Source organism: Streptomyces sp. NPDC053513 (assembly GCF_044544765.1).
GTDB classification, from domain to species: Bacteria; Actinomycetota; Actinomycetes; order Streptomycetales; family Streptomycetaceae; genus Streptomyces; species Streptomyces litmocidini.
In genome coordinates this window covers 1-111,049 of sequence record NZ_JBITXP010000021.1, presented here as the reverse complement: position 1 = coordinate 111,049, position 111,049 = coordinate 1, and the positions used below count along the sequence as shown (strand labels likewise).

Here is a 111,049-nt window from a genome sequence, read left to right as displayed (position 1 = left end):
GCGGTGAAGTTCCGGCGGGAGCGGGCCGTTACGCAAATGGGAACCCTTGGCCAAGGAAATCATTTTGTCGAGCTATGTGTCGACATGTCCGGTTCGGTGTGGCTCATGCTGCACTCGGGCTCCAGGAACATCGGCAAGGAACTCGCCGAGTACCACATCGGCCAGGCGCAGAAGCTTCCGCACAACCAGGGTCTCGTCGACCGCGACCTGGCGGTCTTCGTCGCGGACACCCCGCAGATGGCGGCCTATCGGCATGACCTCTTCTGGGCGCAGGAGTATGCGAAGCACAACCGCGCGATCATGATGGCGCTCTTCCAGGAGGTCATCCGGAAGGAGTTCCGCAAGGCCAGGGTGACCTTCGATCCGGTCATCTCCTGCCACCACAACTATGTGGCGGAGGAGCGGTACGAGGGCATGGACCTGCTGGTCACGCGGAAGGGCGCGATCCGGGCGGGTTCTGGAGAGTTCGGGATCATCCCGGGTTCGATGGGCACGGGCTCGTACATCGTGAAGGGCCTGGGGAACGCGGCCTCGTTCAACTCGGCCTCGCACGGGGCCGGCCGGAGGATGAGCCGGAGCGCGGCGAAGCGGCGCTTCTCGACGCGGGACCTGGAGGAGCAGACGCGGGGCGTGGAATGCCGCAAGGACTCCGGCGTCGTGGACGAGATCCCGGGCGCGTACAAGCCGATCGAGCAGGTGATGGAGCAGCAGCGGGACCTGGTGGAGGTTGTCGCCAAGCTGAAGCAGGTCATCTGTGTGAAGGGCTGAGACGGAAGGAGAACGGGGTGCCGTGCGCGGCACCCCGTCATTGAGCTTCGCGTGGGCTTACTGGGCGGGCATGGGTGTCTGGCCCGTGCGGAGACGCCACAGCCGCATGTAGCAGCTCTGCTCGGTGCGGTCGAGCGCGATGGCTGCGGCGGCGGGATCGCCGAGTCGCAGCAGTTCGCGGTCGTCTGCGGCGGTCCAGCGTCGGCGAGGTGGTGCGCACTTCATGTCTGCCGGACGCACCCAGGTCTGGATCGCTGCTGCGTTGGCCTTCTTGTGCTCCAGGGCGAGGCAGCCGGGGTAGTAGAGGTGCTCGGCGAGTTGCTGCGCCTGCTCCTTGAAGTACGTGATGACGTAGACCTGGTCGCGGGTGTTGCGGCGGGCGATGCGCTCGGCGCCCGTGATTTTCTTCGTGTAGTGGCACAGGTACGCGGCCATGGCCGTACTGGCCGACGTGAACGAGAGGAACGGGACTCCCTCTGAGTCCCAGCCGAGCGAGCCGTCGGCATCGATGACGCCGCGGAGGTAGTCGCGCCGGGAGAACTGGACGCGGGGTGGCCGGATGGTCCGTGACTTCTTGCCGTAGGGGATTCCGAGCTCGTTGATGATGCTCCTGGCTTCGAGCGCGCACAGCGTCCACGTGGCCGAGTGGTGCTGCTCGGCGAAGTTGGTGCTGCGGACCCGTTCCGTGACGGAGCTGTAGTACGGGGTCAGGCGCTGGAACTCGTAGAGGATGTGGATGTCCCGCGCGTTGATCTCGGCGCTCAGCCTGCCCTTCTGGCCCGTGCCGCGTGCCAGGTGTCCGTCGGCTTGCAGGAAGCCGAACATGTAGGCGTACTCAGGGTCTTCGAGATCCATGAAGGCGGGCGTGTTGGGCGTGAGGGCACTGACGTCGAACAGTGCGGGCGCGCTAGGGTCCTGTTCAGCCATGGGAAGACGTACCTTCCTGCTGGTGAGGCCCTCGGCTGGGACTGCAATCCCTGCCGAGGGCCGTTCTGTATGGAGTTGTTTCGACCGTAGGTCGTGGGTTCGTCCGGCGGCGGGGTGTTCGGAGGCGTTCACCCGGACGTGTCAGAGTTCGCGGTGGACCTTCGTGTTGGAGGCCTGGGCTCGGGGGCGGACCACCAGGAGGTCGATGTTGACGTGCGGGGGGCGGGTGCAGGCCCAGGTGACGGTGTCGGCGACGTCGTCGGCGGTGAGGGGTTCGGCGACGCCGGCGTAGACCTTGGCCGCCTTCTCGGCGTCGCCGCGGAAGCGGGTGGTGGCGAACTCGTCGGTCTTGACCATGCCGGGGGCGATCTCGATGACGCGGACCGGGGTGCCGACGATCTCCAGGCGGAGGGTCTCGGCGAGGACGCGGGCGCCGTTCTTGGCGGCGACGTAGCCGGCGCCGCCCTCGTAGGTGGAGTGGCCGGCGGTGGAGGAGAGGACGACCACCGTGCCGTCGCCGCTCGCGGTGAGGGCGGGGAGCAGGGCCTGGGTCATGTTGAGGGTGCCGAGGACGTTGACCTCGTACATCCGGCGCCAGTCCTCGGGGTCGCCGGTGGCGACGGGGTCGGCGCCGAGGGCGCCGCCGGCGTTGTTGACGAGGACGGCGAGGGTGCGGAAGGCGGTGGCGAAGTCGTCGACGGCGGCGCGGTCGGTGACGTCGAGGGCGTAGGCGGTGGCCTGGTGGCCGGCTTCGTTGATCTCGGCGGCGAGGGCCTCGATGCGGTCCTTGCGGCGGGCGGTGAGGACCACGCGGTAGCCGGCGGCGGCCAGCTGTCGGACGGTGGCGGCGCCGATTCCGCTGCTTGCTCCGGTGATGACGGCGATGGGGGTACCGGGGGCGGACATGGCGTGCTCCTCGCGCGGGTGGTCGATTGTGTCGGTCGCCCGGTCAGGATAGGTGGGGGCGTGGGTCAGCGGCCTCGTGGGGCGTACATGATCACGGCCATGCCGGCGAGGCAGATCAGGGCGCCGATGACGTCCCAGCGGTCGGGGCGGTAGCCGTCGGCGGCCATGCCCCAGGCGAGGGAGCCGGCGACGAACACTCCGCCGTAGGCGGCGAGGACGCGGCCGAACTCGGCGTCGGGCTGGAGCGTGGCGACGAAGCCGTAGGTGCCGAGGGCGATGATTCCCGCGCCGATCCAGATCCAGCCGCGGTGTTCCCGTACGCCTTGCCAGACGAGCCAGGCGCCGCCGATCTCGAAGAGGGCGGCGAGGACGAACAGGGCGATGGAGCGGGCGATCGACATGGGGGGCAGGGTGTCATGGGACACGCGGACTGATGAGTTGTCAGAACATGTGAAGATTGCTGGGTATTTTGTGGACATGCGTGGATTGAGGAAAGGTGTGCTCGGGGTCGCTCTCGCGGCCGTCGTGGTGGGCGTGGGCACCAGTGCCGGCGCCGTGGGTCCGGTGGCGGGCGGGAGCGAGGCGGATCTGTCCCATCACGGCCATGTCTCCCTCTGGGACGGGAGGGTCGGGGTCTGGCTGGTGAGCGAGAACCACGGGCCCTCCGACATCCCCCAGGCGACGGTCCGGCTCGCCTTCTCCGCGCCGATGGCGGGCGGCCAGGAGCTGCCGCCGGCCTGTCTGTGGAGCAGCGACCGGGTGGTGTCCTGCCGGACGGGCATGCTCCGGGCCGCGGGCGGCGTGGGTGAGCTGGCGCTCGACCTGCGGACCGCGGCCTTTCCGGACGAGATGACGGTCGAGGTCACCACGGCCTGGCGGGACGGGGTGGCCGATCGGAATCCCCGGAACGACCGGCACCGCGTGCTGGTGCTCGCCACCGGGGATCCCTATGTCTTCTGAGTCGGTGGCTTCCGGGCCGGCGGCTTCCGGGCCGGTGTCTTCTGAGCCGGGGCGGGCCTGATCCTCAGTTGCTCGCCCAGTGGACGTACCCGTCCGGGCGGACCAGTACCGCGGCCTTCTTCGCCGGGTCCGTCCAGGTGGCCCGCACGAGGTGCTTCGGGGTGACGGGAGCGGTCGCCGGCAGGGCCGGGGTCGCTCCCTCCGGGGCGATCAGGACGAACTCGCCCTGCCGGAGCAGCTCGTAGAGCCGTCCTTCGCGCAGGTGGGCGTCGGGTGCGCGGCGGCCCGAGGGGCGTCCGGCGCCCGGCGCGGGGGCGTAGGAGATGCCGATGCCGCTGAGCGTGTCCATGGCGCGGGCCGAGGCGGGCGGGACCGCGTTCAGGAAACGGGCGGCGAGGGAGCGGAGGGCGCGGGTGAGCGGGGTGTGGGCCATCGCGAGGCGGACGATCGCGCCGCTGCTGCGGAGCACCGTGGCGCCGACGGGGTGGCGCTCGGACTGGTAGCTGTCGAGGAGGGCCTCGGCGTCGGGCGTCTCGCCGCGGAGCGCGGCGGTGAGCTTCCAGGAGAGGTTGGCGGCGTCCTGGAGGCCGGTGTTCATGCCCTGGCCGCCGGCGGGGGAGTGGACGTGGGCGGCGTCTCCGGCGAGGAAGGCGCGGCCGACGCGGTAGGCGGGGGCCTGGCGCTCGTCGCTGTGGAAGCGGGAGATCCAGCGGGCGTCGTGCATGCCGTAGTCGGTGCCGAGGGCCTTGCGGGCGATCTCGCGGACCTCGTCGAGGTCGACGGGCTCGCTGTCGGCGACCTGGCGGGTGCGGGTCCAGCCCATCACCCGGTACCAGCCGTCGCCGAAGGGGGCGAGGAAGGCGAAGGTGTCCCCGGAGCCGACGACGGTGAACGAGTCGGTGGGAGCCTCGGTCAGGCGCACGTCGGCGAGGACGATGGAGCGGATCACGGACCGGCCGGGGAAGGGCAGGCCGAGGGCGGTGCGGACAGAGCTCCGGACGCCGTCCGTGCCGACCAGGTAGCGGGCGCGGAGGGCGAGCGGGGCGCCGTCGGGTTCGGTGAGTTCGGCGGTGACGCCCTCGGCGTCCTGGCGCAGTCCGCGCAGCTCCGTCCCGTACCGGAAGGTGACGCCCGCGGCGACCGCCCGGCGTTCCAGGAGGCGCTCGACCTCGTACTGCGGGGTGACGAGCAGGTGGTTGAAGCGGGTGGGCAGCCGGCTCAGGTCCAGGTCGAGGCGGCCGAAGAGCCGTGCGGTGGTCAGGGTGGTGCCGGTGGTGAGGAGTTCGTCCGCGAGGCCGCGGGCGTCGAGCTGCTCCAGGGTGCGGGCGTGGACGCCGAAGGCGCGGGTCATGTTGCCCAGGCCGTGCGGGCGGCGCTCGACGAGGGTGACGTCGATGCCGGCGGTGGCGAGGTCTCCGGCGAGCAGGAGCCCGGTGGGGCCCGCGCCGATGACGAGTACGTCCGTGTCCGTGGTGCTCATGGCTGCCTCCAGGGTGCCCACGATCGTTTGCCCACAACTGTTGGTCAACGCTTGTTGGCAACGTTAGGGCGGCCCTGATGGCGTGTCAACACATGTTGGCCTACAGTTGTTGGCATGATGACCGTCCGCCGCTCCGACGCCACCCGGGCCGCCATCCTGGAGGCCGCCCGCGAGCGCTTCGCCTCCGACGGATACGAGCGCGCCACCATCCGGGCCATCGCCCGCGACGCGGGGATCGACCCCTCGATGGTGATGCGCTACTACGGCAACAAGGAGAAGCTGTTCGCCGCCGCCTCCGAGATCGAGATCGGCCTGCCCGACCTGGGTGCCGTCCCCGCCCGGCACCTCGGGGTCGTCCTGGTCACGCACTTCCTGGAGCGCTGGGAGCACGACGAGGCCCTCACCGCGATGCTGCGGGTGGGCGTCACCAACGAGGCCGGGGCCGCGCGCGTCCAGGCGATCTTCGCCCAGCAGGTGGGGCCGGTCGCCCGGGGCGTCTGCCCCGACCCGGCCGACGCCCCGCGCCGGGCGGCGCTCGTCAGCTCCCAGATCCTCGGCATGGCGCTCGCCCGTTACGTGCTGCGCCTGCCGCCGGCCGTCGAGATGACCCCCGAGGAGATCGTGGCCTGGCTGGGGCCCACCGTGCAGCGCTACCTCACGGCCGAGGAGCCCTGAGGGGCGGGCGGGGCGCCCTGAAGGGGTGGGCGAGGTGCCCTGAGGGGGCGGGTGGTTCGGTTCGGTTCGTGACGCGTGACTGCCTGAGCCGTACAATCTCTGCATGACGCAGAAGAGTTCCGTCCGGCGCGAGGCGCTCATGAGCGAGCTGTACGGGGAGGCCCGCCGCTACATGGCCGCCTACGCCCTGTTCAACCAGGCCGTCGCCGACCACCTGGGGCTCCACCCGACCGACGTGCAGTGCCTGAACCTCCTCAGCCTGGAGGAAGGTCCGGTGACCACCGGGCGCGTCGCCGAGCTCACCGGACTCACCACCGGCTCCGCCACCCGCCTCGTCGACCGGCTCGAACGCGCCGGCTACGTGACCCGTGAGCGCGACACCGAGGACCGGCGCCGGGTCCTGGTCGCGCTCGTCCCCGAGCGCATGGCGGAGCTCGGCGAGCTCTGGCGGAAGCTCAACAGCACCTGGGGCACGATGTTCGACGTCTACAGCGACGCCGAGGTCGCGCTGCTCATCGCCCACATGCGACGCACCGTCGAGGTCAGTGCCGCGCAGGTCGAGCGGTTGCGCGGGGGCGATCTCGGCTGACGGGGCGGGGGGCCTCCCGGCCGGCGTCCTTCAGCGGGTCGTCGCCCCGCCGAACTCCCTCACCGCGTCGGAGACGATCGCCTCCAGGCGCGCGTGGTGCGCGCCGCGCCAGTAGACCCTGCCGCACTCCACGCACTCGGCGAACACGTCGTACGTCTTCTCGGTGCCCTGCTCCAGACGCTCGCGCACCGTGTCCTTGTCGGCGTCACTCAGCTCCCCGTTGCACGCCGTGCAGCGGGTCCAGGGCGCCAGCGGCGGCGCGAACCGCTCCAGTACGTCGCGGAGTTGGTCGTCCGGCCGGTCGCTGTAGACGTAGGCCCCCGCCCACAGTTCGCGGCGGCGCAGCAGGCCGCGGTCCCGCGAGAGCATCACGCGCCGCTCGCGCGCGGAGAGCGCGGCGAGGGCGGGGTCGCCGATGTCCTCGCTCTCGTACGCCGCGTCCACGCCGAGCAGTCGCAGGCGCCGGGCCAGCGTGCCGAGGTGTACGTCCAGCAGGAACCGCAGCGGTGCGCCCGGCACCGGCTGCGGGCGGACCACGTCCTCCACCTCGACGGTCTCGCCCGCGCCGGGGACGTGCGAGGCGTCGACGGGCCGCCCGTCCACCAGGAGCCGGCCGGCCTCGGTGAGCGGCACGCCCAGTGACTCCACGACATGGCCGAGCGACGAGGTGCCGTCGGTGGTCAGGAGGGTCCGGCCGGAGCGGCGGTCCGCCGGGACGAAGAGGTGGAGGGCGGGGGCGAAGCTGATCTGGATCTGCGGTCCGTTCACGGGGACAGGATGGCATCGAGGCTTGGGTGGCGGCCAGGGAATTCGGTCCTGGCCGGGGGGCCTTGGTCCCCTGGGCCTGGGCTCGTGCCACGTGTGCGCCGTGTACGTCGGCGCGGGTTCAGGCGCGGGAGCCTCTGGCGCCGGCAGGGCGCGGGTCCGTTGTGCCCACCCTCCCCCAAGCTCTCGGCTTCGCTCGAGCAGGGGGGACCCCCCTTGCCCCGGCGGAACGACTGCCCACAACGGGGCGGAAGGCGTCTGCGTGGTCTTTCGCCCAGGTGGTGAACGTGCGGGGCTCGTGGCCCGTCAGGGTTTTCACCGTTCTGGTCAGGGGGGTCGGGCGGCCGTCGTGGGAGGACCAGTAGGAGAGCAGGGCGTCCGCGAACGGCTCCGGGACGAAGCCCGCCACCGAGTTCTTCCACTCCTCGGGCGTGACCGTCGTGTACGGCGCCGGGCGGCCCGTCACCTCCGCCAGGATCGCCAGCTGATCGGTGAAGTCCAGCGACTCGGGGCCGGTCAGCACGTACGAGGAGCCGCGCAGCCGGGGCTCGGTGAGCACCGCGAAGGCGGCTTCGGCGACGTCCCGCTCATGGATCGGGTCGCCGTACGCGTGCGGGTACGGCAGCGCCGGGCCGTGGCCGTCCTTGATCGACCGTGCCCACTGCAGGGCGTTGGTGGCGAAGGCCCCCGGCCTGAGGTGGGTGACCTCGAAGGCGCCGGTTTCCGCGGCGGCCGACAGGGCGCGCTCGACCGCGAGGTGTGAGGCCGCGACGGCGTTCTCCTCGGCGTCCGGGGCGAGGACGGAGCTGGAGGAGAGCAGGACGACGTGCTCGACGCCGACGGCCCGGGCCCGGTCGGCGAAGGTGCCGACGTGCGCGGCCTCGGCGTACAGGAAGACGGCCTCGACGCCTTTCAGGGCGGTGTCGAAGGTGGCCGGATCGGTGAGATCGCAGCGCACGGTGTCCACGCCCGGTGGTGGGGCGAGGTCCGCGGGGTTCTTGGATCCGGCCCTGGCCCTGACGCCCGCGGCGTCCAGCAGGCCGAACAGGGTGGCGGCGACACGGCCGCGGCTTCCGGTGACGAGGACGGTCATGGGGGACTCCCGATTTCTCTGCGCAGAGCGCTCTCTGTCTCACGCATTCTCTGTGTTCCGCAGATAAATATCCGTGGTTGTGCCTCGTCCGTCAACCCTGAAAAAACCTGGGGTACCGTCCCCGACATGAAGATCATCGACCTCGCCCTCGGCGACCCCCGGCTGGAGAGCGACCTCCTGCCGGTCCTCCGCGAACTCCGCCCCCACCTCACCCCGGAGCTCTTCCGCGAGGTCCACGAGGCCGGGCACCCCCAAGGCCTGCGGTTCAGCGCCGCCTACACGGACGCCGGCCGCTGCGTCGGCGCGGCCGGCTGGCGGATCATCGACAACACCAGCTCCCTGCGCAAGCTCTACGTCGACGACCTGGTGACCGCCGCCGCCGACCGCTCCACCGGCGTCGGGCACGCGCTCATCGCCCACCTGGAGGAGCACGCCCGCGCGGCCGGGTGCCACGAGCTCAACCTCGACTCCGGCACCCACCGCACCGGCGCCCACCGCTTCTACCTGCGCGAGCGCTTCGACATCGTGGCCTTCCACTTCACCCGGTCGCTCACCGCCCCGGACGCCGGCTAGCCGAGGTCGAACCGCCAGTCGTTGCAGCGCATCGGGTTCCCCGGCGGGTACTCGAAGTCCCGCTCGCCGAGCAGTTCGAACCCCGCCTTGCGGCACACCGCGTTCGACGCGGCGTTGTCCCTGGACGGGAACGCGTGCAGCCGGCGGTGCAGCCCCGCGGCCCGGGCCTCGGCGACCACCGCGCGCGTGGCGGCCGTCGCCACGCCCCGGCCCTGGAAGCCCGGCAGCACCGCCCACCCCGTCTCGTACACGGGCTCGCCGTCCCAGGTCTGCGCCCAGAATCCGATGCTGCCCACCACGACCTCCTCCGGCAGCAGCACGATCCGGAACATGCGCCCCGCGCCCGTCCCGTCGGCGCTCAGCCCCACGTACCGCCCGTGTCTCCGCACGAGCTGTTCCTCGGTCTCCGGGCCGCCGAGATGGGTCGTCAACTCCGGCGCGTTCAGGGCGCGCAGGAGCCCGGCGTCCTCCTCGGACCAGGCTTCCAGGCGTACGGATGAGGTGTCTTCGTCCATGTCCGTACCGTAGGTCAGGGTGCTGACACCGCGCGGGCGTACGCGGTGGGCGGCACCCCGATCGTCGCCGTGAAGTCCCTTACGAGATGGGCCTGATCGCTGTATCCCAACTCCGCGGCGAGCGCGGCCCAGTCGGCGTCGCCCGCCGACCCGGCCCGCTCCAGGGCCTCGTGGAACCGGTAGCGCAGGATCACCCACTTCGGGCCGACGCCGACATGACCGGCGAAGAGGCGCTGGAGCGAGCGCGCCGACAGGCCGCTCGCGGTGGCCAGCCGGGACGCCCTGCGGACCGTGCGGTCCGAGCGGATCAGGTCCACCAGCTCCATCGCCTGCTCGGCGGCCGGGTCGGGTGCCGGTCCGTGCGCCAGGAGGAAGGCGTCGAGCGCCGCCACGCGCGCGTGGTCGTCGTCCGGGGACAGCACGGCCGGTAGCGCGGCCGGTACGGCTGCCGGAGTGCCGGCGCTCCCCGACCCGCCTTCGTCCGGGAACACGTCCCCCAGCGGCACCCGCCTGCCCGTCCAGGTCGACACCGGCCACGCGGGCGCGAAGGGCCGGAAGCCGCCCGGCCGGAACTGGACTCCGCAGACCCGGCCCACCCCCGTCAGCTTCTGCGTGAACAGGCCCAGGCCCACCCCCGCCACCTCGGCCCACGCGCTCGCCGCCGCCGTCGGGGCGCCCGGCCGCCCGTACCGCTGGAAGACGACGTTCACCGACGGGTGCGGGACGAGACGGCTCGCGTACGGCTCCGGCAGTTCCCAGTCCATCAGCCAGTAGTGCTCCAGGTACGGCCGCAGTTCCGGCGCCGGGACGTGACGGCGGAAGCGGACGCGGGAGAGCAGCTCGGCCGGGTCGACGATGCCCCGGGTGTCCCGGCGGGGGCGGGGCGCGGAGGCGGACATGATCCGCATGCTAGGCCCCGGGGCCGGGGCCGGGGCCAGGACTGGGGCCGAGGTCGGGGCCGGAATCAAGGCCAGGGCCAGGACCGGGATCAGGACCGGGACCGGGATCACGACCAGGACCGGGATCACGACCGGGCCCGGGGCGCGAGCCGGTCGGCGCTCGCCCGTCAGTGCAGGCGGCCCGCCGGGCCGGGGGTGAGCCGGGAGACGACCTGGCCGAAGGCGTGCTCCTCCTCGGGCGTCAGGGGCACCGACTCCTGCGGGTGCCAGACCCGCTCCAGCAAGGTGCCCGTCGGCTCGCGGCGGGCGCGGGCCCGGGCCCGCAGGCCCAGCGTCAGCCACGTCACCGTCGACACGGCGAGCACGCCGACGAGGGCGATCACACGGGGGTCCGAGAACGGGCCGGGCAAGGACATGGCTCACTCCAGGGCGTGAGGGCCGCCCGTGTCCCACGCGCCCGGGCAGGTGGCGCGCGCGTGCACGACGGCGCTGGTGATTCCTACTGCTTCCTCCCGACTCGTTCAGTTAACACCACCCTGGGGGACTTTCGGCAGGGGGGAACCGGGACCGAAGTCCCGGCCCGGCCCGTCGGCGGCGGGCGACAGGCCCTCTTGTGCGGTCCGTGGAACCCCTCCAAGGTGACGGACGAGGGAGATTCCGGCCGGGAGGGAGCAGCCGCATGTCCGGACCAGAGGGATGGGGATTCACGGACGACAGGGGTACGGAGCTGGGGGCGGCCCGCGTGCCGCTGCGCGTCGCCGCCTACGTACGGGCCGGTGCGGCGCTGCTCGACCTCGGGGCGGCGCCGGTCGCCGTGTACGGCTCCGGGCACGACGGCGAGGCGCTCGATCCTGCCAAGGCCGGTGGTCTCCGGGCGGCCGGAGTGCCGTACCTCGGACCGGGCCGGGCCCTGGACGAGGAGGTGCTCCGTGAGCTGCGGCCGGACGTGATCGTCGACGTGACCTATGACGGCAAGAGCCCGTACGCGCTCGACGAAGCGGTCGCCGAGCGTCTCGGGATCCCGCTCGTCGCGCTCTCCGTCAGCGGCGAACTCGCCCTGCCCGCGATCCTCGCCCGCTTCGCCGCACTGGCCGCGAGCCTCACGCCCGCCGTGCGGGAGCCGTCCGCTTCCGAGCCCGCCGGGCCGGAGCCCTCCGCTTCCGTCTCCGAAACCGCCGCCGGACCCCTGCCCGCCGCCCCCGCCCCCGCCCCCGACCTCGCCGCCGCCGAAGCCCTCCTCCGGAGCGTCGCCGCCCGGGGCGGGGTCGCCGTGCTCGCGCTCTCCGGGGCGGGGGCCGAGCAGGTACACCTCGCCCGGCCGCAGGCCTGGCCCGAGCTGGCGCACCTCGCCGGGCTGGGCGTCCGGATGCTCGACCCCGGTCCGGGGCCCGGCTCCAACTGGCTCACCGGTGACTGGACCAGGGTCGCCGAACTCCGTCCCGATCTGGTCCTCTTCGACGACCGGGAGCACGCGACCCCGCCGTACGAGCTCCCCGCCGGGGTCCGTCTCGCCCCCTGGAGCCCCGAGACCCCGCCCAGCCCCGCCGCCTACGCCCGCTTCTTCCGCGACCTGGCCGAGGCCCTGGCGGCATGAGAGCCGGCTACGGCTGCGCGAGACGGGCGCGGAGGGAGGCGGCGAACTCCTCCGCGCGGGCGAGCTGGGCCCGCAGTTCGGCGACGCGCTCCGCCGCGGCCTCCTCGTAGCGGCGGACGCGGCCCACCAGGGCGGTCCGCTCGGCCGGTTCGAGTTCGGTGGCCGTGCCCGGGCGGTCGGCGGCCAGCCGGTCCACGGCGGTGAGGAGATCGCGGGTCTCGTCGAGGGTGAAACCGAGCGGTCCCATCCGGCGGACCACCATCAGCCGGGACACGTCCGCGTCCGTGTAGAGGGGGAAGCCGCCCGGCGAGGACGCGGACGGGGCGACCAGTCCGCTGTCCTCGTACTGCCGGATGGTCCGCAGCGACAGTTCGGTCCGTGCGGCGACCTCGCCGATCTGCATGGGCCGGCCGGTCATGCGTACTGCGCTCACGCGTCTGGCTCCTTCCTCGTGCGGGGAGTCGCCAGGGCGTACGGAGGCTCCCCTCAGGGCGCGACTTCCGCGCATTCCATAGGATTCGTCCTAATTTCAGCACCTATGAGGGGTGGAACCGTGGCGAAACGCCTGCGTGCCGCTCGCCTCGCGGCCGGACCGGACGGTACGGCCCCATGCTCGGACCGGACGGTACGGCCTCATGCTCGGACCGGACGGTACGGCCTCATGCTCGGACCAGGCGGTACGGCCTCATGCTCGGACCAGGCGGTACGGCCTCACGGCCAGACCAGGCAGTACGGCTGGTGTCCCGCCTCGTGGAGGCGGACCGAGAAGTCCTGCCACTCGTGGAGGAGCCGGTAGACGTCGAAGGCGTCGCGCGGGCCGCCGCGGTCCGGGACCGTCGACCAGATGAAGGCGGCGGCGCCCACCGACTCCTCGCCGATCCCGCGCAGCGGGTCGACCACGGTCATCGGCAGCTTCACCACCGCGTAGTCCGGGTGCAGCACCACCAGCTCCAGCGGCGGCACCTTGTGCAGGGGCATCCCCTGGATGCCGGTCAGGACCATGGCCGCTATCGTCTCGGGCTTGATCTTGGTGAACATGCCGCCCATGCCGAGCTCGTCCCCGCCGAGCTCCTCGGGGCGCATCGAGATCGGGACCTGGGCCGCGGTGGCGCTGTTCGGCGCGCCGAAGTACTTGTACGTCACCCCCAAGCTCCGGCCCCCGGTCGTAGGGGCCGAGTCCGCCACGGGCTCCGGCTTCGGCCGGTGCTCCGAAGCGGTCGGCTCCTCGGATCGCCTGCGCCGGTGCCTTCCCCGCCGGGCAGACTCCGGACCCAGGTCGTCCGTCCCCTCGCCCGGTCCGCCACCGCGATGCATATCTCCACCCGACTGCTTTTTCTCGGCAACACGACCCCGCCGCGCAACCCGATCATCGTGTCAGTGACCTCCCCCGCGTTCGTACGGTGAAACACCTGTCCGCAAGAACGCCGTGGCCTCTGACACCATGGATTCCGTGAGTCATCCCTATGACGCCCCAGTTTCGCAGACGCGGACGGGGAGCGCCTCGGCGTAACAGACAGGATGCTCACCGCCGTCCCTCCGTTCCCGATGTCGTGCCCGAAGTCGTTCTCGCAGGTCAGGATCACAGTGCCGTATTCATACGAAGCCCCAGTCTCACAGACGCTTTTCGACCGCGCTTCCCTCGTGACGCCCGGCGGCGTGAATTCACCGGTGCGTGCCTTCCGGGCCGTGGGCGGAACGCCCCGGTTCATGGTGTCCGGTTCCGGTCCGTACCTCACCGACGCGGACGGTCGTGAGTACGTCGACCTCGTCTGCTCGTGGGGACCGATGATCCTCGGCCACGCGCACCCCGAGGTCACCGCCGCCGTGCAGGCCGCCGTGGCGCGCGGCACCTCCTTCGGCACGCCCGGCGAGGGCGAGGTCGCGCTCGCCGAGGAGATCGTCGCGCGGATCGAGCCGGTCGAGCAGGTGCGGCTGGTCTCCAGCGGCACGGAGGCGACCATGTCCGCGATCCGGCTGGCCCGCGGGTTCACCGGGCGCGCCAAGGTCGTCAAGTTCGCGGGCTGCTACCACGGCCACGTGGACGCGCTGCTCGCCGCGGCCGGCTCCGGTCTGGCCACCTTCGCCCTGCCGGACACGCCCGGTGTGACCGGCGCGCAGGCCGGCGACACGATCGTGCTGCCGTACAACGACCTGGAGGCCGTGCGGGAGGCGTTCGCCGCGCACCCGGGCGAGATCGCCTGTGTGATCACGGAGGCCTCGCCGGGCAACATGGGCGTCGTGCCGCCGGTGGACGGCTTCAACCAGGGTCTGGCGGACCTGTGCCGGGAGAACGGCGCGCTGTACATCTCCGACGAGGTGATGACCGGATTCCGTACCTCGCGGGCCGGCTGGTACGGCGTCGACGGCGTGAAGCCCGACCTGATGACCTTCGGCAAGGTCATGGGCGGCGGTTTCCCGGCGGCCGCGTTCGGTGGCCGCGCGGACGTCATGGGGCACCTGGCGCCGGCCGGTCCGGTCTACCAGGCGGGCACCCTCTCCGGTAACCCGGTCGCGACCGCCGCCGGACTCGCGCAGCTGCGGCTGCTCGACGGGGCCGCGTACGAGAAGGTCGACGCGGTGTCGAGCGAGATCCAGGGCCTGGTCACGGGCGCGCTGACCAAGGAGGGCGTGGCGCACCGGCTGCAGACCGCCTCCAACATGTTCTCGGTGTTCTTCACCGCCGACGAGGTGCGGAACTACGACGACGCGAAGAAGCAGGAGGCGTTCCGCTTCAACGCCTTCTTCCACTCGATGCTGGCCGACGGCGTCTACCTGCCGCCGTCCGCGTTCGAGTCCTGGTTCGTGTCGACCGCGCACGACGAGCGGGCGATCGAGCGGATCGCCGCCGCCCTCCCGGCCGCGGCCCGCGCCGCCGCGGAGGCGACCGCATGAGCCTCCCCGCCGACAAGAAGAGCGACCAGGACATCACCGTCGTCCATCTGATGCGCCACGGCGAGGTCCACAACCCCGACGGCGTGCTGTACGGGCGCCGGGCCGGCTACCACCTGTCCGAGCTGGGCCGGCAGATGGCGGACCGGGTGGCCGAGTCGCTGGCCGGCCGGGACATCACGTACGTCGTCGCCTCCCCGCTGGAGCGGGCGCAGGAGACGGCGACGCCGATCGCCAAGACGCACGGTCTGGACCTGGCCACCGACGAGCGGCTGATCGAGGCGGAGAACGTCTTCGAGGGCAAGACCTTCGGCGTCGGTGACGGGGCGCTGCGCAAGCCGGCGAACTGGAAGCACCTCACCAACCCGTTCCAGCCGTCGTGGGGCGAGCCGTACGTCGAGCAGGTCGTGCGCATGATGGGCGCGCTCGACGCGGCGAAGGACGCGGCCCGGGGGCACGAGGCGGTCTGCGTCAGCCACCAGCTGCCGATCTGGATCGTGCGGAGCTTCGTGGAGAAGCGGCGGCTCTGGCACGACCCGCGCCGTCGTCAGTGCACGCTGGCGTCGCTGACCTCGTTCACGTACCGCGGCGACAAGATCGTCTCGGTCGGGTACAGCGAGCCGGCCCGGGACCTCGTCCCGGCGCACCTCCTCGCGGGCGCGAAGCCGGTCAAGGGGAAGTCGAAGGCCTTCGGGGCGTAGCCCCGCGGCCCGTGTCGCGCGGCGCTCCACTGGACAGGGGGGTGCCGAGGGGCCACAGTTCAGGGCGGTCGGATGATGTTCATGTCATCCGTCCGCCCTAAAATTTTTGTGCGATTTTCCGGAACCTCCGTGTTCCTCCCGGCATCTCACTCATTGTCGGTTTGGATGACGTTCAGGTCATACGTCAGCGCGAATGGGGATGTCATGCGCGGGATCAGCGGGATCAGTCGAAGGGGGCTGCTCGGAGCGGGCGTTGGGGCCGCTGCGGCGATGGGGCTTGCCGCGTGCAGCACCGGAAACCAAGACAAGCCCGGACAATCTGGACCGGGCAAGGGGGGTGACGTCTCGGCGGACCCGGGCACGCCCACCCCGACGAAGGACGACGCCCGGCTCATCGGCGACGGTTCCACCGCCGACACCGGCAAGCAGCCGCACCAGCCCGACGCCCCCGTCCCGCTCGAATCCGGCCAGACCCCGCCCCAGTTCGTGATCTTCTCCTGGGACGGCGCGGGCGAGGTCGGCAACGGCCTCTTCCCGCGCTTCCTCGAACTCGCGAAGAACAACGATGCGGCGATGACCTTCTTCCTCTCCGGGATCTACCTCCTCCCCGAGTCGAAGAAGGACCTCTACCGCCCGCCGAACAACCGCGTCGGCGCCTCCGACATCGGCTACCTCACCGACGGGCACATCAAGGAGACCCTGAAGTACGTCCGGCAGGCCTGGCTCGACGGCCACGAGATCGGCACCCACTTCAACGGGCACTTCTGCGGCGGCTCCGGCTCCGTCGGCAACTGGACCCCGGCCCAGTGGCAGAGCGAGATCGACCAGGCGATGAAGTTCGTCACCGAGTGGAAGACCAACAGCGGCTGGACCGACCTCGACCCGCTGCCCTTCGACTACTCCAAGGAGCTCGTCGGCGGCCGCACCCCCTGCCTCCTCGGCCAGGACAACCTCCTCCCCACCGCCAAGCGCCTGGGCTGGCGCTACGACGCCAGCTCGCCCGGCGGCCGCCAGATGTGGCCGACGAAGCGCCAGGGCATCTGGGACCTCCCCCTCCAGGCCGTGCCCTTCCCCGGGCACTCCTTCGAGGTCCTCTCCATGGACTACAACATGCTCGCCAACCAGTCGAAGAACACGACCAAGGGCATGCCCTCGCGCTATCCCGGCTGGCGCAAGCAGGCGGCCGAGGCGTACCTTTCCGGCTTCACGCGCGCGTACGAGTCGAATCGCGCGCCTTTCTTCATCGGCAACCACTTCGAGCAGTGGAACGGCGGCATCTACATGGACGCCGTCGAAGAGGCGCTCAAGGGAATGGCCGGAAAGAAGGACGTGCGGCTCGTCTCCTTCAAGCAGTTCGTGGACTGGCTCGACGTCCAGGACCCGAAGATCCTGGAGAAGCTGCGCTCGCTGGAAGTCGGACAGAAGCCCGCGGGCGGCTGGAACGCTTTCCTCCGGCCCGAGAAGGCCGGGAAGACGCCCACGTCCACCCCGACCGCTTAAGCGATCTTGACAAGGGGCTTTACGGGCACGTAGGGGGGTGCCCAAGATCCCCCAAACGCCCATGCGAAACTTTTCACATGAGCCTTAGCCGTGCCCCCCGACGCACCCGGCGCGCCCTGACCGCCGTCGGAATGCTGTCCGTCGCCGCCCTCACGCTCTCGGCCTGCGGCGGCGACGACAACGGCAAGTCCGGCGGCGGTGGCAACACCAACTTCGTGACCAACACGGGCGGCATCTCCACCGCCGCCAAGGGCAAGCGCGCGTCCACCGGAAAGCTCGCGGGCGAGACCCTCGACGGCAAGCAGCTCGACGTCGCCGACTTCAAGGGCAAGGTCGTCGTCCTCAACGCCTGGGGCTCCTGGTGCAGCCCCTGCCGCGCCGAGGCCCCCCACTTCGCGAAGGTCGCCAAGGACCTCAAGGGCCAGGACGTCCGGTTCGTCGGCCTCAACACCCGCGACCCCAACAAGCAGCCGGCGATCGCCTTCGAGGAGGACTACGGGATCCCCTACCCGAGCCTCTACGACCCGCAGGGCAAGCTCATCCTCTTCGGCTTCCCCAAGGGCACCCTCAGCCTCCAGGGCATCCCCTCCACCGTCGTCCTCGACAAGGAGGGCAAGATCGCCGCCCGCTCGCTCAAGGCGCTCAACGACGAGGAGCTCCGGTCGATGATCGAGCCCCTCCTCAAGGAGAAGTGAGCCCGTGAACGAGACGGTCACCAGCGGAGCCCTGCTGCTCGCCCTGCCCCTCGCGGTCCTCGGCGGCCTCGTCTCCTTCTTCTCCCCCTGCGTCCTGCCGCTCGTCCCCGGCTACCTGAGCTACGTGACCGGCGTCACCGGCACCGACCTCGCCGAGCGCCGCCGCGGCCGAATGACCACCGGTGCCGTCCTCTTCGTCCTCGGCTTCACCGCCGTGTTCGTCTCCGGCGGCGCGCTCTTCGGCTACTTCGGATCGACGCTCCAGGAGTACCGCGAGACGCTCACCACGGTCCTCGGCGTGCTCATGATCCTCATGGGCGTGTTCTTCATGGGCCTGATGCCCTGGTTCACCCAGCGCGAGTTCCGCTTCCACAAGAAGCCCGTCGCCGGACTGATCGGCGCCCCGCTCCTCGGGGCCCTCTTCGGCATCGGCTGGACCCCGTGCATCGGACCGACGCTCGCCTCGGTCAACGCCCTCGCCCTGGAACAGGCCAGCGCCGGCCGCGGGGCGGTGCTCGCCTTCGCGTACTGCCTCGGCCTCGGCGTCCCGTTCGTGCTCGCCGCCGTCGCCTTCCGCAAGGCGCTCGGCGTGTTCGGCTGGGTCAAGAAGCACTATGTGTGGGTCATGCGGATCGGTGGCGGCATGATGATCGTCACCGGTGTTCTGCTCCTGACGGGCGCGTGGGACAGCATGGTGGCCACGATGCAGGGCTGGTCCAGCGGTTTCACGGTGGGGATCTGAGTTCCATGAGCAAGACCGACACGAGCGAGCAGCAGGAGGCCCTCGGCGACGCCGGGGCACAGCTGTCGACCGCCCCCCGGGAGGACACCGCCGTCGGCGGACCCACCCTCGGGGTCATCGGCTGGATCCGCTGGTTCTGGCGGCAGCTGACCTCCATGCGGGTCGCGCTGCTCCTCCTCTTCATGCTCTCCCTGGGCGCCGTCCCCGGCTCCCTCATCCCGCAGACCAGCGCGGACGAGCTGAAGGTGCAGACCTTCAAGGCGGCCCACCCCACCCTCACCCCGCTGTACGAGAAGCTGCAGTTCTTCGACGTCTACAGCTCGGTGTGGTTCTCCGCGATCTACATCCTGCTGTTCGTCTCCCTCATCGGCTGCATCCTGCCGCGCAGCTGGCAGTTCGTCGGCCAGCTCCGCAGCCGCCCGCCGGGTGCCCCCCGGCGCCTCGACCGGCTCCCCGCCTACACCACCTGGCGCACCGAGGCCGAGCCCGAGCAGGTCCGCGCGGCCGCGCTCGCCGTCCTCAAGGGCCGCCGCTTCCGCGCCCATACGGCGGGGAACGCGGTCGCCGCCGAGAAGGGCTACCTCCGCGAGGCCGGGAACCTGGCCTTCCACATCGCCCTGATCGTGATGCTCGTCGCCTTCGCCTGGGGCCAGCTCTTCAAGTCCGAGGGCGGCAAGCTGATCGTCGAGGGCGACGGCTTCGCCAACACGCTCACCCAGTACGACGACTTCAAGTCCGGCTCCCAGTTCGGCGTCGACGAGCTGGAGCCGTTCAGCTTCACCCTGAACTCCTTCACCGGCACGTACCAGAAGGACGGCCCCCAGCGCGGCACCCCGCGCACCTTCGAGGCGGCCGTCAGCTACTCGCAGGGCGGCGCGGACAAGAAGGCGGTCATCCGGGTCAACCAGCCGCTCGAGGTGGGCGACTCCAAGGTCTACCTGATCGCCCACGGGTACGCGCCCGTCGTCACCGTCAGGGACGGCCGCGGCAAGACCGTCTTCCACGGCGCCGTGCCGCTGCTGCCGATCGACAACAACATCACGTCGACCGGCGCCATCAAGGTGATGGACGGCTACCGCGACAAGAACGGCAAGAAGGAACAGCTCGGCTTCAAGGCCTTCTTCGTGCCGACCTTCGCGGGCGAGGGCAAGGGCTCGATGTTCTCGCAGTTCCCCGCGCTCGGCTTCCCGGTCATGGCGCTCACCGGCTTCCACGGCGACCTGCGCGTGAACTCCGGCCTGCCGCAGAACGTGTACCAGCTCGACACCACCAAGATGAAGCAGTTCAAGATCGACAAGGGGACCGGGGTCGCGCAGCGGATGCTGCCCGGCGAGACGATGACGCTGCCCGACGGCGCCGGCTCGATCACCTTCGAGAAGGACATCAAGGAGTGGGCGAGCTTCCAGATCTCGCAGCAGCCCGGCAACGGCCTCGCCCTCACGGGCGCGATCGCCGCGATCGCCGGTCTGAGCGGCTCGCTCTTCATCCAGCGCCGCCGGGTCTGGGTCCGGGCCGTGCGCGGTGAGGACGGCGTCACCGTCGTCGAGATGGCCGGACTCGGCCGCAGCGAGTCCGCCAAGCTGCCGGAGGAGCTGGGCGCCCTCGCCCTCGCCCTCACCGTGGAGGCCCCGCCCGCGGCCCCGGCACCGGAACCCGCGGAAGAACCCGCAGAAGCCCCCGTCCCTTCTGGAGAGGCCGACAAGTGATCCTCGCCGCCACGACCGACGAAGGCCTGGCGCAGATGAGCGACCTGCTCGTCTACTCCTCGATGGCCGTCTACACCCTGGCCTTCTTCGCCCACATCGCCGAGTGGGTGTTCGGCAGCCGCAGCAAGGTCGGCCGCACCGCCGCCGCCCTCACGCAGCCGGCCCCGGCCGCCGCCGTGTCCGTCCAGGTCAAGCAGGCCGGCGGCACCGCCGTCCTCGACAAGCCGAAGGTCGTCACCCGCTCCACGGCCGGCACCCGTGACGTGCCGGACGGCCCCGGCGCGGCCGGCGGCACCGCCAAGGGCGACCTGTACGGCCGCATCGCCGTCTCGCTCACCGTCCTCGCCTTCGCGATCGAGGCGGCGGGCGTGGTCTCCCGGGCGCTCTCCGTGCAGCGGGCCCCCTGGGGCAACATGTACGAGTTCTCCACCACCTTCTCCACGGTGGCGGTCGGCGCGTACCTCGGCTTCCTCCTCGCCAAGAAGAACGTCCGCTGGATCGGCCTGCCGCTGGTCACCACGGTCCTGCTCGACCTGGGCATGGCCGTCACCTGGCTGAAGACCCCCAGTGACCAGCTGGTGCCCGCGCTCGACTCGTACTGGCTGTGGATCCACGTGTCCACCGCGATCTTCTGCGGCGCCGTCTTCTACCTCGGCGCGGTCGCCACCCTGCTGTACCTCTTCCGCGACTCGTACGAGAACAAGCTCGCGACCGGCGGCAACCCCGGCTCCTTCGCCCGCTCGGTCCTGGAGCGGCTGCCCGCCGCGGCGACGCTCGACAAGTTCTCGTACCGGGTCAACGCGGCGGTCTTCCCGCTCTGGACCTTCACGATCATCGCCGGCGCGATCTGGGCCGGTGACGCGTGGGGCCGCTACTGGGGCTGGGACGCCAAGGAGGTCTGGTCCTTCATCACCTGGGTCGGTTACGCGGCGTACCTGCACGCGCGCGCGACGGCCGGCTGGAAGGGGCGGAAGGCCGCGTACATCGCGCTCATCGCCTTCGCCTGCTTCCTCTTCAACTACTACGGCGTCAACATCTTCGTGAGCAGCAAGCACTCCTACGCCGGCGTCTGAGCCGTTCCTGCGCTGGCACGAGGCCTGTCCCCGGGTGACGCTGGAGACATGAGCGAGATCTCCCGGGGCAGGAGCGAGACCCACGACGGCGACCGGCATCTGCTGCACTTCGTCGTCGACCTCCCGCAGCCGATGCCGGCGGTCTGGGCGGCCGTCGCCTCGCCCGAGGGCCTGCCGGCCTGGCTCTGCGAGGCGGACCCGCTGGAGCCGCGGCTCGGCGGGCGGGTCACCCTCCGCTGGCTCAACAGCGACACCGAGGTCTCGGGGCGGGTGACCGCCTGGGACCCCGACTACGTGGCCGAGTACACGGTCGGCCCGACGCACGGCCGGATCCGGTTCCACCTGGAACCGGGGGCCGGGGGCGACGGGTCGACCGTGCTGCGTTTCACCAACGAGGTGCGGGGGTCCGCCGAGTACCGGCTGGACCTGCTGGCCGGGTGGCACGACCACTTCGAGCGGCTCGTGGCGGCGCTGGACGGTCACCCCACGGACTGGCGGGACTGGTCGCCGGAGCGGTGGCGGCATCTGCGGGAGCTGTACGAGCGGGACGAGGCCCCCTGGCCCAAGTGGGTGTCGTAGGGGCGGGCCGCCCGGGCACGGCCGCGTAGGGGCGGAAGCCCGGGCGCGGCGGCTCACCCCTTCTTCGGCGGCAGGCACGTGTCCGTCGGGGGTTCGCCCTCCGGCCAGGCCGTCTGGACGAAGCGCTGGGCGCCGGCCTGGGTCAGTTCCACGATCGGGACCGCCTTGTTGTACGGGTTGCCGTAGTTGTCCAGGCAGATCCAGCCGCTCGCGCCCTCCACCCGGAGGGAGCCCTTGACCTGCGGCCACTGCGTGCCCACGTCCTCCTTCGCCGGGTAGGCGGCGCCTTCCGGGGTGGCCTGGCGGATCGCGTGGACCGCCGTCGCCATCGCGTCGTACGCGATGATCGCCTGCCCGTCCGTGAGCGTCACCGGCTTCTTCGCGGCGCGGGCGATGTCCGTCAGGAACGTCGAGTACGCCCCCGTCGAACCGCCCGTCGCCGGGATCCGCCGCCCCGGGGCCGGCTGCCAGGCGTCCGGGTGGGCGAGCGAGGCGTACCGCACGGTCAGCTTCGCCTTCAGCGCCTTGCGGTCGAGCTTCTTGTCCGCGCCCAGGTAGGAGCCCTCGTCGCCGGTGAGGACGGTGAAGGCGCGGTCGGTGCAGCCGCGGGAGCCGAGCGCGTTGATGAACTGCCGGAGCTGGGTGTGGCGGCCCGCGAAGAAGACGGTCTCGGCGCGGGTGTCGCAGATCAGATGGGTGATCTGGCGGAAGGTGTTGGCGGTGGTGCCCTCCTCGGTGGGGTCGGCGGGCGAGGTGAAGAGCGCCGGTTCGTGCGGGGCGCCCTTGAGGTTGGCGGTGAAGGCGGCCTTGAGGGTGTCGGTGTAGTGGTCGCCGGTCCGGGTGTCCTGGACGAGGAAGGCCTTGGCGGCGTCCACCCGGCCGAAGTGCGAGAGGGCCTTGGCCTCGTCGGTGTTGGTGGGGGAGACGCGTGCGAGCCCCGGGTAGCGGTTGTGGCCGGGGCCGTTGGCGATGTCGTCGGCGGTGATGGTGGTGCCGACGACGGCGACCCCGGCGGCGGTGAGGGCGGCCACCGCCTCCCGTACCTCGGTGGAGGAGGTGGCGACGCCGGACACGGCCCGCAGCCGGTCGGAGGTGTCCGTCATGGCGATCAGCCGGTCGACGGTCTCGCGCCAGTGGGCGTTGCCCTTGCCGGTGTTCGCGAGGACCAGGCGGATCTTCGGGGTCTCGCTGTTGGACTCGTGGTTGGCCCGGTACTGGTAGGCGTACGCGCCCTGGACCTCGTGCAGGACCTTCTCCCGCATGCCGCCGTCGGTGGAGGTCAGCGGCAGGAGGACGGCGACGGTCGCGTACTCGCCGGGCTTCAGCGTGGCGTTCTCGCGGCCGATGGCCCCGGCGACCTCGTCGAGGTCCGGCATGCCGAAGGCGTGGCCGTCGCCGTTGACGCCGACGCACTCGGAGCTGCCGGCGGGGCGGGCCACGCCGGCGGCGCAGGAACGGTCCTCCGGGGTGGTCAGCCGTGAGACGCCGTAGCCGCCGAGACCGAGGACGACGGCGGCGGTGACCAGTGAGGCGACGAGCTTCTGGCGGGGGGTGCGGACGCGCCGGCGCAGCCGGAGGGACAGACGGTCGGGCATGGCGTCAGACTCCGTTCTCACGGCCCGGCGGCAGCGACGGCTCCCGCCAGGCACGGATGTCGCGCGGCCAGTGGCTCGCCGCGTCCCAGAGTGAACCGCTGCCCGTCAGATGGCGGCCGGAGAGCCGGCGCAGCTCGTGCGCGAGCCGGTCGGCGACCTCGTCGTCGGGCAGGGCGAGCGGATCGGTGAGCAGCCACAGGGCGTGCAGCAGCCGCCGTACGGACAGGTGGAGTTCGGTGGTGTCGGGGTCGAGGCCGGCGGGGAGGGCGCCGGGCGGCTCCTGGCCGAGGGCGACCGCCCGGCGCGGGTCGGGCCCCGGCCGGTTCCGCTCGCGCGGGTACGGGGCGGAGGCGATGAACCGGAGCCGGCCGAGCCAGCCGAGGACGTCCTGCCCGGGGAAGGTCTCCCGCAGGTGCGTGACGGCCTCCTCGGTACGGCCGAGGGCGAGGCCGTGGTGGAGGCGGTACGGGCCGGGGCCCGGCCCGTAGTGCCGGTACAGCGTCTCGTGGACGGCGTGCCAGGCGGCGTACCGCGGATGGTCGTCGTCCTCGAACCGCAGCCGGTACAGGAGCAGGGCGCGCAGCAGCGGGTCGGCGACGAAGTGCCCGGGGCCCTCGCCCCAGTCCTCGGCGCGCAGCTGGTCGCGGACCCGCAGCGCCACGTCCCCGTCCAGGGACTCGGCCTGGAGCCGGGCGTGGGCCAGCATCCGGGCGGACTCCTCGTCGTGGGTCGCGGCGAGCACGGCGTACGGCCCCGGTCTGCGCACCGGCAGGAGTTCGGCGAGGAGCGCGGGGGCGACGGGCACCGGCGGGGCGTCCTCGCGCAGCTCCACCGTCAGGTCGAGCAGCCGGCCCGGGGTGAGGCCGGCCCGCAGCTCCGCGGGGGCCTCGCCGGCGGCCCGGCCGAGGAGGGCCACGCCGAGCGGGCGGCCGCCGGTCAGCCGGTGGACGGCGCGGGCGAGTTCGGCGGGGGTGCGGCCCGCCGGGTCGTGGCGGTCGAAGGCGGACCGGGTCTGGGCGGGGGAGAGCGGGGTCAGTTCGACGGCGAGGATGCCGGAGCCGACGCTCGCGCCGCGCGGGCAGGGCGCCCGGTGCGCGGTCTCCGGGAGCCGGGTGCGGGTGGCCTGCCGCAGGCCCTCGTGGTCGCGGACCCGGGAGGTGGCGAGGACGACGATCCGGTCGCGGCGGCCCTCGGCGGCGCGGGCGCGCAGGATCGGCTCGACGAGCTGCCGGCCGAGCGGCTCGTGGGCGTTGTCGAGGAGGAGCAGGGGCCTGCCGATGCGGGCGCCGCGCTGGAGCCCGGTGTAGGCGTGGCGCAGGTCCTCGGTGAGGGCGCCGACGAGGAAGGCCTCGGCCTCGCCTCGGCGCCGGCCGCCCTGCTCGAAGTCGATCGCGAGCTGCTGGAGGCCGGCCTTGGCGCGCCCGCCGGCGTTGCGGTAGGTGCCGTACCAGCTCTCGGAGGTGCGCTGGAGGCGGCCGAACACCTCCTCCAGGACGGTCTCCACGGTCGCCTCGGCGAGCAGTCCGGCGAGGGGGACGGCGGCGTCGGCGAAGGTGGCGGCGAGCTTGGCGAGGACCTTGCCGACCCAGTTGGCGGCGGCACCCCTGGTGGCGTCGACGGTCGCGAGGAGCGGCCCGAGGCGCTGGAGGTCGCGCCGGGCCCGCTCGTCGTCCTCCTGGGACCAGGCGAGCGAGGCGACCGCGACCAGGCCGAGCGAGAGCCGGGGGAAGCGCACGGGCCGGGCGCCCAGCACCTTCGGCGACAGCTGCACGGCCAGCTCGGCGAGGGCGCCGGTGACCGGGGTCCAGCCGGGGCCGTGGTCGGCGGGCGGCTCGATGTGGGCGCAGTCGAGGAGGGCGAGCGGCGTGTGGCCCTTGTAGCGGTTGCGGACCTCCTTGAGCAGGGCGGTCTTCCCCATGCCGCGACCGCCGGTGAAGACCGTCACGGGCGGGTCGTCCCCGTGCTCGTACGCGACGCGCGCGGCCCCCTGCCGGGTGAGCCCGACGAGCCGGGCGACGAGCCCGCCCTCGTCCAGGGCCGCCTCACGGCCGTACAGCTCTCTGTCCACGCCCCTGCCACCCCCGTCACAGTCAACTCAAGGATATCGACGGCGTGTTGGGAAAGCGGGAGTCTTTTCGACTCTGTTGTGGAGGTGTTCTCAGTCCGTGGCGATGGCGTCGAGCCGGGCCCGTAGATATCCGTGCGACTCGATGCCGTGGATGGTGGTCCCGGGGGTGCACTCGTAGAAGTACACCAGCGACATCAGCTCCTCGGCGGGCGCGTCCGCCGGCGGCGGCAGTACGCGGTGCCGTCCCGACCGCCACCGCCCGCCGGTCCAACCCGCCATGAGGTCGCCGATGTTGACGGTGAAGGCGGCCGGATCGTACGGGGCGTCCTGCCAGCCCCCGGCGTCCGTGAACACCTGGAGCCCGCCCTTGCCCGCCTCCCGGTCCAGGACGGTGACCGTGCCGAAGTCCGTGTGCGGGCCGATGCGGAACTGCCCCGGCTCCGGCTCGCCGGTCCGCTCCCGCCCCGGATACCAGTTGATATTGAAGCCGAACGTGGGGTGGCCGGTGTGCCGGGTGAAGAAGTCCCGCTCCTCGCCGAGCGCGACGCCCAGCAGATCGAGGACCCGGTCCGAGAGCGCCTTCATCTGCGCGAGGTAGGTGTCGAGGAGCGGCTTCAGCTCGGGCACCTCGGCGGGCCAGGTGTTCGGCAGGAACCACTCCGCGTCCACCGCCGGGTCCCCGGTCGGCTCCTCCGCCGCGAAGGAGAGCGACTCCTTCAGGTCGGGCGGGGTCGCCGTGCCCTCCGCGTACCCGTTGGCCTCCGCGCCCGGCCCGAGCCACCCGCGCCCGCCGACCCGCACCGCGTACGGCTCCTTGACGGCCGGCGGGAGGTGGAAGAAGGCGCGGGCCGTCTCACGGATGGCGGCCCGCAGACCTGGGTCCACCCCGTGCCCGGTGACCAGCAGGAACCCGGCCTCGCGCAGGGCGCGGTCGACGGCGGGGAGCTGGGGGGCGGGGTCGCGCCGCAGGTCGATGGTGGGGAGGCGGGCTTCACTCATCGCCGATGTCCTCATTCCAGAGCGTGGGGTGCCGGTCGATGAAATCCCGCATGAGCTCGACGCATTCGGGATCGCCGAGCACGACCACCTCGACCCCGTGCTCGGCGAGCCAGTCGTGCCCGCCGTGGAAGGTCTCCGCCTCCCCGACGACCACCCGCGAGATCCCGAACTGCCGCACGAGCCCGGAGCAGTACCAGCAGGGGGACAGGGTCGTCACCATCGTCGTCCCCCGGTACGAGCGCTGCCGCCCGGCGGCCCGGAAGGCGGCGGTCTCGGCGTGCGTCGACGGGTCCCCGTCCTGCACGCGCCGGTTGTGCCCGCGCCCGAGCAGCGTCCCGTCGGCGCCGTAGAGAGCGGCCCCGATGGGGATCCCGCCCTCGGCGAGCCCGGCGCGGGCCTCGTCGAGGGCGGTGGCGAGCCACCGGCGGGCTTGTTCCTGGTCCATGGGGGGAGGCTTCCCCGAGGGACCAGGGGTGTCACACCCCGTTGGGTTACTCCTTCTCGGCGTCCAGCGGGGTGACGTAGGACCCCTTGCCGCGCACTGTGATCACGAGCCCGCGCTCCCGAAGCTCCTGCGTGGCCCGCCGAGCGGTCAGCCGGGCCACGCCGTACTCCTCGGCCATCCGGTTCTCGGAAGGAATCGGGCGGTCGGGGGCAAGGGCGCCCGAGGCGATCTGCCTACTGATGATCTCGGCGAGCTGGATGTAGAGCGGGGTGGCGCTCTTCGGATCCAGAGGCTCGTTCGGTACGGAAGTCTCGCTCATATGTCCAACGTAGAGCGGCTTGCATCTCCACGATCGAGTGGATCCCTCTGTACTTGTATACAGAGGGCTATGGGGCGGGCTACGGTTTTTGGGCAAAGAAGACCCCGGCGACCGCTGGTACCGGCCCCGGGGCATGGCCACCAACTCACAAGGCAGTTGATGACGTGTCGAACCCTATCGCGCGCGCCCTGGGCTGGGCGCTGATGCCCGTTCTGCTGGGGCTGCTCATGTTGGCCCTGCCGCCCACCGGCAGGCACCGCACCCGTCCGACCACCCGGGTGGCACAGCGCAGGCGCCGCCGGGCGCTGTGGCTGGCCACGGTCGGAGTGGACGTCGACCACCGGAACATCCACGCCGGGACCGCCCGATGAGCCGCTGCGGGGCACGGCGTTCCGTGCTCGCCGTCGCGGAGGTCGTACGACCGGTGTGGGGCGGCTCGGTCTGCGTGCTGGCCATCGACCACGACGGCCCGCACCGCGACCGCGCGGGCGACGGCTGGTGGGTGACGCCGGAGATCGCGGACGCGGTGACCGTCTCCCTGCTGACCCACGCCCTCACGGTTGAGCCGGAGTTCAGGTCGCCGCGCTGCATTGTCGGCCGCCACGACCGCTGCCGCGACCACGCACCCCGCGACAGCGGAGTACCAGGGGTCCGCCACCTTGTGTGCGGGTGCCCGTGCCATCCGGCGCCCGCCACGTGAAGCGCCGCACCTGGACGGTCGTGCTTCTCGCGGCCTCCACCGCGGCGGTCCTGCTGCTCCTGCACGCCCTGATGCCGTAGAGGCGTCCCGCAACGGGCGAGGCGTCCGGCGTCTCGCCCGTCCCGCCCTGATACGAGCGCATCGACGCGCGGTCGGCATGGGGCTGGCTACGCTGGCCGGGGCGCCCCTTGGAGGACACGGTGACGACACGGCCTGACCGGACCGGAGAACTCATCCCGCGCCCCGAGCGGACTCCCGCTGCCCTCCGGGCAGCCCTCGCGGTCGTCGCTCCCGAGCGGTTGGCCGGGATGGACGCCAGCCAGCGTGCGGCGGTGACGGAGGCCATCGCGCAGAGCGGCATCACCCCCCTGCGCATGTTCCTGATCCAGTGGGCCGCCGTCATCGAGATCGAACGGTTCCCCGACACCGCCCGCGAACTGCGTCGCGCCGAATACCTGGCCCAGATCGCCGAGGACCCGGAGGAGAGTCGCCGGTACGTACGAGCAGCCGGGGACATCATCCGAGCCGCGCACAAGGCGGTAGGCGGGTGAGCTGGAGGTGGGAGTACGACCCTGGCGAGGAGTACGTTCATCGGAGGCGCCCCACCGGCTTTCGTCGCCGAGGTGGAGAAGCGAGCCGATGAGCTGGTCAGGGCTGCGGAAGCCCTTTACCTCGACGGCAGCCTGTTCCAGGGAGAGAACCCCAGGAGCGAACATGTGCGGGTTCCAGGCGGGATGCTCGTCTTCCTTCTTGTCCCGCGCTACGAATGCGGATACGTCCTCCAGGTGACCTACCTCTGACAGCGGCGTCCCAGGGAGCCGGCATCTCTCCTGCGGGTGCCTGTGCCATCCGGCGCCATCTATCCGGACCGACGTCGGCCCCTGATGTTGGGGGGTTCGGCGGAGATCTCGGCACCTGCCTTCCAGCGAGCCCACTTCGGGCTGTTGCGGTCGGTGGCGTAACCACGTCGGGTCTCCAGGCGCCATGCGGTGTGCTCGAAATCGGCGAAAAGGCGGCTGATCTCCGAGAACGGGACCATTTCGCGGGTCTCGGCGCGCGGGGCGAAGCGGGTCAGCAGCTCTCGGGGGACGGTCACGAACGTCTCGGACTCCTTGACGTCGCGGAGTTCGGCGAGCTGGGCGGGGTCGGTGACGCGCTCGCCCTGCACGAGGATCTCGCCTGTGGACTCGACCTCGTACAGGGTGGGGCAGTCACCGTCGTCGCTGGTCGTACCGAGGAACCGGAGCGGCATGTCTGGGCCTCTCTGGGCGGGGGTTCGGGGCTCCAGGATGCGTGGTCGTGTGAAGATGCGGGGCTGGATTGCGCGGGATTGCGCACAACGCCTTCCCCCAGCCCGGCGGGGTGCCCGGCCCCTCACGCCGCCGCCCCCACCTCCTCCTCGTACGGGAAGCGGGCCAGCGGGGCCTCCTGGTGGAAGAAGGTCTTGGCGCGGGCCATCGCCCGCTCGTCGGCGCGGACCCGGCCGGGGCGGGAGGCCGTGCCCGTCAGGACTCCGCCGAAGCGCATCCCCATGTAGGCCGCCGAGTGGTTCAGGCCGGTGACCAGGCCGTCCGCGACCTCGTGTTCCTCGTGCGCCAGGGCCGTCACCCCCCACAGCGTGCCGCCCGCCATGCGCTCCTTGAAGTCCGAGCCGGGCACGTTCAGCCAGCCCGACCAGTAGTCCAGGTAGCGCTTGGTCTGCGCGGAGAGGCTGTACCAGTAGAGGGGCGAGACGATGACGACGTCGGTGGCGTCGAGCGTCGCCCGGCGCAGGAGTTCCTCGGTCTCCCCGGGCCGCCTGGCGGCGTCCTCGTGCCGGCCGTCCTGGAAGTCCGGCAGCGTCAGTTCGTTCAGGTCCACCCAGCGTTGCGGGACGTCGGCGGGCAGGTGCTCGGCCGCCGCGCGGGCCAGGATCTCGGAGTTGCCGTCGGCGCGGGAGCTGCCGAGGACGAAGAGGAACGAGCGGTCCGTGTCACGTGCGGCGTCGAGGGTCATGTCCGGTGCCAACCTCCGGGTTCCCCGGCGTATTCCGGCCCCATCGGCCCCGCCGATCGCCCCCATCGGAAGGACGCCCCACTGGCTCGTGGACCGTGAACGGCCCCCGTCCGTAGCGTCGTTCCCATGAGAAACGAGACCAGGGGAACCCTTGAACTGACCCTCGCCATGGTGCTCTCCGGCACCCTCGGAGTCTTCGTCGTCGAGTCCGGCGCCTCGCCCTTCGAGGTGGTGTTCTTCCGGTGCCTCTTCGGGGCCCTCACGCTCGGCGCCTACAGCCTCGTCCGGGGGTTCTTCACCGGGCACGGGTTCACGGCCGGGAAGCTGGGGCTCGCCGCGCTCGGCGGGGTGTTCATCGTCTTCAACTGGGTGTTCCTGTTCGAGGCGTACGAGGCCAGTTCCATCTCGCTCGCCACCGTCGTCTACCACACGCAGCCGTTCTTCCTCGTGCTGCTCGGGGCCCTGTTCACGAGGGAGCGGATCTCCGCGGGCAAGCTCGGGTGGCTCGCCCTCGCCTTCGTCGGGCTCGTGCTCGTCTCCGGCGTCAGGCCGGGGGACACCGCCTCCCTCAAGGGGCTCGGCTTCGCGCTCGTCGCCGCCGTGCTCTACGCCCTCGCGACCTTCGTCACCAAGCGGATCACCGGCGTGCGGCCCCATCTGATCGCGCTCGTCCAGGTGCTGGTGGGGATGCCGCTGCTGCTCCCCTTCGTCGACCTCGGAGGCCTCGGGGGCCTCGGCGGGGGCGGCTGGGGCTGGCTCGTCGGGCTCGGGTTCATCCACACCGGCCTGATGTACGTGCTCATGTACGCCGCCTACGCCAAGCTGCCCACCGCCAAGATCGCCGTCCTCGCCTTCACCTACCCCGCCGTCGCCATGGGCGTCGACTGGGCGGTGTACGGGCACCACATCGGGCTCGTCCAGGCGCTCGGCGTCCCGCTGATCGTCCTCGCCAGCCTCAGGGTGACTCTCGCACGAGCCGCCGCGCCTGCTCCACGAACAGTCGCACGTGCGCCGGAAGCCGCTTCCCCCGCCGCCACGCGAGCTGCGTGAAGAGGGTGAACGGGGCCTCCCAGGGCAGTTCCACCAGCGCCCCGGACGCCAGCTCCTCCGCCACCGTCACCCTCGGCAGCAGCGTCACCCCCAGGCCCGCCGCCACGCCCCGCTTCGTCGCCTCGATCGTGCCGAACTCCATGAACGGCGGCGCCCACTCCCGCAGCTCCGCCTCGAACAGGTCGCGGTACGAGCAGCCGGGCTCGGTGCCGAGCAACCGGATCTCCGCCAGGTCCGCGTTCGTCAGGGACGTACGAGCGGTGAGGGCGTGGCCCGGGGGCGCCACCAGGACCAGCGGCTCCGGGGCGAGGACCTCCGTCTCCAGGCCCTCGTGCTCCGTCTCCGGCTCCATCAGGAAACCGACGTCGTACGTGCCCTGCCGCAGCGCCTTCCGGGTCTCGTCGCCGAGCGTGGGCCGGAGCGTCAGCCGCACCTTCGGGTAGCGGTGGTGGAAGTACTCCAGGAGCGGCGGCAGCCGGTAGGAGGTGAGCGACTCCATCGTGCCGACGGCGATCGGGCCCGAGGGTTCGGCCGTGGCCGCGACGGCCGTGCGGGCCTCCTCGGCCAGCTCCGTCATCCGGTGGGCGTACGGCAGGAGCCGCTCGCCGGCCTCCGTCAGGCGGATGCGGCTGCCGAGGCGCTCGAAGAGGTCCACCCCGAGGGAGGATTCGAGGGACCTGATCTGGGCCGTCACGCTCGACTGGGCGTAGCCGAGTTCCGTGGCCGCCCGGGTGAAGGAGAGGACGTCGGCCACCTTCTCGAAGGTCGCCAGGAGCCGCAGCTCCATCAGCCCTCGGCCCCCGTGTCCTCGCCGGACTTGCCCTGCTCGCGCCTCTTCAGCTCCTCCTCGCGGCGGCGCAGGTCCGCCTCCCAGTCCTTGAGGAGGGCCTCGTCCTTCTTGTTCTCCTCGCGGAGGGACTTCAGGAATTCCGGGTTGTCGTCCGGGGCGACCCACTCGTGCCGGTGGTTGCGGTGCCACTCGGAAGGCGTACGGCCTCCGGCGGGCGCGCGGCGCATCTTGCCGGCGGCGAACCAGACGATCGGGCCCACGATCCAGAACAGCAGGATGATGATGACCCAGACCACCTTCGGCAGGTGCCTGGCCTCGTCCTCGGGGGTGTTCAGGCAGTCGATGAAGGCGTAGATCGTCAGCGCCAGCGGCAGGATGTACATCAGTGCCCTGAGCATGTGGTGCGGCCCCCTGGAAGCAGCGGCGGGGCCGGTCGAGGCGGCCCCGGTGACAGGCCAAGCCTAGCCCGTGGCGGATACTGGCCCCTATGGCTTACGACGATCTCCGCTCGCTGCTCAGGGCCCTGGAACGCGAAGGCGACCTCAAGCGCATCAAGGCCGAAGTCGACCCGTACCTGGAGGTCGGGGAGATCGTCGACCGGGTGAACAAGGCGGGAGGTCCCGCGCTCCTCTTCGAGAACGTCAAGGGCTCCGCCATGCCGCTCGCGATGAACGTCTTCGGGACGGACCGCCGGCTGCTCAAGGCGCTCGGCCTGAAGTCGTACGGCGAGATCAGCGAGAAGATCGGCGGGCTCCTCAAGCCGGAGCTGCCGCACGGCTTCGTCGGGGTCCGCGAGGCCTTCGGGAAGCTGGGCTCGATGGTCCACGTGCCGCCGAAGAAGGTGAAGGAGGCCCCGGTCCAGGAGGTCGTCCTCACCGGGGACGACGTCGACCTCGACCTCCTCCCCGCGCTGTTCACCTGGCCCAAGGACGGCGGGTCCTTCTTCAACCTGGGCCTCACCCACACCAAGCACCCCGAGACCGGCGTGCGGAACCTGGGCCTCTACCGGCTCCAGCGGCACGACAAGCGCACCATCGGCATGCACTGGCAGATCCACAAGGACAGCCGCAACCACTACGCGGTGGCCGCCGCGAAGGGCGAGCGGCTGCCGGTCGCCATCGCCTTCGGCTGCCCGCCGGCCGTCACGTACGCCTCCACCGCCCCGCTCCCCGGCGACATCGACGAGTACCTCTTCGCCGGCTTCGTGCAGGGCAAGCGGATCGAGATGGTCGACTGCAAGACCGTCCCGCTCCAGGTCCCGGCGCAGGCCGAGGTCGTGGTCGAGGGCTGGCTGGAGCCGGGCGAGATGCTGCCGGAGGGGCCCTTCGGCGACCACACCGGCTTCTACACCCCGCAGGAGCCGTTCCCCGCGCTGACGATCGACTGCATCACGATGCGGAAGCGCCCGCTGCTGCAGTCGATCGTCGTGGGGCGCCCGCCGACCGAGGACGGGCCGCTGGGGCGGGCGACGGAGCGGTTCTTCCTGCCGCTCCTCAAGATCATCGTCCCGGACATCGTCGACTACCACCTGCCGGAGTCGGGCGGCTTCCACAACTGCGCGATCGTCTCGATCGACAAGAAGTACCCGAAGCACGCGCAGAAGGTCATGCACGCCATCTGGGGCGCGCACATGATGTCGCTGACCAAGCTGATCATCGTGGTCGACAAGGACTGCGACGTGCACGACCTGCACGAGGTGTCCTGGCGGGCCCTGGGGAACACGGACTACTCCCGCGACCTGACGGTCGTCGAGGGGCCGGTGGACCACCTGGACCACGCCTCCTACCAGCAGTTCTGGGGCGGCAAGGCCGGTATCGACGCCACGAAGAAGCTGCCCGAGGAGGGCTACACCCGGGACGGCGGCTGGCCGGACATGGTGGAGTCGGACCCGGCGACGGCGGCCCTGGTGGACCGCCGCTGGAAGGAGTACGGGCTGTGACCACGGCTGCCGTGCCCGGCGCCCAGCCGGGCCGTACCAAAGCCTTCCTGCGGCTCGTGATGATCGAGCACTCGGTCTTCGCGCTGCCCTTCGCCTACATCGCCTCGCTCACCGCGATGTACCGGCTGGACAGGAACATCCACTGGTGGACGCTCTTCCTCGTCACCGTCTGCATGGTGGGCCTGCGGACCTTCGCCATGGCCTGCAACCGGATCATCGACCGCGAGATCGACGCGCGCAATCCGCGGACGGCCGGGCGGGAGCTGGTGACCGGCGTGGTGTCCGTGCGTTCGGCGTGGACCGGGGCGGGGATCGCGGTCGTCGTCTTCCTCGGCGCCGCCGCCCTGCTGAACCCGCTCTGCCTGGCGCTCGCGCCGCTGGCCGTCGTCCCGATGGTCGTCTATCCGTACGGGAAGAGGTTCACCAACTTCCCGCACGCCATCCTCGGTCTCGCGCAGTCCATCGGGCCGATCGGCGCGTGGCTCGCGGTGACCGGCGAGTGGTCCTGGGACGCGGTCGTCCTGGGCCTGGCGGTGGGCGTCTGGATCGGCGGCTTCGACCTGATCTTCGCCTGCCAGGACGTGCAGGCGGACCGGGCGCACGGTGTGATGTCGGTGCCGGCCCGCTTCGGAGTCCCGGCGGCGCTGTGGGGCGCCCGCGCCTCGGCGGTCGTCACCACGGGCCTGCTGGTCTGGTACGCGCTGCTGACGGACGCGGGCCTCTTCTTCTGGATCGGCCTGGTCGTCGTGGTCGTCGCCTTCGGCTACGAGCACACGATCGTGAAGCCGCACGACCTGTCCCGGCTGAACAGGGCGTTCTTCACGACGAACGGCTTCATCGGCATCAGCCTGTTCGTGTGCGCGCTGCTCGATCTGCTGGTCCGCGGGCTCACCCCGTAGGCCCGGCCGATGGCGGATAGGCTCGGCGCCATGAACGACGGCAAGCGCACCCCCTGGATCGTGGGGGTTTCCGGGGCGTCGGGTACGCCGTACGCCGCCGCCGTGCTCAGGGGGCTGCTCGCCGCGGGGGAGAGCGTCGACCTCGTCGTGTCGCGGGCCTCGCGGCTGACGCTGCTCGACGAGACGGGGATCGCCTTCCGGGACGCGCACTGGCGCGAGGACCTGGCGGCCTGGCTGGCGCGGGGCGCGGACGGGAAGCCGGACGCGTTCACCGTGGACGTGGGTGACGTGCGGTACTGGGCGGCCGGGGACCTGGCCGCGGGGCCGTCCTCCGGTTCGTACCCGGCGAAGGGGATGCTGGTGGTGCCGGCCTCGACCGCCGCGGTGGCGGGAGTGGCGCTCGGGCTCTCGAAGGACCTGCTGCAGCGGGTCGCGAGCGTGACGCTGAAGGAGCGGCGCCCGCTGGTGGTCGCGGTGCGGGAGACCCCGCTGAACGGACAGACGCTCAAGCACATGGTGGCGCTGGACGAGGCGGGCGCCGTGGTGCTGCCCGCCTCTCCGGCGTTCTACGCGGGGGCGACGCACATCCAGGATCTGGTGGACTTCGTCGCCGGGCGGGTGCTCGACGCGGCAGGGGTGCCGCACCGGCTGTACCGCCGTTGGGAGGGAGAGCTCGGTGGAGCTTCCCGTACGGATTAGCGCTTCTTCGCGGCCTTCTTGGCGGCGCGCTTCGAGGCGGCGGACGTCCGGTGGGCACGCGAGCGGTCGGCCAGCTCCTGCAGCTCACGCATGCGGGCGTAGGCCATCTCGATCGTGTACACGGTGATCACCACTCCTGAAAGATCATCTTTGATCTGTTGAAAGATTCACAGGGTGTCGCCCCTGTGCGCCTTAGATTCTATACCTATACTCGCGGTATCGCTGGACAATGGAAGGTTCCTCTTTATGGACGCCGTGGACAGGCAGCTCATCCAGGCTCTGCGCGAGAACGGCCGCGCCTCGTACGCCGAGCTCGGCCGGCTCGTCGGGCTCTCCGGCCCCTCCGTCACCGACCGCATCAACCGTCTCGAGGCCGCCGGAGTCATCACCGGCTACCGCGCCACCGTGAACGCCGCCTCGCTCGGCCTCGGCGTCACCGCCCTCATCGGCATCTCGCTCTCCGACGCCGCCGACCACGAGGACGTGGCCCGCCGGCTGAAGGACCTCGCCGAGATCGAGGACTGCTGGTTCATCGCCGGCGACGACTCCTTCATGCTCAAGGTGCGCGCGAACGACGTCGACGGCCTGGAGAAGACGATCCGCCGCCTCTCCGGCACCAAGGGTGTCTCCCGCACCCGTACGACGATCGTGCTCTCCACCAAGTGGGAGAACCGGGTCGGGGAGCTGCCCGAGGAGGGCTGAGAGTACGGTGGGTGGAGCTTGATTCGGAGACAAAGGGAGGCGGCCGTACATGGACGCGGGACTCAAGCGCGAACTTGAGCAGAAGGTCCGGGACGGTGAGCGGCTGAGCCGTGAGGACGGCATCGCCCTGTACGAGTCCGACGACCTCGCCTGGCTCGGCGGTCTGGCCCACGAGGTCCGGACCCGCAAGAACGGCGACGTGGTCCACTTCAATGTCAACCGGCATCTGAACATGACCAACGTCTGCACCGCCTCCTGCGCCTACTGCTCCTTCCAGCGCAAGCCGGGCGAGAAGGACGCGTACACCATGCGCATCGAGGAGGCCGTGCGCCTCGCGAAGGCGATGGAGAACGAGAACCTCACCGAGCTCCACATCGTCAACGGGCTCCACCCCAACCTGCCCTGGCGCTACTACCCGCGCTCCCTCTCCGAGCTCAAGAAGGCCCTGCCGAACGTCTCCCTCAAGGCGTTCACCGCGACCGAGATCCACCACTTCGAGACGATCTCCGGGCTCTCCGCCTCCGAGATCCTCGACGAGCTGATCGAGGCCGGCCTGGAGTCGCTGACCGGCGGCGGCGCCGAGATCTTCGACTGGGAGGTCCGGCAGCACATCGTGGACCACAAGACCCACTGGGAGGACTGGTCCCGGATCCACCGCCTCGCGCACGAGAAGGGTCTGAAGACCCCGTGCACGATGCTCTACGGGCACATCGAGGAGCCGCGCCACCGCGTGGACCACGTGCTCCGGCTCCGCGAGCTCCAGGACGAGACCGGCGGCTTCCAGGTCTTCATCCCGCTGCGCTACCAGCACGACTTCGTGGACATGCAGGACGGCAAGGTCCGCAACAGGCTCCAGGCCCGCACCACGATGGCGACCGGCGCCGAGGCCCTGAAGACCTTCGCGGTCTCCCGGCTGCTCTTCGACAACGTGCCGCACGTCAAGGTCTTCTGGGTCATGCACGGCGTCCAGACGGCGCAGCTGGCGCTCCAGCACGGCGCCGACGACATGGACGGCTCGGTCGTCGAGTACAAGATCACGCACGACGCCGACAACTACGGCACGCCGAACAAGCTGGGCCGCGAGGACCTGCTCGAACTGATCCGCGACGCGGGCTTCCGGCCGGTCGAGCGGAACACGCGGTACGAGATCATCCGCGAGTACCCGGGCCCGGACGCGGACCGGCGCGAGTCGCCGCAGCCGATGCGGGTCTGACGCGGACGGCGTGACGCGGACGGCATGAGGAAGGGCCGGCGGGGCATCCCCGCCGGCCCTTCCTCGTGCGTGCCCGTCGGGCCGCTCACCGCAGCGGCAGCAGCATGATGATGTCGTCGCGGTCGTCCCCGGGGGCGACCCGGATCGCGTCGGGGACGCGGCCGACCTCCTTGTAGCCGGACTTGGCGTAGAAGCCGTCGACGCCGGTGCCGCCCCGGCAGGTCAGCCGTATCGCCTCGATCGCCTCGAAGCCCTCGGCGGTGCGGGCGGTGTGCTCGACCGCCGCCATGAGGTCGCGGCCGTAGCCCCGGCCCTGGTGCCGGGGGTGGACCATCACGGTGTAGAGCCACACCCAGTGGGTCATCAGCGGGTGGGTGTTGAAGGTGAAGAAGGCGGTGGCGGCGATCCGGCCCTCCTCGTCGCGGCCGACGAGGAGGCGGGTGCCGCCCTCGGCCATGGCGACCAGGTGCTTGAGGAGGGCGGGGCGGATCTCCTCGGGGGTGACGGGAGGTACGAAGCCGACGGCGCCGCCCGCGTTGGAGACGTCGGCCCAGAGGGAGAGCACTCCGTCGCGCAGGGCGGGGTCGACGGCGGGGTCCACCTCGAACGTAAGGGTCATGGGGGGAGGGTATCCATTACTTCTCCGGTGCTCAAGAGGCCCGGTCCCGGATCGGGCGCCGCCGCGTGCTTCACTTGAGGACGCTCGTCCCGCTGGGAAACTTCGGGATCTTTCGGAACGGAAGACTGGACTGACATGCTCCGCTACACGCTGATGCGGCTCGGGATCTTCGCCGGGTGCTTCCTCGCCCTGTGGGGTCTCGTCTACGTCGGCGCGCTGCCGCGCGGTCTGGGCGACTCGAACCTGCTCTGGGTCCTCCTCCTCTCCATCGTCGTCTCCGCCCCGCTCAGCTTCGTGCTCCTGCGCAAGGCGCGGGACGAGGCGAGCGCGGAGGTCGTGGCGAAGGTCGAGCGCGCCAAGGGCCGGCTGGACGCGAACCGCTCCCAGGAGGACGCGCTGTAGTAGCCGCCGGTCGGCGCGCGGGGGCTGTGCGGGTACTGCGTGGGGACTGCGCGAGGACTGCGTGGGGACCGCAAGAGGACCGCGTAGGGACCGTGCGAGGACTCCGTGAGGACCGCGCGAGGGCCGCGTAAAGGCTGCGTAAGCTTCCTCACAGACATCCCACCCCGGGTAGGGCCTTCCAAGGCTCCTGCCTGGGGTGTTCTGCGTTTCGAGGGTGAAACGGCGTTTTCCGGCCTCAAAGAATGGCTTTGAGGTTCTCAAAGTTCAAGTGTTAACGTGTTCGACATGAAGACAGCAGTGCGCCCCTCCGATGCCGCGAGCACCCCGCTCGTGGCGCGCCTGCACGTCGATCTCTGCCGCTGTATGTCCGCGGTCTGTTGCCGCGCCTTCTGATCCGGCATCATGCAGCGGCCCGCGTGAACAGCGCGTGTGTGCCGCACCCCCGTCCCCGTATTCACCCGATACGCACCTGTGGAGTGTGCCCGTGTCCGCGTCCGTGACGCCCGAGGCGAAGCCCCGGATACCCAAGGTCCCCTTCTGGGCCCAGATCATCGCCGGTCTGGCCCTCGGCGCCCTCCTCGGCTGGGTCGCCCGCAGCCAGGACGTCGCCTGGCTCAAGGAGACCCTCGGCCAGATCGGTGACATCTTCGTCCAGCTGCTCAAGCTGGCCGTCGCGCCCCTCGTCTTCTTCGCGATCCTGGTGTCGATCACCAACCTGCGGAAGGTGAACAACGCCGCCCGCCTCGCCACCCGCACGCTGCTCTGGTTCATGATCACCTCGCTCATCGCGGTCGCCATCGGCCTCGCGATCGGCCTGATCACCAACCCGGGCGCCGGCACCGGCCTCACGCCGAAGGACGGCAAGCTCCCCAAGCACGAGGGCTCCTGGCTCGACTTCCTCACCGGCATCGTCCCGACGGACGTCATCACGCCCTTCACCGAGCTGAACGTCCTGCAGATCGTCTTCATGGCCGCCGTCGCCGGCATCGCCGCCCTCCAGCTCGGCGACCGCGCCAAGCCGATCCTCACCCTCTCCGAGTCCGTCCTGGAGCTCCTCCAGAAGGCCCTGTGGTGGGTCATCCGCCTCGCCCCGCTCGGCACCGTCGGCCTCATCGGCTTCGCCATCGCCGACTACGGCTGGGACCTGATCGGCAAGTACGCGACCTTCACCGCCGACGTCTACGTCGGCTGCGCCCTGGTCCTCTTCGGCGTCTACCCGCTGCTGCTCGCCACGGTCGCCAAGGTCAACCCGCTCCAGTTCTACAAGGGCGCCTGGCCCGCCATCCAGCTGGCCTTCGTCTCCCGCTCCTCCGTCGGCACCATGCCGGTCACCCAGAAGGTCACCGAGCGCCTCGGCGTCCCGAAGGAGTACGCCTCCTTCGCCGTCCCGTTCGGCGCCACGACCAAGATGGACGGCTGCGCCGCGATCTACCCGGCGCTCGCCGCGATCTTCATCGCGCAGATCTTCGACGTCCAGCTGGGCGTCGGCGACTACCTGCTGATCGCCTTCGTCTCGGTCATCGGCTCGGCGGCCACCGCCGGCCTCACCGGCGCCACGGTCATGCTCACCCTGACCCTCTCGACCCTGGGCCTCCCCCTGGAGGGCGTCGGCCTCCTCATGGCGATCGACCCGGTCCTGGACATGATGCGGACGGCCACGAACGTCGCGGGCCAGGCCCTGGTCCCGGTGATCGTCTCGGCCCGCGAGAAGATCCTCGACCTCACGGCGTACGAGCACGCCTCCTCGTCCCCGATCGACGAGCCGGCCGAGGCCGCCGACAGCGACCGGAAGGTCCCGGCCGCGGCGGCCGCCTGACCCCTCGCGAAGCGTGTACGTGCCCCCTGCCCGGACCGGGCAGGGGGCACGTACGCTTCTGCGGGGCATTCCAGTGGATCTTGGAAGCAGGGGTGGGGCGCCATGGCCGGCGGGGCGAAGGCGCGGCGGTTGCCGCGGGTGGTGCGGGAGCGGCAGATGGTGGACGCGGCCGTGCGGTGCTTCGCCCGGCACGGCTACCAGGCGGCGTCCATGGACGAGATCGCCGAGCTCGCCGGGGTCTCCAAGCCCCTGGTCTATCTGTACCTGGGCTCCAAGGAGGAGCTGTTCACCGCCTGCATCCGGCGTGAGGCGGGGGCCCTGCTCGCGGCCGTGGACGCCGGGGTCGGAGGGGCGGAGGTGCCGCCGGACGAGCGGCTCTGGGCGGGGCTGCTCGCCTTCTTCACGTATGCCGCCGACCACCCGGACTCGTGGGTGGTGCTCAGTCGGCAGGCGCGGACGCAGGGGGAGCCGTTCGCCGGCGAGGTGGCGCGGATGCGGGACGAGATCGTGGGCTTCGTGGCGGGGCTGATCGGGGAGGCCGCCGGGGAGGCGGACGTGGTGATCACCGGGCGGGACGTGGACGCGCTCGCGCAGGCGCTGGTCGGGTCCGCCGAGTCCCTGGCCAGCTGGGCGAACGAGACGCCGGGGGTGGCGGCGAAGGAGGCCGCCGCGACGCTGATGAACTTCGCCTGGGCCGGGCTCGGAAACCTCATGAAAAGCGAGCGCTGGTCTCCCCGCAGGCGCTTACCGGGCAGTAAGGTTACCGGCTAGTCCGGGCAGCCGGGACACCTCAGGGCTCAACGCGCAGCCGGGACGACTCAGGGCTCAACGCACCGACGCACGACCTCAGTTCATCGCGCAGACCGAGGAGCCGCACGTGTCCGTCGTCACCGCCGCATCCGAGATCCCCGAGCCGGACGAGCCGCGGAAGGTGGTGGTGGACGGCCGCGTGCGGGAGGCCTCCGTCCCCCCGCTCGTCCCCCGGGTGGCCCGCGGCTCGCTCGCCGACCTGCCGTACGACAACGCCCGGCAGGACCCCGAGGCCGTCCTCTTCTCCCGGAAGGACGCGGAGGGCCGGTGGTACGACGTCAGCGCCTCCCGCTTCGCCGCCGAGGTGCACTCCGTCGCCAAAGGGCTCGTCGCCGCCGGACTGCGCCCCGGCGACCGGCTCGCCCTCATGGCCCGCACCACCTACGAGTGGACCCTGATCGACTTCGCCGCCTGGGCCGCCGGACTCGTCACCGTCCCCGTCCACCCCACCTCCTCCGCCTTCCAGACCCGCTGGATCCTCCAGGACTCCGGGGCCGCGGCCTGCGTCGTCGAGGACGCCGAGCAGGCGCGGCTCGTCTCCGCCGAGCGGCGACAGCTGCCCGGCCTCACCCAGCTGTGGGTGATCCGGGCCGGCGCCGTCGAGCAGCTGCGGGAGGCCGGGCGGCGCGTCGCCGACGAGACCGTCACCGCCCGGCGCGGGCTGCTCGCCCCCGAGGCCCTCGCCACCCTCGTCTACACCTCCGGCACCACCGGCCGCCCCAAGGGCTGCGCCCTCACCCACGCCAACTTCTTCGCCGAGGTCGACAACGCCGTCCGGCTCCTCCACCCCGTCTTCGTCTCGGAGAGCGAGGAACCCGCCGCCACCCTCCTCTTCCTGCCGCTCTCCCACGTCTTCGGACGGATGGTCGCCGTCGGCTGCGTCCGCGCCCGTGTCCGGGTCGGGCACGCCCCCACCGTCGAGGGCGAGGAGCTCCTCACCGACCTGGCCGGCTTCCGGCCCACGTTCCTCCTCGCCATCCCGTACGTCCTGGAGAAGGTCTTCGACCGGGCCCGCGCCACCGCCGAGCGCGGCGGGAAGGCCGCCGCCTTCGACCGGGCCGCCCGGATCGCCCGCCGGTACGGGCGGGAGGCCTCGCCCCCGCTCGCCCTGCGCGCCGCGCGGGCGCTGTACGACCCGCTGGTCTACCGGCGGATACGGAACGCGCTCGGCGGCCGCGTGAAGTACGTGATCTGCGGCGGCGCCCCGCTCGGCGCCCGGCTCGCCGAGTTCTTCGCGGGCGCCGGCGTCCAGGTCTTCGAGGGGTACGGCCTGACGGAGACCACGGCCGCCTCCACGGTCACCCCGCCCCGCCGGCCGCGCCCCGGAACCGTCGGCCGGCCCCTGCCGGGCACGGCCGTCCGGATCGCCGACGACGGCGAGGTCTGGCTCAAGGGCGGCCACGTCTTCGCCGGCTACTGGGACGCGCAGCGCGGGGCCGCCCTGCCGTACACCGACGACGGCTGGTTCCCCACCGGGGACCTGGGCTCGCTCGACGCGGACGGCTATCTGCGGATCACCGGCCGCAAGAAGGACGTCATCGTCACCTCCGCCGGCAAGAACGTGGCCCCCGCCCCGCTGGAGGACTGGCTGCGCGCCCACCCGCTGGTCGCCCAGTGCATGGTCCTCGGCGACGGCCGCCCGTACGTCACGGCCCTGATCACCCTCGACCACGAGGGCCTGACGCACTGGCGGCGGATGCGGCGCAAGGACCACCTGGCACTCTGGGAGCTGGCCCGGGACCCGGAGCTGCTCGCCGCGCTCCAGCGAGGGGTGGACGACGCCAACCGGCTGGTCTCGCGAGCCGAGTCGATCCGGGCCTTCCGCGTCCTGAACACCGAGTTCTCGGAGGCCTCCGGCCATCTGACGCCGTCCCTGAAGCTCAAACGGCGGGCGGTGCTGCGGGACTTCGCCCGGGACATCGAGGAGATGTACGGCTCCGAGGGGGCACGCCCGTAGCGGCGCACCCCCTGCGGGCGGGGGTCAGCAGGTGGCGTCGACGGCGTCGCCGTTGGCCGGCTGGTGCGTGGTCGCGGCGCGCAGCCGGTTGTAGTTGGCGACGTACGCGTCGTGGACCGCGGCGTCCTCGAACTGGAGCATCGTCTCGTCGCTCTGGCGCAGCGAGTTGGTGGACCAGTTGTGGCTGCCGGTCCACACGATCTTGCGGTCGGGGGTGTCGTAGTAGTTGCCCTCGACCAGCAGGTACTTGTCGTGGATCCAGGTGGAGTCCTTGCCGCAGTAGTACTTGGTGATGACGCCGTTGTACGCGTTGGTCGTCTTGGCGAGGAGCTTCTCCAGGGAGGTCTTGCCGAGGCTGTTGGTGCCGTCGTAGGTGAGGGCGACCTCGACGTAGCAGCCCTGGGCGTCGAGCTGGACGAGCTTGTCCGCGAGGTAGGGGCGGGAGAAGATCGTCATGGCGACGCGGATGCGGGTGCGGTGGTTGTCGGTGGTGCCGACGACCGAGTTGCCGAAGCAGTCGACGTGGTCGAGGACGGTGGCGACCGTGTCCTCGCTCGGGTCGTTGTAGAAGACCGAGTCGCTGGTCGCGGCGCGCGGATAGAAGTGGATCTTCGCGTTGCCGGAGGCGACGGGCGCCCGGCCGGTGTCGTAGTAGTTGTTGTTCGGGACCTTGGCGGCGAGGTCGTCGAAGTAGCCGTTGTAGGCGTTGTAGATGCCGTCGTTGCCGGTCAGGACGAGGGCGTTGTTCCAGCCGAGGTAGCCGTCGCGGCCGGTGTGCAGGTTCGCCGAGGACTGCATGACGACGCGGGGCGTGCCGTTCGTCTCGGTGAAGAGGATGAACTTGTTGTGGTTGATGGCGTCGACGCCGCCCTTGGAGAGGGTGCCGACGCAGCCGCGGGCGGTGCCGCAGTTCGTGATCCAGGAGGGCTTGGAGGTGTCGGTGCCGAGCTTGGCGGCGAGCGTGTTGTACAGCGCGTAGCCGGTGGCCTTGACGTCGAAGACCGCCTGGACGTGGACGCCGCGGTCGTAGGCCGCGGTCAGGGCGTTCGTGAGCGTGGAGTCGTTCAGGTAGTAGTACGACAGCCGGATCCGGGAGCCGGCCGGGGCGCCGTTGATCAGCTCGATCTGCTTGTCGACGATGGCCCGCTGCTCGGCCGTGGTGCCGATCGGGTTGTTGAAGACGGCCTGGGTGGTGACCGCCGTCGTGCCCTCCGTGCCCGCCGTTTCGGCGCCGGCGGGCACGGAGGAGAACGCGAGGGCGGTCGTCAGGAGCGCCGCCGCGAGGGAGACGGAGCGGAGTTCGTGCCGGATGCGCATGGACTTCCTTTCGAGTGCGGGACGTCCATACGATCATGTGGCGGCCTTGGGGTGGCGTCGGTTTCCGGACCCGTTCGGTGCGTGGGAAACGGTCCGTGAGGAACGGTCAGGGCCAGAGGAGTTCGCGGGTCCAGCCGTCCGCCGTGCGGCGGTAGCGGAGGCGGACGTGGCGGCGGCGGGCGTCGCCCTGGAAGAACTCGACCTCGGCCGGTTCGACGACGTAGAGGGTCCAGGTGGGGGCGGGGGCGTCCGGTTCGGTCTCGGCCCGGTGCCAGGCCGCCTCGCTCGCCTCGGCGAGGGTGTCGGGGGAGTCGAGGACCTCGCTCTGCCGGCCGACGAGCGCCGCGGCGAGGGCGCCGGTGGTGCGGGCGTGGAGGTCCTCGTACGCCTCCTCGGGGGTGCCGGCGGTGACGTGGCCCCGGATCCGGACCTGGCGGCCCTGGACCGGCCAGTAGAAGCCGAGCGCGGCCTCGGGGCGGGCGGCGAGCTGGCGGCCCTTGGCGCTGCCGGCGTGGGAGGCGAAGTGCCAGCCGCGGGCGTCGGCGTCGTGCAGCATCACCGTGCGGACGTCGGGGCGGCCTTCCTCGTCCACGGTGGCCAGGGAGAGGGTGTGCGGCTCGGTCTGGCCGGCCGCGGCCGCCGCCGTGAACCAGTCGTGGAAGAGGGGGAGCGGCTCGGGCGGGGCGCTCGCCGGGTCGAAGGACGGGAGGTCGGTGTCCCAGACCCGGAGGGAACGGAGGGCGCGGTGGAAGTCGGTCATGCGGCCACGGTAGGGCGTGCGGTGGAGGCGGCGGCGCCGGTGTCGTAGTCCTCGATCGGGACCGCGTTCGCCGCCGCCTGGATGCCGTCGCGGATCTTCTTCGCGATGAGGTTCTTCCAGGGGGTCTTCGGCAGCGTCCGCACCATGAACATGCGCAGGGCGATCTTCCACTTCGAGGCGACGACCATCTCCTTGACGAAGCCCTCGGCCATCTTCTGGTTCTGCTCGACGCCGGGCCTCATGTGCCGCTCGTAGCGGGCGAAGGCCACGGTGTGGTCGCCGCCGGCGCGGGCCAGTTCGCCCGCCAGGACGTAGGCGCCGATGAGGGCGAGGCCGGTGCCCTGGCCGGAGGCGGGGGAGGAGCAGTGGGCGGCGTCGCCGAGGAGGACGACGCGGCCGTTCGACCAGCGGTCCATCTTCACGAGGGACATGGAGTCGAGGTAGAAGTCGTCGGCTTCCGCCGCGTGTCCGAGGAGGCGGGGGATCTCCCAGCCGTCGCCGGTGAAGGTGTCGATGAGGGCGCGCTTCTGCGCGTCGACGTCCCGGTGGTCGTGGGTGAGTTCCTCGGGCGAGGAGAAGACGAAGAGGTTCTTGGCGTCGGTCTCGCCGGCCGAGCTGTAGACGCAGACCAGCTTCCCGGGGAGCGCGTGGTACGTCTCCCAGCGGTCCAGGCCCAGGTGGTTGGGGGCCGTGAAGATGGAGATGTACGCGCCGAGGTGGCGCTTGAACCGCTCCTCGGGGCCGAAGGCGAGGCGCCGGGTGTGGGAGTGGAGTCCGTCGGCGCCGACGACCAGGTCGAAGCGGCGGACGGTGCCGCTCTCGAAGGTGACGGTGACGCCGTCGGCATCTTCCGCGAGGGCGGCGATCGAGTCGCCGAAGACGTACTCGACGTCCTCGCGGGTCCGCTCGTACAGGATGCGGGCGAGCTCGCCGCGCATGATCTCGTCGTCCTCCTCGACGCGGCCGCCGAAGATGTCGGCGGGCAGTTCGCCGATGGTGCGGCCCGCGTCGTCGACGTACGAACCGCCGCGCATGTCAGTGGAGTTGGCGCGGATCTCGTCGAGGACGCCCATCCGGCGGCAGACCTCGATCGCGGTGCCGCGGATGTCGACCTTGTAGCCGCCGGTGCGCAGTTCGGGGGCGCGCTCGACGACGGTGGGGACGAAGCCGTAGCGGTGCAGCCACAGGGCGAGGGCGGGGCCGGCGATCGAGGCGCCGGAGATCAGGACGGTCTTGGCGGTGCGCTGCATGTCGGACTCCTTGTCGGGTGCCTGCGGGCCGTTGCCCTGCCCGCGGACACGACTATACGGATGTCCTACACGGTTGTCTATGACGCTTGTGTAGATTCCTTGGCGGGTCCTTCCCGCGGGGTCAGCCCCGGCCCAGCACCACCGTCCCCGAGGAGCAGAACCAGCCCCCCGTCCCCGAGGCCACCGCCAGCTCCGGAAGCGAGCCGTCCGGCCGTCGCACCTGGAGACCCGGCGCCTCCCCGCGCAGCTGCCGCACCGCCTCCACCAGCAGGAACAGGCCCCGCATCCCCGGGTGGCAGGCCGAGAGCCCGCCGCCGTCCGTGTTCACCGGCAGCCGGTCCTTCTCCTGGACGAACGCCCCGCCCTCGCCCTTCGCGCAGAAGCCCAGGTCCTCCAGGGTCACCAGCGTCATGTAGGTGAAGGCGTCGTAGATCTCGGCCACGTCGACGTCGGCGGGCCGCACGCCCGCCCGCTCGAAGGCCAGCCGGCCGCTGACGGCCGCCGGGGAGACCGTGAAGTCCTCCCACTCCGACATCGTGGTGTGCGAGACGTGCTCGCCCGCGCCGAGCACCCAGACCGGGTCCTTGCGGCAGTCCTCGACGTACTCCTCGGCCACGAGCAGCACCGCGCAGCCGCCGTCGCTGCGGATGCAGCAGTGCAGCTTGGTGAACGGGTCCGCGATCATCGGCCCGTCCAGGACGTCGTCGACGGTGATCGGCTCGCGGAACATCGCCTCCGGGTTGAGCGCCGCGTTCGCCCGCGCCCGGACGGCCACCTCCGCGAGCTGCTCCAGGGTCGTGCCGTACTCGTGCATGTGGCGGCGGGCGGCCATCGCGTACTTGGCGATCAGGGTGTGCCCGTACGGGACCTCGAACTGGAGCGGGCCGCGCGAGCCGAAGGAGAGGTTCGAGGTGCGGCGCCGGGCGCGGATGTCGGCGCGTGCGGTGGAGCCGTACACCAGCAGGACCGCGTTCGCGTGCCCGGCGGCGATGGCGTCGGCGGCGTGCGCGGCCATGACCTCCCAGGTGGCGCCGCCGACGGCGGTCGAGTCCACCCAGCGGGGGCGCAGGCCCAGGTACTCGGCGACCTCGACCGGGGCGAGCGTGCCGAGGCCCGCCGAGGCCAGGCCGTCGATCAGCGAGCGGTCGAGGCCGCTGTCCGCGAGGGCGCGGCGGGCGGCCTGGGCGTGCAGGGCGTAGGGGGTGGCCCCGTCGACCCGGCCGCAGTCGGAGAGGGAGACGCCGACGACGGCGACGCGGCGGGAGCTGCGCGTGGTGGTGGGCATGAATCTGACGGTACATCAGATTTCCCGAATCGGGACCGGCGCCTCTCTGGGCAACCCGGCCCGCACCGCCCTAGCATGACGCACCGTCAGATACGGAGGGAGCTCCATGGACACCTCGCAATTCGCCCCGCCGACGGAACCGCTCACCGAGGAGCGGCAGGAGATCCGCCGGACCCTGCGGGAGCTGCTCGGCGAGCGGGCCGGGGCGCGGGAGGACCACGCGGCCGCCACCGCCCCCGAGGGAGGCGGCACCACGCTCTGGACCCGCCTCTCCGGCACCCTCGGCCTCGCCGGACTCACCCTCCCCGAGGAGTACGGAGGCACCGGCCGCGGCCCCGCCGAGCTCGCCCCCGTCTGCGAGGAGACCGGCCGCGCACTCGCCCCCTCCCCGCTCCTCGCCACCACCGTCCTCGCCGCCCCGCTCCTCACCGCCCTCGGCACCCCCGCCCAGCGCGCCGAACTCCTCCCGCGCGTCGCCGGCTCCACCCTCACCTGCGCCCTCGCCGTCCCCTCCGGCACCGCCCTCGCCCTCGGCCTCACCGGCGACAACGCCGACGGCGACTGGTCGGGCGGCGGCCGGGCCGGCGGCATCCAGGCCGCGCGCGCGACGGACGGCGGCTGGCGCCTCTACGGCGAGGCCGCCCAGGTCCTCGACGGGCACACCGCCGGACTGCTCCTCGTCGCCGCCCACACCGGCGGCTTCGCCCGCAGCCGTACGCTCCTCTTCCTCGTCCCCGCGGACGCCCCCGGACTCGTACGGACCCGGCAGCCCGCCCTCGACCCCACCCGGCCCCGGGCCACCGTCCAGTTCCGGGACACCGGCGCCGAACTCCTCGGCGAGGAACCCGCCGACGTCCTCGGCGCCCTCGCAGCCACCGGCCGCGCCGCCGCCGCGATGCTGGCCGCCGAGGCCGTCGGCGCCGCCGCGGCCGCCCTCGACCACGCCGTCGGGCGCGTCCGTTCCCGCGAACGGTCCGCCGCCCGGCACCGCCTCGCCGACCTCTGCGTCCAGGTCGGCACGGCCCGCTCACTGACGTACTGCGCGGCCCGCGCACCCGGCTCCGAGGGCGGCCCGCTCGCCCTCGCCCACGCCCTGGAGGCGCTGCGCGCCGCCGCCGAGGAGGCCCTCGTCCGGGACGAGGAGGCGCACCCGTACTTCGAACGGGCCGCCTCCGACGAACTGCTCTTCGGCCCCGCCCGCCGGCTGCGCGCCCGGGCGGCGGAACGGACCGGACTTCTCGGAGAGGAGGCGGCGTAGATGCCCGCCGGACGGAAGCTCGTGCAGAAGGTGTCCTCCACCCGGACCTTCGCCAAGGTCGCCCCGCACCTCATCCCGGCCATGGACCGGGCCGTGCACCGGCTGACCAGGGGAAAAGTACTGCTCAGCGCACGGATGCTGCCCGGGGTCGTCCTCACCGCCCGGGGCGCGAGGAGCGGGCGGCCACGGGTCACCCCGCTCGCCTGCATGCCGGAGGGGGACGGCCGCTGGCTCCTCGTCGGCTCCAACTTCGGCCGCCCGGGCCACCCGGCCTGGACGGCGAACCTGCTCGCCCATCCCGACGTCGAGATCAACTGGCGGGGCGAGGACGTGCCCGTACGGGCGGAGCTGCTCACGGGCGAGGAACGGGCGGCGGCCTGGAAGGCGGCGCTGGAGTTCTGGCCGCCGTACGCCACGTACCAGGCACGGATCGAGCGGGAGATCCGGCTCTTCCGGCTCACGCGCAGATAGCGGGCGGCGGGTGGCGGGGGCACCGCGCCGGGGCGCGCCGGGCGGGGGCCGCGACGGGCTGCTCCGGGCCGCGTCGGGCTGCTCCGGGCCGCGTCGGGTCGAGGGGAATCGTCGCCGGGTTCGGCCACGACGGGTCCAGACACGGCGGGCTCGTCCACGGCGGGCTCGTCCACGACGGGCTCGGACACGTCAGGCCCGGACACGGCGACGCCGACGGCGGGCCCGGCCCCGGTCGGGCGGGGGCGGGTCGCCGTCGGCGTCGACGACAGGACGGGTGAAGGAAGGGCCGGCGCTACCTGGTCGGCTTCTTGCCCGTGATGCCCAGGTGCACCAACAGCGCCAGGTTCGGCTTGAGTTCGGCCTGCTTCACACCCCAGGTCTGGAAGCCCTTCTGGTGGCCGGCGACCGAGGCCAGCATCGCCACCAGGGAGCCGGCCATCGCGGCGGGGCTGACGTCCTTGTCGACCTTTCCCTTGCTCTGGAGCTCCTTCACCGCGTCCGTGAGGGAGTTGGTGACCGAGTTCAGGATCTTCATGCGGATCTTGTAGAACCGCTTGTCGCCCTCGGCGGCGCCGAGGTCCACGACCCGCAGGATCGCGTCGTGCTTCCGCCAGAAGTCCAGGAAGCCCTCGACGAGTTCCTCCGAGGTCTGCCATCCGGCCTTGCCGACCCAGGAGCGACCGCTGACCAGCTCGGTCAACGCGGCGCCCTCCTTGGCCATTTCCTCCGCGATCTCGAGGACCGCTCCCTCGACGTCCGGGAAGTACTGATAGAACGTCGCGGGTGAAGTACCCGCCTTCCGGGCCACATCGATGACCTTGACGTCCCGGTAGGGCGAGGAGCTGAGCATCTCACCGAGGCAGTCGAGCAGCTTCTGCCGCGTCGCCTGACCGCGTCGTCCGGCCACGCGGCCGTCGACGGTGCGTACTTGTCCTGTCATGCCGTCAGCTTACCGAGGGGGGATCAGCGCGCGATTCGGCCGACTGCAAATGGGGTGCACCCCGTTCTGCGAGGTCGGCGCGGGTGCCCGCGCCGGAGCGGAGGGACGGTTCCGGCCACCTCGCCGCCGGGGCGGGGGCCCGTACCCGAACAGGCTCATGGGCGGGCCGCGGACGGGGACGGCGGACGACGCAAGCGCCACAAGGGCTCCGACCCGATGAATCGCCCTTTTGTTCGCATATCGGGGCGTGCGGGGCGGCCCCCTCCGCCCTAGCGTGGTGACATGGCCGTACGTACTGAGGGCACCCCGTGCTGGGTGGACGCACAGCTTCCCGACCTCGAGGCGGGCAAGCGCTTCTACGGCGAGCTCTTCGGCTGGACCTTCGACCCCGACCGCGACGAGGCCCTCCTCGACGGCCGCCGGGTCGCCGGACTCGTCCCCAAGCGGGACGGGCGCATGCCCACCACCTGGACCCTCTACCTCGCCACCGAGGACGCCGGGACCCTCGCCGCCCGGATCAAGGCCGCGGGCGGACAGATGGTCATGGAGCCGTACCCCGTCGGCCCGTTCGGCGTCTACGCGCTCGCCGCCGACCCCGGCGGCGCGGTCTTCGGCCTCCGCCAGGAGGGCGACGACGACGGCTTCGAGGTCACGAACGAGCCGGGCGCCTTCTGCTGGATGGAGGTCTACACCCGCCGCCCCGACGCCGTCGACACCTTCTACGCCACCGTCTTCGGCTACCTCGGCCGCCAGGCCGACGCCGCCGAGGAGGGCCGGGACGCCGGCTTCGACTACCGGGTCTGGTCCCCGCCCGGCTCCCGGCCCGGCGGCGCCGACGCCTTCGGCGGCCGGGCCGTCATCACCGACGACTTCCCCGCCGAGATGCCCGGCCACGTCCTCGTGCACTTCGCCGTCGCCGACTGCGACGAGGCCTGCGAGACCACCGTCCGGCTCGGCGGCCGGATCGCCACCCCGGCCTTCGACACCCCGCACGGCCGCGTCGCCGTCCTCCACGACAACCAGGGGGCCCGCTTCGCCGTCCGCGCGGAGCCGAAACGATCCGCTAAGGACTGATCCGTCCCCGGCTGTACCGGCCGGTGCACCCCGTACCGCAGCACCCCGGTATGGCGTATGACACCCCGATCCGCCCCCGGGTTCGCAACCGGGCCCTCGGACAGGAAGAATCAGGGCCACGGGGCCGTACCCTCATGGCCCGTACGGGGAGGTGGCAGGCAAGTGGAACAGCTGACGCAGCACGACCCGAGACGTATCGGGCCCTTCGAGGTGCTGGGCCGGCTCGGCGCGGGCGGAATGGGCCTGGTCTATCTCGCGCGCTCGGCCTCGGGCCGGCGCGTGGCGATCAAGACCGTGCGCACGGAGCTCGCGGAGGACCAGCTGTTCCGGGTCCGCTTCACCCGGGAGGTGGAGGCCGCCCGGGCGGTCTCCGGCTTCTACACGGCCGCCGTCGTCGACGCCGACCCGCGCGCCGCCGTGCCCTGGCTGGCCACCGCCTACGTGCCGGCGCCCTCCCTCGAAGAGATAGTGAACGAGTGCGGGCCGCTCCCGGCCCAGGCCGTCCGCTGGCTCGCCGCCGGCGTCGCCGAGGCCCTGCAGTCCATCCACGGCGCGGGCCTCGTCCACCGCGACCTCAAGCCGTCCAACGTCCTCGTCGTCGAGGACGGCCCCCGGGTCATCGACTTCGGCATCGCGTCCGGCGTCTCCAACACACGGCTGACGATGACCAACGTCGCCGTGGGCACGCCCGCCTACATGTCGCCCGAGCAGGCCCGCGACTCGCGCAGCGTCACCGGCGCCAGCGACGTCTTCTCGCTGGGCTCCATGCTGGTCTTCGCCGCCACCGGCCACGCGCCCTTCCACGGCGCCAACCCGGTCGAGACCGTCTTCATGCTGCTCCGCGAGGGCCCCGACCTGGAGGGCCTGCCCGAGGAGCTGCGGCCCCTCATCGAGTCCTGCATGCAGATGGACGTCAGCCGCCGGCCCACCCCGGCCGACCTCCAGGCGCAGCTCGCCCCGCACCTCTTCGGCCCCGGCAGCGACGACAGCGGCACGGCCTCCGCCTGGCTGCCGCAGAGCGCCACCGCCATGATCGAGCAGCGCCGCGGCGGCGGCCGCCAGCTGCCCGGTCCGGTGACGCCGCCGCGGCCCCCGGCGGACCCGCCGGGCCCCCGCCCCGACCCCCGCTTCCCGGAGCGGGCACCGGAGCGCGCGCCCGAGCACGCGCCCGTCGGCGGCCGGCACGCCGGTCCCGCCGAGAGCGCGGGCGGCCCCGTGCGCCTCGGCGGCGCGACCGTGCCGATCGGCCCCGGCCCCCGGGTCGCCGACACCCGGGCGGCGCTCGCCGTCGGCCGGGGCGCCGACGCGGGCCCCGCGACCGGCTGGATCCGTCCGCCCGGCGGCGGCCCGCACGGAGCCGAGCAGGCCCCGCAGCAGGGCTCCCGCCCCTCCGTGCCCTCGCAGGGCACCGACCAGACGGCGGCCCCGCAGCCCCCGCCGGGGCCCGGCCACTGGCGGCCCTGGCGCTTCCGGATGTCGAACGACGTGTGGGGCACCCCGGTCGTCGACGGCGACCTGCTGTACGTGACCTCCTTCGAGGTGCACGCCCTGGACACGGGCAGCGGCCGGCGCCAGTTCAAGACCCGGGACGTGGCCTGGTCGATGGCCGTCGCCTCGGGCCGCATCCACGCCTCCGACGGCCCCACCCTGTACGCCCTCGACGCCGGCGACGGCAGCGAGCGCTGGCGGCTCCACACGGACGCCTGGGTGTACTCGCTGAAGGTCGACCGGGGCACCGTCGTCACCGGCACGCGCGGCGGCGGGGTGCAGGGCTGGGAGGCCTCCAACGGCGCCAAGCTGTGGGAGCTCACCGGCGCGCAGACCGACTTCGAGACCCCGGAGGCGGGGCCCGCCGTGCACGGCGACACCGTGTACGTGTGGCGGGACGCCCGGCTCCAGGCCCTCGACGCCCGCACGGGCGTGGAGCGCTGGTCGTACCCGATCGGCGACGCCGCCTCCTGCGCCAACGTGCCGGTCCGGGTGGCCCCGGCCGAGGACGGCTGCGTGTACGTCTCCGCCGGGACCCGGGTCCTGTCGATCGACATCGCCGCCGGGCACGTCCGCTGGCACTTCGAGGCCCCGGCGGTCTTCCTCTCCCCGCCCGCGTTCGCGCCGGGACCGGCCGTCACGGGCGGCGGGGTGTACCTCTCGGACCACCTCGGCACCGTGTACGCCCTCGACGCCACCACCGGCCAGGACCGCTGGCGGATCGCGACCGAGCCGCGCCAGTCCGCCGAGCCGGTGCTCGTCGCCGACGGCAACGTCCACGTCGGCAGCGGCAGCGCGCTCTACACGCTCGACGCGGTCACCGGTACCCCCCGGTGGCGGTTCGCGGCGGGCGGCGAGCTGGTCGGCTCCCCGGTCGTCGCCGACGGCCGGGTGCACTTCGGCTCCGCCGACCACGTCCTGTACACCCTGGACGCGACCGGCGGTCAGCTCCGCTGGAAGCTCGCCACGGGCGGCGAGATCACCGGCTCGCCGGTGGCGAAGGGCGGGGTCGTGTACGCGTGCAGCAAGGACCGCTGCGTGTACGCGCTCGACGCGGCCAAGGGCACGGCGACGGGCAGGGGCGCGGCGGCGCGCTAGGACCGCGGGGGCGGCGGGGGCGGCGGGCTGCCGTCGTCCCGGTCCCGGTCCCGGTCCCAGGTCGGCATGTCGTAGGTCTGGGTCGGGGCCGCGGAGGACGGATCCGACCGCGGCCCGTCCGCGGGGGGCCGGCCCGTCGGCCCCTCGTCCGCAGGAGCCCGGTCCGTCGGGGCCCGGTCCGTCGGGCTCCGGTCCGCCCGGGGCCGGTCCCTCGGCGGGCCGTCCAGCGGAGGGTGTCCGTGCCGGGGGGCCCGGCCCACCCGGCTCGTCCCGGCGGCGTGGTGCCGGCCCGGCATGACGAGCGCGCCGAGGAACAGCAGGACCGCGCCGCCGAAGGCGTACCCGACCCCCTCGCCGAGTCCCTTGCCGTCGGTGCCGACCACGAGGCCGCCCTCCACCTGCCCGATCCGCACCGTCCACAGGACGGCGAAGCCGAGGACGAGGAGCCCGGCGACGGAGACGAGCAGGCGGGAGCGGAGCAGTACGCCGACGAGGGTGACGAGGGCGGCGAAGGCGAAGGGCAGCAGGATCGAGCCCAGGAGGTCGGTCTTCGCGTCGGTGATGCCGGTGAACAGCTCGTCGATGGCGTAGTCACGTCCGGGACGGCCGTCGTACCAGGCACGGAAGGGGCTCCAGACGGCGGCCGTCGCTCCGGCGAGAGCCAGGACGGAGCCGGCTGTGTCGCGGATCATCGGTGCGGCCTCCTCGGCGGGTCCGGCCCTCGTGTCCGACGCTACGCCGGGTGAGGGGGCCCCGCCAGGCGGCGCGGAGGCGGCGCTAGGGTGGCGCGGACACGACAGACAGGACGGAGCCGGCGATGGTACGGACGCGCGTGAAGCTCGCGGCGACGCTCACGGTGGTGGTCCTCGCGCTGACCGGTTTCCACACCGGCAAGGGCGGTCACGGGAGCAGTGGCGGCGGCGGGAAGAGCGGCAGCGGGAAGAGCAAGAGCGGGAAGAGCCGGAGCCACTCGGACTCCGACGACGACGATTCGGGCGGCGGCTGCTCCAGCGACGAGCAGGGCAACGACGACTACGAGGACTACGACGGCTCGGCCGGTTCCACGGCCACTGCCTCGCCGGCCCCGACCGCGACGGACGCCGAGGTCGTCGTCGACGTGGTCGACTGCGTGGAGCCCGCGGAGAAGAAGCGCAAGGGCAAGCGGGCCGGCAAGGCGGACACCACCGCGACGGTGCGGGTCATGCCGCAGACCGGGGTGAGCGGCACCTTCCGCATCGTCCTGGAGTTCGAGCGGGCCGACGGCTCGCGGGCCGACAGCGGCGAGATCGTGGTCGGCGTCGTGAGCGGGGCGGGCAGGATCTACGACGTCCCGATGAAGAACCCCGGGAACGTCGGCCAGGTGAAGAGCTGCCACGTGTACGAGGTGCGCAGGGAGGCGAGCGCCCCCCCGAGCAGCTGACCGTCCGGTCCGTCGGTTCCAGCGGATCGGCCCCTCGGTTCCGGCGCGTCGGCGTCGGCGTCGTGCGGAGGTGCTCCGCGTCCGGGACCGGGGCGCCGGCCTCGCGGCCGGTGGCGACGTCGAAGGCGGCGGCGCGGTCCTCGGGGCGGTGCCTTCGCACTCACCGGCCCGCTATCGGAGCCGGTGACCGCCACTCCTTCGGGTGAACAGCTCCCCCTGCCGGTCCGGCGGCAGGTTCCCGAGCGCCACCAGGTGCGGGGCGTGGGCGAGGGCCTGGGCGCGGGCGGCCCCGTCGACCGACCACAGTGCCCGTACGGTTCCCTGGACGGCCTCGGTCGGGTGGGAGGCGATGACGGCGGCGGCCGCCCGCGCGGCGTCGAGCGCGCCGCCCGGCCCGGTCAGTTCGGAGACCAGCCCCGTCTCGTACGCGCGCCGGGCGGAGACCCGTTCGGCGGTGCCCATGAGGGCCATCCGGGCGACTTCTCCGTACGGCATCTTCCGTGCCATGTGGACGGTCTCGAAGGCGGACACCATCCCGTACGTGGTGTGCGGGTCGAAGAAGGTGGCGTTCTCGCCCGCGATGACGAACTCCGCCTCGCCGAGCAGGTAGAAGGCCCCGCCGCAGGCCATGCCCTCGACGGCGGCGATCACCGGTTTCCACAGGTCGTTGGCCTTGGGACCGAGGGTGAGGAGGGGGTCGTCGATCGTGTACGGGGAGGAGGGCTGCGGGATCCTGCCGGCGTCCTCCCGGTCGATCCCGGTGCAGAAGGCCCGGTCGCCGGCGCCGGTGACGACGATCGCCCTGACCTCGTCCTCGTACCGGAACCCCCGCCAGACGGCGCCGAGTTCGCGGGCCATGCCGAGGGTGACGGCGTTGTGCTTCTCCGGCCGGTCGAGGGTGACGACCGCGACGCCGGTCTCCTCGTCGCGTTCGACGCGGATGCTCATGAGCGCTCCAGGAGCCAGCGGGGGACGGTGACGCCGTCGACCTCGGTGAAGGCGACCCGTACGGCGGCGCCGATGCGCAGCCGGGCCGGGTCGACCGAGTTCAGGGGGGCGTCGGGGGCGGCGACGACGTTGCCGACGAGGCGGATGCGGGGGGCGTCGGCGAGCTCGACGAGCACCGCGTTGTACGGGGCCTGGGCGGCGTACTCGGGCAGGAGCGGCGGGTGGGGGAGGACGTACGACCAGATCCGGCCGCGTCCGGACATGAGCCGCCACTCGCTGTCGAAGGACCGGCAGTGCGGGCAGCAGGGGCGGGGCGGGAAGCGGAGCTCGCCGCAGGCGGCGCAGGCCTGAACGCGGAGCTCTCCCCGGGCGGCGTACTCCCAGAAGGGGGCGCCGTCCTCGTCGACGACGGGGTTCAGCACGGTCATCAGCTCCTCAGGCGCGCAGCAGGACGGCGGATGTGGGGACGCCCTCGCCGGCCGTGACCAGGCAGGTGGCGGCGTCGGGGACCTGGGCGGTGGAGGTGCCGCGGAGTTGCTTCACGCCCTCGTTGATGAGGTTGAAGCCGTGCACGTACGCCTCGGAGAGCCCGCCGCCGCCGGTGTTGACCGGCAGCCGGCCGCCGATCTCCAGGGCGCCCCCTTCGGTGAAGGCGCCGCCTTCTCCCCTGCCGCAGAAGCCGTAGCCCTCCAGGGAGAGCGGGACGAGCGGGGTGAAGGCGTCGTAGATCTGGGCGACGTCGACGTCGTCCGGGCCGAAGTCGGCCTGCTTCCACAGGTGGCGGGCGGCGGTCCAGGCGGGCCCGGAGAGCGGGTCGTCGTTCCAGTAGTTGACCATGCCGTGGTGCTGGGCGGGCAGGCCCTGGGCGGCGGCGTGCACGTAGACGGGCTTCTGCCGGCAGTCGCGGGCGCGTTCGGCGGAGACGATCACGCAGGCGAGGGCGCCGTCGGTCTCCAGGCAGTTGTCGAAGAGGCAGAGGGGCTCGCTGATCCAGCGGGCGGTCATGTACATCTCGCGGGTCAGCGGCCGCTCGTACATGATCGCGGCGGGGTTCTGGTTGGCGCGGTTGCGGCAGGCCAGGGCGACGTTGAAGAGGTGGTCGCGGGTGGCGCCGTACTCGTGCATGTAGCGGCGGGCGAGCATCCCGATCTCGTCGGCGGGACGGAGCAGGCCGAAGGGGCGGGTCCACTGGCCGGGGGTGGGCAGCTGGACGGCGGTGTTCTTCCAGGGGCGGGGTCCCGAGCCCCGCTTCCTGGACCGCCAGGCGACGCCGACGCTCGCCTGCCCGGTGGCGACGGCGGCGGCGAGGTGCCCGACGGTGGCGCAGGACCCTCCTCCTCCGTACCCCACCTTGCTGAAGAAGGTGACGTCACCGGCCCCGACGGCCTTCGCCACCTCGACCTCGTCGGTCTCCTCCATCGTGTACGAGGCGAAGGCGTCGACCTCGCCGGGGTCGATCCCGGCGTCGTCGAGAGCGGCGAGGATCGCCCGGCAGGCGAGGGTCTTCTCGGTCTCGTGGAGCTGTTTCGCGAAGGCGGTCTGTCCTATCCCGACGATGGCCGTGGCGTCCTTGAGCACCGAACCTCCTCATGGGCAGCACTGCTGACAGCGCGTCAGGCTACAACTAATCTGACGGATAGTCAGCTATAGGGAGGGTGGTCATGGGCATGCGCGGCGACCTGGAGTGGGGCACGATCCCCGGCCTCGTACGGGCGGCGGCGGAGCGGCACGGACCGCGCGAGGCCGTCGTCGACGGCCGCGTCCGCGTCACGTACGCCGAACTCGGCGAGCGCGTCGAACGGGCCGCCGCCGCCTGCCTCGCCACCGGGATACGCAGCGGGGACCGGGTCGCGATCTGGGCCCCCAACACCCTCGACTGGATCGTCTCCGCCCTCGGCGCCGTCACCGCCGGCGCCGTCCTCGTCCCCCTGAACACCCGCTTCAAGGGCACCGAGGCCGCCTACGTCCTCCAGCGCTCCCGCGCCCGGCTGCTCTTCGTCACCGGCACCTTCCTCGGCACCTCGTACGTGGCCTCCCTGCGCCGCGCAGGCGTGGAACTCCCCGACCTGGAGCGGGTGGTGGTCCTGGGCGAAACCGCTCCCGACGACGAGGGCTGGACGACCTGGAAGGCCTTCCTCGCGGAGGGGGACACCGTCCCGGCCGCCGAGGTCCGTGCCAGGGCCGCCGCGATCGACCCCGACGCCCCCTCCGACATCATCTACACCTCCGGCACCACCGGCCGCCCCAAGGGCGCCGTCATCAGCCACGCCCAGACCCTGCGCTGCTACGCGATCTGGTCCGAGCTCGCCGGCCTCCGGGAAGGCGACCGCTACCTCGTGGTCAACCCCTTCTTCCACACCTTCGGCTACAAGGCCGGCGTCCTCGCCTGCCTCATGCGGGGCGCGGTGATCGTCCCCCAGCCCGTCTTCACCGTGGACACCGTCCTGGCCAACGTCGCCGCCGAGCGCGTCACCGTCCTCCCCGGCCCGCCCACCCTCCACCAGTCCCTCCTGGACCACCCGGCCCGCCCCGCGCACGACCTCTCCACCCTCCGCCTCGTCGTGACGGGCGCGGCCGTCGTCCCGCTGCGGCTCGTCGAACGCCTCCGCGCCGAGCTGGGCGTGAGTACGGTCCTCACCGCGTACGGACTCTCCGAGGCGAGCGGCATCGTCACCATGTGCCGCCGCGACGACCCCGACGAGACGATCGCCACGACGTCGGGCCGCCCGATCCCCGACACGGAACTCCGCCTCTCCGACTCCGGCGAGGTCCTGGTCCGGGGCCACCACGTGATGAAGGGCTACTTCGAGGACGAGGAGGCGACGGCGGCGGCGATCGACGCGGACGGCTGGCTGCACACGGGAGACGTCGGGGTCCTGGACGGGGCCGGCAACCTCCGCATCACCGACCGCCTGAAGGACATGTTCATCGTCGGCGGCTTCAACGCCTACCCGGCCGAGATCGAGCAGCTCCTCGGCCTCCACCCCGACATCGCGGACGTCGCCGTCATCGGCGTCCCGGACCCGCGCCTCGGCGAGGTCGGCAAGGCCTTCGCGGTCCGGCGGCCGGGTTCGACCCTGACGGCCGACGACGTCATCGCCTGGTCCCGCCGGGAGATGGCGAACTACAAGGTGCCGAGGGAGGTCGAGTTCGTGGAGGAACTGCCGAGGAACGCGAGCGGGAAGGTGGTGAAGGGAGAACTGAGGGCACGACCGGAAGCCCGCCGGAACGGACGCCCCTGACGGCACCGGCAACACTGACGCACCGGCGGAGCCGGCATCGACAGGTGCAACCAACTCCCTTCAGCCACACGTCATATGGACAGCCCTTCGCCTCTCCCCACCCCAGGAGCAGCCGGTGTCGACGCAAGAGATCCCCCTCACGCTCACCCCGCAGCAGGCCGCCCGGGGCGTCGTCCTCACCGTCCAGCTGCCGTCCGGCCCCGCCCACCTCACCGTCCGCCCCTGCCGCCACGGCGAACTCGTCGCGGCGAGGCTCGGCGACGGCACGGTGTACCTGCGCATCACGGTCGCCGGGGCCCCCGCGGCCCCCAAGAAGTCCGGCGGCCTCGGCTGCCTGGTCACGCTCGCCGTCATCGGCGCCCTCGTCGGCGGCTCGTACCTCCTGAACCACGACGAGGACGACGGCTCCGGCAGCGCGGGCCCCGGCCCGATGCCGACCTTCTCGTACGAGCCCTTCCCGAGCGACCCCGTGACCACCCCCACCGAGAAGGAGCCCGACCCCTACGAGAACGGCACCTGCCTCAACGGCACCCTCCCGAACTCCGAGACCGCGCAGAGCGTCAGCGGCGTCGAGGAGGTGCCGTGCTCGGCGTCCGACGCCCACTACAAGGTCATCCAGACCTTCCCGTTCACCTCCGACATGAACCGGTGCAACACCAACCCGAAGACGGAGTACGCCTTCTCCCACCGCTACACGATGAACGGCACCACCATCAGCCAGTACGTCTACTGCCTCGTCGGCCTCGGCTCCTACGCCCGCTGACGGGCCAGGACGACGATCCCGGCCACGGGGCGCGCGAGCCGCACGGGAAAAGGCGGAGGGGCCGGGCATCTGCCCGGCCCCTCCGTGGTGCGGTGGTCCGATCGCGTTGCGCACGGGCCCTGCCCGGACGGCTCCCCCCTGGTGCCGTCGGGTGTCCCCCGAGCCCGTGTGCTCCCCCGTCGACCGGACCTCCCTTTTCGGCCCCGGCAGCTCCCCCGAAGTCGCCGCCGGTGCCGTTCCCCGTCGGGAGTGGCTTAGTTGGCCGGCTCGGTCGTGGCGTGCATGTTGTCGGTGGTGGCCGTGCCGGCGCTGCCGTCGATGGGCTCCGTGGTGGCGTGCATGTTGCCGCTGATGCCGAGCTTCTCGGCCACGGCGTCGGTGAGCGGAGCGTCCGTCGCGTGCATGTTCTTGCTGACGATCTCTTCGCCGGCGGCGAGCGGGTTCGTCGGGTTCAGGTCGGCCATTCTGATCAACTCCCGTAAATGACTTCGGATGGGGCGAGTGGGCCCTACCAGCCGTTCCCCCGTGGACAGCCGGGGGGCCCACTCGGAGCCGTTCACCCTAGTGCGACGGTGTGACGGCCGTACCATCGACCCGTCTGCCCCCCGACGCGGCGGATCGATGAGAGAAGACTGCCCCACCGCCATAAACGAACGATGAACGGGCAGCTCAGTGGTCAGGCCGCAGCCGTTTCCAGCAGGAGGGCCCGCACCTCTGATTCCTCCGGCGAGCCCAGCTCCACGAAGATGTCGAGGGCCTCCTGCCAGCAGACCCGCGCCCGTCCGTGCTGCCCGATGCCGGACAGCGCGCGCCCCAGAACGACGAGAACCTGCCCGCGACGCCACTCGCCGCCCACTCCCCGGAGGATGGCCAGGGCCATCTCGGAGTTCGCCGCGGCTTGGGCGTACCGATGAGCGGCGATGTCCACCTCGGCGATCCGGAAGAGCGACATGCCTTCCCAGAGGCGCTGCCTGCTGTCCTGGAACACCTCCAGGGCCTCGGTGAGCCGCGCCGCCGCCTCGTCCAGCTGCCCGCTCTGGGTCAGCGCGAGCCCGAGCGCGTAGCGACCGTTGGCGCCTTTGAGGGAATGGCCCATGGCGTCGTACATGTCGGTTCCTCGCTGCGCGAGTTCGACCGCGATGTCCGTCTGTCCCATGGCCAGGTGGATCCGGGAGAGGTTGCACAGGGCGCTGGCCTCGCCGGCCGCGTCGTCACAGGACCGGAACGCCGCCGTCGCCTGGGTGAGGAAGCGCTCTCCGTCGGCGTTCCGGCCCTGGTAGAGGGCCATGATGCCCAGGGCGTTGGCCGCCCAGCACAGCGGAAGACCGTCGCCCGTCGCGGAGGCGAGGTCCATCGCCTCGTGGGCGTGACCGTCGGCCTCGTCGAAGCGGCCCGACACGTGCTGGACGTACGTCAGGGTCAGCGCCGCGCGGCCCTCCGTGCGGACGTCACCCGCCTTGCTCGCCGCCTCCCGCAGCACCGTCGCCACCGCCTCGTACTCCCTGGAGTTCGCGCCCGACTCCGCCAGGTCCAGGGACGCCCACAGGAGGTCCACCCCCCGGCGCAGGGTCGTCGGGGACGCGGCCGACTGGCGGACGCAGGCCAGGAGGCAGTTGGCCTCCGCGTACAGCCAGTCCTGGGCCTCGTGGCGGTCCGTGAAGGTCAGGCCCTCGTACGACGTCGGTTCCAGGTGGTCGACCAGCCGGTCGCCGGGGCGCTCGATCGCGTACACCCTCGCCGCCGTCGAGAGGTGGAAGTCCAGGAGGCGCGAGAGCGCCGCCTCCTTCTCCGACGGGGGCTGTTCGTCGCGGTCCGCGCACGCACGCGCGTAGAGCCGGACGAGGTCGTGGTAGCGGTAGCGGCCCGGCGCCGCCGATTCCACGAGGGACGTGTCGACGAGGGCCTCCAGGAGGTCCTCCGTGTCCCACAGGGGGAGGTCCAGGACCGCCGCCGCTGCCGCCAGCGAGATGTCCGGGCCGTCCGCCAGGCCCAGGAGCCGGAAGGCGCGGGCCTGGGCCGGTTCCAGCTGGCCGTAGCCGAGTTCGAAGGTCGCCTTGACCGCGAGGTCGCCCGCCTGGAGTTCGTCCAGGCGCCGCCGCTCGTCCGCCAGCTTCGCCGCCAGGACCGAGACCGTCCACGTCCGGCGCGCCGCCAGGCGGGACGCCGCGATGCGGATCGCCAGCGGGAGGAAGCCGCAGGCCGCGACCACGTCCAGGGCCGCCTCCCGCTCCGACTGGACCCGCTCCTCGCCGACGATGCGGGTGAAGAGCTGGAGCGCCTCCTCCGGCGACATCACGTCCAGGTCCACCAGGTGCGCGCCCGCCAGGTCGACCATGCGGATGCGGCTCGTGACCAGGGCCGCGCAGCCCGCCGTGCCCGGGAGCAGGGGACGGATCTGGGCCGCGTCGCGGGCGTTGTCCAGGAGGACCAGGACCCGGCGGCCGTCGAGCGTCGAGCGGTACAGGGCCGCCCGGTCGTCGAGCGAGTCCGGGATGGCCGAGTCGGGCGTGCCCAGGGCCCGGAGGAACGAGCCGAGGACCGTCTCCGGCGCGGCGGCGCGCGAACCGGCGCCCTGGAGGTCCACGTACAGCTGGCCGTCGGGGAAGTGCGGCCGGGCCTCGTGGGCGACGTGCACGGCGAGCGTGGTCTTGCCGACGCCGCCGATGCCCGCGAGCGCCGAGACCGCCATGACGGAGCCCTCGGCGGTGGCGAGCCGCGAGCCCAGTTCCCGTACGAAGGACGACCGGCCCGTGAAGTCGGGGACGGTGGCGGGCAGCTGGGCGGGCCGGGCCACGGGTGCGGCGGCGGGGGCCGGCTCCTCCACCGGGCGGGCGAGCTCGGCGTCGGCCTGGAGGATGCGCTGCTGGAGCCGGGAGAGTTCCGGGGTCGGGTCCACTCCCAGTTCGTCCGCGAGGAGCCGGCGCGTGTCCGCGTACACCGCGAGGGCTTCCGCCTGCCGCCCGCTGCGGTAGAGCGCCAGCATGAGGAGCTCGCGCAGCCGCTCCCGCAGGGGGTGCGCGGCGGTGAGCGCGGTCAGCTCGGAGACGGCCTCCGCGTGCGCGCCGACCTCCAGGTCGATGTCCAGGCGGGTTTCCAGGAGGGTGAGCCGCCACTCCTCCAGGCGGGTCCGCTGGGTCTCGGCGTACGGGCCGGGCACGGAGGCCAGCACCTCGCCGTCCCACAGGTCGAGCGCCTCGGCGAGCCGCGCGCGGGCGCCCGCCCGGTCTCCGGCCGCGCGGAGCTTCTCGGCCTCGGCGGCGAGCTCCTGGGCCGCGGTGACGTCGAGCGCGTCGGCGGGGGTGCGGAGCGCGTAGCCGCCGGACTCGCTGACCAGGACGTCCGGGTCGAGGGCCTTGCGGAGCCGGGAGGCGTACGTACGGACCGCGGCGAGCGCCTGGGAGGGGGGTTCCTCGCCCCAGAGCGCGTCGATCAGCTCGTGCGCGGTGGCGGTGCGGCCGCCGCGCAGGAGCAGCGCGGCGAGCAGGGCGCGCTGCTGCGGGGAGCCGGTGGGGACGGGCTCGCCGTCGCGCCAGGCGCGGACGGGGCCGAGCACGCCGAAGCGGAGCGCGCCGGGGGAGCCCTTGCTGGTGCCGGTGGCGGTTCCGGTGGCGGCGTCCGGGCTGGTGGCGGTGCTCGTGCCGGTGCCCCTGGCGGTGCTCGTGGCTGTGCCCTTGGCTGTGCTCGTGCCGGCGCCCGTGTCCGGGTGCGCGCCGGTGCCCGCGATCCCGTCGACAGCCGTCATTTCACCCACCGGAGCCTCCGGGCCCGGCTTCGGAGCCCGCTGTGCCGGAACTCGCGGCCCGTTCTCACGGTCCATCGCTCCCCCTGCCGCTGCCGCTGGTTTCGCCCAGGACAGTCTGCCTTGTCCGGAGGGAGTCCGTCAGCATCGGGTCGGTCGTTGTGAAGCCGTTGCACGCCGTCAACCCGGTCGTTCCGGTCCCCGATAGCTGACGGGGCGTCAGATCGGCGCTACCGTGAAGGCCATGGAGACCTTCCCGAAGATCATCTCGGTGGACGACCACACCGTGGAGCCCCCGCACGTCTGGCGGGACCGGCTCCCGTCCCGGTACCACGACACCGGACCACGGATCGTCCGCGCCCCGCTCAAGGAAATGACCTTCCTCGGCGGCAAGTTCGCCCCCGTCATGGGGGCCCGGGGGGACGAGGGTCCGATCGGCGACTGGTGGGTGTACGAGGACCTGCACAGACCCCTCACACGCCTCGACACCGCCGTCGGCTACGACCGGGACGAGATACGCCTCGAAGTCATCACGTACGAGCAGATGCGACCCGGCTCCCACTCCGTGCCCGACCGGCTCGCCGACATGGACGTCAACCACGTCCAGTCCGCGCTCTGCTTCCCCACCTTCCCCCGCTTCTGCGGGCAGACCTTCACCGAGGCGAGCGACCGCGAGCTCGGGCTGCTCTGCGTCCGCGCCTACAACGACTGGATGGTCGAGGAGTGGTGCGGACCCGAGGCGCAGGGGCGGCTGATCCCGCTCACCCTCATCCCGCTCTGGGACCCCGGCCTCGCCGCCGCCGAGGTCCGCCGCAACGCCGCGCGCGGGGTCCGGGCCGTCGCCTTCTCCGAGATCCCGCCGCACCTCGGCCTCCCCTCGGTCCACACGGACCACTGGGACCCCTTCTTCCGGGCGTGCGACGAGACCGGCACGGTCATCGCGATGCACATCGGCTCCTCCAGCCGGATGCCGTCGACCTCCCCCGACGCGCCGCCGGCCGTCGGCTCCACCATCACCTTCGCGAACTGCTGCTTCTCGATGGTCGACTGGCTGATGAGCGGCAAGTTCGAGCGCTTCCCGAACCTGCGGATCATGTACGCGGAAGGCCAGATCGGCTGGATCCCGTACATCCTGGAGCGCGCCGACGTCGTCTGGGAGGAGAACCGCGCCTGGGGCGGCGTCGCCGACAAGGTCACCCGCCCGCCCTCCGAGCTCTTCGCGGACCACGTCTTCGGCTGCTTCTTCGACGACGCCTTCGGGCTCCGCAACCTCGACGCGATCGGGGCGGGGAACGTCCTGTACGAGACCGACTACCCGCACTCGGACTCCACCTGGCCCAAGTCGAAGGAGGTCGGCGAGGCGCAGATGGGCCATCTGCCGGCGGACGTCGTCGAGCGGATCGTCCGCGGCAACGCGATCGAACTCCTCGGGCTGACGCCGGACGGCCTCTGGCGGCCGTAGCGCTCGCCCCTCGGATGCGGCCGGGCCCTCGGGAGGGGCCCGGCCGCACCCGTGCGGGCCTCGCCGTACGCCCTGGGCCGGGCCGCTTGTCGCCCCATCGGCCCAACCAGGCCGTCCTCTGATGGCGTCATGTCATGGACTGCGCACAAATAGTAGTCAAGTGTGCGTTTCTTGCACATCACGAGACAGCCATGGTGGACGTCCCCTCGGGATGTTCACGAACGGAGCCTGTGACATGACCCCCGACCTCCCGCACATCCAACCGGCGGACGACGACATAGAACCGACCACAGAGCCTCGCCCGGGTCCGTCCCGCCAGCCGCTTGTCTCCTCGTCCCCGGCGCTCGGCGCGCCTCCCTTCCCTGATAGGCCGCCGACGTCCCCCGCCGCACCGGCGGTTCCGGCCGGATCGGCGGTTCCGGCCGGATCGGCGGTTCCGCCGACGACGGTGCTCCCGGCCGAACCTGCGTCTCCGGCCAAGTCGGATTTCCCCGCCAAACCGGAGTTCTCCGTCAAGCCGGAGTTCCCGGCCAAACTGGATTTCCCCGCCAAGCCGGAGTTCTCGGTCAAGCCGGAGTTCCCGGCCAAGCTGAAGTTCCCGGTGACGGTGGAGCCCTCGGCCGCCGTGGGGTCCCCGACCGCCTCGGAGCCTTCGGCCGATGCGGGGTTCCCGGCCGCCCCGGAGACACCGCCCCCTCCTGAGCCGTCGGCCGCCCCCGAGGCCTCGGCCGGCCCGGAGCCGCAGGTCGCCGCGGAAGCCCCGGCCGCCGCGGAAGTCCCGGCCGGTCCCGAGGCCTCGCCCGATCCCGAGGCCTCGACCGGCTCCAGGGTCTCGGTCGATTCCGAGACCCCGGCCGAGCCCCTGGCCGCCCCGGTCGCCCAGGAGTCCATGGACTCCCCGGCCACCCCGGAGCCCCCTGCCGCCCCCCAGCCCCCCGCCGTCGCCCCCGAGCTGTCGGAGGCGCACGACGAGACCGGGGACGAGGCGGTGCACACGCTCCTGCGGACGGCGGCGACCGAGCGGCCGGTGGAGGAGGTCGCCGCGCTGGTGGCCCGCCTCCAGGAGACCGGCGAGCTCTCCAGTCCCGCGGACGTGGCGCTCCGCGCGGCGGCCGTCACCCGTCCGCTGGACGAGGTCCGTCAGCTCCTCGCGCTGCTGAACGCGTCCGGGTACGACCTCCACCAGGCCGAGACCACGCTGCGCGCCGCGGCGGTGGGCCGGCCGGTCGAGGACGTGGTCCGGCTCGTCGGCATCCTCGGCGCCGACAGCAGCGACTGGCAGACCACCGGGGGCGGGGACGGCGGGGGCGGGGACGGCGGGGCGCGGCAGGCCGAGCCCGGCAGGGAGAAGGAGCACGAGGGAGCCGTACCGGCCGCCACCGCTCCGAAGCGTGGCCGGGGGGCCGTCAAGGGGCGGAAGTCCGCCCTGGACGGCGCACTGGCCGCGGGCCCGGGCAGTCACACCGCCTCGCCCGCGCTGCGGTCGGTCCTGCGCTGGCCCGCGGCCCTCGCGCTCTTCGCCTGCGGCCTCCTCCATCTGCCGGTGGACCTCGCGGGCCTGCGCTCGGGCGGCGACGCGGAGGCGGTGTCCGCGGTCGTCACCGTGCTCTGCCTGGCGTGCGCGGTGTGGCTCGCGGCCCGGGACACCCTGATCGTCTGGGCCGCCGCCGCGGGCCTCGCCATCGTCGTCATCGCACTCCACGGAGTCGCGAGCGCGCGCGGCGGCGACCTGTTGGGCAGCAGTCTCGCCACCAGCTACGCCTGGGCCAAGGCGCTGGCGCTCCTGAGCGCCGTGGGCGTCGTCTGCCTGACCGGCTCGGCCCTGGTGCGCCACGCGAGGGCGACCGGCGCGGCGGACAGCACCTGACCCGCCGGAGCACGTAGGCCGTTCCCCCGCCCGGGCAGCTCGGCTGCCCGGGCGGGGCCGCGTGGGACGGAGGCGCGTCCGGGTGGCCGGCGGGGCGGCGCGCTTCACGGCTCGGCCCGGACTCCCGTAAGCGGCTACGCCCCCCCCGCGCCCCCCCCCGCGCCCCCCCCCGCGCCCCTCCCTTACGAACCCCCTCGCCCCCCACGAACCCCCGCGAACTCCCTACCCCTTGCCTGATGGATCGTCAGGTACGAGCATGGGCCTGCTCGTCGAAGTGACGATCCGTCAGATACGGGCCGTGCGCCCGGAGCGCAAGGGGGTTTTCCATGGTGGTCTACGGCATGCAGCTGCCGGTCCAGTCGCAGAGCACCCTCTACGCCGAGCCCTGGGAGGCGGCCGCGGGTCCGGCGGACCTGCTCGCGGTCGCCCGGGCCGCCGAGGCGCACGGGTTCGACTACCTCGCGAGCTGCGACCACGTCGCCGTACCGCGCCGGCTCGCCGGGCCGATGAGCACCGTCTGGTACGACCCGGTGGCCACGCTCTCCTTCCTCGCCGCGGCCACCGAGCGCGTCCGGCTCCTCTCGCACGTCGCCGTCGTCGGCCTGCGCCACCCGCTCGTCACGGCCAAGGCGTACGCGACGCTCGACCACCTCTCCGGCGGCCGCCTGGTCCTCGGGGTCGGCGCCGGGCACGTCCAGGAGGAGTTCGAGGCGCTCGGCGTGGACTTCGCCCGCCGGGGCGCCGTGCTCGACGAGACGGTCGACGCTCTGCGGGCGGCCCTCGGGCCCGAGGAGTACCCGGAGCACGTGGGGGAGCGGTTCGCCTTCAAGGACCTGGGGCAGCTGCCCCGGCCCGCGCAGGAGCGGGTCCCGCTCTGGGTGGGCGGCTCCTCGCCGGCCGCCGTGCGCCGGGCCGCGCTCAAGGGCGACGGCTGGCTGCCGCAGGGCGACCCGCGCGAGAAGCTCGCCGGGCAGATCCGGAAGCTGCTGCGGCTCCGTGCGGAGGCCGGGATCGCGGAGCCGATCACCGTCGGCGCGATCACCGAGGCACTGTACGTCGGCACGCCCGGCTGGGAGGTCGGCCGGCGCACCCTGAGCGGACGGCCGGAGGAGCTCGCCGCCTCCCTGCGCGCGTACGGGGAGATGGGCGTGCACCAGATCCAGGTCCGGTTCCGTTCCCGGAGCCGCACCGAACTCGTCGACCAGATCGCGGCCTTCGGCACGGAGGTCGCCCCCCATCTCTAGGAAGCAGGGAGTGCGGACATGGGAAAGCTCGACGGGCGGGTCGTCCTCGTCACCGGGGCGGCGCGCGGGCAGGGCGAGCAGGAGGCGCGGCTGTTCGCCGCCGAGGGCGCGAAGGTGGTCCTCGGGGACGTCCTGGACGGCGCCGGTGAGGCGCTGGCCAAGGAGTTGGGGGAGGACCGGGCCGCGTACGTCCACCTGGACGTGACGAGCGAGGGCGACTGGACGGCGGCCGTGGCGGCGGCCAGGGAGCGCTTCGGGAAGATCGACGGGCTCGTCAACAACGCGGGCATCCTCCGCTTCAACGAGCTGGTGTCGACCCCGCTCGACGAGTTCCGGGCGATCGTCTCGGTCAACCAGACCGGCTGCTTCCTGGGCATCCGCGCGGTCGCGCCGGAGATCGCGGCGGCCGGCGGCGGGACGATCGTCAACACCGCCTCGTACACGGGGCTGACCGGCATGGCCGGGGTCGGTGCCTACGCGGCGACGAAGCACGCCGTCCTGGGGCTCACCAGGGTCGCGGCCCTGGAGCTGGCCGCGAAGGGCGTCCGGGTGAACGCCGTCTGTCCGGGCGCGATCGACACCGCGATGAGCAATCCGGAGGGCGTGGACCCGGCGGCCACGGCCGAGCTGTACCGCAAGCTCGTGCCGCTCGGGCGGATCGGCCGGCCGGAGGAGGTGGCGGCCCTGGCGCTCTTCCTGACCGGGGAGGACTCGGCGTACATCACGGGCCAGCCGTTCGTGATCGACGGCGGCTGGCTGGCGGGCGTCAGCCTTTTCTGACGGCTCATCAGGTATTGACGCTCCTGCGCCGCGGTGCGAGAGTCGGGCACATCAAGGAATCTGACGTATCGTCAGATAAGACGAGGACGGTGAACCCCCTTGGAATTCGGGATCTTCGTACAGGGATACGTCGGCAAGCGCGCCGAGACCGATCCCGAAGCCGAGCACAAGGCCCTCATGGAGGAGACCGAGTACGTCATCCAGGCCGACAGGTCCGGCTTCAAGTACGCCTGGGCCTCCGAGCACCACTTCCTGGAGGAGTACTCGCACCTCTCCGCCAACGACGTCTACCTGGGCTACCTCGCCCACGCCACCGAGCGCATCCACCTCGGCTCCGGCATCTTCAACCCCCTCGCCCCCGTCAACCACCCGGTCAAGGTCGCCGAGAAGGTCGCCATGCTCGACCACCTCTCCGGCGGGCGCTTCGAGTTCGGCTCCGGGCGCGGGGCGGGCTCCCACGAGATCCTCGGATTCATGCCGGGCATCACCGACATGAACCACACGAAGGAGATCTGGGAGGAGACCATCGCCGAGTTCCCCAAGATGTGGCTCCAGGACGAGTACCCCGGCTTCCAGGGCAAGCACTGGTCGCTGCCGCCCCGCAAGGTCCTCCCCAAGCCGTACGGGAAGTCCCACCCGGCGATGTGGTACGCGGCGGGTTCGCCGAGCTCGTACGCGATGGCGGGCAGGATGGGCCTGGGGGTCCTCGGCTTCAGCGTCCAGAAGGTCTCCGACATGGAGTGGGTCGTCGAGTCCTACAAGAACGCGATCAAGGAGGCGCGGGCGGTCGGGGACTTCGTCAACGACAACGTCATGGTGACCTCGACGGCGATCTGCGCGGAGACGCACGAGAAGGCGGTCGAGATCGCGGTCGGCGGTGGCCTGAACTACCTCCAGTCCTTGTTGTTCCGCTACCACGACACGTTCCCGCGGCCCGAGGGCATCCCCGAGTGGCCCGAGCTCCTCCCCGAGTACTCGGCGGAGATCATCGAACTCCTCATCCAGGAGGAGCTGATGATCTGCGGCGATCCGAACGAGGTCCTGGCCCAGTGCAAGCGGTGGGAGCAGGCGGGCGCGGACCAGCTGTCCTTCGGACTCCCGATCGGGATCTCGTACGAGGACACGATGAACTCGATCAAGCTGATCGGGGAGCACGTGATCCCGAAGATCGACACGGACCCGGTCCACCGCACGACCCGCATGCGCCAGTCGTCCCACACCTGACCCAAGCCACCGGGCCGGCCCCCACCGGGCCGGCGCCCACCGGGCCGGCGCCCCGCCCGTGCGGGCCGCGCCCGTCGGGACGGTGCCCCCCCCCCCGCGTGGGCCGCGCCCTACGGGGCGGTGCCCTTCCCGCACCTCCGTGCGGGGCCCGCGCCCGGCGGGGCGGTGCCCCTCCCGCACCCCCCGTGTGGGGCCCGCGCCCGGGTGGGCGGCTCCCACCCGCCCGTGTGGGCAATCGTCCCGCTGGGGCGGGACGGGTGGGCACACGGGACGGCGCCCTTAGCGGCGCCTCCGCGTCCCGCGCCTGGACCCGCACCCCGTGTGCGGCGCACAGCCCGGTGCGGGTCCAGGCGCAGAAGCCTCTGGCGCCGGCAGGGCGCGGGTCCGTTGTGCCCACCCGTTCCGCCCCAGCGGAACGATTGCCCACAACGGGGGGCGGCGGGGCACCGCACCGGCGGTGTGCACCCACAACGGCGGGGGCACCGCCCGGAGGGCGCAGCCCGCAACGGGGGCGCGGGGGTGGGCACCGCCCCTGCGGGCGCGCGTCCGCAACGGGGCGTGGGGTCTCGCCCCGGGAGCGGCCTCCGCCACGGGGAGGTTCAGAAGCGCGGGGCGGTGTCTTCCCGGACCGCCGCCCCGTACCGGCCCCGGCCGGAGGCCGTTCCGCGGCGGCCCCGGTCCGGGGCACACCCACGTCCACGGACAGGGCCCCGGACACCCACCGGCCACGGAACAGAGCCCCCGGCACCCACGTCCACGGACAGAGGACAGAGGACAGAGGACAGCGGACAGAGAGGGACCGTCATGCTCGACCATCTGATCAAGGGCGCCACCGTCGTGGACGGCACCGGCGCCCCCGCCCGCACCGCCGACGTCGGCATACGTGACGGCCGGATCGTCTTCCCCGAGCAGGGGGCCACGGCCCGCACCACCGAGGACGCCACCGGCCTCGTCCTCGCCCCCGGCTTCGTCGACCCGCACACCCACTACGACGCCCAGCTCTTCTGGGACCCGTACGCCACCCCGTCCATGAACCACGGCGTCACCACCGTCGCCGGCGGCAACTGCGGCTTCACCCTGGCACCGCTCCACCCCGACCGCCCCGAGGACGCCGACTACACGCGCCGGATGATGTCGAAGGTCGAGGGCATGGCCCTCAAGGCCCTGGAGGAGGGCGTCGACTGGAGCTGGTCGTCCTTCGCCGAGTACCTCGACGCCCTCGACGGCCGGATCGCCGTCAACGCCGGCTTCATGGTCGGCCACTGCGCCCTGCGCCGGTACGTGATGGGCGCGGACGCGGTCGGCGGACAGCCCACCCCCGGCCAACTGCGACAGATGGTCGCCCTCCTCAAGGAGGCCATGGACGCCGGCGCCTGGGGGCTCTCCACCACCCAGTCCTCGACCCACTCGGACGGCGACGGCGCCCCCGTCGCCTCCCGGCACGCCGGCCCCGCCGAGCTGATCGCCCTCTCCCGGGCCGTCGGCGAGCACGAGGGGACGCAGATCGAGGCGATCCTCGCCGGGTGTCTCGACCAGTTCTCCGACGAGGAGATCGAGCTGTTCGTCGAGATGACCGCCGCCGCCGGGCGGCCCCTCAACTGGAACGTCCTCACCATCGACGCCGCCGTCCCGGAGCGCGTCCCGCGCCAGCTCACCGCCTCCGAGCGGGCCCGGAAGGCCGGCGGCCGGATCGTGGCGCTCACGATGCCGATCCTCACCCCCATGAACATGTCCCTCGGCACCTTCTGCGCGCTCAACCTCATCCCGGGGTGGGGCGAGGTCCTCGCCCTTCCCGTGCCCGAGCGGATCGCGAAGCTCCGCGACCCGGACGTGCGCGCCGGGATGCTGCGGCGCGCGGACTCGAAGGAGGCCGGGGTCTTCCGGCGACTCGCGCACTTCGCCCGGTACGTCATCGGGGACACGTACAGCAGGGAGAACGAGGGCCTCACCGGACGCGTCGTCGGCGACATCGCGGCCGAGCGCGGCCAGGACCCCTTCCAGGCCCTCGTCGAGATCTGCGCCAACGACGACCTGCGGACCGTGCTGTGGCCGATGCCCAGCGACAACGACCCGGCCTCCTGGGCCCTGCGCCGGGAGACCTGGGAGCACGAGGACGTGCTGCTCGGCGGCTCGGACGCGGGCGCGCACCTGGACCGGATGTGCGGCGCCCCGTACACGACCCGCTTCCTCGGCGACTGTCTGCGCGGCCGGAAGCTGGTCCCGCTGGAGCGGGCGGTGAAGATGCTGAGCGACGACCCGGCCCGGCTCTTCGGGCTGCGGGAGCGCGGCCGGATCGCGGAGGGCTTCCACGCCGACCTGGTCCTCTTCGACCCGGAGCGGATCGACGCCGGCCCGGCGACCCTGGTGCACGACCTGCCGGGGGACAGCCCGCGCCTGGACTCGCGGGCGGTCGGGATCGTGTCGGTGCGGGTCAACGGCGTGGAGACGGTACGGGACGACCAGGTGACCGGCGCGATCCCCGGAAAGGTGCTGCGCTCCGGACGTGACACGAGGACGGTGAGCACGCGATGACCCGGACCGAGCGCCCCTCTGCGGAGCGCCTCTACATAGGGGGAGAGTGGGTCGAGCCCGACGGCGGCCACTACGAGGTGGTCGACCCTGCCTCCGAGGAGGTCGTCGGGCTCGCCCCGGAGGCTTCCCGGGCCCAGGTGTACGAGGCGGCCGCCGCCGCCCGCGAGGCCTTCGCGACCTGGTCCCGTACGAGACCGGAGGAGCGGGCGGCGATCCTCGACCGGGCGGCGGACCTGATGGCCCGGGACGCCGAGGAGAACACGCTCCTGGCCCGCGCCGAGACCGGCGCCACCACCGGCACCGCGCGCGGGATGCAGGTCGCCGTCGGCGCCTCCCGGTTCCGCCGGTACGCGCGCGGGGCGATGGAGCCGGTCGAGCAGGCGCTGCCCCCGCAGATCAACGAGGCCGGCCCGATGGGGAGGGCCGGGGTGTTCGGCGCGGTGGCGGTGCGGCGCCCGGTCGGCGTGGTCACCTGCATCACCTCGTACAACAACCCCTGGGCCAACCCGGCCGGCAAGATCGCCCCGGCGCTCGCGATGGGCAACACGGTCGTGGTGAAGCCGGCCCCGCAGGACCCGCTCTCCGTGTACGCGATGACCCGGGCCCTGGAGGAGGCCGGTGTCCCGGCGGGCGTGGTGAACGTCGTCACCGGCTCCGCGCAGGCGGTCGGCGAGGCCGCCGTCGACTCCCCGGACGTCGACATGGTCTCCTTCACCGGCTCCACGGCCGTCGGGCAGGCGATCGGCGAGGTCTGCGGCCGCTCGCTCAAGCGGCAGCTGATGGAGCTGGGCGGGAAGGGGGCCGCGCTCGTCTTCGACGACGCCGACCTGGACTCGGCGGTGATGGGCATCGGGACCACCTTCGCCTTCTACAGCGGCCAGATCTGCACCGCCCCGACCCGGGTGCTGGCCCAGCGCGGGATCCACGACCGTCTGATCGAGAAGCTGACCGGCTACCTGGCCTTCATGAAGGTGGGGGACCCGGCGGAGAAGGGGACGGTGGTCGGGCCGGTGATCTCGGCGGCCCACCGCGACCGGGTGGAGTCGTACGTCCAGCTGGGGAGGAAGGAGGGGGCGCGGGTCGTCGCGGGCGGTGGGCGTCCGGACTTCGCGAAGGGCTTCTACGTGGCGCCGACGCTGCTCGCCGACTGCACCAACGAGATGCGGGTGGTGCGGGAGGAGATCTTCGGCCCGGTCGTCGTGGTCGTCCCCTTCGACGACGAGGAGGAGGGGATCGCGCTCGCCAACGACAGCGACTACGGGCTGATCGACTACGTGTGGTCGGGCGACGTGGCCCGCGCCTTCCGCGTCGCGGCCCGGCTGCGGGCCGGCGGGGTGGGCGTGAACACGATCGGCCGGAACATGGAGGCGCCGTTCGGCGGCTTCAAGAAGAGCGGTGTCGGGAGGGACGTCGGCTCGTACGCGCTGCACGCGTACAGCGAGCTCCAGGCGGTCGTCTGGCCGGGGTGACGGCGGGGGAGGGCCGGTGGACGACCGGGGTGACGGCCGGTGGACGGCCGGGCGACGACCGTCCCGAAAATTTCTCGGGAAAATTTTGAAACGGACATTTGGGGCACAGCTGCGGTTCCCGCATATCGGACACTCGCCTCCGGACCTAACGGTTGCTCGACTCATCTAGTTGGTCGATCTTTCAATCATCGGCGAGTGTCCGATTCGACCCTCGCAATGCAAGGCGATGATCGATCAATTGAGCGGAGTCAACCCCTCCGGATATGGAAACCGCAGCATTTAACGTCAAGTTCATGACTCAGGTGGACGTGCGGCCGCAGGCCGGAGACACGGCAGGGGGCGTCGACGCCCCGGGCGGCACCCCCGGCGTGCGCACCAAGGGCCTCGGCGGCAACTCCGTGGGCCTCCTCGGCAGCGCCGTCATCGGCATCTCGACCGTCGCCCCCGTCTACTGCCTGACCTCCACGCTCGGCTCCACCGCCGGCGAGGTCGGCCTGCAGATGCCCGCCGTCTTCCTCGCGGGCTTCCTGCCGATGCTGCTCGTCGCGTTCGCGTACCGCGAGCTCAACAAGCGGATGCCCGACTGCGGCACCTCCTTCACCTGGACCGTGAAGGCCTTCGGCCCCAAGGTCGGCTGGATGTGCGGCTGGGGCCTGGTCATCGCGACGATCATCGTGCTGTCCAACCTGGCTGGCGTCGCGACCTCGTACTTCTGGCTGCTCGCTGGAGAGATCAGCGGCAACCCCTCGATCGCCGCCCTGGACGACAACAAGGCCGTCCACATCCTCACCTGCCTCACCCTGATCGCCGCCGCGACCGCGATCAGCTACCGCGGCATGACCGCCACGAAGGGCGTGCAGTACACCCTCGTCGGCCTCCAGCTGGCCGTCCTCGTGGTCTTCGTCGTCATGGCCTTCTCCAAGGCCGGCTCGGTCGACTTCCCGACCGGGGCGAGCTTCTCCTGGTCCTGGCTGAACCCCTTCTCCGTCGGCTCCTTCGCGGCCTTCACCGCCGGCCTCTCGCTGTCGATCTTCATGTACTGGGGCTGGGACACCTGCCTCACGGCCAACGAGGAGACCGTCGACAGCGACAAGACCCCGGGCCGCGCCGCGCTCATCTCGATGGTCGTCCTGGTCGGCTCCTACCTGGCCACCGGCGTCGCCGCCCAGATGGTCGTCGGCTCCGGCGACAAGGGCCTCGGCCTCGCCAACCCGGAGACCTCCGACAACGTCTTCGCCGCCCTCGCCGGCCCCGTCATGGGCCCCGTCCTCGGCATCGCGCTCTTCGTCGCCGTCCTCGCCTCCGCCGCCGCGAGCCTGCAGACCACCTTCATCCCGGTCGCCCGCACGGTCCTCGCCATGTCCAGCTACGAGGCGCTGCCGCCGTCCTTCGCCAAGGTCCACCCGGTCTTCAAGGTCCCCGGCAAGGCCACGATCGTGGCCGGCGTCGCCACCGGCGTCTTCTACACCGTGATGACCCTGGTCAGCGAGAACGTCCTGGTCGACACCATCTACGCGCTCGGCCTGATGATCTGCTTCTACTACGCGCTGACGGCCTTCGCCTGCGTCTGGTTCTTCCGCGCCGAGCTCTTCCGCTCCGCCCGCGACCTCGCCTTCAAGGGCGTGATCCCGTTCCTCGGCGGCCTGATGCTGACCGCCGTCTTCGGCAAGACGCTCTACGACATGTGGGACCCGGCCTACGGCTCCGGCTCCGCGGTCTTCGGCGTCGGCTCGGTCTTCGTGATCGGCGTCGGCCTGCTGCTCCTCGGCGTGGTGATCATGCTGGTCATGCAGCGCAGGAGCCCCGCGTTCTTCCGCGGTGAGGTCCTCACCAAGGAGACCCCGTCGCTGGTGGTCGCGGACTGACGCCCTCCGGGGCGTTCCGAGAACGCGAAGGCGGCGGGCCCGTGGGGGGTCCCGCCGCCTTCGTGCCGCTCGTACGGCTCAGTGGTGGCCGGGCAGCAGGCGCTCCACCGCCGCGTTGGCGGGCGGCAGGTCGGGCGTGCCGGCCGGCTTCGCCTTGGGGGTCAGGACGCCGCTGAGCGGGACGACCGAGGGAAGGTTCAGGCCGCCGGTGTCGGCGGCCGCGGTCCCGGCGGCCGCGCCGGCGGCACCGGCGGCGGCGAAGACGGTCAGGGCGGCTGCGGTGAGGATCCTCTTCATGACCGCTCCAACGCGGACGACGCGGATCCGGTTACGACCGATCCGGTGACGACCGATCCGGTGACGACCGGGGGGCCGGGGGCCGCCCCTCGCGACGGCTACCAGGTCGCGCCGGCCGGCTGCCGGGTCGTCGCGTTGATCCGGTTGAAGAGGTTGGTGAGCCCGAGCCACAGCACGATCTGGGCCAGCTGCTTCTCGTCGTAGTGCCGGGCCGCCTCGTCCCACACCGCGTCCGGCACGGCGTCCGGGCGGTCCGCGAGCCGGGTCGCGTACTCGGCGAGGGCCAGCGCCGCCCGCTCCGCCTCCGTGAAGTACGGCGTCTCCCGCCAGGCCGCGACGGCGTGCAGCCGCTCGTCCGTCTCGCCCTCCTTCCGCGACTTCAGGGCCCCGCCGACCACGCAGTACCCGCAGCCGTTGATCTGGCTCGCCCGGAGGTGGACCAGGTCGAGGGTGGTGGCGGGCACGTCGCCGCCCGACCGGACCGCCTCGACGAGCTGGAGGACCGCCGGCATGGCCTCGGGCAGGACGGCGGCGGGATTGGGCATGCGTGCGGACACGGAGGGCTCCTTAGGATGCGTACATGTATCGGGAGACGAACTGGGTGCTGCGCCCCGGCCGTGCCGAGGACGTCGAGCCGATGGCCGAGCTGCGGGCCGAGGTCATGCGCGAGGACCTGGTGCGCCTCGGCCGCTACGACGAGCACCGGGTGCGCCGGCGGTTCCGGGACGGCTTCTCGCCCGCGCACACCTCGGTGATCGAACTGGACGGCGCCCTCGTCGGGTGCGTCACGGTGCGCCCGTACGAGGACGGCGAAGGGCTCTACCTGGAGCACTTCTACCTGGCCCCCGAGGCCCAGGGCCGGGGCCTCGGGACGGCGGTGCTGCGCGGGCTGCTCGACCGGGCGGACGAGGCGGGCGTGCCCGTCCGCCTCGTGGTCCTCCAGGGCAGCGCGGCCCGCCGCCTCTACGAGCGGGAGGGGTTCCGGCCGGAGTCCGAGGACCCGGTGGACGTGCTGATGGTGCGGGAGGCCAGGACCGTCACAGGCCCACGCCGGCCGGCTGCCGGACGGTGACGTTGATCCGGTTGAACAGGTTGGTGACGGCGACCATCAGCACGATCGCGGCGAGCTGCTTCTCGTCGAAGTGGTCGGCGGCGGCGTCCCACACCTCGTCCGGCACCGCGTCCGAGACGTCGGCGAGCCGGGTCGCGGCCTCGGCGAGCGCGAGGGCCGCCCGCTCCTCGTCGGAGAAGTACGGCGCCTCGCGCCACGCCGCGACCGCGAACAGCTTCTCGTCGCTGACGCCGCTCTTCCTGGCGCTCTTGACGCCGTAGTCGACGCAGAAGCCGCAGCTGTTGATCTGGCTGGCCCGCAGGTGCACCAGCTCCAGGATCGTCTCGTCGACCCCGCCCTGGCGGGTGGCCTTGACCAGGTTCTGGATCGCCGGACCGGCGTCGGCCAGGACGTAGGCGGGGTTGGTCATGCGGGCCTGGGGCGTGTGCGTCATGGTGACGGCTCCTCAGCGGTGTCGTGTGGTGTCGCTTCCACTGCACTGACGGACCGCGCGCCGAGGATGTGACACGACCGGAGAACTTTTCCGGGATTCTTTTCAGACCCCGCGATCAGACCCCGCGATCAGGCCTCCCCGATCAGGCCTCCGCGATCAGGGCGGTCGCCACCGTGCGGAAGCCGAGCCGGCCGTAGAGCCGGGCCACGTCCGCGTCCGAGGCCGTGAGGAACACGAGCTCCGTGCCGTGGGCGCGGGCGTCCGCGACGAGCGCGGCCGTGACCGCGAGCCCGAGGCCACGGCGCCGCGCCGCCGGGACGGTGCCGACGCCGACGACCTCGGAGACGCCCCCGACGGGCTGGTGCTGGCCGGCCGAGAGGGCGCCGCCGGTGGCGTCCAGGGCCGCGGCGAGCCGGGTCAGGCCCGCCGTGAGGCGCCGCGCGACCTGGGCGGCGCTGCCGGGCGGCGGCTCCATCCCGAAGGCGGCGTACGGGGCGGCGACGGCGCTCTCCAGGGCGGGGTCGTCGGCGCCCACCATCCGTACGGTGACGCCCTCGGGCTCCGGCACGGCGAGCGGCTCGCCCGCCAGGACCATCAGGGGGTGCTCGTGCACGGTGAGGCCGGTCGCCTCCACGGCGGCCCGCAGCCCCGGGGTCGTCTCCGCGACCCACTCGAAGGCCTCGGGCACTCCCAGCTCCCGCTGCCGGGCCCGCACCTTCTCCACGTCCTCGGGGGACACCTCGCCCTCGTGCCCGAGCGCCGGGCGGGCGTAGTAGGGCCAGCCCTCTCCCTCCCGTACGAAGAGGGTCAGCGGCCCGAAGTCCTCGGTGCGGGCGGCGGAGCGGGGGACGGCGTCGTAGTACGTCTCGATTCGGTTCAGCACCCGGTCACGGTAGGGGGCGGCGCGGGAAGTCGCAGGCGGTTTTCGAACGGGCCGGGGGGAACCGCGCGGGGCGCGGTCCCGTCCCACAGCGCGACCGTGGAAGAAGGGGGAGCCATGAGCCGCACGGGAACCACCTGCCCGGGATGCGACCGCGACGACCGGGTGCAGGCCGTGCCCGCCGTGTACCTTGCGGGCCGGGACGCCGTCACCAGCCGGGAACGGAACCGCGACGGCGACATGCGGACCGTGACGCGGACGGTGACCACCGGCCTCTCGGACGCGCTCGCGCCGGTGCCGCGGCCACCGGCGTACGGCATCGTCGTCCTCGGCGTCCTCGCCGCCTTCGTCTCGCTCGCCACCTTCATCGGCGGCGCCCAGGCCGGCCACTGGTTCGAGGACGAGCCCGCGGGGGCGGACGGCGACGGGGTGCCGCGCGTGGGCGGTGTGTACCTCGTCCCGGACGGCTCGACCGTGCCGGACTACTCGCAGCCGCTGGGATCGGCCGCGTCCCCGCCCGACTTCGCGTACCTCGGTCTGATTTCGGCGGCGGCGCTGCTCGCCGTCGTCCTCGTGGCCGTCGTGGTCCACCGCCGCCGGACCGCCTTCGTCCGCCTGACGCGCGGACGGCACCGCGCCGAGGAACTCTGGTCGCGGGGCTGGTACTGCCACCGCTGCGGCACGGCCCACTTCGCGGGCGTGCCCGGCGAGGACCGGGCCCCGCTCACCCTCCAGCGCTTCCGCGAGAGGGTCTGGGAGCACGGCGGGTACGGGGACCTGGCGGCGGAACAGCGGGCGGTGGACCCGGGCCGTTCCTGACGGGGCCGCCACGCGGGGGCGGGGTCCGGGTCCGGGGCCGGGCCGCCGTACGGGGGCGGGGTCCGGCGGCCGGGTTCGTCGTAACCCTCGGAAATCCGCCCCCCACCCCCTACCGTGCCGCTATGCGGATCTCGACCACGATCTTCCTGACCGACGAGACCATCGGCCCCGTGCGGCTCGCGCGCGAGCTGGAGCAGCGCGGCTTCGCGGGCCTCTACCTCCCCGAGCACACCCACATCCCCGTCTCCCGCGAGACCCCCTACCCGGCGGGCGGGGAGCTGCCCCGGGAGTACGCCCGGACGCTCGACCCCTTCGTGGCCCTGGGGCAGGCCGCGGCCGTCACCGAACGCCTCGGCCTCGGCACCGGCATCACCCTGATCGCCCAGCACGACCCGATCGTGCTCGCCAAGCAGGTCGCCACCCTCGACCACCTCTCCGGGGGCCGGTTCACCCTGGGCGTCGGCTTCGGCTGGAACCGGGAGGAGGCCGCCGACCACGGCGTCGACTGGTCCACCCGCCGTGAGCTCGGCCGCGAGCGCCTCGACCTGATGCGGGCCCTGTGGGCGCCCGAGCCGACGGCATACGAGGGGAAGCACGGCGACTCCGTACGGGCCTCGGAGGTGTGGCCCAAGCCGGCCGGCGGCGCCCCGCGCGTCCTCCTGGGCGGTGCGGCGGGCCCGAAGCTCTTCGCACAGATCGCCGCGCAGACCGACGGCTGGATGCCGATCGGCGGCCGGGGCCTGACGGAGTCCCTCCCCGTCCTCCGCGAGGCCTGGGAGAAGGCCGGCCGTGACCCGGAGACCCTCCGGCTCGTCCCGTACGCGGTCCTCCCGAGCCCCGGCAAGCTCGCCCACTACGAGGAACTGGGCTGCGACGAGGTGGTCCTCCAGCTCCCGCCGGGCGACGAGTCGGAGGTCCTGACCGTCCTGGACGCGTACGCGCGGTACCTCTGAGCGCCTCCGGGGCGCGGCCGGGTCCGGGTTCCTGCGGGGACCCGAACCGCCGCGCCGGGAAGCGCTCGTATGCTCGGTCCATGACGGATCACCAGGCAGGACGACCCACCGAGAACGCCATGCGCCGTGCCCTCAAGCGGGCCAGGGACGGGGTCGCGCTCGACGTCGCCGAGGCCGCCGTGCTACTGCGGGCGCGGGGGGAGGACCTGGCGGATCTGGTGGCGTCCGCGGGGCGCGTGCGGGACGCCGGTCTGGAGGCGGCCGGGCGGCCGGGGGTCGTCACGTACTCGAAGAGCGTGTTCATACCGCTCACCCGGCTCTGCCGCGACAAGTGCCACTACTGCACGTTCGTCACCGTCCCCGGCAAGCTGCGCCGGGCCGGGCACGGGATGTTCATGTCGCCGGACGAGGTCCTCGACATCGCCCGGCGCGGCGCCGAGGCGGGCTGCAAGGAGGCCCTGATCACCCTCGGCGACAAGCCCGAGGACCGCTGGCCCGAGGCCCGCGAGTGGCTCGACGCCCACGGGTACGACGACACCGTCGCGTACGTGCGGGCCATGGCGATCCGCATCCTGGAGGAGACGGGGCTCCTGCCCCACCTCAACCCCGGCGTCCTGTCCTGGACCGACTTCCAGCGCCTCAAGCCCGTCGCGCCCTCCATGGGCATGATGCTGGAGACGACCGCGACCCGGCTCTGGTCCGAGCCCGGCGGCCCCCACCACGGGTCCCCCGACAAGGAACCGGCCGTGCGGCTGCGGGTCCTGGAGGACGCCGGACGCTCCTCCGTCCCCTTCACCTCGGGGCTGCTGCTCGGCATCGGGGAGACCCTGGAGGAGCGGGCCGAGTCCCTCTTCGCGCTGCGCCGGATCGCGCGCGCGTACCACTCGATCCAGGAACTGATCATCCAGAACTTCCGCGCCAAGCCGGACACGGCGATGCGCGGGATGCCGGACGCCGAACTCGACGACCTCGTCGCCACCGTCGCCGTCGCCCGGCTCATCATGGGGCCCTCCGCCTGCCTCCAGGCCCCGCCGAACCTCGTCGACTCCGAGTACGAGCGGCTGATCGCCGCCGGCATCGACGACTGGGGCGGGGTCTCCCCGCTCACCATCGACCACGTCAACCCCGAGCGGCCCTGGCCGAAGATCGAGGAGCTGGCCGCCCGTTCGCGGGCCGCCGGCTTCGAGCTGCGCGAACGCCTCTGCGTCTACCCGGAGTTCGTCCGGCGCGGCGAGCCCTGGCTCGACCCCCGGCTCCTCCCGCACGTCCGCGCCCTCGCCGACCCCGAGACCGGTCTCGCGAACCCCGACGCGCCCGTCCGCGGCCTGCCCTGGCAGGAGCCCGACGAGGCCTTCACCGCCACCGGCCGCACGGACCTGCACACCGCCATCGACACCGAGGGCCGCACGTCCGACCGGCGCGAGGACTTCGACGACGTGTACGGCGACTGGGACGCGCTCCGCGAGGCCGCCGCCCCCGGGATGGTCCCCGAGCGCGTCGACGCCGACGTGCGCGAGGCACTGCGCACGGCCGCCGACGACCCGACCAGGCTCACCGACGCCCAGGCGCTCGCCCTGCTGCACGCGGACGGCCCGGCCCTCGACGCCCTGACCCGCGTCGCGGACGACGTCCGCGCCTCGGCGGTCGGCGACGAGGTCACGTACGTCGTCACCCGCAACATCAACTTCACCAACGTCTGCTACACCGGCTGCCGTTTCTGTGCCTTCGCACAGCGGCGCACCGACGCCGACGCGTACACCCTCTCCCTCGACCAGGTCGCGGACCGCGCCCAGCAGGCCTGGGACGTCGGCGCCGTCGAGGTCTGCATGCAGGGCGGCATCCACCCCGACCTGCCCGGCACGGCCTACTTCGACATCGCGCGCGCGGTGAAGGAACGGGTCCCCGGGATGCACGTGCACGCCTTCTCCCCGATGGAGGTCGTCAACGGGGCTTCCCGCACCGGCCTCTCCATCCGCGAGTGGCTCACGGCGGCGAAGGAGGCGGGCCTCGACTCCATCCCCGGCACGGCGGCGGAGATCCTGGACGACGAGGTCCGCTGGGTGCTGACGAAGGGCAAGCTGCCGACGGCGACGTGGATCGAGGTCGTCAGGACGGCCCACGACCTGGGCATCCGCTCCTCGTCGACGATGATGTACGGGCACGTGGACCAGCCCCGGCACTGGCTCGGCCACTTCCGCACCCTCTCCCGCATCCAGCAGGAGACCGGCGGCTTCACGGAGTTCGTGACCCTCCCCTTCATCCACACCAACGCGCCCGTCTACCTCGCGGGCATCGCCCGCCCGGGCCCGACGGTCCGCGACAACCGCGCGGTGACGGCCATGGCCCGCCTGTTGCTGCACCCCTGGATCCCCAACATCCAGACCAGCTGGGTGAAGCTGGGCGCGGAGGGCGCGGCCGAGATGCTCCGCTCGGGAGCCAACGACCTCGGCGGGACGCTGATGGAGGAGACCATCTCCCGGATGGCGGGCTCCGGCTACGGCTCGTACCGCTCGATCCGGGACCTGGAGGCGATCGCGGAGGCGGCGGGACGGCCGTCCCGGGCCCGGACGACGCTGTACGGGGCGGTGCCGGAGGAGCGCCGGCGCACGGCCCGCGCCTCGGACGGCCACCTCCCGACCCTCCTGCCGGTCCTGCCCCAGCAGTAGCCCCCGCCCGTGCGGGCCGCGCCCTGCGGGGCGGTGCCCCCGCCCGTGCGAGCCCGCGCCCGGCGGGGCGGACCCCACCCGCCGTGTGGGCAATCGTCCCGCTGGGGCGGGACGGGTGGGCACACGGGACGGCGCCCTTCAGCGGCGCCTCCGCGTTCCGCGCCTGAACCCGCACCCCGTGTGCGGCGCACCGGTGGTGAACGTGCAGGCGCACCAGCCTCTGGCGCCGGCAGGGCGCGGGTCCGTTGTGCCCACCCGTTCCGCCCCAGCGGAACGACTGCCCACAACGGGGGCGCGAGGGTGGGCACCGCCCCAGCGGGGCGACGCCCACAACGGCGGGGCACCGCCCGGCGGGCGCGCCCACAGCGGCGGGGCGGCGCCCGTCGTGAGGGGGGGGAACGGGGGCAAACGGGGACCGAAGGGTGTCCGGTCGCATAACGTTCCGCGCCCCGAACGCACGTACCCGGTCCATTACAGTGCTGCGCAGACCGGTAGACGGGGGGAGGGCACGACGTGGCCACGACAGCCGCAGCCGTGTGGGGCCGCGCCGAACAGCAGGACTTCCGGGCCCGCGTCAGGGGCTGCCTGCTCGGCGGCGCCCTCGGCGACGCGCTCGGCGCGCCCGCCGACGGACACGCCCTCGCCGCCCTCCGCGAGGCCCACGGACCTGACGGACTCGCGGACCCGGTGCCCGCCTTCGGCCGCCGCGGCGCCGTCACCGCCGCGACCCAGATGGCCCTGTTCACCGTGGACGGCCTCATCAGGGCCCAGGTCCGCCGGGACACGGGCGCCTGGCACCCGCCGACCGACGTGCACCGGGCCCATCTGCGCTGGGCGGCCACCCAGCGCGACTGGGGCCCGGACGAGCGCCGCAAGGACAACGGCTGGCTGGCCCACGAGGAGTGGCTCTACGCCCGCCGCAATCCGCCCCGCGCCTGCCTCACCGGTCTCGGCGACGAGGTCCTCGGCACGCTCGACCGGCCGAAGAACCCGGACGCGCGGGACTCCGGGGCCCTGCCCCGCTCCGCCCCCTTCGGGCTGCTCGTCGGCTGGGAGCCGCAACTGGTGTGCCAGCTGGCGGTGGAGTGCGCGGCGCAGACGCACGGCGCCCCGGAGGCGGGCCTCGCGGCGGGCGCCTTCGCGGTCACCGTCCACGGCCTCGCGCGCGGCGGCCCGGTGGAGGCGGCGGTGGCCCGCGCCCTGGAGCAGCTCGCGGCGCGCCCCGGTCACGAGCCGGTGACCGAGGCGTTGAGGGCCGCGCTGGCCGCCGTACGGGAGGGGGTGCCGGACGCGGACCGGGTGACGGCTCTCGGGGCCGGTGAGGACCGGGCCGAGGGGCAGTTGGCGGCGGCGGTCTACTGCGCGCTGGTCGGCGAGGACGTACGGCACGGGCTGCGGCTCGCGGTGAACCACGACGGGCCCTCGTCGGTGACGGGCGCGCTCACGGGTGCGCTGCTGGGGGCCCTGCACGGCGAGACGGCCCTCCCGCCGGCCTGGCTGGCCGAGCTGGAGGGCCGTTCGACGGTCCTGGAGCTCGCGGACGACTTCGCGATGGAGATGACCCAGGGAGCGGCCCTGCACAGCGCGACGGAGTCGTCCCCGGGCTGGCTGGCCCGTTATCCGAGGGGCTGATCGGTCCGTGCTCCCGGCTGCGCGGGGCGGCGTCCCCGTCCGGTCCGAGCCGGTCGAGGAGCGCGTCCCGCTCCGGGGTGTCCTCCGGCTCCACGTACTTGACGAGGACGTACGGGAGGAGCGAGGTCCCCGCCGGCGGTGACGGACCGGCGGGCGTCGGCGGTGAACCGCACGGTCTGACGGTCGTCCTCGCGGGATGTGAGGCGCGGGGTGCCCATGCGCCGGCGTCCGCCCTTCAACCCGTCGCAGAAGTCGCGGTGGGCGGCATCCAGGTCCCGAAGGGACTGCTGCGGTACGACGGGGGACATGCGCGCACACCTGTGCATCAACGAGTGAACGGGTTCAGCGCATCAGCTCCCCGGCGTTGACCAGCAGCGACTGCCCCGTCACGGCCCGCGCCCGGTCCGAGGCGAGGAAGACCGCCGCCTCCGCCACGTCCCCGTCCGTCGCGAGTTCGGGCAGTGCCATCCGCTCGGTGAGCCGGGCGAGCACCTCGGCCTCCGGCACCCCCTCGGTGTGGGCGGCGAACCGCACGTACGCCTGGACCGGCGGCCCCCACATCCAGCCCGGCAGCACGGTGTTGACCCGGATCCGGTGCGGCCCCAGCTCGTGCGCGAGCGAGTACATGGCCGAGGTCAGCGCCCCCTTCGAGGCCGCGTACGCCGCCTGCCGCACCTGCGAGGGCGCGGCGACGGCCGACTGCGTCCCGATCAGCACCACCGAGCCCCCGCCCTCCTTCAGCGCCGGCAGACAGGCCCGGGTCATCCGCAGCGTGCCGAGCAGATTGACGTCGAGGACTCCCTGCCAGGTCCCGAAGTCGGCGTCCTCCAGGCCACCGAAATAGGAGTCCCAGGCGGCGACGTGGACGACCGCGTCGATCCCGCCGAAGCGCTCGACGGCGAGCGCGGCGAGGGCCTCGCACTGCTCCTCGTCGGTGATGTCCGTGACCCGGTAGGCGGTGCGGCGGCCCTCCGGGTCGATCTCCGCCGCGGACTTGGCGAGGTTGGCCTCGGTGCGGGCGCCGAGCACCGCGTTGCCCCCGTCCCGTACCACCGTCTCCGCGATCCGGTGCCCGAGCCCGGCACCGACCCCCGACACGACGACCGTCTTCCCCTGGAGCAGCATCCGGACCCTCCTCGACCCTGGCCAAGCATCTGACGGTCCGTCAGAGTAGGACTCCGTCACCGACATGGGAAGACACGGGAAGGGGTACGAGAGTGAGCGAGGAGACCCGCAGCGAGACGTACGCGGAACTGGCGGCCGTCGGCCCGTACGGGGTCCGACCCGGCCACGCGCTGATCACCATGGTCGAACCGCACCCGGGCCACGAGTACGCCTACAACCGCTGGTACGAGGACGACCACTACTACGCGGGCGCCATGGCGATGCCCTGGATGTACGCCGGCCGGCGCTGGGTCGCCACCCGCGAACTCCAGGAGCTGCGGCGCCCGGAGAAGTCCGCCGTCGCCCAGCCGGTCACCGCCGGCTGCTACCTCTCCACGTACTGGATCACCGAGGGCCGCTACGACGACCACATGAAGTGGACGGTCGGCATCAACAAACGGCTCAATCGCGACGCCCGCGTCCACCACGAGCGCACCCACGTCTTCACCTCGTTCCAGAACCACGAGGCGACCGTCTACCGCGACGGGGCGGCGGGCCCGCGCGACTTCCACGCCCTCGACCACCCCTATGCCGGGCTGATCCTCCAGGTGATCGACGCCGACGGCCCGGAGCGGCGGGCGGAACTCCTCGACCGCCTGCGCACCCGCGACCTGCCCCGCCGTCTCGCCGGCTCACCGGCGGCTCTGGTGACGCTCTTCCGCCCCACCCCGCTGCCCGGCGACCGCATGACGTACGTGAAGCAGGTCGAGGGCGTCGACACCCGGCTGACCCTGCTCTGGTTCCTGGAGCGGGACCCCCGCGCGTGCTGGACGGAGCACTTCGCGGACCTGGAGTCCCTGGGCGGCCCCGACGGCCGGGTGGAACTGGTCGCCCCCTTCATCCCGACGGTCCCGGGCACGGACCGCTACGTGGACGAGCTGCGCTGAGGCCCCCGGGCCTCCGGGCAAAGGCCGAGCCCCCTCGGCCAGGACGGCGGACCGGTCGAGAGGGCTCATTCGTACTGCCGGCGACGGCGTGCACCGGGGCTCAGAGGGCCCCGTTGCTCACCTCGCCGACGAAGGCGTTCCACGATCCCGGACCGAAAGAGAGGGACGGACCCTCGGGCGCCTTGGAGTCCCGCACCGCGATCGCGGCCATGACGGGGGACTTCACTTCGACGCAGGCCCCGTTCCCACCCGAGTACGAGGACTTCGTCCAGGTGTCCGTACCACCCTGAATAATCGCCATGCTGCTCACTCCGGTTCTGCCGAGTAGTGTGTCGCGCCAACGTTCTTGATGGCGTGATCGACGCTACTCGCCGGTCCCGCCCGACGGGACCGGCGTTCACACGTCCGAGTGGCATATTCCAACTGGGCTTCCGTGCAAGCGATCACGGGGTGTACGGTGCCTGCCCCGCCTGCCGGTGGTCAGCCCTGGGCGTGCTTCTTCGCCATCTTCGAGATGAACTCCCGCGTCTGCTCCACGTTCAGCGCCTGCGCCCTGAGGTGCTCGTACATGACGGAGTACTTGCCGACGTCCTGCGCCTTCTCCAGGTACAGATCGCTCGTCACGCCCTCGATGTAGACGACGCTGGAGTCCGAGGTGTCCGGGAACTCCAGGATCGAGTACTGCCCGCTGATCCCCGGATGCGCGCCCATCTCGAACGGGATCACCTGCACGGTGACGTGCGGCAGGTGCGACTGCTCGATCAGGTGCTCCAGCTGGTCGACCATCAGCTGCCGGCTGCCCACGATCCGGTGCAGCGCGCCCTCGTCGATCACCGCCCACAACCGCAGCGGACGCTCCTCGTCCCGGATCCGGTCCTGGCGGCGGGTCCGGACGGTGACCCGCTTCTCGATCTCCGCCGGCGTCGACTCCGGCATCGCGCCGGAGATCACGGCCTCCGCGTACGCGGGGGTCTGGAGCAGGCCCGGGATGATCTGCGACTCGTACATCCGCAGGCTCTCCGCGTCCGTCTCCAGACCGATGTAGACGCTGTACGGGATGTCGCCGAAGGCGTGCCACCAGCCCTGCTGGCGCGAGTCCTTGGCCATCTGCATGAGGGAGTCGACCATGCGCTCGTCCTCGACCTCGTACACGCCGCACAGGTCCCGGACGTCACGCTGGCTGATGGAGCGACGGCCGTTCTCCAGCCGGCTGATCTTGGACTGGGAGACGAGAAGGCGCTCGGCGACCTGCTCGGCCGTCATGTTCTTCGCCTCGCGGAGCTTGCGCAGCTCCTGGCCCAATCGGCGTCGCCTGACGGTGGGGTTGACGTTGGACGCCACGGAAACTGCACCTCCGGCTGTCTGCTGCGTAGCTGTGAGTACCTACCGCTTGGCAGACTGCCACCAATGGCCGGGTGCGCGCTGGGAAAACAGGACAACGCACGTGCGCGGGGCGGCCGTCCAGACCGCCCCGCACACCTGTGCGGCTCCCGGAGTGGTTCCAGGTGGTTCGTGGTGCTGGTTCATGGTGGTGCGTGGTGCGTGGTGCTCGTACTGGTGCTGCTCGTCGCGCGGTCGTGTCCGCGTCCGTGATCAGTGCGCGGCCGCGCGGGCCATGCTGCCGCGAGGCTGCGCCGGGACGCCCGCGGCGCTCCGGCGCGGCTGTGCCGCCGCACCGTTCTGGACGTCCATCACGGCGTGCGCCACGAGTCCGCCCATCGGGTCGTGCCGGATCAGGTCGCGCAGCCGGGACCGCGACGACCGTCCTTCGTTGCCGGGGTAGAGGTGCTTGCCGAGACCGACCGCATGGGCCAGCGCGGCAAGCGCCGCGGTCCGCGGGTCCGGCGGTACGCCGGTGCGGATCGCACTGTCCAGCCGGGCACGGATCTCCCGACTGATCGCCGTGTCGGTCGCCTGGTAGCGAGTCGTCGGCAACACCCCGCACATCTGGCCCTCCACGGCATGCACCATGCCGCATCGCTCCAGATGCGAGAGATACGTCTGACGGAGCCCCAGCCGGGGCCCGCCGATCCAGTGGACGGCCCGAACCGGACTGCCGCGCCTGCGCAGCAGTTCCAGTGCGGAGTCCAGTGTCGGATCTCCGGTCGGCCGTGGCATCACCACGGCGATACGATCCCCGTCAGGGGCTATCCGGCCTGCCAGAGCCAGCTCCACTAGCTGTGCTCCGGCCAGACCGAGGTCGAGCGACTGCGGCTGCGCTGTGGTACCCGTGGTCGGGTCCAGAGCGAGCAGCAGAAGCTCTTCCGGAATAGTTCTGCGGCTCCTGCCCATCCATGCCTCCCCGCGTGGATGAATGACAGGGTGACCCCTCTCACATTCATCTGTCGAGAGTGCCTGGATGGTTCATCCGGGAACCGGTAGGTATGTCGTTCTCGTCTAGCACGGGAGCCAAGGGGTTCACACAGGACACTGGTAGACGGTTCGGACGTACGTATGACGCATGGAGGAGGCACGGTGGCGGGCGAGTCCCCCGACAAGGCGGAGCAGGGGTCGTCTCAGGAGACGGCGGCCTCGGGCGGCGGCAGCCGGGATCCTCGGCTTTCCGTGCTCCGCGGGTCAGAGTCCTCGCCGTCCTCGGCGGTCCGGGTGGACCAGCCGACGGCCGTGTTCAAGACCCTGACGCCGCGTACGCCCGAGGACGACGGGCCGAAGGCGGACGCGGAGACGGACGCGGAGACGGGGACGGACGCGGAGTCCGGGGCTGAGCCCGGCGCGGAAGGCGACCGCCTGAAGGCGGCCGTGGCGGCGTGGGTCGCGACGGAGGAGGAGCCGGAGAGGTCGGACAAGTCGGAGAAGGGGAAGGCGTCGGAGGCGTCGGCCGACGAGGCGGAGCCGGAGGCCGGGCCCGAGGAGGCCGACGAGGCCGCGCCTGAGGACGAGACCGGGGCCGGCGACTCCGAGGACGAGGACGAGCCGCAGGACGACGAGTCCGACGAGACGGGCGAGGAGCCCGTCGAGGCCGTCGAGGACAAGGCGTCGGTAGAGGACGCAGAAGACGCAGGGGACGAAGGGGACGCCGAGAAGGCCGAGGAGGCCGAGGGAACCGAGGGAGCCGAGGGCAAGGCGCCCTCCGCTTCCTGGTTCGCCGCGCGGAAGGCGGCTGCCGACGAGAAGCCGGCGAAGCCCTCGGAAGCCGCCGAGTCCTCGGACGCGACCGACGCCGCCGAGTCCTCGGACGCGACCGACGCCGCCGACTCCTCGGACGCGACCGACTCTTCGGATTCCTCCGGTTCCCCCGACTCCTCCCGTCCCTCCAAGGACGAGGAGCCCGTCGACCAGCCGACGACCATGTTCAAGATGGTCCGTCCGCCCGTCGTGGACCAGCCGACGACCGCCCTGAAGCTCCCTTCCGGTCCGGCCGCGGACTCCGACAGCGAGCGCACCAGTGTCTTCCGCGCGCTGCGCCCCGACATCCCGGCCGAGCAGAAGGCCGAGAAGGCCGAGAAGGCGGCGCAGGAGGCCGCCAAGGCCTCCGCCGCCCCGGCGGCCGCTCCCAAGGCCCCTGAGGCCCCCAAGGCCCCCGCGTCCAAGGAATCCGCCCCCAAGGTGCCCGCCGCGCTCGCCGAGCCGGAGCGGACCCGGCAGCAGCCGCTGCCGCCGCTGCCTCCGCTCGACCTGCTCGCGGAGCTGACGAACACCCCGCCCCCGCCGCCGAGCCCGCTGCGGACGGCCCTGAGACGGGTACGGATCTGGACCCCGCTGGTCCTGCTCCTCCTGATCGTCTTTGCGATCGTGCAGATGGTCCGCCCGCTGCCCGCACCCGCGCTGACGCTGTCGGCCGAGCCGACGTTCACCTTCGGCGGCGGCAAGCTGCAGATGCCGTGGCCCGGCGAGGGACAGGGCGCCGTCGAGGTCGAGGGCGTCGGTTCCATGGGCCTGTACGGAGCGCAGAAGCCGGCTCCGATCGCGTCCGTGACCAAGACGATGACGGCGTACGTGATCCTCCGCGACCACCCGATCAAGGGGAAGCAGACGGGGCCCGAGATCACGATCGACAAGAAGGCCGCCGACCAGGGGAAGCACGCGTCGGAGTCGACGGCGCCGGTCCAGGAGAACCAGACCTACACGGAGAAGGAGCTCCTGGAGCTCCTGATGATCCCCTCCGCGAACAACGTGGCCCGGCTGCTCGCGCGCTGGGACGCCGGCTCGGAGGCCGCGTTCGTCGAGAAGATGAACGCCGCCGCGAAGGACCTGGGCATGACCCAGTCCACGTACACCGACCCGTCCGGCCTCCTCGACAGCACCATGTCGACCCCGCAGGACCAGCTGAAGCTGGCGAAGGCGGTCATGCAGTACGACGTGTTCCGCGAGATCGTGAACATGCCGAACGTGACGGTGGACGGCATCCCCGGCCGGATCGAGAACAACAACAGGATCCTGCTCGAACCCGGTGTGAGCGGCATCAAGACCGGCTCCTCGACCCCGGCCGGCGGCAACCTGCTCTGGGCGGCGAACACCGTCGTCGACGGCCAGAACCGCCGCGTCCTCGGCATCGTCATGGGGGCCAAGAACGCCAAGATCCTCAACGACAAGCTGGACCTCGCCATCGACTACAGCCTCAAGCTGATCCAGCAGGCCCAGAAGGACGTCACCTCGACCGCCGTGGTCAAGAAGGGCCAGGTCCTCGGCTACGTGGACGACGGCCTCGGCGGCCGGACCCCGGTCGTGGCCACCAAGGAGCTCAAGGCGGTCGGCTGGCCGGGCCTGGAAGTGAAGCTGGAGCTCACGGACGGCGGAAAGGCCCTCCCGCACTCCGGCAAGGCGGGCGACATCGTCGGTCAGGTGTCCATCGGCACCGGCACCGGCAAGGTCAGCTCCCCGGTCGCCCTGAAGGCCGACCTGGTGGAGCCCGGCTTCGACAAGAAGCTGACCCGTCTGGGCTGAGGCCACCCGATCGGCCCCATCCGCTCGGCCGGGCGCCCCGGATTCTCCGGGGCGCCCGGCTGTTAGCGTCTCCGGGGGTGAGAAGGACGCGTGACCTACGCGAGAAGCGAGCAGCGCGACGGGCAGCAGCACGGGAAAGGGCCGTAGTGACCACCGCCGAGCCGACACGCGCCGACCGCGCGGACTCCGACCCCGACGTCTACCGTGATGCCCATGAAGCTCGTGACACCGACGGCGGCTCGACCACGGATATCGGACCCTCTTCGCTCTCGCGAATAGTGCTTCCGACGCAGCGGCCCGCCCCGGCACCGTCACCGGTCCCGGCGCCGCCCGCCACCGCCCCCGCCCGTGCCCCACGGCGCAAGCGCCGCTACACGGTCATGGCGGCCACCGGGCTCGCCGCCCTCACCCACGTCCTGTGGTTCTTCTTCTTCGCGAACAGCGGCGGGGACCTGGCCGCGCAGGACGCCTGGGCCGAGTTCGTCGGACGGCACCCGGACTCCGCGTACAACCTGGCCTGGTACGGCGGGATGCACCCCGTCTCGTACAGCGTGGTCTCGCCCTACCTGATGTCGGTGCTCGGCGTCCGCAGCACGATGATGGTCGCGGGGACGCTGTCGGCCGGCCTGACCGCGCTGATCCTGGTGCGGGTGCGGACGGTCCGCAACCCGCTGGTCTGCTCGATCGCGGGCGTCTTCGCCTTCCTCTGCAACGCGCTCTCGGGCCGGGTGACCTTCGGCCTCGGCATGATGTTCGCGCTCGGCGCGGTCGCCGCCGTCTTCTGCTGGCCGTACCGCTGGCGTCGCAAACGCTGGGCGAAGGCGGCGGTCGCCGCCCCGCTGGCCGGTCTGGCGACGGCGTGCAGCCCGGTCGCGGGCCTGTTCCTCGGGATCGCGGCGGCGGCGCTGTTCCTGAACAAACGGCGCCCCGGCGCGTACGCCCTGGGCCTCGCCCCGGTCGCGGTGGTCGCCCTCTCCTCCTGGCTCTTCCCCTTCTCCGGCACGCAGCCGATGGCCTTCGGCTCGACGGCGCTGCCGCTCCTCTTCGGAGTCCTCACCTTCCTCCTCGTCCCGAAGGCCTGGCGAACGGTCCGCACGGCGGCGGCGGTCTACACGATCGGCACGCTGCTGACCTGGCTGATCGACTCCCAGATCGGCTCGAACATCTCCCGGCTGCCGATGCTCTTCGCGGGCGTGGTGCTGCTCGCGGCCCTGCCGTACACGGCGCCGCGCTCACGCCGCTGGTACGCGCTGCTGCTCGCCGTCGCGGGACTGAACTTCTGGATCGGCTTCAAGGGCGTCGACGACGTCATCCGCACCGCGCCGGACGCGTCCTGGGCGCGCGAGCTCGCGCCGCTCGTCAACCAGCTCCAGGTCCGGGACGCGGGCAAGGCGCGGGTCGAGGTCGTACCGGCGTCCAGCCACCGCGAGTCCTCCGCGCTCAGCCCGTACATCAACCTGGCGCGCGGCTGGAACCGCCAGGCGGACATGGAGCGCAACCCCCTCTTCTACGACGACACGCTGAACGCCGTGAACTACCGGGACTGGCTCCACCGCTGGGCCGTCCACTACGTCGTCCTGCCCACCGGAGCCCCCGACTCGGGCGCCGAGCAGGAGGCGGAGCTGGTCGGCGAGGGCCTGCCGTACCTGAAGCAGGTCTGGTCGGACGAGAACTGGCGGCTGTACGAGGTGCAGAACCCGACTCCTCTCGCCGACCCGCCGGCCGAGGTGCAGAGCGCCGAGGAGAACGAGGTCGTGATCCGGGTCGACCGCCCCGGCCGGGTCCTGATCCGCGTCCCGTACTCGCCCTGGCTCGCCCTCATGGACGAGCACGGCGGCAAGATCGAACCGCCGAAGGAGACGGAGGCCTCGAAGCTGGCCCGCGAGGTCTCGGAGACCGAACTCCCCAAGGTCTTCGCCAACGAGAAGGGCTGCCTCTTCAAGGCCGAGGCGGACCTGGAGGGCGACGAATGGACGGAACTCGTCGCCCCGAAGGCGGGCGTGTACCGCCTGGGAGCCCCCTACAAACTCTCGCGCGGCACGGCCTGCCCGGAAGAACTCCGCTGACCGCATCACTCCACGTAATCGAGTGACTCCATGCGGCTAGGATGCACGGACCCCGCCGCGGCCGCGCGGCGGACCGAGACAAGGGCATCCGCATGGCCATCATCGTCACCTTCGACCTGCCTGGCGCCGGCCAGGACCTCTACGACACGGTCATCGAGCGAGTGACCGCCGGAAAGGGCTTCACGCGGTTCGCGGACGTGGGGGACCCGGGCCTCGTCTCCCACGCGGCGGGACCGGTCGAGGGAGGGTTCCGGGTGACCGAGGTCTGGGAGAGCGCGGAGGCCCTCGAAGCCCACGCGAAGACCTTCGGCCCGATCCTGGCCGCCCTCGGCCACGCCGACCTGCGGCCCACGATCATCCCGGCCCACAACGTCGTCGTCCGCTAGGCCCGCTCGCCGCACCCGGCGAGAAGCGCGAGAAGACACAAGAAGCGCGAGAAGCAGGAGAAGGCACGAGAAAGGGGCAGGCACTGACACCAGTGCCTGCCCCTTCACCCTGTGCCCCCGGCAGGATTCGAACCTGCGACACCCGCTTTAGGAGAGCGGTGCTCTATCCCCTGAGCTACGAAGGCGTTGACCGCAGACAGCGTAGCGGATGAGGGTGACGTGGGTCGCCCCCGTTGCCGTCGGGTGCCGTCGGGTGCCGGCTCCCTGCCGGGCCGTCGTGGACATCGACCGGTGATCCGGGAAGGATGACGAGCGGCCGCCGGCCCGGCCGGTGGCCGCTCGTGTTCTCCGGTCCGGACGGGAGGTCCTGGTGGCGACGGCAGGTGGGGTGGAGCGGCTCCTCGCGCCCGGGGCGCCCTTCGCGGTCGAGGACGGGGTGTACTCCGGCGGGCCGCGGACGCTGCGCGAGTTCGTCGAGGTGACCTGGGGCCACGGGGACCGGCCGTTCCTCGTGGCCGAGGGCGTGCGGATGTCCTACCGGGAGTTCTTCGACGCCGCCTGCGGGCTCGCGCGCCGGCTCGTCGGGGAGTACGGGCTGCGGCCGGGGGACCGGGCCGTCGTGGCCATGCGGAACCTGCCCGAGTGGCAGATCGCCTTCTGGGCCGTTCAGCTCGCCGGGCTCGTCGCCGTACCGCTCAACGCCTGGTGGACCGAGGAGGAGTTCGCGTACGCGCTCGACGACTGCTCGCCCGGTGTGCTGCTCGTCGACGGGGAGCGGGTCGGGCGGGTGCGGGCGTGGGCCGCGCGCAGCGGCGTGCCGGGGATCGTCTTCCGGGGGGAGGCCGAGGAGGGCTTCGCCGCGTACGTCGCCGACACCGATCCCCTGCCGGGGCCGCCGCCCGTCGACGTCCTGCCCGAGCACGACGCCACCATCATCTACACCTCCGGCACCACCGGCCGGCCCAAGGGGGCCGTCGCCACGCACCGCGCGCAGGTCGGGGCCGCCATGAACCCGCGGTACTTCGCCGCCGCCGCGGCCCTCGCGCGCGGGGAGGTGCAGGGGACGGGTCCGGCGATGGTGTCCCTGACCACGTTCCCGTTCTTCCACGTCGCCGCCTTCACGTCGTTCTACACCGTCATGGCGGCCGGCGGGACCCTGGTGATGATGCGGAAGTGGGACGCGGACCGGGCCCTCGGGCTGATCCGGGACGAGGGCGTCACCCATTTCGCCGGGGTTCCCACCACCGCGCTCCAGCTGCTCGACCTCGCCCGGAGGACGGGGGACCCGTTGACGAGCCTCGTGCTCCTCAGCACCGGGGGCGCCGCCGCCCCGCCCGGGATCGTCGCGGGACTCACCGAGGGGTACGGGGAGCGGATCGAGCCCCGGAACGGGTACGGGCTGACCGAGACCTGCGGCGGGGTCCTGGCGAACGTCGGCGCCGAGTACCGGGCCCATCCCGGGAGCGTCGGCCGGCCCTCGCCCGTCACCGAGGTGCGGATCGACCGGCCCGACGCCGAGGGCGTGGGGGAGCTGTGGCTGCGGGGGCAGTGTCTGATCCGCGGGTACTGGGGGAACGAGGCCGCCACCCGTGCCGCCTTCACCCCGGACGGCTGGTTCCGGACCGGTGACCTCGCCCGCGTCGACGCGGACGGGCGGGTCGCGATCGTCGACCGGCTCACCGACATGGTGATCCGCGGCGGCGAGAACGTGTACTGCGTCGAGGTCGAGGGCGTGCTGCACGAGCACCCGGACGTCGTCGACGCCGCCGTGCTCGGGGTGCCGCATCCGCTGCTCGGGGAGGAGGTCGTGGCCGTCGTGCGGCTGCGGCCCGGCGCGGACGCGGGGGGCGGGGCGGCCGAGGCGCTGCGGGCGCACGTGGGTAAGCGCCTCGCCGCCTTCAAGGTGCCCGCCCGGATCCTCGTACGGACGGAGGGACTGCCCCGGAACCCGACGGGGAAGGTCCTCAAGCGGGAGCTGCGGGACGCGGTCGCCGGAAGCCTCGGAGGTCTCGGAGGCCTCGACGCCGGGTGATCCGGACCCGCGCGGCGAGCCGGAGCGAGGCCCCGTCGCGCGGTGGTCCGGGCCCGTGCCGAGTGCGCCGGAGGACTCGGAGGCCTCAGCGCCGGGTGATCCGGACCCGGTACGCGCCGGTCTCGTCCTCGTCGAGGACGGTGATCCGGATGCCGTTGGCGTGGTCCGTGAAGCTCTCGCCGGGGCCGTACGGCGCGTCCGACAGTTCCGCGTGGACGTTGGCCCGGCGGGTGCAGCCGCCGCTGGCCCGGTCGCTGTCGGCCACGGTCACCGGGCCGTGGCCGGTGTCCACGTCGGACTCCACCCGGTAGACGAGGACCCCCTGCTCGCAGACAGCCTCGTCGTTGCCGCCCTTGCTGCGGACCTCGACGGCGTAGCCGGAGGTGCCGGAGAGCGGGACGAAGGCGAGCTTGGGGCCCCCGGGCACCGCGAGCGGGGTGAGGCTGTAGTCCCCGGTCCCGGGCTTCGACGCGCAGCTGACCTGGTCGTTGTCGAGCCAGCCCAGCTTCCACTTGTGCCAGGCGAGGAGGTCGTTGTTGGCGCCCCAGTCCTCGGACATGATGTCCCAGTGCCCGACGGTGCCGCCGCCGTCGGAGGTGTAGAGGTCGGGCAGGCCGAAGACGTGGCCGTTCTCGTGAGGCAGGACCCGGTAGCCGGTCTCGGCGAAGCTGCCGGAGCCGTCGTCCTGGCGGCTGTAGACGAAGGACGTGTTGGCGAGCGGAACGCCGTCGGCGTAGGGGGCGTCGTCGTTTCCGGAGAAGGTCACGGACAGGACGGTGTCGAGGGCGGAGGGCCCGGCGTTCGGGGTGACGAGGACGTTGACCAGGTCGTAGGCGCTGAAGTCCACCCGGGCGTCGGCGGCCTTCACGATGTCCTCGACGAGGGAGCGGTAGCCCGGTTCGTACGGTGAGCCGCGCTCGATCCCGTACGAGGAGAACGGTCGGGGCATCCGCAGCCAGTCGGGTATCGGCGCCTCGGCCTGGTAGTGCAGCCGCCCGTACGAGCTGGTGCGGAACCAGTCGGCGGTCTGCGGGAAGAACTCCCGGAAGCGGCCCATCGCCGTCCCGTCCCCGGGGGCGTCGGAGAAGTCGATCATCAGGTTGAGGGCCCTGACGCGGCCCGTGGAGCGCACGTATCCGGGGGCGGTGGGCAGCCCCTCCGACATCTGCACGCCCATCGTGGTGGTGATGCGGCACGGCCCCAGCTGCGCGCCGGTCGGCGCGGCGGCCACGGGGCCGGCCGAGGCGGGGGCGGGGCCCGGGAGGGTGGTGCTCGCCGAGGCGAGCAGGGTGAGGGAGAGCACCGTGGCCGCCGCCAGGGCGACGGGTCTGCGTATCCGTCGGCGGGGGTGCTGCCGGGGGTGCTCCATGCGTCGCCTCTCCGGTGGGGGCAGGTCGGCGCCGCAACCCCCTTCCGTGGGTCCGCGCTGTGCGATTCAGCCTGGAGCGCGGGGTCCGGGCGCGCGCGCCGGGTGGCCCGATCGTGGGTATTCCGGGAGGCCGACGTAATGTGAGGCAGGTCACAGAAGGGCCGGGAAATAACCGGGGACCCAGTCCCCGTTTACGCCTGTGTCGAAGCAAGTGGGGATTCACTCCCCGGATGTGTCCCCTGGGGCCGGATGTATCCCCTGGGACCGGATGTGCCCCTAAGGGTGCGCCCTCAGAAGGTGCGCCCCTGAGGGCGCGTCTCCCGGGGATGCGTCACCTGAACCCTGAGCCCTGGATCGGATGCACCCCCCGGCGAACCGGATGCATCCCTGGACGACTGTGAGGAGGTCGTGGCGTGACCAGCACCCCCGGCACCGCGCCCGCCCGTCGCGTACCGCGCCCGCGGGCCGACGCCCTGCGCAACCGCGAGCGGATCGTGACGGCGGCCCGTGAGATGTTCGTCGAGTTCGGCTCCCAGGTGCCGTACGACGAGGTCGCGCGCCGGGCCGGCGTCGGGAACGCCACGCTCTACCGGAACTTCCCCGAGCGCGCCGACCTCGTCCACGAGGTCGTCCTCTCGCTCATGGGCCGCGTCATCGAGGTCGCCGAGCGGGCCGCCGAAGAGCAGGGCGACAGCTTCGCCGCCCTCCGCCGCTTCGTCCACGGCGCCGCCGACGAGCGCGTCGGGGCCCTGTGTCCGATGCTCGAGGGCACCTTCGACAAGGACCACCCCGACCTGATCGCCGAGCGCGACCGCCTGGAGGAGGCCGTCCGGGGCCTCGTCGACCGGGCGCAGCGGGCCGGACGGCTCCGCGCCGACGTCGGCGTCGGGGACCTGATGGTGGCGCTCTCCCAGCTGACCCGCCCGCTGCCCGGTACGGGCTGCGCGTCCCTCGACCAGTTCGCCCATCGACACCTGCGGATCTTCCTCGACGGCCTGGAGGCGCCCGCCCGCTCCGAGCTGCCCGGGAAGGCCGCGACCCTGGAGGACCTGAGGCGCGACTCCTGTTCGTCGTGACCTGACCGGCGCCCTCCGCCCCACCCGCCCCACACTCCCTTACGTCCTTTTTTCACCAGTACGCGCCAAGAGGTGGCTACCCCCATGCCGAAAATCCCCGAGACGACCGCGGTCCAGGCCGACCCCGGCCGCTGGAAAGCCCTCATCTTCATCGCCCTCGCCCAGCTGATGGTCGTGCTCGACGCGACGATCGTGAACATCGCCCTGCCCTCCGCCCAGCAGGACCTGGGGATCTCGGACGGCAACCGGCAGTGGGTCATCACCGCCTACGCCCTCGCCTTCGGCGGTCTGCTCCTCTTCGGCGGCCGCATAGCCGACCTGTGGGGCCGCAAGCGGACCTTCGTCACCGGTCTGATCGGCTTCGCCGCCGCCTCCGCCCTGGGCGGGGCCGCGACCGGCGAGGCGATGATGCTCGGTGCCCGCGCGCTCCAGGGCGCCTTCGGCGCGCTCCTCGCGCCCGCCGCGCTCTCGCTGCTCGCCGTGACCTTCACCGACGCCAAGGAGCGTGCGAAGGCCTTCGGCATCTACGGCGCGATCGCCGGTGGCGGCGGCGCCGTGGGCCTGATCCTCGGCGGCTTCCTCACCGAGTACCTGAACTGGCGCTGGACCTTCTTCGTCAACATCCCGTTCGCCGTGGTCGCCGCCGTCGGCGCGTACCTCGTCGTCCGCGAGCCCGCGGGCGGCCGCAACCGCTCGCCGCTCGACATCCCCGGCGTGATCCTCTCCACCCTCGGCCTCGTCTCGCTCGTGTACGGCTTCACGCGCGCCGAGTCCGCGGGCTGGAGCGACGCCGGCACGATCGGCCTCTTCGTCGCCTCCGGCGTGCTGCTCCTCGCCTTCGCGCTCACCGAGTCGCGGGTGAAGTCCCCGCTGCTGCCGCTGCGCGTCGTGACCAACCGCAACCGCGGCGGCGTCTACCTGTCGCTGGGTCTCGCCGTCATCGCGATGTTCGGCCTGTTCCTCTTCCTGACGTACTACCTCCAGGTCGTGAAGGGGTTCTCGCCGGTCAAGACGGGCTTCGCGTTCCTGCCGATGATCGTGGGCATGATCACGGGCTCGACCCAGATCGGCACCCGCCTGATGACCCGCGTCCCGCCGCGGTTCCTGATGGCCCCGGGCTTCCTGACCGCCGGCGTCGGCATGCTGCTCCTCACCCAGCTGGAGGTCGGCTCCTCGTACGCCGGGCTGATCCTGCCCGCGCAGCTGCTCCTCGGCCTGGGCATGGGCACGGCCTTCATGCCGGCCATGTCGCTCGCGACGCTGGGCGTGGACCCGCGGGACGCCGGTGTGGCCTCCGCGATGGTCAACACCTCGCAGCAGGTCGGCGGCGCCATCGGCACGGCCCTGCTGAACACGATCGCCGCCTCGGCGACCACCGCCTACCTGACCGACCACGCCGCCGGCGCGACCACCCCGGCCGCGCAGAAGCTGCTCCAGCTCCAGGGCATGGTCGAGGGATACACGGCGGCCATCTGGTGGGCGGTCGGCATCCTGGCCGTCTCGGCCACGATCGCCTTCGTGTTCATCAACACCGGCAAGCCGGGGACCGGCCCGGTCGCCCGGTCCGGCGGGGGCGCGGACGCGGACGCGGCCGACGAGGTGAAGGTGCCGGTCATCGCGCACTGAGCGCACTGAGCGCACCGACCGCGATCCGTACGTGGCCTGCCCTGGCTCCGCAGCTCAGCGGAGCCAGGGCAGGTCCGCGTCCGCGTCCGTCGGTTCGAGGCCCTCGGCCATGACGCGCATGATCACGCCGAGCTGCTCCACCTGCTCGGGGGAGAGCCGGTCGAACATGGCCTGGCGGACGGCCGCCACGTGGCCGGGCGCGTTCCGCCGGAGGACCTCCATGCCCTCGTCCGTCAGCTGGGCGAACTGCCCGCGCTTGTCGGAGGGGCAGTCCTCGCGCCGCACCCAGCCGTTCTTCTCCAGGCGGGCGATCGCGTGGGAGAGGCGGGAGCGGGTGATCTTGGCGCTCCGGGCCAGCTCGGTCATCCGCAGCCGGCGGCGGGGGGCCTGGGAGAGCTGGACGAGGAGCCCGTAGTAGACGTGCGGCATCCCGGCGTCGCGCTGCAACTGGCGGTCGAGGTGGTCCTCCAGGAGCGTGGTGGCATGCAGGTAGGCGCGCCAGACGTGCTGCTCCTCGTCGGTCAGCCAGCGGGGTTCGGTCATGTCTCCCATGGTTCCCATCGTACGACTCATTCTTGAAAGTTGAACTATGTAGGTTTACGCTGCACCTGGAAGCTTGAAGTTTCAAGAATGGAGGCCGTCATGGACACCGCACCGGTACGGATGCCCGCCCTCTACCTGTCCCACGGCGCCCCGCCGCTCGCCGACGACCCCGTCTGGCCCGGCGAGCTCGCCGCCTGGTCCGCCGGCCTGCCGCGCCCCAAGGCGATCCTCATGGTCTCCGCCCACTGGGAAGAGGCCCCGCTCGCGCTCGGCGCCACCGAGACCGTCCCCCTCGTCTACGACTTCTGGGGCTTCCCCGAGCACTACTACCGCGTCCAGTACGCCGCCCCCGGCGCCCCGCGGCTCGCCGAGGCCGTCCGCAAGCTGCTCCGCGCGCCCGGCACCCCCGTGCAGGACATCCCCGACCGGGGGCTCGACCACGGCGCGTACGTGCCGCTCGTCGAGATGTTCCCCGGCGCCGACATCCCCGTCCTCCAGATCTCCATGCCCACCCTCGACCCGCGCCGGCTCATGGACATCGGGCGCAGGCTCGCCCCGCTGCGCGACGAGGGCGTCCTGATCGTCGGCAGCGGCTTCTTCACCCACAACCTCGCCGCCCTCCGCCACACCGGACCCGGCGTCCCCGGCTGGTCCGCCGAGTTCGACGCCTGGGGCAGCGAGGCGCTCGCCGCGCACGACGTCGACTCCCTCCTGGACTTCGAGCACAAGTCGCCCGCCGGCCGCCTCGCCCACCCGCGTACGGAACACTTCGCCCCGCTCTTCGTCACCATGGGCGCGGCGGACGCGGCCGGCGACCTCGACGCGGAGCGCTCGGTGATCGACGGCTTCTGGATGGGGCTCGCCAAGCGGTCCGTCCAGTTCGGCTGAGCCGCCCGGGTCTGTCCGGTGGATCTGTCCGGCGGGCCTGTCCGGCGGGACTAGGCGGGTGAATGTGTCCGGCGGGCCTGACCGGTGGGCCTGCCGGGTGGAGGCAACCGGAGATCGGGTCGCGGCGTCTGAAGGGGTGGCGCCGCATGTGATCGCGGTCTCACCGACGGCGTGGTCGGGAGCCGCGCGAAAGGCGCCTTTCCACCCTCCGTGCCCGGTCTGACCTGCACCTCCGTGGGTACACGCGGTATGTCCACAGAGGTGGCGGCGGCGCAGGATACTGCATGATCGCGAAAATCCATGTGCCGGGTGGGAATTCTGTCCTGATTCCAGTCGTTGTTTCCGTCGGATGCAGGGCACCCGCAAGGGTGTCGCGACCTACTCAGCAAGGGAGCACGCATGGCAACCCGTGCCGTCGCCCGTCGTCAGACCTCCGCCCAGAGCGGGGCCGCACGGGCAAGCAGCGTTCGCGCCGTGGGCGGGGAGATCGCCGACCGCGACCTGGTCGGCATGTACCTCGACGAGATCGCGCGCACGCCCCTGCTCGACGCCGCCAAGGAGGTCGAGCTCTCCCAGACGATCGAGGCGGGCGTCTACGCCCAGGAGATCCTCGACGGAGAGGTGGAGAGCGAGGCCGGCGGGGCGACCCGCGAGGAGCTCGAAGCGCTGGTCGCCGAGGGCGAGCGGGCCAAGGACCTCTTCATCAAGTCCAACCTGCGGCTCGTGGTCGCCGTCGCCCGGCGCTACCCGCGCAGCGGGCTGCCGCTGCTCGACCTGATCCAGGAGGGGAACGCGGGCCTGGTGCGCGCGGTCGAGAAGTTCGACTACGCGAAGGGCTTCAAGTTCTCCACGTACGCCACGTGGTGGATCCGCCAGGCCATCACCCGGTCCATCGCCGACCAGTCCCGGACCATCCGGCTCCCCGTCCACCTGGTGGAGGAGCTCGGCCGGATCCGGCGGGTGCAGCGCGAGTTCAACCGCGAGAACGGGCGGGAGCCCGAGCCCGCCGAGATCGCCGCCGAGCTCGGCTCGACGGCCGAGCGCGTCACCGACGTCCTGGACTGGGCGCGCGACCCCGTCTCGCTGAACATGTCGGTGGACGACGAGGGCGAGACCCAGTTCGGCGACCTGCTGGAGGACACGTCGGCGATCTCGCCCGAGCAGTCGGTCCTGACCCTGCTCCGCAGCGAGGAGCTCGACGACCTCATCGACAAGCTCGACCACCGGACGGCGTCGATCATCCGGATGCGGTACGGCATCGAGGACGGCCGCGAGCGGACGCTGACGGAGGTCGGCAAGGAGCACGGGCTGACGCGCGAGCGGATCCGTCAGATCGAGAAGCACGCGCTGCTGGAACTGAAGAAGATGGCACGCGACACGGGCTTCGACGCGGTGGCGTAGCCGCCCCGCCGCCTGCCGCCCGCGCCCCCGTGGGCCCGCGCCCTGCGGGGCGGTGCCCCTGCCCACCTCCGTGTGGGCAATCGTCCCGCTGGGGCGGGACGGGTGGGCACACGGGACGGCGCCCTTCAGCGGCGCCTCCGCGTTCCGAGCCTGGACCCGCACCACGAGCCGGGTGCACCTGGGGTGCGGGTTCAGGCACAGCAGCCTCGGGCGCCGGCAGGGCGCGGGTCCGTTGTGCCCACCCGTTCCGCCCCAGCGGAACAACTGCCCACAACGGGGCGCGGGGGTGGGCACCGCCCGGCGGGCGCAGCCCGCAACGGGGTGGGCGGGGGCACCGCCCGGCGGGTGCGCCCGCAACGGGGGCGGCGGGGGCACCGCCCCGGCGGGGGGACGCCCACAACGGTGGGGGCGCCGCCTCGCGGGTGCGTCCGTGACGGGAGCGCGGGGGTGTGGTCGTTCAGGGGTTCGTTGCTGACGCCAGTCTCGTCGACAGGTCCCGCATGTACGTGATCAGGGACTCCGGCCCGTGGACCGTGAAGTCCACGTCCATCAGCGCGAGCCGCAGCGCCAGCCACTCCACCGAGTCCGCGACCCGCGCCCGCAGCCGGCAGCGGTCCGGCCCCGTGGCCACCGGCACGAGGTGGGACGGGAGGCGCGCCACGACGAACTCGGCCGGCGCGGCGAACGACACGTCGAGGTCCACCTCGCCGTGGGCCCGCGCCATGGAGCGGGCCATATAGGTCGCGGCGTCGCCCGAGGGCAGTTCCCGCGGGGCGAACCGCGCCCCCGTCGCGAGCGGCTCGCTCACCCGGTCGACCCGGAAGGTCCGCCAGTCCTCGCGCCCCAGGTCGTACGCGACGAGGTACCAGCGCCACCCGGTCGACACCAGCCGGTACGGCTCCACGAGCCGTCTCGTCTCCGCGCCGTCCCCCGCCCGGTAGCCGAACCGCAGCCGCTCGTGCCCCGTGACCGCGCTCGCGAGCGTCGTCAGGGTGTCCGGGGCGACGGTGGCGCCGTCCCCCCGGACCAGCGGGATCGTCGCGTTCTGGAGGACGGAGACCCGGTGCCGGAGCCGCCCGGGCAGCACCTGTTCCAGCTTCGCCAGGGCCCGTACGGACGCCTCCTCGACGCCCTCGATGGCGTGCCCGGCCCCGGCGCGCAGGCCGACGGCGATCGCGACGGCCTCCTCGTCGTCGAGGAGCAGCGGCGGCATGGCCGTACCGGCGACGAGGCGGTAGCCGCCGACGGCGCCCATGGTCGCCTCGACGGGGTAGCCGAGGTCGCGGAGCCGGTCGATGTCCCGGCGGATGGTGCGCGGGGAGACCGATAGCCGTTCGGCGAGCTCGCTCCCGGGCCACTCGCGCGGCGTCTGGAGGAGCGAGAGCAGATTCAGGAGTCGTGCCGGAGTGTCCGTCATGTCTTCCAGGATGCGCTCCATCTAGGACATGACCTGACCTACATGACTTCTATCTTCTTCGTATGAGTTCACACGACGCCGCCACCGAAGCGGCCGCGGCAGGCGACAGACGGCGCTGGATCGCCCTCGCCATCGTCATGACCGCCGCCTTCATGGACCTGGTCGACGCCACGATCGTCAACATCGCGATCCCCAGCATCGAGAAGGACCTCGGGGCCTCGTTCGGGGCCATCCAGTGGATCACCGCCGGGTACGCGCTCGCGTTCGCCGCCGGTCTGATCACCGGCGGGCGGCTCGGCGACATCTACGGCCGCAAGCGCCTCTTCCTCCTCGGCACCGCCGGCTTCACCCTCGCCTCGGCGCTCTGCGGCTTCGCTGCCAACCAGGAGATGCTGGTCGGCTCCCGCCTGCTCCAGGGCGCGGCGGCCGCGATGATGGTGCCGCAGGTCCTGTCGATCATCCACGTCACCTTCCCGGCGCACGAGCGCGGCAAGGTCTTCGGGATGTTCGGCGCGATCATCGGTCTCGGCGCGGTCTCGGGCCCGCTGCTGGGCGCGCTGCTCACCCAGTGGAACATCGCGGGCCTGGAGTGGCGTCCGATCTTCCTGATCAACCTGCCGGTCGGCGTCGCGGCCCTGATCCTGGGCCGCAGGTTCATCACCGAGTCGAAGGCGCCGAAGGCGCTCAGGCTCGACATGGTCGGTGTGCTCCTCGTGACGGCCGCGCTGCTGATGCTGGTCTACCCGCTGACGCGCGGCCGTGAGCTGGACTGGCCGCTCTGGGGCCACCTGATGATGGCCGGCAGCCTGCTCGTCTTCGGCGCGCTCGTGGCGTACGAGAAGCACAAGACGAAGAAGGACGGTTCGCCGCTCGTCGAGCTGTCGCTGTTCAAGGTGAAGAGCTTCGCGGCCGGCATCGCGGTGCAGCTGACCTTCGGTGTCGTGCTCGGCATCTTCTTCCTGGTCTGGACGCTCTACATGCAGATCGGGCTCGGCTGGAGCCCGCTGAAGGCCGGTCTGACCGGGGTGCCCTTCTCGATCGCGGTCTCGACGGCCGCGGGCATGTCCGTGCAGAAGCTGGTGCCGCGCTTCGGCCGGAAGGTGCTCCAGGCGGGCGCGCTGACGATGATCGCGGGCATCCTGCTCTACTTCTTCGTGGCCGGGCGGTACGGGACCGGGATCCACTCCTGGCAGATGATCCCGCCGCTGGTGGTCATGGGTCTCGGCATGGGCCTGATCGTGGCGCCGCTGACGGACGCGGTGCTCTCGGAGGTGCCGAGGGAGCACGCCGGTTCGGCCTCGGGCCTGATCAACACGACCGGGCAGATGGGCAACGCGCTGGGCCTCGGCCTGGTGTCGGTGGTCTTCTTCGGCCAGATCGACGACGAGCGGCTCGCCAAGGCCCCGGCCGAGGTGGGGACGGCGTTCACGAACGCCTTCCAGAACTCCCTGGGCTGGGCGGCCGGTGTGCTCGCCCTGATCTTCCTGGTGATGTTCGCGCTGCCGTCGAAGCCGAAGCAGCACCTGGAGGGCGGCGGCGACGAGGCGGAGGACGCCGCCCCGGAGACCGAGAAGGAGCCGGCGCTCGCGCACTGACCCCTTCGTGACGGGAGGGTCGGAACCGGGAGGGGCGGTGCGCGTCACGAGCGCACCGCCCCTCAGCGGCATCAGGTCACTTGTGCGCCTTCGCGGCGTGGTGCGGCCTGCCGGAGTGCGCGTGCTTCGTCAGGAACCTGTTGGTGCTGTTCTTCGCCGTCGGCTGGAGGCCGGTGGGCGGCGGCGTCAGCAGGACCCAGCGGCCCCGGGGGTAGTCGGGGCTCAGGGGGTCGGTGGTGACGGTGGCGCAGTTGAGCGTGTTCGGCGAACCCGGAACCACCACGCACCGGAACTCGTACACCTGGCCGCCGGTGGTGAGCACCTGCACCGAGAGGTCGTTGTTGTGCTCGGCGACGGAGACCGAGCACGTGCCGGCCGGGGCCCCGGGAAGAGGGGTCCAGACGAAGTTCGTGGGCCTGGGTGTCAGGTCCCGGATGCCCACGGCCACCGCGCCGTTGTTGGTGGCGGCCTTGTACTCGCGACCGGCATCGTTCCGCACGGCGTCGATGTCGTTGCACGTGGCCGGTCCGGGCGGGCCCTGCTCGCCCGTGTCGCCCTGAGGTCCCTGGACGCCCTGCGGGCCCTGGGGCCCGGTCGGTCCCTGAGCTCCTGCCGGTCCGGCCGGGCCCACCGAGCCTGCCGGTCCTGCCGGTCCTGCCGGTCCCGCCGGTCCTGTGGCGCCGGTGTCGCCCTTCGGGCCTGCCGGTCCCGCCGGACCCGTGGCGCCGGTGTCGCCCTTGGGCCCCGCCGGGCCTGCCGGTCCGGGAGGTCCGGGCGGTCCAGGAGGTCCGGGCGGGCCGGCGTGGCCGTCGCAGCCGCCGTAGCCGTCGTCGTCGGTCAGGACGGCCCGGTCGCGCGCCCCGCGGTCCGTCGCGTGCCGGATCTGCCCGTCGACGTACGCCCTGATCTCGCCGACGTCGTGCGGAGGGTGGTGGCCCTCGTGGTGCGGCGGGCCGTCCGGACACTCGTCGTCGGTCATCGGGACGGCGGTGCTCAGGGTGGTGGGCCGGCCGGGGCTGTTCGCCGGGGCGGCCGGACCCGCCATGCCCGTCAGGACGAGGGCGAGAGAGGCGACGGCCCCGCTGGAGAGCCAGGCGCGGCGCTTGGCGAGCGGCCCCAGGGGGGACCCGGTTCTGGGATCAGGACGCACTCGTACTCCTTCAACAACCTGATCGAGGAATGCAAGCCTGTTCGGCTTGTTTCAGGTCATCGGACCGTCGTCACGACGGCTTGAGCGTCCTGAGGAGCAATCAACTCCACGGCCTACGGGTGCCGTCGAATGGGCGCGTACGCGGGAGCGAACCTGGTTTCGCCGTCCGGCGCGCCGTGGGGGAGGGGCGGGGACCCGTCCGTAGGGCCCCCGGTCCTCCCGGCCCCCCGGTACCCCCCCGGTCACCCGGTCCCTCGGCCCCCGGGCCCGGCAGCGGCCCGCCCCCGCTCCGTACCCTGGACGGACGGAGCGGGGGCGTTCGGCCTCGGCGACGGGCCGGTCGTCAGCGGACGCGGGAGCGGGACTCCATCGCCCCGCGGGCCGCGTGCTCGTCCTCGTACACCTCGCACATGTGCCGGCCGTCCGGCGTCGCCGTGTGCTCGACCTCCCAGAGGCTGACCTCGCTGCCGTCGAGCAGCAGGAACTGGTGCTCGTAGAGGGTGAAGCCGGCGTCCCGGCCGCCCTCCACCGCGCAGTGGCGTCCGAAGGCCTGCGTGATGTGGTGCGCGAAGGCCAGCCGGAGCCGGCGGGCCGTCCGCTCACCCGGCCGGTCCGCGTTCTCCGCGCGGCGCAGGACGCGGCGCGCGTGGTCGGCGGAGTTGTCCGGCACGTACATCCGGGGCTGGGCGGGTATCGGGCGGGCGAGCAGGGCGCTCAGCGGTTCCAGGTCGTCGTCCTCGTCGAGGACGCGGCCGTCGGAGCGCTCCGCCGTCCAGCCCTGCAGCGGCCCGGTCGGGAGACGGGAGGCGGCGAGCCGCGCCTCCGACTCCTCCGTGTACAGCTCGTGCTGCAGGGCGCCGTCCCGGCCGGCGTTGTGCACGAGCTCCCAGAGACTGAGCGCGCTGCCGTCGGCGAGCAGATAGGTGTGGCGGTGGGTCGTGCGGTGCAACGACGCGCTGTGGTGCGAGGAGTGCAGCGCGCTGGAGTGGGCGAGCGCCGTGCCGAGGCGCTCGACGGTCGAGTCGGGCAGGTCGAAGGAGTTGAGCGCCCGGCCGAGGAGCCGCTCAAGGTGCGTCTCGGTCGTCTCGTACGGATCGTGAGGATCCTGCGGATCGTTCAAGAGGGTCTCCAGGCCGTCGCCGCATGTCACTTGGTGCTTGCTTAACGTAGTCCCTGGGTCTGACATCGTGTCCGGGGTTCCGGCAAAACGAAGGGCCCTCTCGGGAAGTTCCCGCGAATTCTCCCCAACTCCCGTCCCCTTACCGGGAGTACGCGCCTGCCTCCGGTCCGTACAGCTCACCGTACGAGGGGAAGTCGCCGCCCGGACCGCGCAGGCCGCCCGGGGCCGCCAGGACCGCGCGGACGATCGCCCGGGTCACCAGGTCCGCGCCCGTCGCCAGGATCTCGTTCAGGGCGAGCGGGCCCGGCTCCTCCGGCAGCTCCCGCGCCCCGGTGGCGAGGGCGAAGACCGTGTCCCCGTCGTTCATCAGGTGCACCGGCCGCACCGCGCGCGCGATGCCGTCGTGCGCCGTGCCCGCGACCTTCCGCGCCTGGGCCCGGGTCAGCGCCGCGTCCGTCGCGACCACGGCGAGCGTGGTGTTCAGCGGGGGAGGGGCGGACGCCTTCCGGGCCTCCGCCAGCCGCCGCAGGGCCGCCTCGTGGACCGCCGGGTCCGGGAAGGCGGGCCGGCCGGGCTCGAAGTAGCTGCCGTACGGGACGCCCGTCGACGGGTCGACGGGCGAACCCACCGCGTTCACCACGACCAGCGCGCCGACCGTGATCCCCGACTCCAGGACGGTGCTCGCCGTCCCCACCCCGCCTCGCAGACCGCCGGCCACGGCTCCCGTGCCCGCGCCGACCGCGCCCGTCTCCACGCGCGCGTGGTCCCCGCTCGCGGCGGCCGCCTCCACCGCCGCGCGACCCGTCGTCGCGTCCGGGCGGGCCGTGAAGTCGCCGCCCCGGCCCAGGTCGAAGACGCACGCGGCGGGCACCACCGGCACCACGTGGGACGGATCGGGGCCCACCCGCACGCCCCGGTTCCGCTCCGCCAGCCAGGCCATCACCCCGGCGGCCGCCTCCAGGCCGTACGCGCTGCCGCCCGTCAGGACGACCGCGTCGATCCGCTGGACCACGTTCCGCGGGTCCAGGGCGTCCGTCTCCCGCGTGCCCGGCCCGCCGCCCCGGACGTCCACGGCGGCCACGACCCCGCCCTCCGGGGCCAGGACCACCGTGGTCCCGCTCAGCGCCCCGGGGCCGCCCACGCGCGCGTGGCCCACGCGCAGCCCGCTCACGTCGGTGATCCCGTCCTGCCCGTCCGTCTCCTCGGGGAGTGTCATGTCCCCTGCCTACCACGGCGCTTGGCTCAGCGCTTGGGGCCGAGGTACGTGCCGCCCGAGGCGTCGAGCACGGTGCCGGTGATCCAGCGGCCGTCCTCCGAGGCCAGGAAGGCCACCGGGTCGGCGATGTCCTCCGGCTGCCCGACCCACGGCAGCGCCTGACCGCCGATCAGCATGCTCTCCAGCTGCGGCATCGCCGCCATGGCGGCGGTGAGGCCGGCGGTCTGCGTCGGGCCGGGGGCGACCGTGTTGACGGTGATCCGGCGCTCCCCGACCACGTTGGCGAGCGTGCGCGTGAAGGTCTCCATCGCCCCCTTCGTCATCGCGTACGCCAACTCGTCGGCGAGGGCGATCCGGGTGACGGCCGAACCGATGTTGATGATCCGCCCGCCGTCGCGCAGCATCGGCAGCAGCCCCTGCACGAGGAAGTACGGCGCCCGGACATTGACCGCGAAGACGTGGTCGAACCGGTCCGGCGTCTCGTCCGCGAGGTGGCCGCCCGAGGTGGTCGCGGCGGCGTTGTTGACCAGGACGTCGAGCGCGGCCTCCCCGGTGTGGGCGGTGAGCCCGGCCCGGACGCCCTCGACCAGGGCGAGCACCCCGTCGTGCGCGGCCAGATCGGCGCCGACGGAGAAGGCCCGGCCGCCGTCCCGGACGATCAGGTTCACGGTCTCCTGCGCGGCGGCGGCGTCCTGTCCGTAGTGCACGGCGACGAGCATCCCGTCGGCGGCGAGCCGGCGGGCGATCGCCCGCCCGATTCCCCGGGAGGAGCCGGTGACGAGGGTGGTGCGGGTGGCGGTGGTGGCGGTGGTGGTGTGCTGCTGCACGGCGATCTCCTTGGGTTTCCCTTGCGGTCCGGGGCGTTTCCCGGGGCACGGAAGGAACACTCACGCCCCGCGCTGACAACCCGCTGACAGCCCCTTGACGCCCCCTGACAGCCCCCTGCGGGCCGGGCCGCCACCCGCAGGCGCGACGCCCGCCCACGCGCCCCGTTGCGGGCAGTCGCCCCACCGACACGGGGCCCACACCCCGCGCCTCGTCGTGGGCACGTACCCGCGGGGCGGCGCCCACCCCCGTCGTGGACGCCCGGCCCTCCTGTCGCGGGCGCGCGCCCACAGGGGCGGCGCCCCTGCCCACCCCCGTTGCGGGTGTGTCCGCGGGAGCGGTGCCCACCCCCGCGCCCCGTTGCGGGCTGCGTCCTCCGGGCGGCGCCCCGCCGCCCCCGTTGTGGGCAGTCGTTCCGCTGGGGCGGAACGGGTGGGCACAACGGACCCGCGCCCTGCCGGCGCCCGAGGCTCCTGTGCCTGGACCCGC

At 72.4% G+C, this 111,049-nt stretch carries 105 protein-coding genes and 1 tRNA gene (1 of these 106 cut by a window edge); 57 read left to right on the top strand and 49 right to left on the bottom strand.

Features of this window, described 5'->3' with window-relative positions:
- Positions 1-768 carry the 3' portion of an RtcB family protein gene (locus tag ACIGW4_RS28890; RefSeq protein WP_398712572.1) on the top strand. Its footprint begins 426 nt before the window's first position, so 768 of the gene's 1,194 nt are visible here — the last part of the coding sequence; its start codon lies off the left edge, out of view; the stop codon is at positions 766-768.
- A 57-nt stretch (positions 769-825) separates the two neighbouring features.
- On the opposite strand, the gene ACIGW4_RS28885 is transcribed toward ACIGW4_RS28890, so the two are convergent.
- From ACIGW4_RS28885 to ACIGW4_RS28875, 3 genes are all read right to left on the bottom strand, one after another.
- Positions 826-1,695, bottom strand: coding sequence for an LAGLIDADG family homing endonuclease (locus ACIGW4_RS28885; RefSeq protein WP_399583728.1), 870 nt, complete (start codon positions 1,693-1,695; stop codon positions 826-828).
- Positions 1,696-1,836: 141 nt separating this feature from the next.
- On the bottom strand, positions 1,837-2,601 hold the full coding sequence (locus tag ACIGW4_RS28880) for an SDR family NAD(P)-dependent oxidoreductase (RefSeq protein ID WP_399583725.1): 765 nt from the start codon (positions 2,599-2,601) through the stop codon (positions 1,837-1,839).
- 65 nt (positions 2,602-2,666) lie between these two features.
- Entirely contained in the window at positions 2,667-3,002 is a 336-nt protein-coding gene (locus tag ACIGW4_RS28875; RefSeq protein ID WP_123458989.1) for a YnfA family protein, read from the bottom strand.
- A 97-nt stretch (positions 3,003-3,099) separates the two neighbouring features.
- Here ACIGW4_RS28875 and ACIGW4_RS28870 point away from each other — a divergent pair, with 97 nt between their 5' ends.
- Positions 3,100-3,561 (top strand): hypothetical protein, encoded by a 462-nt coding sequence (locus ACIGW4_RS28870; protein ID WP_399583722.1) that lies wholly within the window; start codon positions 3,100-3,102, stop codon positions 3,559-3,561.
- 64 nt (positions 3,562-3,625) lie between these two features.
- Here ACIGW4_RS28870 and ACIGW4_RS28865 read toward each other — a convergent pair whose 3' ends face one another.
- Positions 3,626-5,041, bottom strand: coding sequence for an FAD-dependent oxidoreductase (locus tag ACIGW4_RS28865; RefSeq protein ID WP_398712564.1), 1,416 nt, complete (start codon positions 5,039-5,041; stop codon positions 3,626-3,628).
- Positions 5,042-5,155: 114 nt separating this feature from the next.
- On the opposite strand from ACIGW4_RS28865, the gene ACIGW4_RS28860 reads away from it, so the two are divergent.
- Both ACIGW4_RS28860 and ACIGW4_RS28855 read left to right on the top strand, forming a co-directional pair.
- Positions 5,156-5,716 carry a TetR/AcrR family transcriptional regulator gene (locus ACIGW4_RS28860; RefSeq protein ID WP_123458992.1) on the top strand — a complete coding sequence of 187 codons (561 nt, stop codon included), beginning with the start codon at positions 5,156-5,158 and terminating at the stop codon, positions 5,714-5,716.
- A 103-nt stretch (positions 5,717-5,819) separates the two neighbouring features.
- A complete protein-coding gene (locus ACIGW4_RS28855) occupies positions 5,820-6,305 on the top strand; it encodes a MarR family winged helix-turn-helix transcriptional regulator (protein WP_123458993.1) in 486 nt (161 codons plus the stop codon).
- Positions 6,306-6,335: 30 nt separating this feature from the next.
- Here ACIGW4_RS28855 and ACIGW4_RS28850 read toward each other — a convergent pair whose 3' ends face one another.
- Both ACIGW4_RS28850 and ACIGW4_RS28845 read right to left on the bottom strand, forming a co-directional pair.
- Positions 6,336-7,073 carry a Mut7-C RNAse domain-containing protein gene (locus ACIGW4_RS28850; protein ID WP_398712561.1) on the bottom strand — a complete coding sequence of 246 codons (738 nt, stop codon included), beginning with the start codon at positions 7,071-7,073 and terminating at the stop codon, positions 6,336-6,338.
- 118 nt (positions 7,074-7,191) lie between these two features.
- Entirely contained in the window at positions 7,192-8,163 is a 972-nt protein-coding gene (locus tag ACIGW4_RS28845) for an NAD(P)H-binding protein (RefSeq protein WP_399583716.1), read from the bottom strand.
- A 126-nt stretch (positions 8,164-8,289) separates the two neighbouring features.
- Here ACIGW4_RS28845 and ACIGW4_RS28840 point away from each other — a divergent pair, with 126 nt between their 5' ends.
- The gene (locus ACIGW4_RS28840; protein ID WP_123458996.1) at positions 8,290-8,736 is read left to right on the top strand and encodes a GNAT family N-acetyltransferase; all 447 of its coding nucleotides are present in this window, start codon (positions 8,290-8,292) and stop codon (positions 8,734-8,736) included.
- Here the strand turns inward: ACIGW4_RS28840 and ACIGW4_RS28835 are convergent.
- The 3 genes from ACIGW4_RS28835 to ACIGW4_RS28825 all read right to left on the bottom strand — a co-directional run bounded on the left by ACIGW4_RS28835 (position 8,733) and on the right by ACIGW4_RS28825 (position 10,566).
- Entirely contained in the window at positions 8,733-9,251 is a 519-nt protein-coding gene (locus tag ACIGW4_RS28835) for a GNAT family N-acetyltransferase (protein WP_398712557.1), read from the bottom strand. The genes ACIGW4_RS28840 and ACIGW4_RS28835 overlap by 4 nt on opposite strands.
- Before the next feature lie 14 nt (positions 9,252-9,265).
- Complete coding sequence (locus ACIGW4_RS28830; protein WP_399583712.1) at positions 9,266-10,150, bottom strand: DUF6597 domain-containing transcriptional factor; 885 nt, start codon at positions 10,148-10,150, stop codon at positions 9,266-9,268.
- 167 nt (positions 10,151-10,317) lie between these two features.
- Entirely contained in the window at positions 10,318-10,566 is a 249-nt protein-coding gene (locus ACIGW4_RS28825) for a hypothetical protein (RefSeq protein WP_123458998.1), read from the bottom strand.
- 263 nt (positions 10,567-10,829) lie between these two features.
- Here ACIGW4_RS28825 and ACIGW4_RS28820 point away from each other — a divergent pair, with 263 nt between their 5' ends.
- The gene (locus tag ACIGW4_RS28820; protein WP_399583709.1) at positions 10,830-11,744 is read left to right on the top strand and encodes an ABC transporter substrate-binding protein; all 915 of its coding nucleotides are present in this window, start codon (positions 10,830-10,832) and stop codon (positions 11,742-11,744) included.
- Between the two features lie 7 nt (positions 11,745-11,751).
- On the opposite strand, the gene ACIGW4_RS28815 is transcribed toward ACIGW4_RS28820, so the two are convergent.
- A complete protein-coding gene (locus tag ACIGW4_RS28815; protein ID WP_398712602.1) occupies positions 11,752-12,162 on the bottom strand; it encodes a MerR family transcriptional regulator in 411 nt (136 codons plus the stop codon).
- Between the two features lie 293 nt (positions 12,163-12,455).
- Entirely contained in the window at positions 12,456-13,058 is a 603-nt protein-coding gene (locus ACIGW4_RS28810) for a hypothetical protein (protein ID WP_185094935.1), read from the bottom strand.
- A 231-nt stretch (positions 13,059-13,289) separates the two neighbouring features.
- On the opposite strand from ACIGW4_RS28810, the gene hemL reads away from it, so the two are divergent.
- The 8 genes from hemL (at position 13,290) to ACIGW4_RS28770 (ending at position 21,629) form a co-directional block, all read left to right on the top strand.
- Positions 13,290-14,636: a glutamate-1-semialdehyde 2,1-aminomutase gene (gene hemL, locus ACIGW4_RS28805; RefSeq protein WP_398712552.1), complete on the top strand. Its 1,347-nt coding sequence runs from the start codon at positions 13,290-13,292 to the stop codon at positions 14,634-14,636.
- Positions 14,633-15,334, top strand: a complete 702-nt coding sequence (locus ACIGW4_RS28800) for a histidine phosphatase family protein (protein ID WP_123459003.1) — start codon at positions 14,633-14,635, stop codon at positions 15,332-15,334. The genes hemL and ACIGW4_RS28800 overlap by 4 nt, the downstream gene beginning before the upstream one ends.
- A gap of 270 nt (positions 15,335-15,604) precedes the next feature.
- Positions 15,605-16,834 carry a hypothetical protein gene (locus ACIGW4_RS28795; protein WP_399583705.1) on the top strand — a complete coding sequence of 410 codons (1,230 nt, stop codon included), beginning with the start codon at positions 15,605-15,607 and terminating at the stop codon, positions 16,832-16,834.
- A gap of 77 nt (positions 16,835-16,911) precedes the next feature.
- Positions 16,912-17,529: a TlpA disulfide reductase family protein gene (locus tag ACIGW4_RS28790; protein WP_359590741.1), complete on the top strand. Its 618-nt coding sequence runs from the start codon at positions 16,912-16,914 to the stop codon at positions 17,527-17,529.
- A 4-nt stretch (positions 17,530-17,533) separates the two neighbouring features.
- On the top strand, positions 17,534-18,271 hold the full coding sequence (locus tag ACIGW4_RS28785) for a cytochrome c biogenesis CcdA family protein (RefSeq protein WP_399583702.1): 738 nt from the start codon (positions 17,534-17,536) through the stop codon (positions 18,269-18,271).
- 5 nt (positions 18,272-18,276) lie between these two features.
- Positions 18,277-19,977, top strand: coding sequence for a cytochrome c biogenesis protein ResB (locus ACIGW4_RS28780; protein ID WP_123459006.1), 1,701 nt, complete (start codon positions 18,277-18,279; stop codon positions 19,975-19,977).
- Complete coding sequence (gene ccsB, locus ACIGW4_RS28775; protein ID WP_399583698.1) at positions 19,974-21,050, top strand: c-type cytochrome biogenesis protein CcsB; 1,077 nt, start codon at positions 19,974-19,976, stop codon at positions 21,048-21,050. Before ACIGW4_RS28780 ends, ccsB begins: the two co-directional genes overlap by 4 nt.
- 48 nt (positions 21,051-21,098) lie before the next feature.
- Positions 21,099-21,629, top strand: coding sequence for an SRPBCC domain-containing protein (locus tag ACIGW4_RS28770; RefSeq protein WP_399583696.1), 531 nt, complete (start codon positions 21,099-21,101; stop codon positions 21,627-21,629).
- 53 nt (positions 21,630-21,682) lie between these two features.
- Here the strand turns inward: ACIGW4_RS28770 and ACIGW4_RS28765 are convergent, their stop codons facing one another.
- From ACIGW4_RS28765 to ACIGW4_RS28745, 5 genes are all read right to left on the bottom strand, one after another.
- Complete coding sequence (locus tag ACIGW4_RS28765; protein WP_123459009.1) at positions 21,683-23,224, bottom strand: ABC transporter substrate-binding protein; 1,542 nt, start codon at positions 23,222-23,224, stop codon at positions 21,683-21,685.
- Positions 23,225-23,228: 4 nt separating this feature from the next.
- Complete coding sequence (locus ACIGW4_RS28760) at positions 23,229-25,292, bottom strand: hypothetical protein (protein WP_398712543.1); 2,064 nt, start codon at positions 25,290-25,292, stop codon at positions 23,229-23,231.
- 90 nt (positions 25,293-25,382) lie between these two features.
- A complete protein-coding gene (locus tag ACIGW4_RS28755) occupies positions 25,383-26,291 on the bottom strand; it encodes an isopenicillin N synthase family dioxygenase (RefSeq protein ID WP_398712541.1) in 909 nt (302 codons plus the stop codon).
- Positions 26,284-26,736 carry a nucleoside deaminase gene (locus ACIGW4_RS28750; protein ID WP_398712539.1) on the bottom strand — a complete coding sequence of 151 codons (453 nt, stop codon included), beginning with the start codon at positions 26,734-26,736 and terminating at the stop codon, positions 26,284-26,286. Before ACIGW4_RS28750 ends, ACIGW4_RS28755 begins: the two co-directional genes overlap by 8 nt.
- A 46-nt stretch (positions 26,737-26,782) precedes the next feature.
- Positions 26,783-27,055 (bottom strand): GntR family transcriptional regulator, encoded by a 273-nt coding sequence (locus ACIGW4_RS28745; protein WP_399583690.1) that lies wholly within the window; start codon positions 27,053-27,055, stop codon positions 26,783-26,785.
- Positions 27,056-27,219: 164 nt separating this feature from the next.
- Here ACIGW4_RS28745 and ACIGW4_RS28740 point away from each other — a divergent pair, with 164 nt between their 5' ends.
- The 3 genes from ACIGW4_RS28740 to ACIGW4_RS28730 all read left to right on the top strand — a co-directional run bounded on the left by ACIGW4_RS28740 (position 27,220) and on the right by ACIGW4_RS28730 (position 28,555).
- Positions 27,220-27,426, top strand: a complete 207-nt coding sequence (locus ACIGW4_RS28740; RefSeq protein WP_399583687.1) for a hypothetical protein — start codon at positions 27,220-27,222, stop codon at positions 27,424-27,426.
- A 529-nt stretch (positions 27,427-27,955) separates the two neighbouring features.
- Entirely contained in the window at positions 27,956-28,306 is a 351-nt protein-coding gene (locus ACIGW4_RS28735) for a hypothetical protein (protein WP_399583684.1), read from the top strand.
- A gap of 72 nt (positions 28,307-28,378) precedes the next feature.
- Complete coding sequence (locus ACIGW4_RS28730; protein WP_398712531.1) at positions 28,379-28,555, top strand: hypothetical protein; 177 nt, start codon at positions 28,379-28,381, stop codon at positions 28,553-28,555.
- A gap of 59 nt (positions 28,556-28,614) precedes the next feature.
- Here the strand turns inward: ACIGW4_RS28730 and ACIGW4_RS28725 are convergent, their stop codons facing one another.
- Together ACIGW4_RS28725 and ACIGW4_RS28720 are read right to left on the bottom strand one after the other, a co-directional pair.
- Positions 28,615-29,007: a DUF6879 family protein gene (locus ACIGW4_RS28725; RefSeq protein ID WP_399583681.1), complete on the bottom strand. Its 393-nt coding sequence runs from the start codon at positions 29,005-29,007 to the stop codon at positions 28,615-28,617.
- Positions 29,008-29,129: 122 nt separating this feature from the next.
- Positions 29,130-29,750, bottom strand: a complete 621-nt coding sequence (locus ACIGW4_RS28720) for a flavodoxin family protein (RefSeq protein WP_399583678.1) — start codon at positions 29,748-29,750, stop codon at positions 29,130-29,132.
- A 126-nt stretch (positions 29,751-29,876) separates the two neighbouring features.
- Between ACIGW4_RS28720 and ACIGW4_RS28715 the strand changes: the two genes are divergently transcribed.
- Entirely contained in the window at positions 29,877-30,800 is a 924-nt protein-coding gene (locus ACIGW4_RS28715; RefSeq protein WP_399583675.1) for a DMT family transporter, read from the top strand.
- Here ACIGW4_RS28715 and ACIGW4_RS28710 read toward each other — a convergent pair.
- The gene (locus ACIGW4_RS28710) at positions 30,706-31,587 is read right to left on the bottom strand and encodes a LysR family transcriptional regulator (protein ID WP_398712524.1); all 882 of its coding nucleotides are present in this window, start codon (positions 31,585-31,587) and stop codon (positions 30,706-30,708) included. The two genes, ACIGW4_RS28715 and ACIGW4_RS28710, sit on opposite strands and share 95 nt — an antisense overlap.
- The gene (locus ACIGW4_RS28705; protein WP_123459022.1) at positions 31,587-31,988 is read right to left on the bottom strand and encodes a PLD nuclease N-terminal domain-containing protein; all 402 of its coding nucleotides are present in this window, start codon (positions 31,986-31,988) and stop codon (positions 31,587-31,589) included. Before ACIGW4_RS28705 ends, ACIGW4_RS28710 begins: the two co-directional genes overlap by 1 nt.
- Before the next feature lie 89 nt (positions 31,989-32,077).
- On the opposite strand from ACIGW4_RS28705, the gene ACIGW4_RS28700 reads away from it, so the two are divergent.
- Genes ACIGW4_RS28700 through ACIGW4_RS28690 form a run of 3 tightly spaced genes read left to right on the top strand, consistent with a single transcriptional unit; the run spans position 32,078 to position 35,127 of the window.
- A complete protein-coding gene (locus ACIGW4_RS28700) occupies positions 32,078-33,529 on the top strand; it encodes a menaquinone biosynthesis decarboxylase (RefSeq protein ID WP_359590757.1) in 1,452 nt (483 codons plus the stop codon).
- The gene (gene mqnP, locus ACIGW4_RS28695) at positions 33,526-34,428 is read left to right on the top strand and encodes a menaquinone biosynthesis prenyltransferase MqnP (protein WP_399583671.1); all 903 of its coding nucleotides are present in this window, start codon (positions 33,526-33,528) and stop codon (positions 34,426-34,428) included. The genes ACIGW4_RS28700 and mqnP overlap by 4 nt, the downstream gene beginning before the upstream one ends.
- A 30-nt stretch (positions 34,429-34,458) precedes the next feature.
- Positions 34,459-35,127 carry a UbiX family flavin prenyltransferase gene (locus ACIGW4_RS28690; protein ID WP_123459024.1) on the top strand — a complete coding sequence of 223 codons (669 nt, stop codon included), beginning with the start codon at positions 34,459-34,461 and terminating at the stop codon, positions 35,125-35,127.
- On the opposite strand, the gene ACIGW4_RS28685 is transcribed toward ACIGW4_RS28690, so the two are convergent.
- Positions 35,124-35,261 carry a hypothetical protein gene (locus ACIGW4_RS28685; RefSeq protein ID WP_185094938.1) on the bottom strand — a complete coding sequence of 46 codons (138 nt, stop codon included), beginning with the start codon at positions 35,259-35,261 and terminating at the stop codon, positions 35,124-35,126. The two genes, ACIGW4_RS28690 and ACIGW4_RS28685, sit on opposite strands and share 4 nt — an antisense overlap.
- Positions 35,262-35,373: 112 nt before the next feature.
- On the opposite strand from ACIGW4_RS28685, the gene ACIGW4_RS28680 reads away from it, so the two are divergent.
- A complete protein-coding gene (locus ACIGW4_RS28680) occupies positions 35,374-35,829 on the top strand; it encodes an Lrp/AsnC family transcriptional regulator (RefSeq protein WP_030691729.1) in 456 nt (151 codons plus the stop codon).
- Positions 35,830-35,878: 49 nt separating this feature from the next.
- Complete coding sequence (mqnE, locus tag ACIGW4_RS28675; RefSeq protein WP_123459025.1) at positions 35,879-37,042, top strand: aminofutalosine synthase MqnE; 1,164 nt, start codon at positions 35,879-35,881, stop codon at positions 37,040-37,042.
- 85 nt (positions 37,043-37,127) lie between these two features.
- On the opposite strand, the gene ACIGW4_RS28670 is transcribed toward mqnE, so the two are convergent.
- Positions 37,128-37,661 (bottom strand): GNAT family N-acetyltransferase, encoded by a 534-nt coding sequence (locus tag ACIGW4_RS28670; protein WP_359590758.1) that lies wholly within the window; start codon positions 37,659-37,661, stop codon positions 37,128-37,130.
- Positions 37,662-37,796: 135 nt separating this feature from the next.
- Here ACIGW4_RS28670 and ACIGW4_RS28665 point away from each other — a divergent pair, with 135 nt between their 5' ends.
- From ACIGW4_RS28665 to ACIGW4_RS28650, 4 genes are all read left to right on the top strand, one after another.
- A complete protein-coding gene (locus ACIGW4_RS28665) occupies positions 37,797-38,063 on the top strand; it encodes a DUF4229 domain-containing protein (RefSeq protein ID WP_123459027.1) in 267 nt (88 codons plus the stop codon).
- Positions 38,064-38,547: 484 nt separating this feature from the next.
- Positions 38,548-39,879: a dicarboxylate/amino acid:cation symporter gene (locus ACIGW4_RS28660; protein ID WP_185094939.1), complete on the top strand. Its 1,332-nt coding sequence runs from the start codon at positions 38,548-38,550 to the stop codon at positions 39,877-39,879.
- A gap of 102 nt (positions 39,880-39,981) precedes the next feature.
- The gene (locus ACIGW4_RS28655; protein WP_359590759.1) at positions 39,982-40,650 is read left to right on the top strand and encodes a TetR/AcrR family transcriptional regulator; all 669 of its coding nucleotides are present in this window, start codon (positions 39,982-39,984) and stop codon (positions 40,648-40,650) included.
- Between the two features lie 106 nt (positions 40,651-40,756).
- Positions 40,757-42,646: an AMP-dependent synthetase/ligase gene (locus ACIGW4_RS28650; RefSeq protein ID WP_398712518.1), complete on the top strand. Its 1,890-nt coding sequence runs from the start codon at positions 40,757-40,759 to the stop codon at positions 42,644-42,646.
- Between the two features lie 24 nt (positions 42,647-42,670).
- Here ACIGW4_RS28650 and ACIGW4_RS28645 read toward each other — a convergent pair whose 3' ends face one another.
- The 4 genes from ACIGW4_RS28645 to ACIGW4_RS28630 all read right to left on the bottom strand — a co-directional run bounded on the left by ACIGW4_RS28645 (position 42,671) and on the right by ACIGW4_RS28630 (position 47,258).
- Complete coding sequence (locus tag ACIGW4_RS28645) at positions 42,671-43,963, bottom strand: phosphatidylserine/phosphatidylglycerophosphate/cardiolipin synthase family protein (protein WP_398712517.1); 1,293 nt, start codon at positions 43,961-43,963, stop codon at positions 42,671-42,673.
- Positions 43,964-44,069: 106 nt separating this feature from the next.
- Positions 44,070-44,723: a pyridoxal 5'-phosphate synthase gene (locus ACIGW4_RS28640; protein ID WP_399583660.1), complete on the bottom strand. Its 654-nt coding sequence runs from the start codon at positions 44,721-44,723 to the stop codon at positions 44,070-44,072.
- A complete protein-coding gene (locus tag ACIGW4_RS28635; RefSeq protein WP_399583657.1) occupies positions 44,720-45,973 on the bottom strand; it encodes an FAD-dependent monooxygenase in 1,254 nt (417 codons plus the stop codon). The genes ACIGW4_RS28640 and ACIGW4_RS28635 overlap by 4 nt, the downstream gene beginning before the upstream one ends.
- A 121-nt stretch (positions 45,974-46,094) precedes the next feature.
- Positions 46,095-47,258, bottom strand: coding sequence for a thiolase C-terminal domain-containing protein (locus tag ACIGW4_RS28630; RefSeq protein WP_399583654.1), 1,164 nt, complete (start codon positions 47,256-47,258; stop codon positions 46,095-46,097).
- A gap of 106 nt (positions 47,259-47,364) precedes the next feature.
- Here ACIGW4_RS28630 and ACIGW4_RS28625 point away from each other — a divergent pair, with 106 nt between their 5' ends.
- Together ACIGW4_RS28625 and ACIGW4_RS28620 are read left to right on the top strand one after the other, a co-directional pair.
- Positions 47,365-48,516, top strand: coding sequence for an acyl-CoA dehydrogenase family protein (locus ACIGW4_RS28625; protein WP_399583651.1), 1,152 nt, complete (start codon positions 47,365-47,367; stop codon positions 48,514-48,516).
- Positions 48,517-48,987: a nitroreductase family deazaflavin-dependent oxidoreductase gene (locus ACIGW4_RS28620; protein WP_123459034.1), complete on the top strand. Its 471-nt coding sequence runs from the start codon at positions 48,517-48,519 to the stop codon at positions 48,985-48,987. It begins immediately after the preceding gene.
- 292 nt (positions 48,988-49,279) lie between these two features.
- Here ACIGW4_RS28620 and ACIGW4_RS28615 read toward each other — a convergent pair whose 3' ends face one another.
- Complete coding sequence (locus ACIGW4_RS28615) at positions 49,280-49,927, bottom strand: TetR family transcriptional regulator (protein WP_030691742.1); 648 nt, start codon at positions 49,925-49,927, stop codon at positions 49,280-49,282.
- A gap of 282 nt (positions 49,928-50,209) precedes the next feature.
- On the opposite strand from ACIGW4_RS28615, the gene ACIGW4_RS28610 reads away from it, so the two are divergent.
- The gene (locus ACIGW4_RS28610; protein WP_359590770.1) at positions 50,210-51,001 is read left to right on the top strand and encodes a VOC family protein; all 792 of its coding nucleotides are present in this window, start codon (positions 50,210-50,212) and stop codon (positions 50,999-51,001) included.
- A gap of 162 nt (positions 51,002-51,163) precedes the next feature.
- A complete protein-coding gene (locus tag ACIGW4_RS28605) occupies positions 51,164-53,587 on the top strand; it encodes a PQQ-binding-like beta-propeller repeat protein (protein WP_123459036.1) in 2,424 nt (807 codons plus the stop codon).
- On the opposite strand, the gene ACIGW4_RS28600 is transcribed toward ACIGW4_RS28605, so the two are convergent.
- Positions 53,584-54,279 carry a hypothetical protein gene (locus ACIGW4_RS28600; protein WP_399583646.1) on the bottom strand — a complete coding sequence of 232 codons (696 nt, stop codon included), beginning with the start codon at positions 54,277-54,279 and terminating at the stop codon, positions 53,584-53,586. The two genes, ACIGW4_RS28605 and ACIGW4_RS28600, sit on opposite strands and share 4 nt — an antisense overlap.
- Positions 54,280-54,404: 125 nt before the next feature.
- Between ACIGW4_RS28600 and ACIGW4_RS28595 the strand changes: the two genes are divergently transcribed.
- Positions 54,405-55,007: a hypothetical protein gene (locus ACIGW4_RS28595; protein ID WP_399583643.1), complete on the top strand. Its 603-nt coding sequence runs from the start codon at positions 54,405-54,407 to the stop codon at positions 55,005-55,007.
- A 171-nt stretch (positions 55,008-55,178) separates the two neighbouring features.
- Here the strand turns inward: ACIGW4_RS28595 and ACIGW4_RS28590 are convergent, their stop codons facing one another.
- Genes ACIGW4_RS28590 through ACIGW4_RS28580 form a run of 3 tightly spaced genes read right to left on the bottom strand, consistent with a single transcriptional unit; the run spans position 55,179 to position 57,533 of the window.
- Positions 55,179-55,955: an enoyl-CoA hydratase/isomerase family protein gene (locus ACIGW4_RS28590; protein ID WP_398712501.1), complete on the bottom strand. Its 777-nt coding sequence runs from the start codon at positions 55,953-55,955 to the stop codon at positions 55,179-55,181.
- Positions 55,952-56,383 (bottom strand): Zn-ribbon domain-containing OB-fold protein, encoded by a 432-nt coding sequence (locus tag ACIGW4_RS28585; RefSeq protein ID WP_123459039.1) that lies wholly within the window; start codon positions 56,381-56,383, stop codon positions 55,952-55,954. Before ACIGW4_RS28585 ends, ACIGW4_RS28590 begins: the two co-directional genes overlap by 4 nt.
- Before the next feature lie 7 nt (positions 56,384-56,390).
- On the bottom strand, positions 56,391-57,533 hold the full coding sequence (locus ACIGW4_RS28580) for a lipid-transfer protein (protein ID WP_123459040.1): 1,143 nt from the start codon (positions 57,531-57,533) through the stop codon (positions 56,391-56,393).
- 89 nt (positions 57,534-57,622) lie between these two features.
- On the opposite strand from ACIGW4_RS28580, the gene ACIGW4_RS28575 reads away from it, so the two are divergent.
- Together ACIGW4_RS28575 and ACIGW4_RS28570 are read left to right on the top strand one after the other, a co-directional pair.
- Entirely contained in the window at positions 57,623-59,197 is a 1,575-nt protein-coding gene (locus ACIGW4_RS28575; RefSeq protein WP_398712600.1) for a FadD3 family acyl-CoA ligase, read from the top strand.
- 115 nt (positions 59,198-59,312) lie between these two features.
- The gene (locus ACIGW4_RS28570) at positions 59,313-59,960 is read left to right on the top strand and encodes a hypothetical protein (protein ID WP_399583639.1); all 648 of its coding nucleotides are present in this window, start codon (positions 59,313-59,315) and stop codon (positions 59,958-59,960) included.
- 254 nt (positions 59,961-60,214) lie between these two features.
- Here ACIGW4_RS28570 and ACIGW4_RS28565 read toward each other — a convergent pair whose 3' ends face one another.
- Both ACIGW4_RS28565 and ACIGW4_RS28560 read right to left on the bottom strand, forming a co-directional pair.
- The gene (locus tag ACIGW4_RS28565; protein WP_123459042.1) at positions 60,215-60,424 is read right to left on the bottom strand and encodes a hypothetical protein; all 210 of its coding nucleotides are present in this window, start codon (positions 60,422-60,424) and stop codon (positions 60,215-60,217) included.
- 212 nt (positions 60,425-60,636) lie between these two features.
- Positions 60,637-63,777 (bottom strand): AfsR/SARP family transcriptional regulator, encoded by a 3,141-nt coding sequence (locus ACIGW4_RS28560; protein ID WP_399583635.1) that lies wholly within the window; start codon positions 63,775-63,777, stop codon positions 60,637-60,639.
- A gap of 166 nt (positions 63,778-63,943) precedes the next feature.
- On the opposite strand from ACIGW4_RS28560, the gene ACIGW4_RS28555 reads away from it, so the two are divergent.
- The 8 genes from ACIGW4_RS28555 to ACIGW4_RS28520 all read left to right on the top strand — a co-directional run bounded on the left by ACIGW4_RS28555 (position 63,944) and on the right by ACIGW4_RS28520 (position 76,142).
- Entirely contained in the window at positions 63,944-65,161 is a 1,218-nt protein-coding gene (locus ACIGW4_RS28555; protein ID WP_123459044.1) for an amidohydrolase family protein, read from the top strand.
- Between the two features lie 448 nt (positions 65,162-65,609).
- Positions 65,610-67,028 (top strand): hypothetical protein, encoded by a 1,419-nt coding sequence (locus ACIGW4_RS28550; RefSeq protein WP_399583632.1) that lies wholly within the window; start codon positions 65,610-65,612, stop codon positions 67,026-67,028.
- A 326-nt stretch (positions 67,029-67,354) separates the two neighbouring features.
- Positions 67,355-68,272, top strand: a complete 918-nt coding sequence (locus tag ACIGW4_RS28545) for a TIGR03619 family F420-dependent LLM class oxidoreductase (protein WP_123459045.1) — start codon at positions 67,355-67,357, stop codon at positions 68,270-68,272.
- Between the two features lie 18 nt (positions 68,273-68,290).
- Positions 68,291-69,052, top strand: a complete 762-nt coding sequence (locus ACIGW4_RS28540) for an SDR family NAD(P)-dependent oxidoreductase (RefSeq protein ID WP_398712490.1) — start codon at positions 68,291-68,293, stop codon at positions 69,050-69,052.
- 99 nt (positions 69,053-69,151) lie between these two features.
- On the top strand, positions 69,152-70,276 hold the full coding sequence (locus ACIGW4_RS28535; RefSeq protein ID WP_123459047.1) for an LLM class flavin-dependent oxidoreductase: 1,125 nt from the start codon (positions 69,152-69,154) through the stop codon (positions 70,274-70,276).
- An 804-nt stretch (positions 70,277-71,080) separates the two neighbouring features.
- Complete coding sequence (locus tag ACIGW4_RS28530; RefSeq protein WP_359590780.1) at positions 71,081-72,808, top strand: D-aminoacylase; 1,728 nt, start codon at positions 71,081-71,083, stop codon at positions 72,806-72,808.
- A complete protein-coding gene (locus tag ACIGW4_RS28525) occupies positions 72,805-74,277 on the top strand; it encodes an aldehyde dehydrogenase family protein (protein ID WP_399583626.1) in 1,473 nt (490 codons plus the stop codon). Before ACIGW4_RS28530 ends, ACIGW4_RS28525 begins: the two co-directional genes overlap by 4 nt.
- 293 nt (positions 74,278-74,570) lie before the next feature.
- On the top strand, positions 74,571-76,142 hold the full coding sequence (locus ACIGW4_RS28520; RefSeq protein WP_123459050.1) for an APC family permease: 1,572 nt from the start codon (positions 74,571-74,573) through the stop codon (positions 76,140-76,142).
- Positions 76,143-76,220: 78 nt separating this feature from the next.
- On the opposite strand, the gene ACIGW4_RS28515 is transcribed toward ACIGW4_RS28520, so the two are convergent.
- Together ACIGW4_RS28515 and ACIGW4_RS28510 are read right to left on the bottom strand one after the other, a co-directional pair.
- On the bottom strand, positions 76,221-76,439 hold the full coding sequence (locus ACIGW4_RS28515) for a hypothetical protein (protein ID WP_093875578.1): 219 nt from the start codon (positions 76,437-76,439) through the stop codon (positions 76,221-76,223).
- Between the two features lie 98 nt (positions 76,440-76,537).
- A complete protein-coding gene (locus ACIGW4_RS28510; RefSeq protein WP_123459051.1) occupies positions 76,538-76,996 on the bottom strand; it encodes a carboxymuconolactone decarboxylase family protein in 459 nt (152 codons plus the stop codon).
- Positions 76,997-77,019: 23 nt separating this feature from the next.
- Here ACIGW4_RS28510 and ACIGW4_RS28505 point away from each other — a divergent pair, with 23 nt between their 5' ends.
- Positions 77,020-77,511: a GNAT family N-acetyltransferase gene (locus tag ACIGW4_RS28505; RefSeq protein WP_399583622.1), complete on the top strand. Its 492-nt coding sequence runs from the start codon at positions 77,020-77,022 to the stop codon at positions 77,509-77,511.
- Here ACIGW4_RS28505 and ACIGW4_RS28500 read toward each other — a convergent pair.
- Positions 77,477-77,944: a carboxymuconolactone decarboxylase family protein gene (locus ACIGW4_RS28500; RefSeq protein WP_123459053.1), complete on the bottom strand. Its 468-nt coding sequence runs from the start codon at positions 77,942-77,944 to the stop codon at positions 77,477-77,479. The two genes, ACIGW4_RS28505 and ACIGW4_RS28500, sit on opposite strands and share 35 nt — an antisense overlap.
- A gap of 142 nt (positions 77,945-78,086) precedes the next feature.
- A complete protein-coding gene (locus ACIGW4_RS28495) occupies positions 78,087-78,827 on the bottom strand; it encodes a GNAT family N-acetyltransferase (protein WP_398712479.1) in 741 nt (246 codons plus the stop codon).
- Positions 78,828-78,941: 114 nt separating this feature from the next.
- Here ACIGW4_RS28495 and ACIGW4_RS28490 point away from each other — a divergent pair, with 114 nt between their 5' ends.
- From ACIGW4_RS28490 to ACIGW4_RS28475, 4 genes are all read left to right on the top strand, one after another.
- On the top strand, positions 78,942-79,643 hold the full coding sequence (locus ACIGW4_RS28490) for a hypothetical protein (RefSeq protein ID WP_399583618.1): 702 nt from the start codon (positions 78,942-78,944) through the stop codon (positions 79,641-79,643).
- Positions 79,644-79,765: 122 nt separating this feature from the next.
- A complete protein-coding gene (locus ACIGW4_RS28485; protein WP_398712476.1) occupies positions 79,766-80,596 on the top strand; it encodes an LLM class F420-dependent oxidoreductase in 831 nt (276 codons plus the stop codon).
- 80 nt (positions 80,597-80,676) lie between these two features.
- On the top strand, positions 80,677-83,262 hold the full coding sequence (locus ACIGW4_RS28480; protein WP_399583615.1) for a bifunctional FO biosynthesis protein CofGH: 2,586 nt from the start codon (positions 80,677-80,679) through the stop codon (positions 83,260-83,262).
- Positions 83,263-83,775: 513 nt separating this feature from the next.
- Positions 83,776-84,894, top strand: a complete 1,119-nt coding sequence (locus ACIGW4_RS28475) for an ADP-ribosylglycohydrolase family protein (RefSeq protein ID WP_123459058.1) — start codon at positions 83,776-83,778, stop codon at positions 84,892-84,894.
- A gap of 342 nt (positions 84,895-85,236) precedes the next feature.
- Here the strand turns inward: ACIGW4_RS28475 and ACIGW4_RS28470 are convergent, their stop codons facing one another.
- Positions 85,237-86,019, bottom strand: a complete 783-nt coding sequence (locus tag ACIGW4_RS28470; protein WP_123459059.1) for an SDR family oxidoreductase — start codon at positions 86,017-86,019, stop codon at positions 85,237-85,239.
- A 92-nt stretch (positions 86,020-86,111) separates the two neighbouring features.
- On the opposite strand from ACIGW4_RS28470, the gene ACIGW4_RS28465 reads away from it, so the two are divergent.
- The gene (locus ACIGW4_RS28465) at positions 86,112-86,945 is read left to right on the top strand and encodes a hypothetical protein (RefSeq protein ID WP_399583611.1); all 834 of its coding nucleotides are present in this window, start codon (positions 86,112-86,114) and stop codon (positions 86,943-86,945) included.
- A gap of 100 nt (positions 86,946-87,045) precedes the next feature.
- Here ACIGW4_RS28465 and ACIGW4_RS28460 read toward each other — a convergent pair whose 3' ends face one another.
- The 3 genes from ACIGW4_RS28460 to ACIGW4_RS28450 all read right to left on the bottom strand — a co-directional run bounded on the left by ACIGW4_RS28460 (position 87,046) and on the right by ACIGW4_RS28450 (position 89,237).
- Entirely contained in the window at positions 87,046-87,246 is a 201-nt protein-coding gene (locus ACIGW4_RS28460) for a DUF397 domain-containing protein (RefSeq protein ID WP_093875591.1), read from the bottom strand.
- 179 nt (positions 87,247-87,425) lie between these two features.
- Entirely contained in the window at positions 87,426-88,286 is an 861-nt protein-coding gene (locus tag ACIGW4_RS28455; protein WP_123459061.1) for a helix-turn-helix transcriptional regulator, read from the bottom strand.
- Between the two features lie 252 nt (positions 88,287-88,538).
- On the bottom strand, positions 88,539-89,237 hold the full coding sequence (locus tag ACIGW4_RS28450) for a GPP34 family phosphoprotein (protein WP_116160457.1): 699 nt from the start codon (positions 89,235-89,237) through the stop codon (positions 88,539-88,541).
- Positions 89,238-89,510: 273 nt separating this feature from the next.
- On the opposite strand from ACIGW4_RS28450, the gene ACIGW4_RS28445 reads away from it, so the two are divergent.
- The 3 genes from ACIGW4_RS28445 to ACIGW4_RS28435 all read left to right on the top strand — a co-directional run bounded on the left by ACIGW4_RS28445 (position 89,511) and on the right by ACIGW4_RS28435 (position 94,302).
- Complete coding sequence (locus ACIGW4_RS28445; RefSeq protein ID WP_399583607.1) at positions 89,511-91,850, top strand: serine hydrolase; 2,340 nt, start codon at positions 89,511-89,513, stop codon at positions 91,848-91,850.
- Between the two features lie 146 nt (positions 91,851-91,996).
- Entirely contained in the window at positions 91,997-93,916 is a 1,920-nt protein-coding gene (locus ACIGW4_RS28440) for an MFS transporter (protein WP_399583604.1), read from the top strand.
- A 92-nt stretch (positions 93,917-94,008) separates the two neighbouring features.
- On the top strand, positions 94,009-94,302 hold the full coding sequence (locus ACIGW4_RS28435) for a hypothetical protein (protein ID WP_123459274.1): 294 nt from the start codon (positions 94,009-94,011) through the stop codon (positions 94,300-94,302).
- A gap of 112 nt (positions 94,303-94,414) precedes the next feature.
- Here the strand turns inward: ACIGW4_RS28435 and ACIGW4_RS28430 are convergent.
- Positions 94,415-94,487: transfer RNA gene (locus ACIGW4_RS28430), tRNA-Arg, on the bottom strand.
- Between the two features lie 185 nt (positions 94,488-94,672).
- Between ACIGW4_RS28430 and ACIGW4_RS28425 the strand changes: the two genes are divergently transcribed.
- Complete coding sequence (locus ACIGW4_RS28425; protein ID WP_399583600.1) at positions 94,673-96,334, top strand: class I adenylate-forming enzyme family protein; 1,662 nt, start codon at positions 94,673-94,675, stop codon at positions 96,332-96,334.
- 85 nt (positions 96,335-96,419) lie between these two features.
- Here ACIGW4_RS28425 and ACIGW4_RS28420 read toward each other — a convergent pair whose 3' ends face one another.
- Positions 96,420-97,703, bottom strand: coding sequence for a M6 family metalloprotease domain-containing protein (locus tag ACIGW4_RS28420; RefSeq protein WP_359590796.1), 1,284 nt, complete (start codon positions 97,701-97,703; stop codon positions 96,420-96,422).
- A 413-nt stretch (positions 97,704-98,116) separates the two neighbouring features.
- Here ACIGW4_RS28420 and ACIGW4_RS28415 point away from each other — a divergent pair, with 413 nt between their 5' ends.
- Positions 98,117-98,779 (top strand): TetR/AcrR family transcriptional regulator, encoded by a 663-nt coding sequence (locus ACIGW4_RS28415; RefSeq protein ID WP_398712456.1) that lies wholly within the window; start codon positions 98,117-98,119, stop codon positions 98,777-98,779.
- Between the two features lie 84 nt (positions 98,780-98,863).
- Complete coding sequence (locus ACIGW4_RS28410) at positions 98,864-100,405, top strand: MFS transporter (protein WP_399583596.1); 1,542 nt, start codon at positions 98,864-98,866, stop codon at positions 100,403-100,405.
- A 54-nt stretch (positions 100,406-100,459) separates the two neighbouring features.
- Here ACIGW4_RS28410 and ACIGW4_RS28405 read toward each other — a convergent pair whose 3' ends face one another.
- Positions 100,460-100,966 (bottom strand): MarR family winged helix-turn-helix transcriptional regulator, encoded by a 507-nt coding sequence (locus ACIGW4_RS28405; RefSeq protein WP_123459070.1) that lies wholly within the window; start codon positions 100,964-100,966, stop codon positions 100,460-100,462.
- A gap of 81 nt (positions 100,967-101,047) precedes the next feature.
- Between ACIGW4_RS28405 and ACIGW4_RS28400 the strand changes: the two genes are divergently transcribed.
- Together ACIGW4_RS28400 and ACIGW4_RS28395 are read left to right on the top strand one after the other, a co-directional pair.
- Complete coding sequence (locus tag ACIGW4_RS28400) at positions 101,048-101,836, top strand: dioxygenase (RefSeq protein ID WP_398712453.1); 789 nt, start codon at positions 101,048-101,050, stop codon at positions 101,834-101,836.
- Positions 101,837-102,235: 399 nt separating this feature from the next.
- A complete protein-coding gene (locus tag ACIGW4_RS28395; protein ID WP_123459071.1) occupies positions 102,236-103,237 on the top strand; it encodes an RNA polymerase sigma factor RpoD/SigA in 1,002 nt (333 codons plus the stop codon).
- 457 nt (positions 103,238-103,694) lie between these two features.
- Here the strand turns inward: ACIGW4_RS28395 and ACIGW4_RS28390 are convergent, their stop codons facing one another.
- Positions 103,695-104,654, bottom strand: a complete 960-nt coding sequence (locus ACIGW4_RS28390; protein WP_359587782.1) for a YafY family protein — start codon at positions 104,652-104,654, stop codon at positions 103,695-103,697.
- Positions 104,655-104,716: 62 nt separating this feature from the next.
- On the opposite strand from ACIGW4_RS28390, the gene ACIGW4_RS28385 reads away from it, so the two are divergent.
- A complete protein-coding gene (locus ACIGW4_RS28385) occupies positions 104,717-106,249 on the top strand; it encodes an MFS transporter (RefSeq protein ID WP_123459072.1) in 1,533 nt (510 codons plus the stop codon).
- Positions 106,250-106,325: 76 nt separating this feature from the next.
- On the opposite strand, the gene ACIGW4_RS28380 is transcribed toward ACIGW4_RS28385, so the two are convergent.
- The 4 genes from ACIGW4_RS28380 to ACIGW4_RS28365 all read right to left on the bottom strand — a co-directional run bounded on the left by ACIGW4_RS28380 (position 106,326) and on the right by ACIGW4_RS28365 (position 110,562).
- A complete protein-coding gene (locus ACIGW4_RS28380; protein ID WP_399583589.1) occupies positions 106,326-107,399 on the bottom strand; it encodes a hypothetical protein in 1,074 nt (357 codons plus the stop codon).
- 343 nt (positions 107,400-107,742) lie between these two features.
- Complete coding sequence (locus tag ACIGW4_RS28375) at positions 107,743-108,585, bottom strand: DUF6227 family protein (RefSeq protein WP_399583586.1); 843 nt, start codon at positions 108,583-108,585, stop codon at positions 107,743-107,745.
- A gap of 73 nt (positions 108,586-108,658) precedes the next feature.
- A complete protein-coding gene (locus ACIGW4_RS28370) occupies positions 108,659-109,735 on the bottom strand; it encodes a P1 family peptidase (RefSeq protein ID WP_399583583.1) in 1,077 nt (358 codons plus the stop codon).
- Between the two features lie 26 nt (positions 109,736-109,761).
- Positions 109,762-110,562 (bottom strand): SDR family oxidoreductase, encoded by an 801-nt coding sequence (locus ACIGW4_RS28365; protein ID WP_399583581.1) that lies wholly within the window; start codon positions 110,560-110,562, stop codon positions 109,762-109,764.
- Between the last annotated feature and the right edge of the window lie 487 nt (positions 110,563-111,049).

Coding starts and splice junctions, on each gene's coding strand:
- ACIGW4_RS28885 (WP_399583728.1), bottom strand. CDS start 1,695: ATGGCTGAACAGGACCCTAGCGCGCCCGCACTGTTCGACGTCAGTGCC.
- ACIGW4_RS28880 (WP_399583725.1), bottom strand. CDS start 2,601: ATGTCCGCCCCCGGTACCCCCATCGCCGTCATCACCGGAGCAAGCAGC.
- ACIGW4_RS28875 (WP_123458989.1), bottom strand. CDS start 3,002: ATGTCGATCGCCCGCTCCATCGCCCTGTTCGTCCTCGCCGCCCTCTTC.
- ACIGW4_RS28865 (WP_398712564.1), bottom strand. CDS start 5,041: ATGAGCACCACGGACACGGACGTACTCGTCATCGGCGCGGGCCCCACC.
- ACIGW4_RS28860 (WP_123458992.1), top strand. CDS start 5,156: ATGATGACCGTCCGCCGCTCCGACGCCACCCGGGCCGCCATCCTGGAG.
- ACIGW4_RS28855 (WP_123458993.1), top strand. CDS start 5,820: ATGACGCAGAAGAGTTCCGTCCGGCGCGAGGCGCTCATGAGCGAGCTG.
- ACIGW4_RS28845 (WP_399583716.1), bottom strand. CDS start 8,163: ATGACCGTCCTCGTCACCGGAAGCCGCGGCCGTGTCGCCGCCACCCTG.
- ACIGW4_RS28840 (WP_123458996.1), top strand. CDS start 8,290: ATGAAGATCATCGACCTCGCCCTCGGCGACCCCCGGCTGGAGAGCGAC.
- ACIGW4_RS28835 (WP_398712557.1), bottom strand. CDS start 9,251: ATGGACGAAGACACCTCATCCGTACGCCTGGAAGCCTGGTCCGAGGAG.
- ACIGW4_RS28830 (WP_399583712.1), bottom strand. CDS start 10,150: ATGTCCGCCTCCGCGCCCCGCCCCCGCCGGGACACCCGGGGCATCGTC.
- ACIGW4_RS28825 (WP_123458998.1), bottom strand. CDS start 10,566: ATGTCCTTGCCCGGCCCGTTCTCGGACCCCCGTGTGATCGCCCTCGTC.
- ACIGW4_RS28820 (WP_399583709.1), top strand. CDS start 10,830: ATGTCCGGACCAGAGGGATGGGGATTCACGGACGACAGGGGTACGGAG.
- ACIGW4_RS28815 (WP_398712602.1), bottom strand. CDS start 12,162: ATGACCGGCCGGCCCATGCAGATCGGCGAGGTCGCCGCACGGACCGAA.
- ACIGW4_RS28810 (WP_185094935.1), bottom strand. CDS start 13,058: ATGCATCGCGGTGGCGGACCGGGCGAGGGGACGGACGACCTGGGTCCG.
- hemL (WP_398712552.1), top strand. CDS start 13,290: ATGTCGTGCCCGAAGTCGTTCTCGCAGGTCAGGATCACAGTGCCGTAT.
- ACIGW4_RS28800 (WP_123459003.1), top strand. CDS start 14,633: ATGAGCCTCCCCGCCGACAAGAAGAGCGACCAGGACATCACCGTCGTC.
- ACIGW4_RS28795 (WP_399583705.1), top strand. CDS start 15,605: ATGGGGCTTGCCGCGTGCAGCACCGGAAACCAAGACAAGCCCGGACAA.
- ACIGW4_RS28790 (WP_359590741.1), top strand. CDS start 16,912: ATGAGCCTTAGCCGTGCCCCCCGACGCACCCGGCGCGCCCTGACCGCC.
- ACIGW4_RS28780 (WP_123459006.1), top strand. CDS start 18,277: ATGAGCAAGACCGACACGAGCGAGCAGCAGGAGGCCCTCGGCGACGCC.
- ACIGW4_RS28770 (WP_399583696.1), top strand. CDS start 21,099: ATGAGCGAGATCTCCCGGGGCAGGAGCGAGACCCACGACGGCGACCGG.
- ACIGW4_RS28765 (WP_123459009.1), bottom strand. CDS start 23,224: ATGCCCGACCGTCTGTCCCTCCGGCTGCGCCGGCGCGTCCGCACCCCC.
- ACIGW4_RS28755 (WP_398712541.1), bottom strand. CDS start 26,291: ATGAGTGAAGCCCGCCTCCCCACCATCGACCTGCGGCGCGACCCCGCC.
- ACIGW4_RS28750 (WP_398712539.1), bottom strand. CDS start 26,736: ATGGACCAGGAACAAGCCCGCCGGTGGCTCGCCACCGCCCTCGACGAG.
- ACIGW4_RS28745 (WP_399583690.1), bottom strand. CDS start 27,055: ATGAGCGAGACTTCCGTACCGAACGAGCCTCTGGATCCGAAGAGCGCC.
- ACIGW4_RS28725 (WP_399583681.1), bottom strand. CDS start 29,007: ATGCCGCTCCGGTTCCTCGGTACGACCAGCGACGACGGTGACTGCCCC.
- ACIGW4_RS28720 (WP_399583678.1), bottom strand. CDS start 29,750: ATGACCCTCGACGCCGCACGTGACACGGACCGCTCGTTCCTCTTCGTC.
- ACIGW4_RS28715 (WP_399583675.1), top strand. CDS start 29,877: ATGAGAAACGAGACCAGGGGAACCCTTGAACTGACCCTCGCCATGGTG.
- ACIGW4_RS28710 (WP_398712524.1), bottom strand. CDS start 31,587: ATGGAGCTGCGGCTCCTGGCGACCTTCGAGAAGGTGGCCGACGTCCTC.
- ACIGW4_RS28705 (WP_123459022.1), bottom strand. CDS start 31,988: ATGCTCAGGGCACTGATGTACATCCTGCCGCTGGCGCTGACGATCTAC.
- ACIGW4_RS28700 (WP_359590757.1), top strand. CDS start 32,078: ATGGCTTACGACGATCTCCGCTCGCTGCTCAGGGCCCTGGAACGCGAA.
- ACIGW4_RS28690 (WP_123459024.1), top strand. CDS start 34,459: ATGAACGACGGCAAGCGCACCCCCTGGATCGTGGGGGTTTCCGGGGCG.
- ACIGW4_RS28680 (WP_030691729.1), top strand. CDS start 35,374: ATGGACGCCGTGGACAGGCAGCTCATCCAGGCTCTGCGCGAGAACGGC.
- mqnE (WP_123459025.1), top strand. CDS start 35,879: ATGGACGCGGGACTCAAGCGCGAACTTGAGCAGAAGGTCCGGGACGGT.
- ACIGW4_RS28670 (WP_359590758.1), bottom strand. CDS start 37,661: ATGACCCTTACGTTCGAGGTGGACCCCGCCGTCGACCCCGCCCTGCGC.
- ACIGW4_RS28665 (WP_123459027.1), top strand. CDS start 37,797: ATGCTCCGCTACACGCTGATGCGGCTCGGGATCTTCGCCGGGTGCTTC.
- ACIGW4_RS28655 (WP_359590759.1), top strand. CDS start 39,982: ATGGCCGGCGGGGCGAAGGCGCGGCGGTTGCCGCGGGTGGTGCGGGAG.
- ACIGW4_RS28645 (WP_398712517.1), bottom strand. CDS start 43,963: ATGCGCATCCGGCACGAACTCCGCTCCGTCTCCCTCGCGGCGGCGCTC.
- ACIGW4_RS28640 (WP_399583660.1), bottom strand. CDS start 44,723: ATGACCGACTTCCACCGCGCCCTCCGTTCCCTCCGGGTCTGGGACACC.
- ACIGW4_RS28635 (WP_399583657.1), bottom strand. CDS start 45,973: ATGCAGCGCACCGCCAAGACCGTCCTGATCTCCGGCGCCTCGATCGCC.
- ACIGW4_RS28630 (WP_399583654.1), bottom strand. CDS start 47,258: ATGCCCACCACCACGCGCAGCTCCCGCCGCGTCGCCGTCGTCGGCGTC.
- ACIGW4_RS28625 (WP_399583651.1), top strand. CDS start 47,365: ATGGACACCTCGCAATTCGCCCCGCCGACGGAACCGCTCACCGAGGAG.
- ACIGW4_RS28620 (WP_123459034.1), top strand. CDS start 48,517: ATGCCCGCCGGACGGAAGCTCGTGCAGAAGGTGTCCTCCACCCGGACC.
- ACIGW4_RS28615 (WP_030691742.1), bottom strand. CDS start 49,927: ATGACAGGACAAGTACGCACCGTCGACGGCCGCGTGGCCGGACGACGC.
- ACIGW4_RS28610 (WP_359590770.1), top strand. CDS start 50,210: ATGGCCGTACGTACTGAGGGCACCCCGTGCTGGGTGGACGCACAGCTT.
- ACIGW4_RS28600 (WP_399583646.1), bottom strand. CDS start 54,279: ATGATCCGCGACACAGCCGGCTCCGTCCTGGCTCTCGCCGGAGCGACG.
- ACIGW4_RS28595 (WP_399583643.1), top strand. CDS start 54,405: ATGGTACGGACGCGCGTGAAGCTCGCGGCGACGCTCACGGTGGTGGTC.
- ACIGW4_RS28590 (WP_398712501.1), bottom strand. CDS start 55,955: ATGAGCATCCGCGTCGAACGCGACGAGGAGACCGGCGTCGCGGTCGTC.
- ACIGW4_RS28585 (WP_123459039.1), bottom strand. CDS start 56,383: ATGACCGTGCTGAACCCCGTCGTCGACGAGGACGGCGCCCCCTTCTGG.
- ACIGW4_RS28575 (WP_398712600.1), top strand. CDS start 57,623: ATGCGCGGCGACCTGGAGTGGGGCACGATCCCCGGCCTCGTACGGGCG.
- ACIGW4_RS28565 (WP_123459042.1), bottom strand. CDS start 60,424: ATGGCCGACCTGAACCCGACGAACCCGCTCGCCGCCGGCGAAGAGATC.
- ACIGW4_RS28560 (WP_399583635.1), bottom strand. CDS start 63,777: ATGGACCGTGAGAACGGGCCGCGAGTTCCGGCACAGCGGGCTCCGAAG.
- ACIGW4_RS28555 (WP_123459044.1), top strand. CDS start 63,944: ATGGAGACCTTCCCGAAGATCATCTCGGTGGACGACCACACCGTGGAG.
- ACIGW4_RS28545 (WP_123459045.1), top strand. CDS start 67,355: ATGGTGGTCTACGGCATGCAGCTGCCGGTCCAGTCGCAGAGCACCCTC.
- ACIGW4_RS28540 (WP_398712490.1), top strand. CDS start 68,291: ATGGGAAAGCTCGACGGGCGGGTCGTCCTCGTCACCGGGGCGGCGCGC.
- ACIGW4_RS28530 (WP_359590780.1), top strand. CDS start 71,081: ATGCTCGACCATCTGATCAAGGGCGCCACCGTCGTGGACGGCACCGGC.
- ACIGW4_RS28525 (WP_399583626.1), top strand. CDS start 72,805: ATGACCCGGACCGAGCGCCCCTCTGCGGAGCGCCTCTACATAGGGGGA.
- ACIGW4_RS28520 (WP_123459050.1), top strand. CDS start 74,571: ATGACTCAGGTGGACGTGCGGCCGCAGGCCGGAGACACGGCAGGGGGC.
- ACIGW4_RS28515 (WP_093875578.1), bottom strand. CDS start 76,439: ATGAAGAGGATCCTCACCGCAGCCGCCCTGACCGTCTTCGCCGCCGCC.
- ACIGW4_RS28505 (WP_399583622.1), top strand. CDS start 77,020: ATGTATCGGGAGACGAACTGGGTGCTGCGCCCCGGCCGTGCCGAGGAC.
- ACIGW4_RS28500 (WP_123459053.1), bottom strand. CDS start 77,944: ATGACGCACACGCCCCAGGCCCGCATGACCAACCCCGCCTACGTCCTG.
- ACIGW4_RS28490 (WP_399583618.1), top strand. CDS start 78,942: ATGAGCCGCACGGGAACCACCTGCCCGGGATGCGACCGCGACGACCGG.
- ACIGW4_RS28485 (WP_398712476.1), top strand. CDS start 79,766: ATGCGGATCTCGACCACGATCTTCCTGACCGACGAGACCATCGGCCCC.
- ACIGW4_RS28480 (WP_399583615.1), top strand. CDS start 80,677: ATGACGGATCACCAGGCAGGACGACCCACCGAGAACGCCATGCGCCGT.
- ACIGW4_RS28470 (WP_123459059.1), bottom strand. CDS start 86,019: ATGCTGCTCCAGGGGAAGACGGTCGTCGTGTCGGGGGTCGGTGCCGGG.
- ACIGW4_RS28460 (WP_093875591.1), bottom strand. CDS start 87,246: ATGGCGATTATTCAGGGTGGTACGGACACCTGGACGAAGTCCTCGTAC.
- ACIGW4_RS28450 (WP_116160457.1), bottom strand. CDS start 89,237: ATGGGCAGGAGCCGCAGAACTATTCCGGAAGAGCTTCTGCTGCTCGCT.
- ACIGW4_RS28435 (WP_123459274.1), top strand. CDS start 94,009: ATGGCCATCATCGTCACCTTCGACCTGCCTGGCGCCGGCCAGGACCTC.
- ACIGW4_RS28420 (WP_359590796.1), bottom strand. CDS start 97,703: ATGGAGCACCCCCGGCAGCACCCCCGCCGACGGATACGCAGACCCGTC.
- ACIGW4_RS28410 (WP_399583596.1), top strand. CDS start 98,864: ATGCCGAAAATCCCCGAGACGACCGCGGTCCAGGCCGACCCCGGCCGC.
- ACIGW4_RS28405 (WP_123459070.1), bottom strand. CDS start 100,966: ATGGGAACCATGGGAGACATGACCGAACCCCGCTGGCTGACCGACGAG.
- ACIGW4_RS28400 (WP_398712453.1), top strand. CDS start 101,048: ATGGACACCGCACCGGTACGGATGCCCGCCCTCTACCTGTCCCACGGC.
- ACIGW4_RS28395 (WP_123459071.1), top strand. CDS start 102,236: ATGGCAACCCGTGCCGTCGCCCGTCGTCAGACCTCCGCCCAGAGCGGG.
- ACIGW4_RS28390 (WP_359587782.1), bottom strand. CDS start 104,654: ATGACGGACACTCCGGCACGACTCCTGAATCTGCTCTCGCTCCTCCAG.
- ACIGW4_RS28385 (WP_123459072.1), top strand. CDS start 104,717: ATGAGTTCACACGACGCCGCCACCGAAGCGGCCGCGGCAGGCGACAGA.
- ACIGW4_RS28375 (WP_399583586.1), bottom strand. CDS start 108,585: ATGTCAGACCCAGGGACTACGTTAAGCAAGCACCAAGTGACATGCGGC.
- ACIGW4_RS28370 (WP_399583583.1), bottom strand. CDS start 109,735: ATGACACTCCCCGAGGAGACGGACGGGCAGGACGGGATCACCGACGTG.